The following is a 91,527-nucleotide window of genomic DNA, read 5'->3' on the forward strand; positions in this document are numbered from 1 at the left end:
TAACACTTGGTAGGTTTCCTACTAACAAAAACTTTTAGAGACATAAAAAAAGCTCCGCAGCCTTCATAACTGCGGAGCTTTATATCTTGTGCAACATACTCGCTAGCCAAGTAAAGCTTCGATAGCCTGTATCGCATCTTGGGCCTTTGAAGCGTCAGGGCCGCCAGCTTGTGCCATATCAGGGCGTCCACCCCCGCCTTTACCGCCAAGTGCAGCGGAACCAGCACGAACTAAATCAACCGCAGAAACCTTTTCAGTGAGATCATCCGTCACGGCAACAACGATAGAGGCCTTGCCATCTGTATCAGCGATCAACACAATAACACCGGTCCCAATCTGTTTTTTCAATTCATCGGCCGTTGGTTTCAGATCTTTCGGTAAAACACCTTCCAGAACCCGAGCAGCAACTTTAATACCGTTTACATCCTTAAACTCGGCATCTCCTGATGCACCGCCGCCAGCAGCAAGCTTGCGACGTGCATCAGTCAAGTCACGCTCAAGTCGCTTTCTTTCTTCCAGAAGAGACGTCACACGTGCTTCCAATTCAGCAGGGGATGCTTTCATTGCCGCCGCAGCAGCAGCCAGTTGTGTCTCCTGTGCGGATACATATTCCAGCGCAGCCTGACCTGTGACTGCCTCAATACGGCGAACACCAGACGCAAGCGCTGCTTCGGATACAATTTTGAAGAAACCGATATCTCCGGTTCTTTTGACATGCGTACCGCCACATAACTCTGTGGAGTAATATCCACTTCCTGTAGAGCTATCTGAACCGCCCATTGAAACAACGCGGACTTCTTCACCGTACTTCTCACCAAAGAGCGCCATTGCCCCTTCTTTGATTGCTTCGTCCGGGGTCATCAAACGCGTTGTAACCGGATCATTGCGGCGAATGTAATCATTCACTTCACATTCAACAGCGGCAATATCATCCGCTTCCAACGGCTTTGGTTGGCTGATATCAAAACGAAGACGTTCTTTTGCCACCAAGGAACCTTTCTGGGTTACGTGTGTCCCTAAACGTCGACGTAAAGCTTCGTGCAACAGGTGCGTTGCAGAGTGATGAGCACGCAAAGCAGATCGGCGAGAAACATCTACCTTCATTTCCAGCGCAAGATCCACTGTAATCTCGCCACGGGTAACGTCGCCGATATGAACAAATAGATTGCCCAGCTTTTTCTGAGTGTCTTTGATTGTAACTTCCGCACCCTCAGCCGAGAACAGAAGACCGTGATCACCTTGCTGGCCACCACTTTCTCCATAGAAAGGTGTCTGGTTGGTGATAATCATCACCTGATCACCAGCCTTTGCATCAGAAACTTCACCACCGTCTTTTAAGATTGCCAGAACCTGACCTTCGGCTGTCTCGGTATCGTAGCCAAGGAACTCTGTTCCCCCGACACGCTCTTGTATTTCAAACCAGACTTTTTCTGTTGCAGCATCACCTGAACCGCTCCATGCTTTACGCGCAGCAGCACGCTGCTGCTCCATCGCCGCATTAAAACCTTCGGTATCCACAGACTGTCCCTGCCCCCGCAAAACATCCTGTGTGAGATCAAGTGGGAAGCCATAGGTATCGTAGAGCTTAAAGGCAACTTCACCATTAAGTGTGCCCTTGTCTCCCAACTTGTCCGTTTCAGCTGACAGCAACTTCATGCCGCGATCAAGCGTTTGACCGAACCGATTTTCTTCCAGCTTAAGCGTTTCTGTGATGAGAGATTCTGCACGTGTCAGTTCAGGGAAAGCAGTCCCCATCATCCCAACAAGGGACGGAACCAATTTATAGATCGCTGGATCTTTAACACCAATTTTGTGCACATGGCGCATGGCACGTCGCATAATACGACGCAAAACATATCCACGTCCTTCGTTAGATGGCAAAACACCATCCGCAATCAGGAACGCTGTCGAACGAAGGTGATCAGCAATAACGCGATGAGATACAGCATGATCCCCATCTGCATCAACACCTGTTTCATGCGCTGACGCCTCAATGATGGTGCGAAGCAAATCAACATCGTAGTTATCGTGTTTACCTTGAAGAACTGCAGTAATGCGTTCTAGCCCCATCCCGGTATCAATTGACGGCTTAGGTAGATCAACCCGTGTCTGCGCATCAATCTGCTCATATTGCATAAACACAAGGTTCCAGATTTCAATAAACCTGTCGCCATCTTCATCCGGGCTTCCCGGAGGACCGCCAAAGATGTGATCTCCGTGGTCATAGAATATTTCTGAACATGGTCCACAAGGTCCTGTCGGCCCCATAGACCAAAAGTTATCACTTGTCGAAATACGAATGATACGATCATCGCTAAGGCCAGCAATTTTACGCCAAAGTGCAGCAGCTTCTTCATCTTCGGAATAGACCGTGACCAAAAGTTTTTCTTCGGGCACACCATATTCTTTTGTGATCAGGTTCCAAGCATGTTCAATCGCCACATCCTTGAAGTAATCCCCAAAGGAAAAGTTCCCCATCATTTCAAAGAAGGTGTGGTGTCTTGCGGTATAACCTACGTTTTCAAGGTCGTTGTGTTTACCACCTGCGCGCACACATTTTTGCGAGGTTGCCGCGCGGCTATAGGGACGTGTCTCGTTACCGGTAAAGACATTTTTGAATTGCACCATACCTGCGTTGGTAAACATCAACGTTGGATCATTTCGCGGCACCAACGGCGAAGATTCTACAGTTTGATGACCATGTTTTGCAAAATAGTCGAGAAAGACCCTACGGATCTCATTGCCGGTAATCATTTTAATCACTTACCCTAAAACTTGGACAGGACGCATTCTTTTTACAATAGAATACGGGAAATCTTATCTGCGGTTTTAACGTGCTGCCAAGGCTCTGTCTAGACTTCGCTTACAGCATTACAATTTCCCAGCCTCAACCTTCACACAGTCCTGATAATAACTTGCCTTTAATTTTCCACGATTATTCGATATAGCTAGAACACATATCTTATAAATCTGCGTTTACGAACATTCATTACTTCAATTGATAAGCTTGAAATCATGGCCTTTATAAAATCCATTAATAGTCTTAAATCTGTTGCCTGTTGCTGCCTGTTTCTTATTGCAACATCATCACTTGCCACAGCCCAACAACAGGCTCCACAAAGATCAACTGAGCGATTTGGGAACTGGGCATCTCATTGTACAGTAAACGAGCCCCTCAGTTGCTACATTGTGCATAATGTAACACTCGGTGAGAACCCAACGCCTGTTTTGAATCTCGCTGTCGGGCGACCAGACAATAACACAGCGGGGATCACAACTCTTATCCTGACGCTTCCATTAGGCATTCGTCTACCAGAAGGATTTTCACTGGAGGTTGGACCACAACTCAAGAGGCAATATCCCTTTATCCGTTGTTTAAGAACCGGCTGTCAGTCTGAGATCCAAATAGATAACGAGCTTCTAAGTAATTTAAAAAGCCAGAATGAAGGACGCGTTGTCTTCTTTGATGCTGTTAAAAAGAAAATTGCGATCCCCTTTTCTCTTAAAGGTTTCACAAAAGCTTTTGGACGGGTCACCAATCCGTAAGTTTTTTTTCAGGCCTAGACACAACACGCAAAGAAAAAGGAGCCTTAAGTTGGCTCCTTTTTTTATTGGTAAACGGCAGAACGATTAAGCGTCTTCTGTTTCGCCTTCTTCTTTTCCTTCAAGCATCGCATTCGCAACAATGCCGGCATTTTTACGTACAGCTGTTTCAATCTTTGCCGCAACTTCCGGATTTTCTGTCAGGAACTTCTTAGCGTTTTCACGTCCCTGGCCAATACGTTGTCCATCACAAGAGAACCAGGCTCCCGCTTTTTCAACAACACCAGCCTGAACCCCGAGATCCAGCATTTCACCGGTTTTTGAAATACCTTCACCGTACATGATATCAAACTCTACCACACGAAATGGAGGGGCCATTTTATTTTTAACAACCTTCACCCGGGTTTGGTTACCCGTAATGTTCTCCCGATCTTTAATCGCACCAATACGGCGAATATCAAGACGTACAGAAGAATAGAACTTCAGGGCGTTACCACCCGTTGTTGTTTCCGGGTTACCAAACATCACCCCGATTTTCATACGGATCTGGTTGATAAAGATAACCAATGTGCGGGATTTGGAAATCGAGCTTGTCAACTTACGCATTGCCTGGCTCATCAAACGCGCTTGCAAACCAGGAAGAGAATCACCCATATCGCCTTCGAGTTCTGCTTTAGGAACCAAGGCAGCCACGGAATCCACGACCAGCACATCCAACGCACCGGAACGTACCAATGTGTCCGTAATTTCCAAGGCCTGTTCACCAGCATCAGGCTGAGAAATCAACAACTCGCTTACGTCAACTCCAAGCTTATTTGCATAGGCAGGATCAAGAGCATGTTCCGCATCGATAAAGGCACAGGTACCACCAGCTTTTTGTGCTTCAGCAACAACGTGCAAAGCCAAGGTTGTTTTACCTGATGACTCCGGGCCGTAAACCTCAACAATACGTCCTCGTGGCAAACCACCAATACCCAAGCCGATATCCAGCCCCAAAGACCCCGTGGAAATAACTTCGGTCTCGACCGCTTTACCTTCACCCAATTTCATGATCGAGCCTTTACCAAAAGCGCGTTCAATCTGTCCCAGGGCTGCATCTAATGCCTTTTGTTTGTCCACCGTGCTATTCTCCACTAACTGTAAGACGTTTTGTGCCATCGTTGCCTCCCTTATCCCACAGGCTCACACTTGCTGCAACGAGAACAACGTACCCCCTTTGTTCTCAATAAGCAACAAAAAAGAACATTAAGAGAACAAAGCAACACGAAAGAGTGGCAACTATAAGAGAAAATCACCTTAAAACACTGTTACTAAAAACATTATTTAAGAGGCAAGATTTTAGAATAAACTTACTGAGCAGCAAGAACATCCTTAACTTTGGATGCCAACTGTTTCAAGCTAAAGGGCTTGGGCAAAAACTCAATTGCAGAATCTACATCCAGTGTTTTCCGGAAAGAATCTTCCGTATAGCCCGAAATGAAGATTACCTTCAAATCCGGATGCGTTTGATAGAGTTTCTTGATTAAGGTCGGACCATCCATCTTAGGCATCACAACATCAGTAATGACCAAATCAATCGTTTCCCCGTCCTGCTGAAGAATCTCAAGCGCTGCTTCGCCTGAATTGGCTTCAAGCACCTTATATCCTTTATTCTCCAGTGCCCGCGCACTAAAGGATCGCACAGCATCTTCATCCTCGACCAAAAGAATATTGCCATGCCCCGTTAGATCCTGTGCTTTTGGTATTTCTGCGGCAAGCTCTTCCTGATCTTGTGCATCTTCCTGGAAATGCGGCAACAACAAAGAAAAAACAGTTCCCTGATCTGCTGTTGAATCAACAAAAACAAAACCACCGGACTGCTTCACAATACCATAGACCGTTGATAGGCCTAGACCAGTCCCAGCCCCAACCTCTTTTGTCGAGAAGAAAGGATCAAAAATGCGATCTATAATTTCGGTTGGAATACCATGCCCCGTGTCTTGGACCTTGACCAAGACATAATCGCCCGGGGGTATTTCTTCCCCTTTGACTTTGTATGGTGCATCCACCATCACATTTGAGGTGATAATTTCTAGAACACCACCTTGGTCCATTGCATCACGGGCATTCACAGCAAGGTTAATAATAACCTGTTCCAACTGTCCCTGATCTGCTTTTACATCCCCCAGATCACGCCCATGGGTAATACGTAATTCAATCGTCTCGCCAATAAGGCGGCGAAGAAGATGGGCGAGTTCTGCAATAATATCCGTTACATTCAAACGCCTGGGTTGAAGCGTTTGCTGGCGAGAAAAGGCTAGCAACTGACGAACAAGGTTTGCGGCCCGATTGGCATTTTGTTTAATTTGCATGATATCTGCAAAAGATTGATCGCCCGGACGATGACGCAGAAGCAATAGATCAGAAAAACCAATCATAGCCGTCAACAGATTGTTGAAATCATGAGCGATACCGCCGGCTAACTGTCCAACCGCCTGCATTTTTTGAGATTGTGCAAACTGGGCTTCCAGACTGCGCTGTTCAGTGGTATCCGTAAAATTCAGGATATACCCACTTGGGAGACCGGAATTCTCATCAACATGCGTGACATTCATATTGCAGACGGTGTCTGTATTGCCCGTCAAATGCACTTCCATGGCTTTGCGTTCGTAGGTCGTTGCAGAAACCAAAGCCTCTCGTACACTCTCTCTTTCCTGATCACCAATCAAAGACAGAAGCGGTTTACCCTTCACTTCCTCTGTTGTCGCCAGAAGTTCCTGAAAGGCTCGGTTACTTTCCGTAATAACACCTCGTTCATTCAGCAGAACAATACCGACAGGGGCTTCGTTAAAGAATTTGCGGAACCGCTTTTCAGACTGTTCCAACGCAGTTGCCATCTCACGCTCAAGTGTCAGGTTCCGGACAACAGACCTTGTTCTAAATCCTTTATCCCCACTACCTTCTGCAATGTGCTGGCTAATAACGGCAAGAATACGTTTTTCCCCATCCGCAGTTTTAAGAAAAACTTCTCCTGAACGGCTCTCGACGTCTTCAAACGGATGGTAAGCAGGAACCTCATCCAAAGATGCGTCAGCAACAATATCATGAAGCTTAATCTGTCCACTTTCCAGCTCAGACGATGAATACCCAAGCCAGTCTGTTAATGTTTGATTGGCAAAAAGGAACGCGCCCTCGGCATCTACTGAAAAGAAACCTATCGGCGCGTTTTCCAAAAGATCAACAAAACGTTGTTGCTGGTCATTAATAACCTTCTCCATCTGACGACGCATTGTAATGTCATCAACAAACCAGAACACATAACCCGGACGGTTTGGTAAAGGATAGGCAGCGACGTGACGCCATTGGACATCGTTATATCCCGGCCCGGCCCCTGGTATTTCGATCTCTACATGTCCAGAAACGCCGTTTTTCGCATTTAACTGAAGCGTTGCCAGTTTACGACCGATCTCTTCATTTCCATTACTTTCATCAAGGATCAAGTCAGGAACAGCTCTGAGGTCTCCACCAAAAAAATCTTCAAATGCAGGATTTGCAAACAAGCATTTTCCGTTGGGATCCACTATTTGCCGGGGGCGTGGAACAGCAGCAAAAGCATACTGCCGCAAAGCCAGTGTTTTTCTGTACCGCCAGATAACGAAACCAAGAACAAATATAATCAGCGCTAAAAAACTACAAATAGCGATCCAGATGGTAGGTGACACTTCCCTGCTTCCCCCACAAGATGTCTTCTTTTCCGACCAAACACCTTGGTAAGAGAAAAGAAATAAAAGGCAGTAAATGAAAGATTAACCTGAAAATCGTTTAAAAACAAACTGGATAGCGAAAGAAAGCTTCCCTGTTTCCAATAATTCTAATTATTTTTTGAGTTTCATGATGTACCCAATGATCTCAGCCACTGCTTTGTAGTGTTCTGGCGGGATCTCCTGATCAATTTCAACCCCCGCATAAAGTGCTCTGGCAAGCGGTGGATTTTCGATCACAGGAATTTTGTTTTCTTCAGCAACGTTTCGGATACGAAAAGCAACAGCATCCACCCCTTTTGCTGTCAACTTTGGTGCTTCCATAAGGATACCGTTGTACTCAAGAGCGACAGCAAAGTGTGTTGGGTTTGTTATAACAACATCAGCATTCGGAACGGCAGCCATCATTCGTTGACGCGCTTTTTCCATTCGCAACTGGCGCAAGCGTCCCTTGACCATTGGGTCGCCTTCACTCTGTTTGGACTCATCTTTGACTTCCTGCTTCGTCATTCGAAGCTTTTTCATGTATTCGAAATACTGATACAGATAATCAAGGCCAGCAATAACAGCCATAACAGCAACCACGGCAATGACAATAAGGGTTGCCCAATCCAGCAACATCATTGTCATCTGCGCGACGTTAAGTTCTGAGAGTTGCGGCACAACTGATCGTTTAGGCCAGAGAACAAATCCGATAATGCCACCAACAATAATAAGCTTTGCCAGCCCCTTTACGAGGTTCATTACAGATTGAAGAGAGAAAAGTCGTTTGAACCCAGCCAGAGGAGAAATCTTACTTAATTTTGGCGTTAAAGATTCAGACGATAATAAAAACCCATGCTGCATTAAACCCGATGCAATCGCAAATGCGATCATAATAATGGCCGGGGCAATAAAAAGAATTCCAACATCTTTGATGAGGGAAATCGTTGCTTCATAAATGTGCCCTGTTTCAAACAGTATTGCGTCAGGGCGTTCAAAAAATGCCGCAAGCGTTGCCCCCAGTTCTTGACTAATCCAGACAGCGAAAAAACTCAGAAACAACAAAAAGCCAAAAAATGAAAACCATGAGTTCATTTCCTGAGATTTAGGAACATCACCTTTTTCACGTGCGTCAGCTAATTTCTTGGCTGTTGGTTCTTCTGTTTTCTGGGACTCATCACTCTCATTTGACATGACGTGCGCCCTCTATATTTGTGAAACTATTCAGTATGTCTATCATTTCACAAAAACCATCCAATGCTCTTCGAGGCTAATCATATAGACCTTGATCATAACGGGAACGCAAAGAAACAGCACCGTAATTCCCATAGCAACCTGAAGAGGCATCGCAACAAAAAACACTTGCATCTGGGGCATCAATTTCGCGAGTAGCCCCAGCCCCAGAAAGAAGATCATCCCAACAACAATGAAAGGCGCAGCCATGCGTGTTGCCAAAATAAACGTGTCCCCCACAATACGGGCGATCATGTTTGAGAAATCACCCGTAGGTAATATTTGTCCCGGAACAAAAAGCTCATAACTATCCACCAATCCTAGAATGAAAAGATGATGAATATCCAAAACCATAATCAACACAATCGCGATAGCGGTTAAAAAAGTCCCCATAATAGAAGCTTGCTGTGCGGATACAGGATCCTGAACCAACGCATTTGCCAACGAAGACATTGTCGCCGCGATCATACCCGCCGATGCTGCAGCACTTAGAAACATGCGCGCAACTGTACCCATAAAAAAGCCAATCATGGCTTCACTGAAAACCAAGAACCCAAGCCCAGAAATTTCATCGGGCATAATGGGAATACTGGATGTCAAAATTGGGGCAACCAGAATACTGATTAACATAGATAAGGCTAATCTGGTTCTCGGGGATACATACGACTCACCAAAGCCCGGCAACAATATCATGGCGCTGCCGATACGTGTGAATACGATTAAAACTATGTATACACTGGAAGGAAGTAAATCATAGAGCATGACCTATCCTAAGGCCACAATCCTGTCCATGAGCTCTTCAGTGAACGTGCCTAGAGTTTGTGCCATAAAAGGAGCTGTAGCGACAAGCGTTAAGCTAATAATAATCAGCTTGGGCACAAAGGTGAGGGTCATTTCTTGAAGTTGTGTCAAAGCTTGAAAAAGGGAAATGATCAGACCAACAAGCAAAGCAACGGAAAGAACCGGTGCGCTCATTTTCAACATCACCCACACTGCTTCTTTACCATATTCGATGACGTCGGTTTCGCTCATGCCCCACCTGTAAATTTTAATTCTTGATATATAGCCAGATTAGAACATCACAGAGGTCAGATCAAATAGGCATCCGTAAAATTTCCTGATAGGCCTGAACAACCTTATCCCTAACGGCAACAACAGTTTGCAACGTTACTTCCGCTTCGGACATAGCTGTTACCACATCCGTTACATCTGCTTTGCCTGCAGCGGCCATCAACGTTTTATTTTCAGCAGTTTGCATTGTCGCCAAGGTGTCTGACGCGACATCACGCAGGGTTGATGCGAAATCATCACCAACAGGGTCAGACTTATCTTTATTGCCAGCCAGCCCTTTTTCAGCAGCCTGATTATAAGCGTTTACTGCATCAACAAAATTTACAGCCATAATTTAAATCCTCTCACGCTTATTCTACTGGAGTATTTCCAAGGTACGCTGCAACATACTTTTTGATGCCTGTATCGCTTGTAGATTAGCTTCAAAACTTCTTTGAGCTTCGCGCATATCAGTCATCTCTACCAAAGAATTCACGTTCGGCTGAAGCACATATCCATCTTCATCAGCAGCAGGGTGTCCTGGCAGGTATTCTCTTTTGAATTCTGATTTATCTGTCAGCACATCTTTAACGACGACCTTCTCAACGCCAAGTTCTCGATTCAGTTCAGAACCAAAAGATACCATCTTGCGTCGGTAAGGTGCGCCGCCCGGTTCCTGAGCAACAGAATCAGCATTGGCAATATTCTCGGAAATTATGCGCAATCGGGTTCCCTGGGCTCGCATCCCAGAAGCAGAAACCTGCATCGATTTATATAGATCGGACATCGCGTATTTTCCTAATTTATCGCCAAATATTTACGTATAAACTTCGTTTACGGTCCCTTAAGGGCCATCTTAAACATATCTTGGTGCTTTTTATAAAGACGCACCATACCTTGATAATCCAATTGTGTCTGAGACATCTTGATCATCTGCTCTTCCAGAATAACAGCGTTTCCCGCCGGAGCAGTTTCATAAACATCTTTAGCCTTATTAGCCCTTGCCTGATCCCCTTTAAGAGGATTATTTGATAAGTGCCCCTCGTGACTGGAGCGTTGCGCCATGACAGGTGCAGAACGGCTTACAAGAGATTTGAAATGATTATCTTTCAAATCAAGCGGGACATAGTTCAGAGTATCTGAATTAGCTATATTCTTAGAGATCACAGCCTGACGCTGTGTCAGCCAATCCATTTTTCTGGCTAAAACATCTGTAATTTTCAGCTTATCAGCCAATGCCAGCTCTCCTCACATTACAATAAGGGACACAACCCTCGAAATAATACGCTTACTCACTTAATAACCTGTTAACGAATTCCAAATCTAGTAAAAAATAATCTAAAATTACAAGTTTGGCTCGACCTACGCAAAAAATGCACGTATAAATACGAGGATAGAACAGGTAGTTAGTTTAAAAATCCTTCCAGTCAGCACTTGGCATATAGGGACAGGGAGTCCAAAGTCCACGATGTTATACCTTACCCGAAAAATTGGTGAATCAGTCATCATTAACAATGACATAGAGGTCAAGGTTGTTGATATCCGTGGAAAATCAGTAAAAATTGGCTTCACGTTCCCAGAAGACGCAACCGTTCTACGACAGGAACTTCACGAAAGAATTCAAGAAGAAAATAAAGCCGCTGTCGCCGGATCATTGGACATGCTTGGTATCGACTTGGATCAATCCGCAGAAGAAGACTAGATCCGGCAAGCCGCATCACCGAACAATTTGAATTGCCTTTATACCTTTCGTTAAGCATACTGAGGGCAAACTGTTCGTGAAATTTTCTGATTTCATTAAGAAGAAGACAGAATGAGTGTACCTGACGAAGATACTATAAAAAAATTAGCGCCTTCGTTTTCAGACACGCAAAACGAACCAGTATCTGATGGCGACAAGGAAAAAGACGAGAATGCGCCTCAGCTTTCCATTGCTGTAAAAAGAAATACTGCGGGGCAGACCAAGGTAATCGCTAAAGGAACAGGGGAAATTGCAGAACAAATACTGCAAATTGCCTTTGACCAAGGTGTTAAAGTCAGAACAGATTCAGATTTGGCCCAAATACTTGCAAATGTTGAATTGGAGAGCGAAATCCCTCTGGAAGCATTAACAGCTGTAGCCACAATCCTAAACTATGTTTATGATGAACAAAAACAACCTCTTGATGAAACACTTGAGCAATCATGACGACGTTTGAAGAACTTAAGGCACAAATAACTCATCTTTCCCAACAAATTGCTTTAGCCAATTCGACAATCAAGTCAGACGAGGATTTTGACGTAACTGATTTGCCTAAGGTTACCGATTTTTTATGCCAGGAGCTACAACAGCTACCACCTGCAGAACGGTCTAAATTATCCCCTAAATTATTAGCTTTAATTGAAGAGCTCGATAATCTGACAATTACCATCAACAGCAATTTGGACAAAGTTCGCGTCGAAATAAAAGAAACAACCAGTCACAATAAAGCTGCACGCGCCTATACCAGCGCCAACATACCCGGTAAAAAATAGCCCGATGGATTATGGTAACTATTTTCAGTTTTTCCTGAGTCTGATCTTTATTATCGGTCTTATCTTTGCTTTTTCACTTATCGCCAAAAAACTAGGCTTAGGTAATGGTCCCGCGATAACCGGTAACAGACAAAAACGCCTTCAAATCAAGGAAGTTCGACCGCTCGATGCCAAGAGAAAAGTGGTCATTGTGCAATGTGATAATAAAGAGCACATTATTTTGGTTGGAGGTACAAACGACCTCCTTATTGATACTATTCCTAGCGAGACTTCTTCAAATCAAGCAGATAGCCAAGAAGATGTTATTGACTTCAGGAAAACGGATGAAAGTACAAGGGTATGAAGAAGCATTTTAACCCTAAGTTTGTTACTCTTGCTCTACTCTCTACAGGTTTTTCATTCATTCCAGACCATAGTTGGGCACAGGCCCTTACGCTTGATTTAAATAATGAGGTCCTTGGTTCAGGCAGTGGTCGCATACTACAGATGTTGGCTCTGCTCACCATCCTCAGCTTGGCCCCGGCTATTCTGATGATGGTCACATCCTTTACCAGAATTATCGTTGTCCTGTCCTTCATTCGTACGGCGATGGGTATTCAACAGGCTCCTCCAAATACTGTTTTAATCAGCTTAGCCCTTTTTCTAACTGCTTTTATTATGACCCCGACAATGGAGAAGGTTTATCAAGACGCAATTAAACCCCTTGTCGATGAAGAAATTTCCGAAATAGAAGCATGGGATCGAGGCACCGGACCGATAAGAGACTTTATGTTGCAGCACGTACGGGAAAAAGATCTGCGCCTTTTCCTTGATTTAGCAGAGACCGGCGAAGTAGCTGAACCATCGGCAACCCCTCTCCGAGCCCTTATACCAGCCTTTATGATCAGTGAACTAAGAAGAGCTTTTGAAATAGGGTTTCTTATCTTTTTACCCTTTTTGATTATAGACATGGTGGTTGCTTCCGTTCTCATGTCTATGGGTATGATGATGTTACCACCAATTATGCTTTCGTTGCCCTTTAAGCTAATTTTCTTTGTGATGGTCGACGGTTGGTATTTGATTGCCGGAAGTCTGGTTCGAAGTTTCGGATGACTTAAAAAAACAAAATAACTCATGCAAACAGTTAAATGGAACTTACTCCGGCTGAAGTTGTGGAGAGTTCAAACAAATAGATAAAAGTATGAGTTCGTCAGTTTTTGTCGCCTCACACTATCTTAGTTTGTTTCACTTAGGCGGGCTTAGTTTATTTCACTCAGGGGAGATGACTTAAGCTTGCTACGGTACTGATCCATGAAGGCTTGGACCTGTGAAATTTGCTTTAACTCATCAGCAATCGACGTCACCGAACCTGAATTTAGGCTATTGGTCAAAAGCGTGAATGTATCGCTATGTGTCCCTTTACTCATAATAGAGCTATAGCTGTCTCTCAATAACTTAAGCCCCTCATTATCCCCGGACAGAGTTTGCGCGATAGCTAGGTTAATAACAGCCTGACTTTCTTCATCACTCAAAACACGATCAGCAGGCGGAGAAGCCGGGATCAACTTTCCAAGAATTTTCCCCGCCTCATCCCATTTTCGTTGTTTCCAGAGAATATCAGCCTTCAACCGCAAAGCATCCAGACTTTGATCTTCAGCCAGCAAATCCAGTGCTTCTTTTTCCTGTGAGAGTTCCGCCAGGGCGCGCGCGCGCAAGTGTAAGCGCTGTTGTATCAAATCCGCTGGCAAGTTCTCATCATTTGTTTTATCCAGCGCAACGAGGCTTTCTTCCGCATCTCTTTCAAGCAATCGAATAAGGGCCAGACGACTGCCTACACGGGCTTTTTCTTCACCTTCAAGACGAAAATCAACCTGCTCTTCCAGCAAATTACCTGCCTGCTCAAGCAAATCAACATCAACAAGACGATCAGCGAGTTTGGTAATCATCGTATCCCCCTTGTCACCCAAAGGAGTTAATTCTTTAAACTCTTCATACAGAGCAATAGAAGATAGCGGAGGTATTCTTTCCCCTCCATCTTCAATATACATACCTTCAAAAATTTCCTGCATCCGCTTGGCAATTTTGTCGGCACGCTCAGAATGCGGAAAATAGGATGCTGCCTGTCGCAACGAGTGTAAACTTTTCCTGAAGTCCAAAATATCAGCGTAACGGTTCCCCAACTCACTAAGAATAGCAAACTCGAATTTATCCCCTCGCCAGGCAAATCTTAGCTGTTCGAGTTGTTCTATCCCCTCTTCTTGCGTAATGGTTCCCTCGTCCATTCCCAACTTTGCAAGAGCATGTCTCGCTCTGGCACTTGTCGGACGATGTCTGTTATATTTAAGACCTTTCCATATAGCTCGTGCTTCTTCAGGAAAACCATCTTGGAGCAACCTTTGCCCTTCAAGAAAATCAGCCTGAGCTTTTTCAAATTCAGTTGGGTTCCCCGACAAAACTTTGCCTATAAACAAGCTCGCGCTTCCTGTATCACCCACATTTAGTTTCGAATCAGCTGCCAGCAAATATAATTTGTTTCGGATATTTTGAGGAAAGTCATCTATCAATGTTTCGGTTTCTATAAACCCAATCGCCGCAGGTCCCCAATCCTGCCCCGATGCTGCGAGGGCAGCCTGCCACAGATTAGCTTCCCATTCCCCAGCCAACACAGGACTTGAGAGCGTCTTTTGCGCTTCATCAAATTTATCACTTAAAAACTGAGAAGCGCCCAACAGAAGCTGATAAGAAGGGTCATCACTTAGTCGGCGATTTTCTTGACCAATGAGCTTTAACATACCCGCAGCTTCAGCAACACGGCCGTGTGCAAAAAAGAACCGGGCCAGATCCAACCGCGCCAGGCCCTGCTGCATGCCTGTGGTTTCAACCGTTGCTCGCTGCAAGTCTTGTAAATTACGTAAATAATCGTCATCACTGCCCAACCGATCAACATTCAAGTTAAGCATCCGCGAAGGTACTGAGGGGGTAACCTCACCACTACGAGGGAGTGATCTGGCAGTTTCGTCAGAAACAATCAATTGGTCACGACTACGGACCACAACCGCACGAGGTGTCAGAGCAACGACTAAGCCCTCTGCTGTTGGCTGTAGAACAACCCCTTGATAGGAAGGCAAGGATCTAAACTGTGGAAACTCGTCAATATTAGATGACCCAAGATTGGGTTCTCCAATAGGAGCGACAATCAATCTATCACCAAGTTCAGGATGAGAGAGCGATAATAAACGACTAACTGACTTAACGAGGAACCGAACTTCCGGCCCATCTTCGCCTTTGCCCAAAATATTGGAAATGGACTGTACAGGTAAAGGGGAACGACGACGGATATCGACAATCCAGGTATTATCTTCCTTACTGAGCCTTGGCACTTGTGTAACAGGAGCCGTAAGACGAACCACAGTAGCCCCGGAAACCTTCTGAGTATCAACAGGTGCAAAATGCGGTACCATCGCTCCGATGGCTTCTGCCAAGTTGTCCGGTCCTTCACGGTCAAAAACGAGCCAGAGATGCTCGCCTCGACGAAAAACAACAGCCCCAGTTGGCCCATCCCAATTAAAATTCAAAATTGTTGGCGGCAACAAGTCCGCGGAACGCCCCGGCGGCGGAACAAGATTGGGAATTTCCAACGGCTCAGTCAGAGTAACTAGATCCTGCTCAATTCCAACGGCTCTCCCCTCATCAACAGTATCGTCATCTACCAATTTGAACTCTGATAATCGAACAGGGCCAGTGTTATTTCCCTGTGGCGTGGAAAGTCTTTTTTTATTGCTTGGTTTTATGAGATCGTTTTCCTCATTTGAGGATACAACCTGATCATCACGGCCTTTATCTTTAGCAGCAGAACTATCGGCGACCTTATTATCACGACCCTCAGTCTCTAAAGCCTGGGGAGCCTCTCCTACATCCGTCGCCTCAGAACCGGCTGGCTTTGGCAGTAGAGACAAAGGTCCTGGCCCCGCGAGTTCTTGCAATTCAGGCAAGGTAATTGAAGCTCCGTCGTCTGCACCTTCAATCTTCTTATCGAGAGCCTGAGCTGTTTCTACCTTCCGAGTATTTTCTTCCTTGTTTTGTGCGGTTTCCTTTGAGTTAATTTTATCCGCAGCTGTCGTTTTTTTATCCGGAAGCTTATTTGTATTCGCCACCTCACTTACGCTGGTCTGTTGCTTTGCACGAACAGGCTGAATATCAATAACTGATTTAGGTCCAACATTAAAAAGACGTGCCTCTGCCTGTGGTACAAGTCCAAACTCAACAGTAAGCTTCGGTTGCGTCGCAACAACTCGTCCCCTTTGGACAAAAGGCATTTTCTGTTTATTCAATTTTTGAAGATCAACAGTGGCACCTTCATCAAAACGAACAGTCAGGGTATTCCCTGATTGAGAAAGAGTGCCTTTGACCCTTTCGGACCAATCAAAAACAAGCCTGTTATAGTCGGGGTGCTCAGCAAAACGAAAACCGACACCTTGCACGGAGGGGCTTTTCGTTTGTTGATCTGCTTGATTTTGGGCTTGATTTTGGGGCTGGCTTTGGGGTTGGTTTAAGTCAACCTGCAGATCGACAATAACTTTTGTCCCCGCTTTGAAAGTCTTGAGTGAAAAGTCATCCAGCAAAGGAAAAATCAGGATCTTTTTATTAGGACCAATGGATGGCTTTCCCGTGAAGCCCCTAACTCCCTGAAGAACTCTATTCAGTTGATAGTCCGCAGCCGTATTAAATTCTACTGTTAGCTGACCATTATCAATTTTTGCGCTGTAAGTTACTTGTTGAGGCCAATCAAAAACAATCCGGGCGTAGCCAGGATGAATTCCTGTTCTTACAGGAATTTCCTGAGCATCAGGAGCTGTAGAAAAAAACAACAAAAACGCTCCTGCCAGGATTATTTGGCATAGCGCTTTAATCAACCATTTTCTCCTGCATAGGAATGCACAATAATATCAACACGGCGCGCGAGTTTTTTCCTCTGATCTTCGGGTAAGTTATCGGTTATCTCATCATAACGCGAATCACCGTACCCGCGCGATAGAATTGTACTCTTATATCCAGTTTTTTCCAGTAAACCAGCAACATAGTCAGCTCTGGCAACAGATAGTGGCCAATTTGTTTGAAATTCCTGCTGCCCTGACGGTACAGCAGGATCAGCATGACCTGCAATTTCAATCCGGTTATTAATGTTCTGGAATATCCGGCCCAATCTTCTCAAAACAGGTTTAGCCTCTTCCAACGGTTCGATAGCCCCTGTCGGGAACAGAATATCACCTGGAAGAGAAATCACGACACTGTCCTCTAATCTTGTAAGAATAGCTTGTGACAGGTCTTTATCTTCTTTGAATTTTTCGGATAGCAAGGCCTGTAGATAATCCAGATCTTCTCCTGGAATAAAATCAACCGGCTCCATCGTTAAACTCTTTGCAGGTTTAGGTTCCGCTGTCACTCTTTCAATTTTCAGGTTGCTTGAGAGTGAATCAACCAAATTCCTCCATTGTTTCTCCTCCATAACAGACATTGAGTACAACAGAACAAAAAATGTCAGCATCAGTGCGACAAGATCAGTGAAGGTTACCATCCAATTCGAACCGTAATTTACAGCAACAGACTGTTCATTTTGCCTTCTGTTTATCAACGGTTTGATCTTAGGCACATCCGGCACGCCAGTTTTTCGATCCTTGATCTCCCTCCCCTTGTCCTCCGAAACACCTTGGCTGTTTTCATAAACCTTATCCGCCCGCGCAGAAGCAGGTTTCTCTGTCTCCCGCTTAACGTTCCCACGGTTATTTGTGTTTTTTGGGTCTGACATTACCTTTCCTCTCGATAAGAGCTGAAAGTAATATTTGGCGGGGCCTGATCGTATATCCGAATAACAACAAAAACAGAGCCAGCTCTAGCTGGTTGCAATCCGACAGCAAGCCTGTCACTGGGAATACCTGCTGCAATCACTTCATTTGCGACAACTTCCAAACGCTTTAAGATCAGATCAAATGATGCAATTTTATTTTCAGCCGTAACCTCTGCATCACGCGCAGCGCTCCCATAGAGAAATTCAAATTCATAGTAGCTATCTTCTGCATCAAATTTTTGAAGGAACTGAGCCAATCTTTTCAAAAGAAGTTCTCGCCCAGAGGCAAGCTCGACATCATTCCCAAGAAACATGGCCTCAACAGGCAGCTTTAAACGCAGAAAGTTTTGCGTACTTCCCTGCTCTCTTTCGACAGCCGGAATTGTCGTTTCAAACAATCGTTCGATTTCGGTGACGAGATCAGCTTTATCATCAAGGTTATCGAGAGCCTGATCAAAAGAAGCATAGCGCTCCATATGGCTGGCATCGCCACGAAAAGTATTATTTACCGATTCAAGAACTGCTCTGGCCTTCTCTTCTTCATAAGAAGAAATTGCATTAAGCATAATGAAAAAAGCCAAAAGCAGAAGCTTAAGGCTTAATAAAGCGACATAATTTCGATCGCCATCATCTCGGCGTCTGCGAAATAAAGGGCCAAGCATATCAACTAATCAAATCCCATTAATGCATCGATATCATCTTGGCTAACACCTTCCCCGGGCAACTGAGGACCATTGAGTAGATCTTCATCAGGTCGCTCCACTCCATCAGCTCGCTTTGGTGTTGCCTTGCTGTCTGTATTGTCCGGTAAAAATTCCTCACCGCCAAATGCACCAAGTAATTTATCTACTTTAATTTCAACGTGTTGAAGAGCATTCACAACTCTTGAAATACGTTGCCCTGTTATATCTTGGAAACTACAGGCCTCATACACTTGGGTCACTGCGTCATTCACTTTATCAGTAAGGGCAGCATCCCCAAGCTTTTCAGAAACTTCTTCTAAAGTTTCCATCGCGGACAAGATGTTGTGGGTGGCTTGTTCGGTAGCCCCCACAATAGCATCCAGTTCATCAGCCGCGGTCGGAAGAAAATCACTCTTAATTTCATCAGGCCTCAAAGAAGCCAGTTGCGTTTTCATATCGTGAATATAACTTGCGACAGACCCAATCTCAGCCAAAAGCTTATGATTGGTTTCAACCGCATCATCACCGAAGTTTTGCAACAAGCTATCTACCAATGCTTCAAGATCTGCATCTTGTGCATTACTGTCAAAAGCCTTTAGTTTTTCGAGTAATTCTTCTCTGACCGGATTGGCCATAACATCAATCCCTTAGAAGTTTCCAAGTACCGCGATTAACTTCTTCTTGAGGGTCGCAGCATTAAATGGCTTCACAATATAATTGTTCACGCCTGCCTGTTTTGCAGCGATAACGTTTTCTGTTTTACTCTCAGCAGTGACCATGATGAAAGACAAGTCTTTCAAATGTGCATCAGCACGGCACTCTTTAAGTAACTGAAGACCACTCATTGGCTCCATATTCCAGTCAGAAATAACTAGACTATATTGTTTACCACGCAATTTTTGTAACGCACTGCTGCCGTCTGTCGCTTCATCAACATTGTTGAAGCCTAGCTGCTTGAGCAAATTGCGCACAATACGCAACATGGTTTTATAATCATCCACGATGAGGATTGGCATATTCATGTCGACATCCGACATCAGCAACTCCTTAACTATCTCTCTTGCACACACATTCGCTTAAATTGTGATTTTAAGCTATCAGCATAGAATTAACGCAGTGTAAACAAACCACAGCTTTTCAAGATCTTAGACTTTTATTTTTATAAAAAACTTAACTTAAATAAACAAAAAGCCCCGTATCTCAACGGATACAGGGCTTATTTGAGGATTCGATACGTTCCTAAAGAAAATTAACCATAATTCCCGTTAGGGATTCGATTACTCTTTCGATAGGGGTAATTCTCTTCTTTGCGCCAACTCAAGCGTGATGGCTTTTGCTCTTTTTGGATTCATACTTGCCAGAATAGGAGCAGTCTTTCTTTCTTTCATCCGCTCAACAACATCCAGCAGCACAATCATATCTAGCTCTTCGAAAATCCGGGCAGCATCTTTCGGCTTCATGCTTTCGTATATCTTAACGAGGCTGATCATTTGCTTTTCACCCTGCTCGTCGTGTTTAACAATCAAACCCTCAATTGTATTTTGGAGTTTGCCGAGCTCTGCAATTTTTTCATCTATCCGACGCTCTGCAGCCAGCAAAAGAGTTTCTCTTTGCTCTACATCACGCTCGCGGGTTTCAAGCTGCTCTCTTCTGGCCGATAAAGATTGAAGGAGTTCGATTTCTTCATCCGTCATTGAAAAGGGATCCGCTTCAATTCCCTGAACTTTAGGAATCTCTTTTACATCTTCACCCACAGAAGCTGTCTCAGGCGTGTCTTCCTGAGCAACTCCTTCAGCGGTCTGGTCCTCTTCATTTTGTTTCAGCGCTTCAGTTTCGGCTTTTTCTTCAGTCTTTTCTTCGACTTCCGGTGTAGCTTGCGCAAAAGCCTCACCCGATTGATTAAGCCCTTCCCAGACCCCCCCGGCCTTAACAAGCAAAGTCAATGAAGACACAGCAATTAATACAGGCAGCAAACGCATCGTATATTCTCCTTAACGCATGCCTTTGAGGGTTTTCAAAAGGTCTTCTGCAGCGGGTGACAAATCTTTTTTTGTCGCCCCTTCTTTACTAGATGACGTGGCCTTATTAGATGACTTGGCTTTGTCTTTTTTGACATCCCCAGACTTCACACCTTTGGGAAGCACTGTCTCTGGTGAGTTTTGTCGGGCCAAACCGAGGTCTTCTTCCAAACGATCAGCAACGACTTCGGCCCGATCCACCAAATAACTTAAATCAGATAATATCCCGTCGGCTTTAAGTGTATTTTCCTTCAGGCCAGACCCGGTATTAGAAGCGTGAGTTTTAAATTCGGCAAGGCTTCTTTCTGCCTTTGCCGTGGTCTCAGCAAATGAAACAATTAATCCTTCCATCTCGGCCTTTGCTTCTCGCAAGGCATCCAGCTTCTTGTTTAAAATTACGGCATAAACAATCGTCGCGACCAGTAAAATGGCAACGAGGATATTAAATCCAAGCTCAATATTCGAGATATCTAACATCGTTTATTCGCCATCATCACGAACAATTTTATTGGCAATTTTTACCGCAATATTACCACTTTTACGGCCCATGTTACCTTTAAACATAGAAACATCACCACATCTTAATTCAACCAGCGATTCCGGAGAGACCGTCAAGTCCATAGTATCCCCGACTTTCCAGTTCATTACATCACCAAGAGAAATATTCACCTGCTCTAACACAGCCAAAATAGAAACATCTGTCTGCCATAACTCAGCAGTAAGATGCCCTTCCCAGATAGAATCACGACCAAACTTTTCGCCCATAAACATCTGAAGCAATAGTTCACGCACAGGCTCGAGCGTTGCGTAAGGGATTAGAAGTTCAACACGGCCACCTCGATCTTCCATATCCACACGCAAAGTAATCACGATCGCCGCATTCTCGTGCCGCGCAATCGTGGCAAAGCGCGGGTTCGTTTCCAGTCGATCAAATCTAAACGTAACAGGTGAAAGAGGATCAAACGCACTGGATAGATCAGCCAGAACAACATGCGCAAGTCGTTGGATCAGGTTACGCTCAATTGTTGTATAAGGCCGCCCCTCAATTCTCATGGCCGCCGTACCACGACGCCCGCCAAGCAACACATCAACAATTGAATATATCAATGCTGAATCAACTGTCATCAGGCCGTAGTTATCCCACTCTTCTGCCTTAAAGACCGTCAGCATTGCTGGCAGCGGAATTGAATTGAGATAATCGCCAAATCGTGCGGACGTGATATTATCCAAACTGACTTCTACGTTGTCAGAAGTAAAGTTACGTAGAGACGTGGACATCATTCTGACCAAGCGGTCAAAAACAATATCCAACATAGGAAGACGTTCGTAAGATACCAGAGCAGAGTTGAGAATGGCCTGGATGCCTGAGTTGTCTCCGCCGTCATCATCTCCGGCATCAACACCTAGCAAGCTATCAATTTCACTTTGGTCTAGAACACGCGTGCCGCCCGGACCCTCATCGACTTCGTCGAAAACATCATCCGCTTCATCTGCGTCTTCATCCGCCATGGCCTCCCATTCGGCCATCATGGCTTCCTGATCGACTTCTTCTTCCGTTTCGTCAGCCATTTTTTACCTTACAGGTTACTGTACCAGCATTTCCTGAAACAACACATCTTTCACCTTAATCGGAGCAGCCGCAGCATTGACCCGAAGCAATAACTCTTCTCTCAAACGCTGAATACCCGCCGATCCGCTTAAATCTTCAATTCTGAGTTCGCGTAAATATACCTGAAAGTTATCAACAATCCGTGGCATTACAGCCTCAATCCCCGGAATATCTATTTGCGATTCTAACTCCAGGCTAATCGTAATTTTCAAAAAATGTTTTTTATTGCCAGAAGAGTTTAGATTTACCAACAACTCTGGCACATCATAGAACGCTGCCGGACCATGCGCGGGAATAACTTCTTCTACGACTTCTTCCTCAGCGGCTTCTTCTTTCCCCAGCAATGAATCAAGCATGCCTGTAAAATAAGCCCCTGCACCTGCGATAAGTATCAACAATAAAGGCAGTATGAAAAAAAGAACGAGTTTCTTCCCCGACATCCCACCTTTCGGGCGCGCTTCTACCTCGAGTTCTTCTTCACCAACAGTTTCATCAGTCATACGCTGATATCAGCCTCCAATTAAAATACCCCACTTAATAAGGGGTCAAGATGGTTAAAAAGTCGTTAAGTAGTATAGATGTTAAATCAGATACTTATCAGTAAAAAGATAGGCTTAATAATTTAAACTCTTCATTTAAATAATTTGTATCCGAAAGCAGCTTACTCGAAAAGTGTTAATATCTGCTCTATATCAGATAACATCCCATAAAATTCTATATGACATGAATGTTAAATCTGCCTGCTCTTCTACCGGTAGCGGGTTAAACTGCTCAAATTCGGGACCAACAACTCAAATATAGAATATCATAGTTCTCTCCTCTGGCGGTAAATGTTTCCCTACACCGGAAATTGTTAGCCAGCGAAAGTTACCATTTCACGAAAGATATTTTCCTATATCCCTTGATATTCAAGCCATAACAAAACTGGCATACATCGTGCATTGATGAAGGCGAACACAAGATGGCAAGGAAGTATCCAGGATGGAAAACCCCAGTTATATAGCACTTTCAAGGCAAATGGCCCTCGGCAGAGAGATGGCAATTATTGCGAACAATGTTGCGAATATGAACACCAATGCCTACAAGAACGAAGGCATGATGTTTGTCGAGTATCTAAAAGATACCAAGACTGGTGAAAATCTTAGCTTCACACAAGATCTACGACTGGTCAGAAACCTTGCCGAAGGTCAACTTCACACAACAAACAATCCTTTGGATGTAGCCATCTCTGGAAAAGGCTACTTTACCGTCGAAGTTGATGGTGAAAGCCGTTACACAAGAAATGGATCGTTCAAGCTAAGCCCTGATGGGGAGCTTGTTACATCAGAAGGGCACCTAGTACTTGGTGATGGAGACGCCCCAATTGCAATTCCGGCAACTGCAACAGATATAACTATTACCCGGGATGGAACCATCACATCCAGTGCAGGAACTGCAGGACGCCTTAAGACGGTCGATTTCGAAGATGAGCAACTGCTCGTAAAAGAAGCTGGCAGCGTTTTCAGCCCAGCAGACAATCAAGAACCAATTGATCAGGTAACAGGTGAAATCATCCAAGGAGCCATAGAAGGCTCTAACGTTCAAGGCGTCATTGAAATGACCCGAATGATCGATACCACACGCAGCTATACATCAATGGCTAAATTCATCAAACAAGAACATGACCGCCAGCTTCAAGCTATTCGGACACTGGCCAGTACAAAAGTTTAACGGGAGCCGTAACATGAGATCCTTAAATATCGGTGCAACTGGAATGCTGGCTCAACAGCTTAATGTTGAAGTCATTTCAAACAACATTGCCAACCTCAATACAACTGGTTTTAAACGTCAGCGTGCTGAATTCAGCGACCTGCTTTATCAAAACCTACGACGTGTCGGAACGAACTCATCAGATACAGGCACGGTTGTTCCAACAGGTATTCAACTCGGCCTGGGTGTGAAACCATCCGCGACCTACCGTATTACCAGTCAGGGCGAAATGAACATCACTGATAACTCGCTGGACGTTGCTATTAATGGAGAAGGTTATTTCAACGTTGAACTTCCAAGCGGGGAAACCGGTTATACACGTGCAGGCGCACTTCAATTGTCGCCAACCGGAGACATCGTGACCCCGGATGGTTACACCGTACAACCAGGCATCAATGTACCCACAAATGCAGTATCCATCTCTATCAATTCCGCAGGTGAAGTTTATGTAAAACTTGATGGACAGGTTAATGCTGCCTTAGCCGGACAGTTCGATCTTGCAATTTTCCCAAATGAGGCTGGGCTGGAAGCCATTGGTGACAACTACTTCCTGGAAACACCCGCATCAGGTGCCCCTACAAACGGCGCCCCGAATTCAACGGGCTTCGGTAGTATTCTTCAAGGCGCACTGGAAACATCAAATGTTAACGCCGTTTCCGAGATTACAAACCTAATCACAGCACAACGTGCATACGAGATGAACTCAAAAATCCTCACAGCATCTGACGAAATGATGCGTTCTGTTGCGAACTTGAGATAATTGAGATCAGGCGGAGAAGAACAATGCATCTATTTAAAACATTATTATTTGCTACCGGTCTATCCCTCACCGCTCAAGCTGGTTTTTCTGGGGCAAGTTTTGCCGAGGTGAATGTAAATTCAGTTCCATCAATCATTAACCTGAACAAGGATATCGTGATTGAAGGTGACATTGTTTATCTGGATGATATTTTCTCTGGTATTAATACGGAAGATAGAACAGCAATTGCCAGATCCCCAGCTTTGGGAAAAGATGTTGAACTGTCCGCGAGATGGCTTTGGGCACTCGCGCAGAAGAATGAACTCGACTGGCAACCTAGCTCACATCTAGATACAGCCATGGTAACCCGGGCCAGCCAAACAATCGATGCCATTGACATCCGCAACAGCATCGAAACGGCATTGCTGGAAAGAGGTTTGGTAGATGACAAGAAGATCGAATTTGATCGGAAAGATCGCGACCTCAAAATTCCAGCTGAAATAGAGCCAACTCTGCGTGTGGAGAACATCAGTTACAGACCTGGTCGCAATCGCTTCACAGCACAAATTGTGATCCCCGCAGAAGGTCGACCGCATATCAACAAAACAGTATCTGGCTATTTGATTGAAATGGTTAACGTGCCCGTTCTTAAACGTCGCATTTCAAAAGGCGACATCATTCAGGCACAGGACATCCAATGGATCACCGTCAAAGAGTCCAAACTCAGTAAGAATGCCATAACCGATATCGATAACTTAATCGGGATGACACCAAAGCAAACACTAAAAGATCAAGCGATTATCCGAACCAGTGATGTTGACACGCCAAAAGCCGTTAGCAAAAACGGCCTTGTCACAATGCTTTTACAAAGCGGTTCCTTAAACCTTCGCACTCAAGGTAGAGCCTTGGAAAACGGCGCAATCGGTGAAGTTATTCGCTTGGTCAACACCCAATCCAACACAATCGTCAATGGTACAGTCACTGGTGCAGGACTGGTCACAGTCTCACTCGTCAACAAAACCATCATCGGTACTAACTAAGGAGCTCAGCTATGAACACTTTACTGAAATCCACCATAAGCAGATACTTAATAGCTGGCGTGCTAGGCTTTTCTTTAACAGCCTGTAATGCGATATCCCGTATTTCCGAGATCGGGGAAGTTCCTAAGCTAAGTAAAATTGAGAACCCGGCCCCACCTCAACCAATTGCGTTACCAATGCCTGCGCCGCAAGTAGCGACAAGGCAACCAAATTCTCTGTGGCGTCCTGGCTCAAGAGCATTTCTGAAAGATCAGCGCGCAGATGAGATTGGTGATCTTTTGACAGTCGTTATTCAGATTGATGATAAAGCGGCAGTCTCTAATACAACTGAACGTACAAGAGCCAATGCAGAAGGTGCTGGCCTGACCAACTTCCTAGGCTATGAAACAGAGTTGGGCGGTATCTTTAATGATAACCTTAATCCAGCGACACTTATTGACGGAGAAAGTACCAGCGCCTCAAAGGGCGTAGGCTCTGTCGATCGTGAAGAAGAAATCAATTTGCGTGTCGCGGCACTGGTTACACAGGTTATGCCAAACGGAAACCTTATTATTTCCGGACGCCAGGAAGTTCGTGTTAACTTTGAAGTTCGCGAGTTGCTTGTCTCTGGGATGATCAGACCAGAAGATATTACCTCAACAAACACAATCAGCTATGATCAGATCGCAGAAGCACGGATTGCCTATGGCGGGCGCGGTCAACTTAGTGACGTTCAACAACCACGTTACGGTCAACAGCTTTACGACATAATCTTCCCGTTCTAAGAAACAGTACGTAATCATATAAAAAGGCCCGTGAAATATATTCACGGGCCTTTTTTAGTTAAGCCAGAGAAAAATCAATCGTCTCTGTGAACTTTTTCCATTCGCTCATGCTGTTCTTGAGCTTCCAAGGTCATTGTTGCAATTGGTCGAGCCTCAAGGCGCTTAATGCTTATTGGATCGCCAGTAATTTCACAAAACCCGTATTCATTTTCGTCGATACGACGCAGAGCTTCGTCAATTTTGCCGATGAGCTTGCGCTCACGATCCCTTGTGCGTAACTCCAAAGCACGCTCAGTTTCTGATGAAGCACGATCAGCAAGATCAGGCTCTTGTAAAGTTTCATTCTGGAGCGTCTGCAGTGTCGCAGATGATTCAGCGAGTAGTTCTTCTCTCCAAGCCAAAAGTTTATGCTTAAAGAATTCCAGCATGACTGGATTCATAAACTCTTCGTCTTCTTGCGGACGATAATCAATTGGAAGAGGAATAGTCATGGCAACCCCCATAAATTGGCAATTTGGGCGTGCAGTATAGGCAATTTCACTGCCACGACAAGTTAGTCATGAAGAATTAATGCTATTTTCTATTTATACGATTAAAAACAGAGGATTATCGCCCTAATTTAGCGAGCTCGACAGCCGCACGGACTTCAACTTCGTTCAAAAGATCGAGGAGTCGAGGATCATTGATTTGCTCTTTTCGCTGTGCAACAAGCGATTCGATTCTTTCTAAGCGCCAAACAGGAATAGACCCAAACAACATACCAAGACGTAGTTCTTCAAGCTCATCCAGGATATCTTCAGCTTGTTTTTTGGCCTTCTGCTTACCAGTCAATGCGTCTGGAACTTCTTGAATTGAAAGCAGTCCACCGACACCACCCGCAGCTGACACTCCGCCAGCATCAGAAACAGAATCTCCTGCGCCGGCTTCCAAAGCATCGCTAAAACTACCGCTTACGCCAGAAGCTTTGCGCTTTGACTTTGCCCCGGCAGCAGGTGTGACAGATGATCCCGTTCTAATCTTCATTTCCAGCCTATTACCTAATCTAACTACAGGTGAATGTTAGGGTATCGATAAATTTTGTCATCTTGTGGGCAAGTTTTACCAAATCAGTAGCACCATTGTTACCCAGCTCTCAATTAGAAGCAAAATTATTCCTAATAAATTGGCAGTTTAACGCCAATCGTCAAGACCTGATCATATTGGCACGAAATTCGCATAAGGTACAGGGAACATCGTGTTGGTTTTGAAATAACAAGGCCAACCAAACAATGGATAGAAGAATGAGCCTAGTACAACATATAAACATCTTATACAGAGCAACCATCTTGCTTGGTGCGTTGTTTTTGTCATTTGCTGTTCAAGTATCAGACGCTTCTGCCCAGTCACGAATTAAAGATATCACAAACTTTGAAGGTATTCGTGACAACCTTTTGGTCGGATACGGATTGGTCGTCGGCCTTAACGGAACCGGTGATGACATTGACGATGCCGTGTTTACCCGCGAAAGTCTCATCGGTGTGTTACAGCGTTTAGGTGTCAATGCAAGAGACAACAATCTTGATACTGATAATGTCGCCGCGGTTATGATTACAGCCAACCTTCCCCCCTTCGCGCGCCAAGGAACACGTATCGATTTGACTGTCTCTGCCATTGGGACTGCAGAAAGCCTTCAGGGTGGTACCTTACTTGTCACCCCACTCATGGGGGCTGACGGCGAGGTTTATGCCGTTGGTCAAGGTCCGATCGCCATTAACGGCTTCAGCGCAGCGGGCAATGCAGAAACAATTACCCGTGGCGTACCAACTGTAGGCAGGATTTCAAATGGAGCAATTGTTGAACGCGAAATCGATTTCGATCTGAAAGAACTTCAGAGTGTAAAAATTGCCCTTAAAAACCCAGACCTGACGACAGCAAGACGTATTGCACAAGCAATTAATACTCAACTCGGCGGTAACTCCGCTGTTAGCACCGACCCCTCTACAGTTCAACTTGATGTACCTGAGCGTTACAGAGGCAACACCGTTGCAATGCTGACAGACATCGAGCAATTAGCAGTGCGCGTTGATACACCAGCAAAAGTCGTTATCGATGAGAAGTCAGGAGTCATTGTTATTGGAAATGATGTCCGGATCAGCACCGTCGCAATTGCCCAGGGCAACCTCACAGTCCGGATCACGGAAACACCGCAAGTAAGTCAGCCGAATGCTTTCTCGAACACAGGCACAACAGAGGTTGTTGACCGTACAGAAATCGAGATTGATGACGATAGTGACAAACGTCTTGCCCTTCTTCCCTCAGGCGTAACCCTTCAGGAAGTTGTCAATGGTCTGAACGCATTGGGTGTTGGCCCCAGAGATATGATCGCAATTCTGCAAAGCATCAAAGCGGCTGGTGCACTTCAAGCTGATATTGAGTTGTTATAATGCTGATTGATACACAAACATACGCAGATAGCGTAATCAACGATACAATTGTTAGCAAAGCACAGTCTCTTGCCAGCATGAAACCTAAAAACGAAGCCGAAGCAATGGCAACAGCCAAAGACTTTGAGGCCGTTTTCCTAACACAAATGTTAACCCCGATTTTTGAGAACCTGCCAACCGACGGTCCAATGGGTGGCGGTTCTGGAGAGAAAATTTTTCGCTCTCTCATGGTTCAAGAGTACGGAAAATCTCTTGCCGAATCAGGTGGCATTGGAATCTCCGATGCTGTCTATCGCGAAATCATGAAGCTGCAGGAGGTATAAATGACTACAGCAACACAAAACATACCGGAAACAACTGTTCACAGCGTCATCGCCACTGTTAAAGGCCTGGTTTCAGTCATGAGCCGAGAAATTGAGCTTCTACGTGCAATGAAGATCAAGGAAATGAGTCAATTACAGGAACAAAAACTTGTCCTTGTAAACGCTTACGAGCAAGGCTCTTCTCAGCTCAAGAAAGATCCTTCTTTCATGCAGCATCTGGACCCACTCCTGAAAGAAGAACTCCGCGACGTTATTCAACTACTCAACACCACTGTGACTGAAAACGAAACAGCGCTTCTTGCGGCAAAAACAAGCAATGAACGTTTGATGCAAGCGGTTGTGGAAGCAGTTCAGGAGCAACAGGCAAAAAGTAGTACCAGCTATTCACAAGCAGGTGTACTCGCGGCGCAAAAAGCTCAATCAACACAGACAACAACACCTATGCACTTAAATCAGTGCCTTTAATTTCTGAAATGTTGATTAAATAAGATTTGAGGACATTATGTCGCTAACGATCGCCCTGAATAACGCGCTAACAGGATTGAGAGTGAACCAGAGTGCTCTGGCCGTCACGTCATCTAACCTAGCAAATATCAATAACGCGAACTATTCCCGTAAAGTTCTTTTACAGGAAACGCAGGTTATTGCTGGCGTTGGCGCAGGCGTCACAGCAGATACGATCAGGCGTAATGTTAATACTCTGATTCAAAGAGATTTTAGAGAAGAGACAACAACACTTGCTTCTATCCAAACAGAAAGTAATTACCTGAACCGCATACAACAGATGTTCGGCTCCGTCGCGAATAAAAACTCTGTTGGCGATCTTATCGACAAATTCAATGCATCTCTAGAGAACCTGGGAAGCAGTCCTGAAATTTCTTCAAACTACTTCACATCTGTAAATAATGGCTCCATCTTAGCTCAACGTATCCGAGACATGGCTAACACAGTTCAATCTGAACGTATTCGTGCAGATCAAGAAATAAAACTAGCTGTCGATGATATTGAGCAACAGCTTGCTATTATCGCTGAAATTAACGGAACTATTCCAGGTCAAACGGCTCTTGGCCTCCCAACAGGCGATTTAGAAGATAAACGAGATCAGGCAATTGACAAACTGGCCGAGTATATGGACATCCAATACTTCCAGACAGACAAGAACCAAGTCAATGTCTTAACAAAAACCGGTCATACACTGATCAGTGGCAGCTTTAAGGCAGATCTTTCTTTTCGACAAACAACACTAATTACCGCTAACGAAACCTATCCAGCTGTATTAGACGGAATTCACCTTAATGCAGGTGGAAATGCCTCTGCGGCTAATGATATTACATCAAGTATTACAAGCGGTAAATTAGGCGCCCTTTTTAAAGCACGCGATACAATTCTGCCATCCATGACAAACCAACTCGATCAAATGTCCGAAAAACTGAGAGATCAAGTTAACCGGATTCATAACCGAGGTGCCAATACACCGATCGGGTTAGGAACCGGCGCGCTGGACCCAGCCACTATGCTCGGATCCAGATCATTTCCCAACACCGCCCAAGCAATGACAATAGGCAGTGACGTCAATATGGTTCTACTGGATTCAAGCGGCGCAATGGTCGGCGGAATGGGTACAATAGCAGCTGGAGCAACCACACCAGCTGCAGTCCAAGCGTCAATCAACGGCTTTCTTGGGGCAAATGGTAGCGCCAGTTTTGATGCCAATGGCAGATTACAAATAAAGCTAAACAGCAATGTTAAATTAGCATTTAAAGATACAGGCGCCACAACAAATGGTGGGGACTCTGTTATTCAATATGATGCCGACGGCGATACTGTTCTTGAAGATTACAACGGATTTTCAAACTTCTTTGGCTTAAATGATTTTTTTGTTACTCCGCAATTATCAACAACTGTCCCAGCAGTTGAAGGACAAGGTATTCAGACGGGCATCTCTTCAGGCATTGTTGTAAGACAAGATATGATTGACAGCCCTTCAAATATTTCACGGGGTAGTTTAAGTGGTACTCCTCCAAACTATACACTTGGCCCAGGGAACAATGATGTTGCCTTGCAACTCGCTGCCGTTTTTGAACAAAATCATACTTTTAACAGTGTCGCAAACGGCCCAGATACAACATCAACGACAATAAGTGGTTATGCAGGTGTCATGCTATCTTACAGTGCAACAACTGCACAGGCTGCTGAAAATTCATTGTCATTCCAAACATCTCTCACCGGAGATCTGCAAGTAAAAATGCAGAATGAATCAGGCGTTAATATGGATGAAGAACTCGCCAACATGGTCATTTTTCAGAACGCTTACAACGCCGCAGCACGTGTAATACAAATTACGGGTGAAATGCTTGATACAGTTATCGAGCTCGCCTAAGGAGAAAATAGATGATTCGCGTTTCCAGCTATGCCCAAAATCAACTATTACAAACCAATATGGCTACAACGCAGGCCAAGGTTTCAGACAGAACCGTTCAAATTGCGAGCGGAAAAATAACGCAGGAATATACAAATATTTCAGCTCAAGCTTTGGAATTGGTAAGCTTACAACGCGATAATGTACGAACCACACAGTTTGAACGTAACATCCAGACAACAAAAACAAGACTGGAAATTATGGATAGCAACATGACAACCATGTCAGAACGCATTACAAACTTGTTAAGTGACGTCCTAAACGGCCTGAATAGCTCAAACATTCAGGAAATTCCATTGGAACAGTTTGCTGTGAGTTTCCGTCAGGAAATCACAGCCTTAATGAACGCTCAACACGAAGGGCGCTATCTTTTCTCTGGCAGCCTGACCGATACACCGCCCGTAGATATTAATGATCCTGCCTACACACCACAAGCAGGGCTTCCTGGCGTTTTTACAGCTGACTTCGACTATTACGACGGCGATAATGTCAAACTAAGCAATCGAATTGACCAAGATGCCACCCTCACCTATGGCATTACAGCAGATGATCCGACATTCGAAAAACTTCTCAGAAGTCTTGCCTATGTCGAGTATGCGGGAACGAACAATGATACCACCGTTCTACAGGAAGCATATAACCTACTCCAGACTTCGCTAGATGGCGTTGCTTCATTCCGAAGCCAAATCGGCGCACAGTTAACTGTTTTAGAGGGTGCAAACAAAAATCACGCCGACTTTAAAACATATGTGCAAAATACAATTTCTGGCATTGAAGACGTTGATGTCGCAGAAGCGACGAGTAAACTAGCCTTTGATCAGGTACAGCTTCAGGCCTCATATATCAGCTTGACACGAATAAACGAGACAACCCTTTTAAATTACCTTAGATAAGTCTTTGTGATTTCACGCTTACTATTCGTTAATCATGGTTGCCTATTGTGACTAGAGAGACCATTATGTTGGACTTGGAAACAAATTATAAAGTTCAGAATTTTGCCGGGATCACAATGCCGAAGGCCGAGGAAGTGTCAAATAACGTTATAACGCTGAAAACCCGCTTTGGGGTGATGGAAATAGACCGCGATAAAACCATCAAAGTTCCGAAAGGTATTGTCGGTTTTTCTGAGTACAAAGAGTATGGTTTGTCAGTTCCATCACATACAGTGCTGGACGGCTATATGCTTTTGCAGTCCATTGATGAAGCAGATTTGACTTTTATTCTAAAACCGTACGACTTAGCCAGTGGAGAGATAGAAGACAAAGATCTCGCTGGGGCAATGAACCAATATGCTATTGCACCGGAAAACCTTGCCGTGATGTTAGTTACAACTTTACGCCAAACGCCGAATGCCATTCAAAAAACCGTTAACTTACGGGCCCCTGTTTTTATAGATACTGAAAATAAACAGGCTTGGCAGCATATTTTAAACTCTGAAAAATATAATGTTCGCCACGCGGTAAACTAGTGTCTGTAAAGGCACGCGCGAAACTAGAAACCGGGGGTATATAGGGTGAAAGGGATTATATTAGCTGGTGGAACAGGTAGTCGCCTTTACCCTATAACACGCGTAGTTAGTAAACAGTTGTTACCTGTTTACGATAAACCAATGATATACTTTCCCCTCACAACTCTGATGTTATCTGGAATCAGAGACATCCAAATCATTACAACAAAAGAACACCAGCAAGCATTCCAAACCTTATTGGGAAATGGGCATCAGTGGGGGATTAACATTTCTTGGTGCGTTCAGGATGAACCCAATGGGATAGCAGAAGCATTTATCTTATCTGAAGACTTCATCGGCGATGATCACTGCACCCTCGCCCTAGGAGATAACATTCTGTTTGGAAATGGCTTAGTTGGTCTATTACAATCCATTATGAAACCCACGTTAGGGGCCACAGTTTTTGCTTATCGTGTTAAAGACCCAGAAAACTATGGTGTCGTTTCCTTCAACAATGAGGGGCTTGGAATCGATATTGAAGAAAAACCCAAACACCCAAAATCCAATTACGCCCTTATCGGCTTATATTGTTATGATAATAATGTCGTAAAAATAGCAAGAGACGTAAAACCCACGCTCAATAATGAAAAGCACATAACTGATATTAACAATCACTATTTAAAACAGGGCAATCTTCATGTCCAAAGTCTTGGTCGGGGGTATGCATGGCTTGATGCAGGAACTGTTGAATCGCTACACAATGCTTCAGCTTTTGTACGGTCAGTCGAAAGTCGCCAAGGAATTAAAATAGCCTGCCCAGAAGAAATTGCCTGGCGTATGGGATACATTACCGATAGTGACTTGAATATTTTAGCAGAAAACTTAATTTCTAGTGGATATGGACATTATCTAAAAGAAATTTTACTCGAAGACAGGAAAAAGTATGACATTATCAACTGATCAAATCCTCAAAGCAAATTGAACCACTTACTGACTAATGTCGGTAAGTTTCCGTGAAGAGTGCAACTTCAGGCATGGTAAGATGGCCCCATCTGTTACATTCCCGCTTGTTTTTCAGAAGTACCCCCAAGCCTAGAGAGCGCGCCCTCTTCAGATATCGTTTCATCATCATGCGCGATGAGCTTGACTTAAGCCACTGCATTACATTTGGCAGCGATAGATAATTGATTCTCAATCACCTTTTCCACAAACCAGCATTATGCTCGAACAAAGATCAGGGTACACTTGCCCCAATTGATAACAACCTTCAAGATACTCTTTTGATACAATGTCAGTTTGAAGAAGTTGATCCCATTGAAAGTTAGCGAGCGCTTTAAAGAAAATACCTGTTCGCTGATATATTTTGAGTCCGGCTTTAGCTGCATCCCGTTCCAGAGTATCCAAACCATAAGTAATCCTGTGACCATGCTCGGATTCACCGGGAGTAACAGCTGAATTATGATCAACAATTCCCATCTTTACTGCAATTTGTCTTGATGGCGCATTAGCATTTGGGCAAATCAGGAAAAATCGTCCTTCATCAGACAAAAAATCTTTATTAATCTTGCCTAGAACCTCAACTGGATCATCTAGATGCTCGAGGACATGTGTTAAAATGATATTATCAAATCTCTTTACCGGATTGAAGTTCTCAATCAGTACGTTTTCGAGCTCAACTTGCGACTTTACACTATCATTGACATTACGCATTGCATCAGACGAGGCCTCAACACAAGTTACGGCTGAAAACAAATTCAAATCCAGCAGTAACTTAGTAAGATGCCCTTCATAACTCCCCAACTCAAGCAAACTCCCCGCTTTCATAAAAGGTAACATTGAGCGCACCATAAAGGGATGCATTACATCATAGTCAAAGCCATAAAAATATTGTCTCTCGGCGTTATTTTCTTGTTCTCTATTATAATCCCTCATGATCCCCCCTTGTTAAAATTTAATTTTTGCAACACCAAAACCATTTTCACCAAAATTGTTTCCATTATAGGCACAATATAACTCATTATTAAGTACAAAGAGATTAGGATAACACTGCATCTCGAGATCCCATTCTCGGCGTAAAACACTCCCCTCAAAGAATGTATCATCCCGAACCCAGGAAGTCAGATCACTCGACGATGCATAACCTAGTTTATAAGCTCTTTCTCCACCAAGTCTAAAATCAAAAACATCTCTATGGCAAAAAATCATATGATACTTACCGCGATAATATGCCACTGATGGTAAAGCCTGACACTCTTCTTTTCTGACAGGATCAATAATAAAATGTCCAGATCGTGACCAGGAGACCCGATCATCAGACGTTGCTTTTGCAATTTTGTAGTGTCTTTGAGGAATCTTCTGGCTCGTTTTGGTTAACCAGCGGTCTCCAAAAATATACCACATATGCCATTGCCCATTAAAGGCTCGGACGAAAGCATCCCCAACCATAAAAGGTTCACTGTAATTCGATGACATTATAGGACCAGGGTAACATTTCTTAAAATGATAACCGTCCTTGCTTGTAGCCATGCCAATGGACATGTCGATATCAACACTCGACCGTCGGCTCCATCCAGTGGTATAAGCGGTATACCCGTCTTCAGTCGCAGTGACACTGAAGGGAAAAATACCATGCTCATCAAACGTTCCAAGATCACCAACATCAAGAATGTGCTCTGACGAATATCTAATTATTGACGTTAAGTTTTGATCAAACTCCACCCAATAAGGCCTGGAAAGCCATTTATTATTTTTATCTTTTACCTGCGATGTGAAATAAAAAATAACACTCTTTTCTTTGACAATTGCTTGTGGAGATTTCGCAAATGAAAGATTTTCATCAATTTTTTTAAGATCTTCTGTATTAAAAAGTAAGCCCAAATTCTCCCATTTGGTCATCAAAAACCCTCTATTTCCGCCAAGCCTATACCCGTTTTTCCATTTCCATTACCACCATACAGTAGATAAATTCTTCCATTCACCTCAAAGCAATGCGGATACGCAACCATCTCGCTATCCCAACCAACATCACTTCGGTCCAAGTCAGAAATTTTCTCATCATCGCGACGCCATTCCATAAGGTCCGGCGATGTCGCATAACCGATCCGATAACTATTATCTGGATTGTTTCGAAAATCAAAAGCATCTCGATAACAGTAAAACATGTGATAGAGCCCTTTTTTATAAAAAATGTCCGGGCAAGCTTGTGCTTCCTCCCTCCCCAAACGATCTTCTATAATATTCCTCTCAAGTCTATCCCAGGAAACCAAATCATCAGAAAAAGCTATTCTGAGCTTATAAATAATCTCAGGCCGCCCCTGCTCATCGACGACCCATTTTACACCCGATGTATAAGAAAGAACGTATCGACCATTAAAACGTCTCAACTTAGGAGATGTTATAACGAACGGTTCAGAACAATATGGCGATAAAACAGGCCCACACCCCAACTTTTGGAACGTTCTTCCTCTATCACGACTTTTAGCTATGCCAATGGAAATATTAAACGGCACTGAACTGCACCTGGTCCACCCACCGTATGCAGCAACAATATCTTCACCGTCCTTCAAAACACTGACAGGGTAAGTTCCAAATTCGTCAAATTCACCTAGACCTCCCAGCTCGAGGCAAGGGGCACTCGAAATACCAATAATTTCTGATAAATTGTCTTTATTTAAATCAATAAACGCCATTCGACTTACATACATATTATCTGTATCTGGCTTCCCACGAGTACAAAAATAAACTCGAACTTTATCATTAAAAACCAATGCATTAGGAGCTTGAGCAAAATCGATCATCCAATCAGGCGTTTCAAGATAATCTGCTGGGTTAAAAATAACGCCCATTTTATGTACTTGGAAATTCATTGAACCCTCGTATAAGAAGTATAGATAAGTTTTAATGCAGTTATTAAATTTGGCCCTTCTAAATCAAAAATCCTCCCGCCAAGCTCCCAAGCTGTTTCATTTGGCAAAACATTAAGTTTTTTTTGACTAATAATTTCACCCGCATCAACATCTTCCGTAACGTAATGAACGGTACAGCCCGCGATCTGCTCTTTGTTCTTCAAAACGGCTTCTTGTACTTTTACACCATACATCCCAATCCCCCCATAATCTGGTAAAAGAGAAGGGTGTGTATTAATGATTATTTTTCTTTTTGCTTCTTCAATAAAACACGCAGGTAAAATAGGCATAAATCCAGCCAAGATAAAAACATCAATGGCATCAATAAGATCATTATCAAAAACCAAATCATAACTGATTTTTTGATTTACCTTAGATAAAAGTAAGTGAGGAATATTGGCTCGTTTGGCATGGTTCAGAGCATCACAAACTTTATCAACAATAACTAGTTTAATTGTAAAGTAATCGCCCCCCAAATTATCTATTAGATATTTTAGATTACCACCACCGCCTGAACAAAAAACAGCTACTCCAAGAGGTAACATAGGTTTACTAGATATAGCCTGTGACACAACATTCTAACCAATTATATAAGAGATAAAAAACTTCATATGATAAAGCTGAACAAATCTTCATTCAGATATGCTTTCTACTTATCACATTGTGGTAATGAATATACCAAGCTATGAAGCTCACATATCATATTAATTCGTATTTCAACAAAATATCATCCTTGATATGGCAACATGCATTAAACATCAGGACATCAATGATTGATAACCATGGAATAAAAGTATTTGAGAACTGAGCATATGAAATAGGTTTACTAAGTACAAAACTTAAATCTATTCCCATACGAGAAAAATCTTCTTTAGAATAAAGCTCTTGGCCACCAATTGCATTCACATACTCAGTCGCCTGAACAGCCTTACAAATAGAAAAAATCTTGTCCTGCCCTTTAAGATTATGATCAATATCAATCTCTGAGCTAATCAATATTTTGGTATCGAGATTTAATTCATCGCTGACCTTGCATATCGAAGAATGAAGAAACTTAAAAAGATTTTGTTCATCATTTTCAATAATATCCGACACCATAGAGTAAGCAGGTTTAAAATAGGGGGCTTTTCTATATGCCTCTTTAATCTGGTTAAGAAACTTAATACGATTAAACGAAGGAGCAATCGATCTATCTCGAATTTCACAAAAATCTGATTGCTTGGTTAGCGGTAATGAAATTTGAAAATCCGAATGATCTCGAAGCAACCTATTCCGATTTATCCATCCCTTTTTGGTATATTTAATATTATCATACAAGATAAACAGATCGACAGAATGTATTAATTGGAAATAGCCAATATAAGGAAAAAAGTATGGCTGCATTATAGCTACTTTCATAAGAAAAAAAATCTCCCCGATGAAATTAACACTATTCTACGCTCCTCTTTCCACTAACTCCTACTATAAATTTTATTCCTCCAAAGGAATATGAGAAGGTGCTTCACCATTACAGTACTTTGACCACATCTTCTCAAAGGCATTTTCTAAAGAAGCGCACACCTTTGCCCCATTTGCAGAGACTTCGCTTAAGAAAAACGCCCTTAAAGATAAACGTCTACTCTCCAAAATCTCAACATTTTTTGCAGCCCATACTGCCCGTTCAACATACTGTTCTAAAGAAGAGGCAATCATCTCCTCCTGACCGAAGAAACGCAGTAAAGAAGCACCTATATTTTCATGAAAAGCACGCTCTTTTGCTAGAGCAATAAAGTTTCGCCCCATATAAAGAAGGTCAAGTGACGTAGAAGCACCATTATACGGGAAAGGATCCAGACCGATATCAAACTCATTCATTTCTTCTAAATACTCTAGGAAATGTGAACGCGCCTTCAATATCAGTCTATCTCTTTCAATACCTAGGCGATCAATGCATTCATAGAGGTCATTAGTAAATTTATCTCCCTCCAGATTATCAACTTTAATCATTAGCCTGGATTCAGGTACTTGCTGTAAAATTTCCCCCCACGTCTCTATACACACCGAGGTAGCTTTTCCAGCCCGATTAAAATTGGCAAATGTAATATACCCATTTTTCTTATACGGAAGTTCCCTAGAGAGTATCGCCTCAGACCCCTCACGAAGGTTATAACTCGTATAGCCAGCAACATGAGCAAGCTTCTCAACAAAGAGATCTTCATACTCTAATGGCACGGATAAGGGTTGAGTAATATAATAATCAATACTATCTAGCCCAGTTGTCGCAGGGTAGCCAATATAACTCGCTTGTATTGGGGCAGGTTTATAACTTAGCGCCTTCAGACGATTACTTGCAGTATGGCCAGATAAATCGACAAGAATATGGATTTGATCATCAACAATTTGCTCACATAACTTATCATCTGACAATCCTGAGACATCTCTCCTTTTATCGTAAACTTGCTCTATTTCAGCATTAATATTTTTTGAAATATTATCTTCTCGAGATTCCTGAGAATACAAGAAAATTTCAAATTTATTCCGATCATGATGTTCTACAACAGGAAGCCAATAATATGAGACGACATGATTACCAAAATCTCCCGAAATATAACCAATACGAAGCTTTTCAACTTTGCCAGGGTTAAACTTATAGTTCTGAACTCGCTCATCAATTGACGCAGCATGCTTATTTTGCCACTTCCGAGCCTCTTTTAAATGATCTTCGGAGGTAACGTTTTTTTCATGCAAAATGGTAAACAGAAGATTGCTATGATAATCAGATCTATCCGGGGCAAGCTCCATGGCTATCCCATAACATTCCCTGGCTTTCAGACTATCGCCCATGAGAGTGTAAGTATGACCCAAGTTATTGAAAGCATAACTATATTCAGGATTTAAATGAAGACATTCAAAGTAACACTCTAGAGCGTCACTAAGCTTACCCATACTACGAAGTGCATTACCATAATTAAATATGACATCAATATCATCAGGATCTTTTGCTCGTGCCTTTTTTAAAATCTCAACTGACTTATCGTGTATATTCAAGCGCCCGAGCACCAGTCCATACATTTTAAGAGCAGGAAGATAGTCAGGATTTATCTCATGGGCCTTACCAGAAAATGTAAACGCAGAATGTAGTTTAAAGTTTTTGAATGCAATAAGTGATAGTAAGTAATAATCCATTTCTGGTTGAGAGGCTTTATCAATACCTTTTCCAAGTAAAGATACAGCTTCGTTCTCTCGACCAAGGCCATTTAGACAACTAGCAAATCCGGTTCGGATATTACTGTCATAAGGATTATCAACCAACAATCTTTTATAATACGCCAAGCCATCAGCGTGATGCCCTAGATTGACACAACACTTTGCCAATCTAGCCATTATAATGTGATTATCAGGATCTAATTCCAGTGCCTTTGTATAAGCACCAAGGGCACCGTCATAATCTTCGAGTTTGAATACTGAGTTTCCAAGTTGTTCATATCCTTCAAAAAAATCTTCTTTAAAATGCACACAATGAGAAAAACACTCAACAGCAAGATTATCTAAATCATGCTGTTGAAAGAAAACTCCGAAGTTATAATAATCCGAATATCTGACAGAAGATAATTTTGACAACTCATCAAATTTTAACCGAAATAGCTCTTCGTTACTTTGAATGAGTGCATCAATTGATTCTGTAAATAAAAAAACAGGGTGTTTATTCTTTTTTTTTAAATTTTTTTTTGCAATTTCGGATGCGCTATTAAATTCTTTATTCATTAAATATTGCAAAGCTTCTTCTGCAGCTTTTTCAACTTTAAAGTTGAATTTCTTTCCCTGCTTCACCTGATCCCCACACATTGATTTTATTTAGATACAACAGTAAAAATAATAAAGAAAAAGCTTACATACTGTTTTATAACGTGGAATTACAATATATCTCTTAAGTGGAAATGTCTCATAAAAAAACATCCCTTGAACGGAAATGTTTCATAGACAAATAAAACAGATAAGAAACAACCTATAGGTAACAGATTTAAAACGCAACAGCGCAAAAACTACACACTAAATGAAGCATTTGATGGAGAAATATTCTCGCCATTTGAGGCGGAAAAATCATTCGGCTCCCCTTTTACACCGCCCCCAGATTGACTGCTATCACCAATCTGTTCAGCAACTGTAATCCACGTTTCTTTCATTGTTCTTAAACTAGTCAAAACATCTTCAAAAACAGCTTCGGGATTTCGGGAATTAGCCTGCATCATTCTCATGAACAAGCTATCATAAAATTCGTGAAGCATCGGGGAAACATCTCCCCCGTTTTCAAAGTCCAGCTGCCCTTGCAGACCAATAATAATTTTTGACGCCTTATCAATTGCAATAAATCTTGCCTCAAAATCTTGCGCATCATGTGCTTTCTTGGCATCATTAATCAAACGGATTGCACCTTCATACAACATGATAATGGCTTTGAGCGGGCTTACATTTTTAGAAGCCTGAGAATAAGCATTTGCGCCATAAGTATTAGGATACATTGGTTACCGCCTTAATTTTTGCTCGCATTCGCTTGCGCTTCTAGCTGCTTTCTCATGGCATCCGCCTGCGCCAGCACTTGCTCTAACCTTGAGTATTTTTCAATCAAGAAATTGCGCGTCAATACCAGTCTGGAATCAATGGCTATGATCTTTTCATTTAATTCTTTATTGGAATCAGCGAGTTCAAGTATGCGAGTAGGGATTTGCCCTGATCCAGGCTTGATAAAATCATCAATAGAATGGAAAAAATTCTCTGCAATACCATAAGATGTTTTAACTTCAATTGTTTGGGGACCACTTCCTGGTGTTCCAACAAAAACCATTGTCATTCCCTCAAAAACAGTGCCTGCTTTTCCTTTTAATGTATTACCGTTTACATCAAAAACATTGCCATACCCCGTTACGGATGCCCCTGTAATCTTCCCGTCACCATCAATACCGTCCAGAACTAGGGAAAAATCATCAACATTTACCCCTTTGGTACGAGATATAACCGCAAGTCGAGTATCATCAGGCTCAAAAGTAAATTCGAAGACATTTCGGACCCCCTCAAGGTTCGTCACCAAAGCATCATCAAGCTTTGTACTGTCAACAGCCAACTTGTTCTGATCATCAAGCTCAACACCTATTAGAGCGAGAGTATTAACGGTACCATTGTCAACACCTTCAGCACCAGTGCTCACAATACCACTCAGCGCCCGATCTACCCGCCTCAAGATATCATCCCCATACAACGGAGGCTTTGTTCCAGAAGAGGCCGACGGGTCGTAATCTCTTTGCTGCTTAACTAGATCTCTTAAAGTATTATAGGTTTCAACAAATTCATTAATTGCGGTTTTAATACCGCCTAAATTATTATTTATCTCTACCTTGATTTTGTTACCTACCTCAGCTTTGTATAACTGGACAGTAACTCCACTTATCACGTCTGTAATATTATTGGTATCACGCTCAATAACTGTGGCAATACCATCAACTTTAATTTGCGCTTTATTTCCGGCCTGCAACTCGGTTAAGACCGCCCCATCACCAAAAGTGCTTAAAAAATTACCCGCACCAGTAAGGCTAATAGCTTTGCCCGTTTCTTCAGCCGTCATGACCAAACGAAAATCGTTATCACCAACCTTAATAACTGATGCTCTTACACCTGTATCACTCGTAGTACCATTAATCGCACTGGCAATATCATTCAAAGACATGTCAGCAGTAATTGCGATATCTTTTGTCGTACCCCCCGTCAAACCAAGTGTAATTGTATCTGTTACCCCCTGAGCCGCTGTTGCATCGGCCACAACACCAGAAGAGATTTTATTTGCTGTTGCCACTTGCAACACTTCAATTTCATACACGCCGGCTTCAGCAGCATTCGTAGATGAAACCCCAAGAATATCTGTTGCCGGTGTTGTCGTAGAAGAGGTTAGAAAACCTGCTTTGGCTTCAAAAATGTTCACATCGCGTCCGGTTAAACCAGGCGGATTACGCAAAGCATTTAATGAATTTCGCAAAGATGTCAGAAGCGTATTAAGTTCACCATAAGCTTTTGATTGAATCTCATTGTCGCTAATGGTGCTTTCCATTCTTACCGCAGGAAGGCGCTTAGCCAATAAAGATGCTTCGACAATTGCGTTGGTATCAAACCCGGAGTACTGACCAGTAATTCGAGGGGATCCGTTAACGTATGTTAATGTTCCAGCTTCCATGTCTCGCTCCAAATAAAAAACATAGTTTTAACAATGCAAGATGCATTCCAGTTATGCTTCTGTATCCAGATTAACATTTACCAAGGATGGTAAACTTGACTGCTTTGGATAATTACCCAACATCGTTTTACTCGGGAATTCTGAAATTACAGCGTTATTATTCTCATCAATCAAACGAACAACTAAACGACCGGAATCACTATCGCGATAGGTCACAATGTTTGATGACAACTGAGACGCAGCGGCCGCATCGATAGAAACACCAGAGACAGATTGAGGTCCAGCTTTAGCGCTAAGTGATTGCGCTGTTTTTGCCTCTTCATTATGCGGAACATTAACAGCAGCTTGAGTTTTAGGTGCATTTCCCGAATTTAATCCTAAAGCACGTGAACCAGAAGCTGAAGTCTTCGGAATAGGTTGAGCAGGTTGCCCAGAGATAGTTATTTCTGACATCAGACCTCCTCCTTCCTAAAAAATTAAAACAAAAAAAGTATAACAGATAACTAACCTTTAAAGAAGTCGTGGATACCGAAATACCCACGACCAATAACTATTATAAGAGTTTATTGAAGAACTCTCAATAGTGTTTGCGGTATCTGATTAGCCTGTGACAAGGCAGAAACTGCCGCCTGCGTTAGCACATTTGCCGTTACAAGCTTGCTTTGTTCAGCAGCCAAATCCACATCTTTAAGCTGAGAGTTCGCAGCTTCAATATTCTCAATGGACGTAGCAACCTGTTGCCCGCGCGTTTCAAATCTTGAAATCAACGCACCAACATTTGCACGACCTTCCGCAATTGCATCAATCTGAGTATTGACATTTGTAAATGCAGTTGCAGCGGTACCGGTAGCTTGCACATCCCCACCAACGACAGCAACATTCACGCCAGACAAGTTAGCAGCAATATTATTCACGGCACCTGAAGCACTTAAACCAACGAAAAAGTTCTGATTATACGAACCATCAATCAGCGCACTACCGTTAAAGGTCGTCGTTTGCTCAATTCCAAGAACTTCATCATCAAGGGCTTGAAACTCGGCATCAATATAATCACGCTCATCATCTGTAACTGTACCAGACAATGCCTGTGCCGCCAATGCCTTCATACGCTGAAGAACATCACTGACACGCGCCAAGCCACCATCGGCAACTTGTAGGATAGAAGCCGCTTGGGAAGCGTTTGTAGCCGCCTGCCTAAGCGCAGTAACGTCAGATGTCAACTTAGTACTGATCGCAAGACCGGCAGCATCATCAGATGCACGCACGATTCTAGATCCAGAAGCAAGTTTTGCAACTGAATTTGAAGCATTAGATGAATTGTTGTTAAGAAAACGAATTGCAGAGTTTGCTGCAGTATTTGTACCAACTACGGGCATAATATAATTCCTTCTACTTGAAGTATGTTTAGCTAAACCCATCCTGGGTAAAGCCATTTTAAAGGTCGCCTTCTTGGTAACCCACTATTCCGTTCCTTCCTGAACCGAAATAGTTTAGCTGAAAATATACAAAACATATCTTCAATTACGTCTTAAATTTTGCATGTAGAGTATTGAAATTTAGTTAACAAGAGCAAAGTATCATTAACATCATACCATACATACAACTTACAATATTGACTTTAAAGAAGCCGTGGATACCGAAATATCCACGACCAATAACTACTATTAAGAGCTTATTGAAGAACTCTCAATAGTGTTTGCGGTATCTGATTAGCCTGTGACAAGGCAGAAACTGCCGCCTGCGTCAGCACATTTGCCGTTACAAGCTTACTTTGTTCAGCAGCCAAATCCACATCTTTAAGCTGAGAGTTCGCAGCTTCAATATTTTCAATGGATGTCGCAACCTGCTGTCCACGCGTTTCAAATCTTGAAATCAACGCACCAACATTTGCACGACCTTCCGCAATCGCATCAATTTGAGTATTGACGGCCGTAAACGCAGTTCCTGCATTAGCGGTACTTTGCACATCGCCACCAGGCTGTGAAACATTCACAGTTGACAAGTTAGCAGCAATATTGTTCACGGCACCAGACGCACTCAGTCCAACAAAGAAGTTCTGATTGTAAGTACCATCAATCAACGCACTACCGTTAAAGGTCGTCGTTTGCTCAATTCCAAGAATTTCATCATCAAGGGCTTGGAACTCAGCGTCAATATAATCACGCTCATCATCTGTAACTGTACCAGACAATGCCTGTGCTGCCAGCGCCTTCATACGTTGAAGCACATCACTGACACGCGCCAGGCCACCATCAGCAACCTGAAGAATAGAAGCCGCTTGGGAAGCATTTGTAGCCGCCTGCTTAAGCGCAGTAACGTCAGATGTCAGTTTTGTACTGATCGCAAGACCGGCAGCATCATCAGATGCACGCACGATTCTAGACCCAGAAGCAAGTTTTGCCACTGACGTTGAAGCATTAGATGAATTGTTGTTAAGAAAACGAATTGCAGAGTTTGCTGCAGTATTTGTACCAACTACGGGCATAATATAATTCCTTCTACTTGAAGTATGTTTAGCTAAACCCATCCTGGGTAAAGCCACTTTAAAGGTCGCCTTCTTGGCAACCCACTATTCCGTTCCTTCCTGAATCGAAATAGTTTCGCTGAAAATATACAAAACATATCTTCAACTACGCCTCAAGTATTGCATGTTGAGTATTGAAATTTAGTTAACAAGAACAAAGTATCATTAACATCATACCATACATACAACTTACAATATTGACCTTAAAGAAGCCGTGGATACCGAAATATCCACGACCAATAACTATTATTAAGAGCTTATTGAAGAACTCTCAATAGTGTTTGCGGTATCTGATTAGCCTGTGACAAGGCAGAAACTGCCGCCTGCGTTAGCACATTTGCCGTTACAAGCTTGCTTTGTTCAGCAGCCAAATCCACATCTTTAAGCTGAGAGTTCGCAGCTTCAATATTCTCAATGGACGTAGCAACCTGTTGCCCGCGCGTTTCAAATCTTGAAATCAACGCACCAACATTTGCACGACCTTCCGCAATTGCATCAATCTGAGTATTGACATTTGTAAATGCAGTTGCAGCGGTACCGGTAGCTTGCACATCCCCACCAACGACAGCAACATTCACGCCAGACAAGTTAGCAGCAATATTATTCACGGCACCTGAAGCACTTAAACCAACGAAAAAGTTCTGATTATACGAACCATCAATCAGCGCACTACCGTTAAAGGTCGTCGTTTGCTCAATTCCAAGAACTTCATCATCAAGGGCTTGAAACTCGGCGTCAATATAATCACGCTCATCATCTGTAACTGTACCAGACAATGCCTGTGCTGCCAGCGCCTTCATACGTTGAAGCACATCACTGACACGCGCCAGGCCACCATCAGCAACCTGAAGAATAGAAGCCGCTTGGGAAGCATTTGTAGCCGCCTGCTTAAGCGCAGTAACGTCAGATGTCAGTTTTGTACTGATCGCAAGACCGGCAGCATCATCAGATGCACGCACGATTCTAGACCCAGAAGCAAGTTTCGCCACTGACGTAGAAGCATTCATAGAGTTATTGTTAAGAAAACGGATTGCAGAGTTTGCTGCAGTATTTGTACCAACTACGGGCATAATATAGTTCCTTCTACTTGAAGTATGCTTAGCTAAACCCATCCTGAGTAAAGCCACTTTAAAGGTCGCCTTCTTGGCAACCTACTATTCCATTCCTTCTTGGATCAAAATAGTTTCGCTAAAAATAAATCCAATTTATCTTCAACTACGTTACGAATCTTGTATATAGAATATTAAAATTTAGTTAACAAACGCAAGTGCCATTGATGAATAACATTACAAATACCACCTATCACCTTGATAAATGATACAGTATTATGAAGATTAAATAGAACGAATCCCATTAACAACGAACAAAATATCCTTTTCCGACAAGCTGGTGCTGAATGGCAAAGCAACAACAGTCTTATAAAACATATCAGCAACAGGGAAAGAATTATATGCGCTCAAGACATTAAACAATTGATTTCGATATAAGTGATCTTCCCACCAAATAGAAGCCCCAATACCTTTTTTTCTTAACGCCTTAACGACTACATTAGCTTTTTTACCATCAAGGGCTATATTAAGTGTGGAGCTTACTTTCATGTCCTCGTCAGGCAGGGAAGAAATATTTTCGCAGGTAGCAAAGTGGGCAAAATATTCTTTTCTTACCTTTGAATACCTCCGCTTCATTCCCTCAATACGATCAAATTGCGCCAGGCCAACAGCTGCGTGATATTCACTCAACTTATAATTTCCACCATAAGACAAGGCAACTCGACCATCAACAAAGCCAAACTGGCTAAATTGACGTGCTTTTTGAATAATATTCTTATCTCTAGAAATAATCGCCCCGCCCTCACCAATCCCAAAAGCTTTTGTCGCATGAAGACTAACGACAGCAGGACAGTCACCAGGCTCTAGAGAATAAAAAGAAGCAGCAGCATCTATAACCACAGGAATTCCTGCTTTTACCGATAAAGCATCCCAATCAACAACCTTAACGGTTCCACCAAAAGGGACAACCGGCATGATGACATCAGGCCTGGGATTTGAGGGGATTGCTAAATACTCTGAAACAATTTGCGGCGTTAAAGCCCCTGTCACAGGATCGACATCACAAAACAAGACATCCATACCTACTTCAACAATCGCTTGAGCGGATGCTACAAATGTCCAAGCTGGTAACAAGCAGGTACGACGCTTATTTTTAGAGGATGCTTTAAAATCAGAAGAAACGGCTTTTAGGGCAATCGACAGACCCGATGTGGCACTTGAAACTGTCGTAATATTTTTATTCTGCACATTGAAATGGTCAGCTAAACGATCTTCAAAGGCACATAATCTTGGACCAAAATTCGTATACCACTTATCCCTATCTATCATCTCCAAATAAGACACCAAATCTTTTACAGTCGGCATATCGGGAATCAATAACGGTATCAAAGCAGCCTCAATGAGTTAAATTAATTTTTGATTTTATATACTTAACACATCAGACCAAACTAAATCTTAAATATTTATTACTTTAGCCCAGCCCCTTTTAAAAACCTAAAATACAAATACGCCCTGACACATATTTGGGCGCCCATCCTGGGCGCCCAAAGAGCTATGTGAAAGTTAATAAGTACCAGGCTATTGCAGTAGTGATAACAGCGTCTGAGGCAACTGGTTCGCCTGAGACAATGCTGACACCGAGGCTTGAACAAGTACCTGCGAAGATACAAGACGAGATTGCTCGGCAGCCAGATCGACATCCATCACAGATGAAAGTGCTGCATCAATGTTTTCCTTTGAAGTCGCAACCTGTTGTTGCCTGAATTCAAATCGAGAAACGATTGAGCCAAGATTTGCACGCGCTTCAGAAACTTCATTAATAGCCAGATCAACAGAGGCCATCGCTGTTGTAGCAGCAGCAGGTGTCGTCACAGTCGTAGAACTAAGAACCGTTCCACCTGAGGCCAAACCTCCCGATGTGAAATTACTTGCAGAAATACTTAAAGACGAAATATCAACGGGAATGACATCTGCTGGCGTCACACCAACAAAAAAGTTAACCGTCCCAGTACCAAACTGTGCACCTGTACCATCCAAAAGAGACTCACCATTAAATCGCGTACTGCTTGCGATACCATTAATCTCTTCAAGTAATTGAGAGTACTCCGCATTGATAAAACCGCGTTCGATAACAGTCGGCACACCAGAAAGAGAGGCCGCAGCCAAGGATTTTAACCTCTGTAAAACATCTGCTATTCGTGCAAGACCACCATCACCGACCTGCATAACAGATGCACCTTGCGCAGAGTTGATCGACGCTTGCTGCAACACATTACTATCAGCACGAAGTCGAGTACCAATTGCAAGTCCAGCGGCATCATCAGATGCATTCACGATCCGAGAACCGGAAGCAAGTTTGGAAATTGAACTTCCAGATTTTGTGGAGTTCAAATTCAAAAAACGCAGCGCAGAGTTCGCTGCTGTATTCGTTGTTACTGTAGGCATGTTCTTTCCTTTCACATTTAGCTCAACGGAAGGCTGCTTGCCATTCCACCGCCCAAGACGGCATACGTTGAATTCGAAACAGAAAATGCAAAGGTCGTGCCAATTAAATTTTTATATACAAATCAAATACTTAAACAACATTTTCATATTTTATATAGAAAAAAATACCCCTATACATCTAGCAATATGTCGTTTTCTACCCCCTTTATGGAAAACGATTCCTAGTAATAAATAACAAATGAGGAAAAAAATACTCATCAACATTTCATCACCAGCAGTGCTATGCTAGCCCCCCCCCTACACATCACAAAGCTTTACTCAAATGACAAGATAACAAAAGAAACAAGAGACTTACTTCACACACAATTAAACACACGGCATTGTAATAAAAAATATAATGAAAGACTTCGAATTGATTGTAGAAAAAATAGTAAAATTGAGTTTAAATCACCCAACTCAGTTAAGATTAAATATACCTTCCGCATAGGACGTATATATAAAGTCAGCAAAATCTCACGGATCACTTACGAAAAGCATATGAATCATCCTCGTCATTAAACCGTGTATAACTCTCCCTTAATTAAGGGTCACTTGATGTTAATTAAACCCAAAACCTGAAACAACATCACTCTCTCACCAAATCACAACAGGTATCATTATATAAAAACACTCATTATCAGGCCACCTCGCCTACTTCTATTTTCACCCGGCATCTTTAACCTTTTCCTACCATCTATACTCGGCATTCTTTTCCGACCACCTGCCTCTCGCAAATTTTATCCTTAAAAATCAACAACCAAACAAGACTAGCAAAACTGGCCCGCACTTTGCATTAATTATCCTGAGTTTTTGTAATTCAAGATGGATTGGACACAAAATGCATTGGCAAGCAGACAACACAGCAACACCATTAGACACTTTAGATACGTCTCCCGGTGAAGTTTTGATGCTCATTAACCAGGTTATCAATGCCTTGGGAGAAGCCAAAGATGCCGTGACCGCGCTGGAAATAGAAAAACGGTTTAATGCGACAATGAAAGCATCTGCTTTGCTGGACTCTATAGAAGAAGAAATGAAAGCAGATATTTCCGAAAATGTCCGCAGCTCTTTTATGCAAACGCATCTCAGTCTGATTGCCAATATTACCCGCACCAATGTGAAAAATGATCTTGAATCAGCGAAAGAATCAATTGCCCTTATGATGAGCTTTCGACAGATCTGGGTAACGCTTCATCCCACCCTCGAAGAAGAATGCTTTACATGGCCCTTATCATCCACCCAGAACCATCGTCGTTCAGGTCTCCACCTGGCCTAAAGATTAAAGATTCAGGGATAGAATGATGAACAACTACAATATCGACATAACCAGAACGACCTCGCAGCAATCGACTGCAAAAGCCAAACAGACGACCGCAAGCGCTAGTCAGGTTTTCGCAGAATATCTGAACTCTGTTGGCTCCGGCGGGAAATCGGCCGCAGCTAATCCGTCACTCACACGGGACAACTCATTACTGGGAAAGATTTTCAACAAAACGCCTTGGCCAGCCGAGCGGGAAATAAGCTTTAGCGCTCCGGAAAAGAGCGTAGAAGCCCCCCGCGTTGTCGACGAAGACACGAACAGTAGCCGCTCGACATCCTCAGCTGATGAAGATGTTAAAACATCGGAAGATTCCACGAATCATAACGACGCCTCTAATGCGTCATCTGAGAGCAAGGACACCCGCACAGAGACTTCAGATGCTAAGAACAAAGATGACGCCATAGAACGCAAAGAGGCTGATTCTGGCGAAACGTCTGAAGAAAGTATTGCTGATGTAGCTGCTGTCGTTGTTGAGCCAACAGCTCCACAAAGCACCACACAAGTCGCTGCTCAACCAAAGCAACTAGCAGCAAGCTCTGCAGTTAATCAAAATGCAACAGCTTTAGCGGCGCAACAAAATACAAAACCCGAGCATGTAAATCCTGGGCCAAATAAATCAGGAGTAGCCATTGTTAAGATTACTGAAGCTGATATCACATCAAGGCCGATAAGCAATTTGACAGCAACAACATCTGTTAATGCGCTAAATAGTCAAGATATCAGTACGGCTTCTGCAAATGCTAGTGCGCAAGACAAATCAAAGGGATTGGTGACAGCCAATGCAACCCAAACAGTTAACGGAAAAACTGCTACGCCGGGTCAAGTTGCTCAGGCTGCCCTTGCCAACAACGCCGGACAAAATGGAAGCAATGCGAATGCCCAATCCCAAAATGGTAACGGGATGGCAAAAATGGACATTGGCCAGGTAACTAATACAAAGGCTCAGTCTCAAATAACAAACCTGAATTTTGCAGAAACCTTAGCCGCGACTAGCCGCACATCCAAGCCAGCACCAACGGCACCAATGCAAAGTACACTTAAATCAATGAATGTAACGCCAGCAGACCAATTATCGATACACATCAGAAAAGCAGTTGGCGATAACAAAGACAGTATTTCCATCAAATTGCACCCGTCTGAACTGGGCCGCGTCGACGTAAAACTCGAAATTGTTGATGGCACTACTATGAAGGCAATGATCTCGGCCGAACGCCCTGACACATTGGATATGCTTCAACGAGATTCGCGCATGCTTGAAAAGGCCCTACAAGATGCTGGCCTTAAAACGGACGGACAAAGCCTGAGTTTCAACCTAAAGCAAGACGGTAGCGAACAAGGCGCAACGTCAGATCGTGGTTCGGAATTAGCAGGTTCAGATACCTCTTCTGCTACAGAAGAAGACATGGCTGAAGCAACTGAAACAATAAAGCAATCGTCACATGATGGCGATTTGGATATTAACGTTTAACCGGACGGCAGGATAGTAAGATGGATACACAAGCAGCACAAACGCCAGCCGCCGTTAACGGAGTACAGTATCAGGATTCCAGCGGGTCAGGCTCATTAACCGGCGGACAGTCTATCAATGATACCTTTGATATGTTCTTGAAACTGTTAACAACTCAATTAAAAAATCAAGACCCATTGGAGCCAACAGATAACACTGAATTTGTTAATCAGCTGACACAGTTTACGCAAACTGAGGCGGGTTTAAACACAAACAAAAAGCTCGACAGCTTAATTGCCCTTCAGAGTAATACACAGTTGACGTCAGCTCTTGATTACGTTGGCAAGGAAGTCAAAGCAGACAGTATTGTTCTTAGTTTGGGTGATTCTGGCGCTGACGCTATTTATGGCCTGACTGCTAATGCAGCTACAACAGAGATTAAAATACTTAACTCTGAAGGCAAGACAGTTAGGACGCTTCAAGGTCAAACATCCGCAGGTCAACATGAAATTCACTGGGACGGTAAAGATGACAACGGCAACGATATGGAAAAAGGTATCTATGCTTTCAGCGTTGTCGCAAAAGATTCTCAAGAGAAAGTAATACAGACAGCCCAAGGTATTCAGGGCACGGTTACTGGCGTCCAAATGAGCAATGGCAGCGTGATTTTAAACATCGGCGAAATTGAAGCACCGCTTAATAGTGTTCAAGCCGTCATTCAAAAACAGTCCACCACAGGAGGAAGTTCTTAAGATGAAAATAAGCACTTACATAGATTTATTTTATCGCACCAAGAGCTTGCTCTGCCTGACAGCAACTTTAATCACTAGGGAGATTGGATCATGAGTATTTATGGCGCCCTTTATTCTGGCGTATCCGGGCTCTCGGCTCAAAGTAATGCTATGGGCATGATTTCGGATAATATCGCAAACGTCAACACGACTGGTTACAAAGGTGTAAGCGCACGCTTTTCCACCCTTGTCGCGCAATCTTCCAGTGAAACACTCTATGCACCAGGCGGTGTTCGTTCAGCTCCATTGAGAAATATTGATAAACAAGGGCAATTACAAGGAACAGCATCCGCTACCGATCTTGCCGTTGCAGGCAAAGGCTTTTTTGTAGTCGCAGACCGCGCGGGCAACACAACCGGTACTCAATACCTCTTTACGCGTGCGGGTTCTTTCAGACCCAATGCGTCTGGCGACCTCGTCAATGCTGGAGGATATTATCTGCAAGGCTGGCCTATAACTCCGGGTAGCTCAACTCCGACAAGTGGCAGTACGTTTACTGGCCTAGAAACAATTAACGTGGCAAATCTGAACGGTACTGCACGCGCCACAACGAACCTGGAATTGGCTTTGAACCTGCCATCCACTGTTCTACCAACAGAACAGACCAGCGATGTCGCTATGGAAGTTAACTTAAACAGTGCAGCAGCAGCAGGTACAACACATGATGTAGTCACGACAGTAAATGACCCAACAGGTGTAGCTCAGTCAGTCACTTATCGCTGGACAAAACTTGCCGCGCCAAACCAGTGGACTCTTGAAGCATTAGCACCGGCTGGTGGTACTGTTAACAATGGCGGTCCAACAAACGTTACCTTTGACCCTGTAACAGGGCGACCGACCTCTGGTTTCCCACCTCCAGATCCTCTTTATACCTGGAACAATGGCTCAACAAGTACCATTGATATTGGAAGTTACGGTAATGCGATCACAGAAACAGCCGCAGCTTCTGCATCCACAGCGACACAGTATAATGATCAATACTTAGCAACTGTTCAGGTTTATGATGACTTAGGAAATACCCATGACATGCAGCTTGCATTTACCAAAACCGCTGCTAATGACTGGTCAATGACAGTCCTAAACCCAACCCTGAACGGAGCAACCAGTGGTATCGTTGCCAATCTACCCAGAACCATACAGTTCTCAGGTGGTGTTCCTAGCTTAATCAACATGCCACCAATTACCATTGATTGGTCTGTCGGTTCAACAGGCGCTACTAACAGCACCATTGCTCTTGATGCAGGCACTGTGGGTTCTCCTGACGGGATTATCCAGTTCTCGGGCAACTTCATTCTTAACTCTGCAGAGCAAGACGGTGTGACTTTTGGTAATTTCCGTGGCGTCTCTGTCAGTGAAGAAGGCGTGGTTACCGCTCTCTTTGATAACGGAGAACAATTGGATATTGCCCAAATACCTCTTGGTATGTTCCCGAATCCCAATGGCCTCGAGGGGCGAACAGGCAACGCATACAGCGCGACAGCAAATTCAGGTAACTTCTTGCTGAACCGTCCTAAGATTGGCGGTGCGGGCCTAATTGCCTCTTCCTCACTCGAAGCATCAAACGTTGATCTCGCCGAAGAGTTCACAAAAATGATCGTGACTCAGCAAGCTTATTCAGCAAGCTCAAAAATCATCACAACTGCTGATGAAATGCTTGATGAGCTCATCAGAATTGCGAGATAGACAAAATAAAAAGAAAACAAAAAATTATTTTTTCAGCCACCCAAAACTGGGTGGCTGTTTTTTTGCCCTTAAAAGGCTGTTTAAAAAGACAATTTATATAATACATAAAATTTAAGATAAATTGTCTAAATTATTGATATTAATAGTTTTTCAATATCCACAAGCTATAAAAGCAATTCTTATTTGAATAGCTGGAGTAGAAAACAATGCCGTCTCGCAATTTAAGCCGGCGGACGAGTGATGCAGATATCAATACACATCCTCTTTCTCTTGATGATCTACCACCACCAGAAACAAAAAGGTGGGTTATACGAAGGAAAGCCCAAGTTGTCGCTGGGGTCAGAAACGGTGTCATCAGCCTGGATGATGCGTGCAAGCGCTATAAGCTCTCTTTGGAAGAGTTTCTTTCTTGGCAACGTTTAATCGATAATCATGGATTACGCGGTCTGAGAACCACTCATCTACAAAAATATCGCATTGATACAGAACACAAAGAAACGTCAAAACATTAAAGGAAATCTACATTTATTTCGTATATTTTCGATATTTTTTACTATCTAAAAGTGTTTTTTGCTGAGCTTATTGTTTAAAAGACAATAAGCTCTTGACTTATATAGACAAAATTTGATTCAATCCGCTGGGCAATTTTTTCCCACTACTAGGCAATTTTTTCCTTTGTTAACGTCCTATTTACCGAATAGCGGTAGGTTAGTGTTAACAGATTTAACTGTCAGTAAGTAAACAGCAATAATTCGGATCATGCGGTAGTGAATACATTCGTTGATACATTAAAGAACCTGGGGCCTGTTCGTCTTGGCATAATGGCCGGTGTTGCAGCAGCTATTATCGCGTTTTTCATATACTTGACTGGGCGCGTAGCCACACCGGAAATGGCCCTGTTATACGCTGACCTTGATACACAGGATGGCGGCCAGATTGTAAGCGAGTTGGAACAACTTCAGGTTCCTTACAAACTCTCCCCTGCTGGCGATGCTGTTTACGTACCCAGTAACAAAGTTGGCGCGATGCGCGTTGCGATGGCTGAAAAAGGTCTGCCATCAGGTGGCTCCATCGGGTATGAAATATTTGATCAATCCGAAGCTTTGGGCACAACAAGCTTTGTGCAAAATATTAATCACGTAAGAGCACTCGAAGGCGAACTCTCTCGCACGGTTAAGTCTATAAACCGTGTTAAACAGGCACGCGTTCATCTTGTCATGCCACAACGAGAACTCTTTAGCAGAGATAAGCAGTCTCCTTCCGCCTCTGTCGTTGTAACAACACAAGGGAACAACACCCTTGATCGCCAACAGATCCTCTCTATTCAACACTTGATCTCAGCCGCCGTCCCCGGCATGAAACCTCTGAACGTTTCCATTATCGATGATAAAGGAAACCTCTTGGCTCGTGGCGGAGAAGAAGGTGATTTGGACCAGCTGACCAGCACTGCAGATGAGCGCCGCGTAGCTTATGAAACCCGCCTCATGCGCACCGTCGAAGAATTACTGGAACGCTATGTTGGTCGAGGAAATGCCCAGGTTCAAATTTCTGCAGAAATGGATTTTGACAGAGTAACTGAAAACTCAGAGATCTATGACCCAGATGGTCAGGTTGTCCTGTCGACACAAACTGTTGAAGAAAATGCCAATGAAGCTGACAATGCCGGAAATGAAGGAATTACAGTAGGGAATAACCTGCCTGATGCCAATTTGGGGCAGCTTGGTGGCGCTTCTGGCAGCCAGAGCAATAGCTCACGCCTTGAAGAAACAGTAAACTTCGAAAATTCAAAAGTTATCAAGACCCGTGTCCGTGAAACAGGTGCTGTAAGACGGCTATCTGTTGCAGTCATCATTAATGACATCACAGAGATTAACGAAGAAGGTGTCAGAACCTTTACCAACAGAAGCGAAGAAGACCTCGCACAACTCGGCGCAATTGTCCGGTCAGCTGTAGGTTTTGATGAAGCCCGGGGTGACACGGTTGAGATCGCTAATTTCCGCTTTGCTGAACTTGATCCATTACTCCTTCCTGAAGAAGGCGTTCTTGGGATGGATAAAGAAGACATGATGCGCTTTGCAGAGCTCTTTATCCTCGGCATTGTTGCGATCCTTATTCTTCTTCTTGTAGTACGTCCTCTTGTTACCCGCGTTATTGATGGTGATTTTGCTCCGGCTGGTGGGGGCAGTGGCGGTGGTACTATAACCATTCCAGGTCCAGATGGCCGTCCTATGGTAATAGCCGCGCCTGCAGGGGCAGCAGGTGCCCCGGGTTCGCCAATGATCCCTGGCATGCCGGCACAGATTGGTGCAGATGGAACCCCTCTTCTCACTTCAACCGCAGGCGGAACCGATGAAGCAGGACTTCCGACAGAAGCAGCCGGCGTAAATAATGAAATTGAACAGATGATTGATATGAACAAGGTTGAGGGACGTGTTCGCGCCTCTTCTTTGAACAAGATCGGTGAAATCGTCGAGAAACATCCTGAAGAAGCCGTTCAGATTTTACGCGGATGGCTTTATCAGGAAGGCAAGTAACATCTTAACAGCAGCCCAAGTATGATCATAGATAAGAGCAACGAGTATGCGTGACGACTATAGAACAATGACCGGCCCCGAGAAGGCAGCTCTTCTGGTGATGGCACTGGGTGAATCGCAAACAGCTCAACTATTTTCCATTATGGAAGATGATGAAATTCGTGAGTTGTCACAAATAATGGCCACACTTGGTACTGTAAGTGCTCAACTTATCGAACGCTTGTTGGTTGAATTTGCGGATCAGATATCAACAACAGGCACAATTGTTGGTAGTTACGATAGTACAGAACGCTTGTTGATGAAGGTCCTGGACAAAGACCGTGTCGACACCATCATGGAAGAAATCCGTGGTCCAGCGGGTCGCACCATGTGGGAAAAACTTGCGAATGTTAATGAAAACGTTCTCGCTAATTATCTTAAAAATGAGTACCCGCAGACGGTTGCCGTCATCTTGTCCAAAGTCAAACCAGAACATGCTTCACGTGTTCTGGGACTTCTTCCAGAGCCTTTTGCGATGGAAGTTGTTATGCGTATGCTCCGCATGGAAGCCGTGCAAAAAGATGTTCTGGACGATGTTGAAAGAACACTTCGTAACGAGTTTATGTCAAATCTTGCACGAACCAACAGACGTGATTCTCACGAAATGATGGCCGATATTTTCAACTTCCTTGATCGGAATGTCGAAAGTCGTTTTATGAATGCACTGGAAGAGCGCAACAAAGATTCAGCCGAGAGAATTAAAGCTCTGATGTTCACCTTTGAAGATCTTGGTAATTTGGATCCGGGCGGGGTTCAGACACTCTTGAGTGCTGCCGAAAAAGACAAGTTGGCCATTGCGCTGAAAGGATCATCAGAAACGCTAAGAGAACTGTTCTTTACAAACATGTCCGAGCGCGCAGCAAAAATCATGAAAGAAGATATGCAGGCAATGGGACCAATTCGTCTTAAAGATGTCGACGAAGCTCAAATGTATATGGTTACCATCGCCAAAGACCTTGCTGAAAAAGGTGAAATCGTCATGGCCGATTCAAAAGGCGAAGACGAGTTGGTGTATTAGGAGTAATAGGTGGTGGCGAGTTCTACACAAAAATTCCTTTTTGACACCTCTTTTGAAGGTCGGGGCGAGACTGGAAAAAACAAAGGAAACAAGGTTGCCTCTGACAGTTTTGCTGACTTTATGGGCAACTCTACACCTCCCCAATCAGTCCCAGAAGAAGTAATTGAACCCAAAGAAGTTCCTTTACCCGAAGGCGCCATTTCTCTTGAAGAATTGGAAGCTGAAAAACAAGCCGCTTATGCCGAAGGTTTTGCGGCAGGGCAAATAGATGCGCAAAATCATGCAGCAGAAACAGCTGAAGCACTAATTGCTCAATCCATTAACCAGATGTCACAACAGCTACAGGCACTACAGGCGACCCAACAGTCTCAGGTCCAGGAACTGCAAAGCGTTTCAATAGAAGTGGCATTAACCGCTGTAAAAAAACTGTTTCCGAGCTTGGTAAATCACACCTCTTTGGACGAAGTTATTCTTGTTTTCCGTGAGTGCCTCGATCGCCTGCCCCAAGAACCGCGATTGGTCATCCGTGTTTCGGATGTAACACTGGATGTCGTTCAGGAAAAACTGGAACAGGTTGCCAAACAAAGTGGATTTAACGGCAATTTGGTATTCTTATCTGAACCGGGAATGCCTGCCGGAGATGTTCGGGTCGAATGGGCCGAGGGTGGCGCAGAGAGAACCGCAACAGAACTCCTGCAGGAAATTGAGACAATTATCAATCGCGCCGTAACAAATTTCTCACTGCCCGGAGCTGCCGGGAAAACCAGTACAACACCAGATGCAGATAGTTTGGTAGATGTACCAACCAACGAGATCACACAATGAACGATGACGACGATACACCAAACGCAGCCGACGATGCTTTTCCTTCTGTGCCAGAGATGCCAGAGATGGAAGATGAGTCAGCGATGCCAGAACCTGGTGGACGCCCACCAACCAACGCAAAAGAGCTGGAAGCAGTCTATGACATTCCGGTACAGGTTTCTGCCATTCTGGGTAAAGCCAACATGCAGGTCAGCCAACTTCTTAAGTTAGGTCGTGGCGCTGTTATCGAGCTTGACCGTAAAGTTGGGGAAGCCATTGATATCTACGTTAACAATAGACTAGTTGCGCGTGGTGAAGTCGTTGTTGTTGAAAACCGTCTCGGCGTGACAATGACTGAGATCATCAAAATGGACCGCAACTAGATCCATTTGGGATAAGAGCTAGACCATGGCAAACACATCACAAACGCGCGCTACAGAGGGGACACAAGTCCCCAGTCGCCCGCAATCCAATGCAACAGTTGATTATGCAACGCTTGGCGGCGTTGTAGGTGCGTTTTTGATCATCATTACAGCAATGATTCTGGGTGGCTCTCCTGGATCATTCTTTAATTTGCCAGCAATCCTGATTGTCATAGGTGGTACTTTTTTGGTGACAACGATCTCATTCACCTTTGATGAGGTAAGCAGGTCACAAAAAACAATGCTTCGGGCAGCATTGTACCAAGCTGAAACGCCGGGGAATGCAGCACTTCAAGTTCTCTTCCTTGCAGATCAAGCGCGCCGAAACAGTATTCTGTCACTACAAAAACATCTGAAAGATATCCAGAATAGTGGCTTCTTACACCGTGCGACAGAAATGCTTGTCGATGGTATTGCCCCAGAACAGCTAGAAGCAGTCTTGGAGCAGCAACTCATTGCGACACAAAACCGACACCAACGTTCTGCCAATATCCTTAGACGAGCAGGTGAAGTTGCACCGGCGATGGGCTTGATAGGAACACTTGTCGGGCTGGTACAGATGCTCAGTAATCTGGAAGATCCCAGCACAATCGGCCCCAGTATGGCTGTGGCTCTTTTAACGACCTTCTACGGAGCCATTCTATCAAACATGGTTTTCCACCCTCTAGCCGCCAAGCTGGAAAGAATTTCGCAGACTGAAGCTATCGTAAACCAAATCTATACCATTGGGATTTGTTCTGTATGTAAACAAGAAAACCCAAGACGTTTAGAAATAATGTTGAACACTATTCTCTCTCCGGACCAGAGAGTGAATTATTTTGATTAAGACGGTCACATACATAACCGTCGACCAGGAGAGTAAGTTATGCGCCTACTAATTGTTGGTTCGCTAGAAGGACATATGATCACTGCCGGCAAAATCGCCTTTGAAAAGGGTGCAAAAGTCGCAACCGTTGATGACGTTGATCAGGCTATGGCCTCTTTACGTACAGGAAATGGCGCTGATTTGTTAATGGTCGATATCGGGTTGGATATTGATAAGCTGTGTAAACATCTGGATGCTGAACGCTTTTCTGTGCCTGTCATTGCCTGTGGTATTGGTACACAGCCGTCAAAAGCTGGTGATGCCATAAGATCCGGAGCAAAAGAATATATCCCTCTTCCTCCTGATGCTGAGTTGATCGCAGCAGTCTTGGCAGCCGTTACAGAAGAAACAACTTCGCTGATCTATAAAGATCCAGCAACTGCTGCAGTCTTGAAACTGGCAGAACAGATTGCCCCATCAGATGCTTCAGTATTGGTCACAGGGGAAAGCGGTACCGGTAAAGAAGTAATGTCACGGTTCCTGCATTCAAAATCAAAACGCGCAAAAAAGAACTTCATTTCGGTCAACTGTGCAGCTATTCCAGAAAATCTTTTGGAATCAGAACTATTCGGACACGAAAAGGGAGCTTTTACAGGCGCGATATCTCGACGGATAGGAAAGTTTGAAGAAGCAAATGGTGGTACCCTTCTGCTTGACGAAATTTCTGAAATGCATCCCCGCTTACAAGCAAAACTTTTACGCGCAGTACAGGAACGCGAGATTGATCGTGTCGGCGGCAATCAGCCCATTAAGGTTGATATCAGATTACTGGCAACCTCGAACAGAGACCTGGAAGAAGAAGTTAAAAAAGGGAACTTCAGGGAAGATCTCTATTTCCGTCTCAACGTGGTCACAATAGAAATGCCGTCCCTAAGAGACCGCCCGTTGGATATCCAGATTCTAGCAGATCATTTTCTCGGGAAATACGCAGAATCAAACGGTGTTGCAAAACCTGCCATCACACCAGAAGCAATGGCTCAACTCATGCAACATCACTGGCGAGGAAATGTTCGGGAACTGGAAAACACAATGCACAGAGCTGTGCTTTTATCCCGCGACAATCTTGTTGGCCCTGAAGCTATCATGTTAACCGGGTCCAGCTTTGCTCCAGCCGCTGCAGCGCAAACAGTTGTTACACAAGCTCCCCCAAGCACGGCGGCAGCTCAAGCCTATGGCGGACCTCAAACACCTTCTCAATCAACCTCTCCAAGTGTTGGTGCTTTGGAAGCACCAACAGATGAAAAACTTGTCGGCAGAACCGTTGCGGATGTTGAGAAAGACCTGATTTTGAACACCCTGGAACATTGTTTGGGAAACAGAACGCACGCAGCCAACATTCTGGGTATTTCCATTCGAACCCTTCGTAACAAACTCAAGCTTTATAGCGAAGACGGAACTGAAATTACTAGTCCTGGCAATATCAGCGAACACTTGAGCCCTTCGGTTTGAGCCACATAGACAGTATCAGAGTACAGTATGTCTGACAGTAGCCCACAACAAGACGGCAATAAATTAGGCCTGCCTCCCTTCGTAACTTCGGCCATCGAAGCTATGAAACGTGGTGATATTGCCTTGGCTCTTGGCGTTATCGCAATCCTGATTGTTTTAATTTTGCCGATGCCGAGTTGGTTGCTGGATATTTCACTGGCCCTCTCTATCACTCTGTCAGTTCTGATCCTCATGACCGCTCTTTTTATTCAAGGGCCGTTAGAGTTTGGGTCATTCCCGACTGTGCTTTTGATCGCCACGATGTTACGGCTATCGCTGAATTTGGCGTCAACAAGGCTTATTCTTGCTGATGGGCACCAGGGTACCGCTGCGGCTGGACAGGTTATTCAATCATTTGGCAATTTTGTCATGGGCGGCAATTTTGTCATTGGTATTATTGTTTTTGGTATCCTTGTTATCGTGAACTTTATTGTCATTACAAAAGGTGCCGGGCGTATCGCAGAGGTTTCGGCTCGCTTTAGTTTGGATGCCATGCCAGGGAAACAGATGGCAATCGACGCCGATCTGTCGAGCGGTCTCATTGATGAGAACGAAGCAAGGGAACGCCGTAAAACCCTCGAAGATGAAAGTAACTTCTTTGGGGCCATGGATGGTGCATCAAAGTTTGTTCGTGGCGATGCCATTGCCGGACTTCTTATTACCTTTATCAACGTCGTAGGCGGTATCATCATTGGCGTCGCCCAACGCGACATGGCCGTTGGCGACGCAGCAACATCATACACCTTGTTAACTGTTGGTGATGGTCTTGTTTCACAGATCCCTGCTATTGTCGTGTCGACGGCTGCCGGTATTCTTGTTTCCAAAACCACAACAACAGGTTCAGCCGACAAAGCGATCTTTGCCCAGCTTGGTGGATACCCTCGTGCTCTTGGTTTGTCATCCGCACTTATGGTCGCCCTAGCGGTTGTTCCCGGCACACCTTCATTTCCTTTTCTTCTTCTCGCGGCAGCAACTGGTGGACTTGCTTTTTTTAGCGACAGAAAAGACACAGCAAAAACAGAATTGGCGGATCAAAAAGAACTGGAAGCAGCGGAACCTGCACCCGTCGCAGAAGAACCAATTTCAGCATCCTTACAAATCGACAACCTTCGACTTGAACTGGGCTATGCACTTCTTCCCATGATTAATGGTCAGGGCGGCGAAAGACTAACCGATCAAATCAAAGGTCTGCGTCGACAACTTGCCCAGGAACTTGGCTTTGTTTTACCGTCTGTACGTATTCAGGATAATCTCCAGCTCGGGGCGAACAGCTATGTTATTCGCGTTAAAGAAATAGCCGCTGGCGAAGGTGAATTACGCCCAAACATGTTCCTGATTATGGACCCGCGTGGGGACAAAATCCAACTTGTTGGCGAAGAAACTGTGGAACCGACCTTTGGCTTGCCTGCGATGTGGGTTGATGAAAGTCAGAAAGAAGAAGCTCTATTCCGTGGCTATACAGTTGTTGATGCCTCAACAGTGATCACGACCCACATTACCGAAGTCGTGAAAGACAATATTTCTGAATTATTGTCCTATGCGGAAACACAGAAATTGCTCGACGAGCTCGGCGAAGAACACCAGAAACTCATTGGCGACCTTATCCCGAACCAGATCTCTGTTGGTGCATTACAACGCGTGCTACAGAACCTTCTTGGAGAACGCATTTCCATCCGCGATTTGCCAACTATTCTAGAGGGCATTTCGGAAGCCTGCGCCTATACACGAAACGCAACCTTTATTACCGAACATGTTCGATCCCGCCTTGCCAGACAGATTTCCAATGATAATCAGAACGAACAAGGCTTTATTCCAATGATCACGCTCTCACCACAATGGGAGCAAGCTTTCTCTCAGGCCCTGGTGGGCGAAGGTGAAGAAAAACAGCTTTCCATGCCCCCTACCCAGCTTCAGGAATTTATCACCGCTGTTCGCCAAACGTTTGAACGCCACGCCATGATGGGCGAAGCACCCGTAATGTTGAGCAGTCCGGTTATTCGCCCCTATGTTCGCTCTATTGTTGAACGCTTCCGGCCGACAACAGTTGTCATGTCGCAAAACGAAGTACATCCAAAAGCAAAAATTAAGACTTTGGGGGTTATCTAGCTCCTATGATCATGCAACAAACACAGACTAAATTTTATCAGGCAGGAGTGATAGTGACATGCGTCTAAAGCATTATATCGCTGAAAATCTGCCTGACGCCATGAATCAGGTACGGCTTGATTTGGGCGAAGATGCGATAATTCTCTCCACGGATGAATTGGGTCCAGATGAAGGGGTCAGAGTTACAGCCGGTTTGGATGACGAACCTGTAAATGATTTTTCTATAAGCGATCCTCAGGACGATGTAGATATCGTCGATGAAATAACCGAGGTGCTTGATTTCCATCGTCTCCCCATTGAAATGATCGACATGCTTGTCGGACATGCTATTGGAATTCCAGCGTCAGAATGGCATATTTCCCTAGCTGGCGCTCTGGATAACAATTTCTACTTTGGTCAGATCCCCAGTCAGGCATTGTCAAAACCACTAATGCTCGTTGGGTCCCCCGGAGATGGAAAAACATCAACCATTGCAAAGCTTTGCGCCAAGGCCAGGTTATCAGATATCCCCACGACAGTGATAACAATCGATGCAGAGAAAACAGGCGGCGTAGAACAGATAGCCACATTCTGTCACCGACTGCAGATTAATCTGGATATTGCCGAAACACCGGAAAAACTGGCCGAATGTGTAAATAACGTCGCGTCTGACCATCTATTATTAATTGATACAATGGGCGTGAACCCTTTTGATGATGACGCATTGAATTATCTGGCAGATTTTGCCCAGACCTCAAACGCCGTCTCGACGTTGATCATTCCAGCTGGTGGCGATGTTTATGAAACCGCAGATAAAGCTGCCGCGTTCAAATCACTAAACACCAAGTACATAATCCCGACAAAACTGGATATGACTCGGCGCTTTGGCGGATTGTTAACAGCGGCCCATAGTGCAGAACTTACATTTATGGCTGCGGGTATTTCTCCACATATCGCAGACGGATTATCCCCCATAAACCCAGTATCTCTGGCACGGCTATTGCTTCCTACCAGACTAGAATCCCAACAGCACTCTCTTGCAACAGGCACACGCTGATGAACCAAGCTAAAAACCATAATGTTCAATCTTTGCACAATAAATTACTCTGCAAGAACATGATTGCCATAGCATCAGGCAAAGGTGGTGTCGGGAAGACATGGCTGTCGATTACCCTGTCGCACGCCCTGTCGAGCTTGGGATGCCGTACTCTGTTATTTGATGGCGATCTTGGTCTAGCGAACGTTGATATTCAGCTTGGTCTGGCACCCAATAAAGATATGGGGGGCGTCTTAACGGGTCGTTACTCACTCGAAGAAGCAGCCGTGCGCTACCCGGATGGTGGTTTTGATGTTGTTGCCGGACGCTCAGGTTCAGGAAATTTGGCGAACCTGCCAGCACCTCGTTTAAATAGCCTGACTTCGGACCTTGCAACGCTATCTGAATCCTATGACCGGATTATCCTGGATCTCGGTGCAGGAATTGATCGAACCGTTCGCCAATTAGCATCGCAAGCCCAAGTATGCCTGGTTATTACCACAGATGAACCAACCTCCCTCACAGATGCCTATGCCTTTATCAAACTGACCAAAATGCAACGCCCCGATGCTGATTTACGTGTTATCGTCAACATGGCAGAAACAGAGCATGACGGACATAAAACCTACAACACCATTCGCAAGGCTTGTGAATCCTTCTTGAAGATAACACCGCCGCTTGCCGGTATTATTGTTCGGGACACCAAGGTAAAGGAAGCAATTCGCAATCAAACCCCTCTGCTTGTCAGATATCCCTCATCTGCTGCTGCAGAGCGCGTAGAACAGATTGCCCGGAATTTGCTAAAAGGGCATGAATAAGGTCAGGCTCCCACTTGCGACAACGCCAACCGCACCATCAAGTGCGGCACAAACGACACAGGCCAGTACTCTCGCGAACTATCCGCCAGCACTGACCACCCAAAAAATACAGGAACAGCTAAGCGGGACAATCAAGGGACAGACACCCCAAGGACAGTTACTTGTTCAAACTCTATTGGGGGAGCTATCTGTAAATACAAATGTTAAACTTCCCGCCGGAACAGAAGTTATTGTCCAGTTCAGAACTCATCGCCCGCCCTTTGAAGTTCTCATCCTGCCGCAAGGGGATAAAACAAAAAGTCAATCAGGACCAATCCAGCAAAACCCAACAGATAAGCTCAGCCTAAGCCATCAGGTTCAGGCAACTCTTATCAATAAACCAACAAGTAGCGCTGCTGTCCCTCTCCCCAAGACACTTCAAAGTTTACAAACTACTACACAGTTTTCTGTAAAAATGGAAGTATTAGGCCCTCCCCCCAAAAGCGCGGCCCCGCAGGTTACACCCGGCTTCTCTCAAGCGTCAGTACAACAAGCATCTCCATCATCAGGTGCGCCGACAACATCACAGCCAGCAACCATGTTGAAAGCCACAGTGACAGGAAATACTCAAGGCAATCCTGTGGTTCAAACTGCCATTGGCACAATTCAACTTGCGATCAAGGCTTCCTTGCCTGTGGGAACACAGATATCCCTCACACTTCTTTCTCTGGATGATTCAGAGGGAATAAAGGCAGGCGATGGATCTCGTATAGCATCGACAACGCCCCACCCGGGGCAAGATTTGCGACAAGTTCTTCAAAGCGCATTGACCACCTTGGGACAACAGGGACAATTTAATGCTTTAGCAAGCCATCTCCCACAAAAGGGTCCTGCATTAACATCAGGGATTTTGCTATTTCTGAATGCCTTAAAATCCGGTGCTCCAAAAGGTTGGGCTGGGGAAGATACTCTTTCACTACTCCGTGCTGCGGGACGTCCTGAACTGGCACAACAATTAACCAGTGAAAGCTCCCTCATCACAAGGCCAGTAGAAACAGGACAGGGAGAATGGCGCATGACTCAACTGCCTATTCTTCACGATAGCCAACTACATCAAGCCCACTTGTTTGTTCGCGATAGAGAGCATGACAAACAAGGACGCGATAATTTAGAGCGAGAAGAAGTAACCCGCTTTAAGTTAGAAGTAGAAATGAGCCGTGATGGCGAGATGCAATTCGATGGCCTCGTCAAAAAGGGGCGATTTGACCTCGTCATTAGAAGTAGAAACAGCCTTCCCAGGACAATGGAAGTTAAAATATCTGATCTGTTTTATGGGGCAAACGAAGCCACAGGTTTTGCCGGAAAACTCACGTTTGAAGTTTCTGAAGACTGGGAAAAACTAAGTCAAAGCTCGCAAAAATTAATCGCAGGCTCTCACAACAGTACCATGGCTTAAGCCTACGCCCTCCAGCACTATATTGTAAACAATTCAGGCATGAAGCGATGGGTTGCTCACTTCATGCCTATGTCTTCAGATTTACTCTACGTCACGAAGTTTTTTATTCTTCGGATCATATAGTGGCTCACTTGAAACAATCGCGGGATAACGTGTTCCAAGAATACTGACTTCAAGTTCAGTTCCTTCTATGGCCAGATCAGTTCTCACAAAGCTCAGGGCAATGTTTTTCTCAATTGTATGGCCATATCCGCCGGACGAAGATATCCCGACGATCTCATCGCCTTTGTAAATTGGGGAACAATAGGGTGCTTCAGCAATAGTTGTATCAATAATCAAAGGAACAAACCTTTCTTTGATACCATTCTCAAGATGTTGTTTTAGAGCCTCGCGCCCCAGGAATGGACCTTTATCCAGATCAACAAAACGATCCAATGACAATTCGAAAGGCGTATATTCATGAATAATATCAACCTTCCAGGACCGATAGCACTTCTCTAGACGCAATGAATCCATGGCATAAAGACCAAAATCAGCAACACCAAACTCTTCACCAGCGTCCATTACGTCATCATAGACCTGCCCCAAAAACTCCATAGGAACGTGTAGTTCCCACCCAAGTTCACCAACATAGTTCACCCGCATCGCCAAAACATCAGGACAGTATCCAATTTCCATGCCTTGGGTCGTAAGCCAAGGGAAAGCCTTGTTCGCTAGATCTGTTTTGGTAATTTTACCCAGCAAATCTCTGGAACGAGGACCTGCGACCACCAGTGTTCCGTAGCGATCTGTCAGGTTTTCAAATTCGACCGACCCATCGCCGGGCATATTTGAGAGAAGCCAATCTTCATCATGCCATTCACCTGCACCAGCAGAAATAAGCCAGTATTGATCTTCTGCCAGTCTTGTGATGGTCATTTCTGTCATCACATGCCCATTACGGGAAAGGAAATATGACAAGGACATGCCACCAATCTTAGGCATTTTTCCCGCAATCATATAATCAAGCCATGCGGTTGCCCCCGGACCGGTAATTTCATATTTCGTGAACCCGCCAAGATCCAATACCCCGACGCGTTCTCGCACAGCCTTACATTCAAACTTGACCGCGTCATTCCAATTTCTGCGCTCATCCAAAAACGAAACCGTTTGCGCGTCGGGTCGGTCTGTTTGCGGGAACCATACAGCACGTTCCCAGCCACCTCTTGCACCAAAGAAAGCCCCCTTTTGCTTTAGCTTTTCATAAACGGGGGTCATCTTTGCGGGGCGGCCTGCAGGGCGTTCTTCATGCGGGAAAGGAATAGCATATTCGTTCTGGTAAACTTCAATCGCCTTTTCAACCACATACTTTTGTGTGGCATAGTCCGTATATCGACGCGGATCCAGCATCCACATATCCCATTCGGACTCACCTTCCAGAACTTGCTCGGCAATAACTTTACCTGCTCCACCAGATTGGGTAATACCAAAACTAAAGCCACAACAATGGTAAAAATTATCCAGTCCATAGGCTGGTCCAATATAAGGCAATCCATCCGGAGTATAGGGAATTGGCCCGTTTATAACGCGGGAAACACCACCCTTTTCAAGGATAGGAACACGTGCCATAGCCTGCCCAATGTACCATTCAATTCGATCGAGATCGTCACTCCACAATTGTGAGGCAAAATTTTCAGGCAAACCATCCAGCCAATAAGGCGTCGCTTTCCATTCATACGGGCCAAGAATAAGTCCGGCGCGCTCCTGACGAAGATAGTAACTATCATCAGGATCCCTGAAGAGTGGTAATTTCTTATCCAGCGCTTCCAGTTCTGGTATTGCATCGGTTACAAGGAACTGATGCGAGAGCGTGACAATTGGAATATATTGCCCAACCATTGCCGCGATCTCGCCGCCGCGATAACCACCTGCGTTAATGACCTTCTCGCAAGTCACAGATCCTTTTTCACAATCAACACGCCACTCTCCATTCGGGGTTTGAGTAATCGCGGTCACTCGATTAAAGCGCTGGATTTTCACCCCAAGATCACGGGCACCTTTGGCATAGGCCTGTGTCAACTGGCTAGGATCAATATCCCCGTCCAGCGGATCCCATAATCCCCCGACACAATCGTGTGTTTCAAGATAAGGATAGTAATCTTTCATTTCACTCGGGGTCAGAATTTCATAATCCAGCCCTTGTGCTTTTGCCATAGCTTGAACATGTTTGAACTCAAACATGCGTTCATCACTCTGTGCCAAACGAATGGACCCTGTACGGGTATAGTTCATGGGATAATCGACTTCTTCCGCAAGTCGACCGTACAACTCTACCCCGTAATTTTGCATCTTCATAATATTCACGCTGCTTGAATAGGTCGGACAGTTCCCCGCGGCATGCCAAGTCGAACCGGATGTCAGCTCATCCATTTCCAAAAGCACAACATCTTTACATCCCATTTTTGCCAGGTGATACGCCGCACTACAGCCGACAGCTCCGCCACCTATAATGACAACTCTTGCATGGCTTTTCATAATTCACTTCCTGTTCTTCTTATCATTTGTTTTTAATCATACTTTGTTGTTAGCTTAATCCAGATTTCCAAAGATCAGATCATGGTTTTTTGTTTTGCTGTCATCAGATCTCGGGGCAACTTGATGTCAAATTCTGCCCTGATTTTTTGATCCATTTCATCAGTGATATGACGAGGGAAATGACTGTTCATCGTTTCCCGTACAATATCTGTCGCCTTGGATAGAGATGTTGGTCGCTCTTTTTCAATCCACTCATTGGGACTACTGCGATCCGACGTTTCGGGATAAAAATACTCTGTTTCCATAACGGAAAGAGTTTGATCCGATCCAAGATAATGTCCGGGACCTTCTTCACAAACCTGGCGAATAGCTTCAATTGACAGCGTGTCTTCATTGACATCAATGCCCCGAACCGTACGTAAAACAGATCCTATGGTATCATTATCAAGTACAAGACTTTCCATACACATCCCCAAAAGACTGGCATGCATACCCGCGGATTCATATACGAGGTTGGTTCCGGAATTACCCGTTATCGCGTGATTATATCCCTTTTCGGCTCCGGCCTGATAATCAGGAATTTTGGAATCGCACATGCCGCTGGGGACACCCGTCGGTAAATCATAAAACCGCCCCATCTGAGCACAGGCCGCAACCAACAGAGCTTGCTCTCCGCTACCACCACTCATGGCACCTGTTCTCAAATCAGATACAAATGGCCAGGTACCAAAAATAGCCGGGGCACCTGGCTGAATAGCATTTACATAAACAAGACCGGCAAGTACCTCGGCAACCTCTTGGACAACGGAGCCTGCCAACGATGCAGGTGACGTTGCACCAGCTTGACCAGCAGAAAGCAAAAGTACAGGCATGCCTCCCCGTACAGAAACTTCCAAACATTTACATGCGTCCTCAGCGAACTTAAGAGGTGGCACCACAAAACAATTAGACATACTGACAAAGGGTCGTTCACGCCATTTTTCCTCCCCACCCGCAATCATATGCAACATTTCCAATGATTTTTCGACATGACTTGGTTCAACCCAACTTGATCCAACATGTTTTGTTGTTCCTGAAACCGACGCATAACATGTGTTAAAATCCATATCAAAAGGATCAGCAAGGTCTCGACACACTACCGAACGCTGAAAGAAATGGATATTATCCAGCTTATCGACCATCCGTGCGATATCATAAAGGTCCTGCGTCGTTGATTCACGGTAATCACCCGTATGGGCATCTACCATATGAACAGCCGCACCCGCTGTGCCAAAATAGGATTTACTGCCCGTAATTTCCATGTCGTGCTTAGCATTTTGCCCATAAAGAACAACGTTACGGTTAACCTTTACCAACATGTCTTCAACAAGGGCGCGTGGAAAAGTCAGGCGGCCATTGTCTTTCAGAACACCACCTGCCGCTGTAATGACGTCGATACAGCTAGGAATAGCATCGGCCAAACCAATGTTTTCCAATACGTCTAGCACAGCGGTATGAATACGCTTTATCTGCAAATCATTAAGGACTTTATAGTTTCCGCTTTCCAAACCAGGCTGGATTGCACGCTTGTCTTCTGCTAGTGGTGCAGCACGCAAGGCTTGACGGGCTTGGCGCCCTCCCCGACGGCGGGATGAAACAGCAACTTCACTCATGGGTGTCTCCGGTAAAGATATTTGAGTCCATTGTTAGTCTCAGTTTAAAATCGGACAAATGATCCTTTTTCACCAAATGGTCACTTTTACTCACCATTTAAAATTGACTTTGTGCCATAATCGTAAAAAATCTGGATAGTTACCCAGATTCTTCCCATGTAATACTTGAGGGTTTTGATATTGCTGAAAAAAAGGCATTTGCCAAATTTGAACGCTCTTCGCGCATTTGAATCAGCGGCGAGACATTTGAATTTTCGTCTCGCATCAGAAGAGCTCAATATAACGCATTCCGCAATCAGCCATCATATCAAAAACCTCGAAGACCAATTGGGGGTAAACCTGTTTGCCCGTGCTGGTCGAAATGTCGTGCTCACTGAAGCTGGAAAACTCTATCTGCCAATCCTTGTGGATAGCTTTGATAGAATTGCAGACGGTGCACGTCTGGTGCAATCACTTGAACGCCCCAAAACGCTGCTCGTGCAGGTCTATATAACCGTTGCAATGTATTGGCTACTGCCAAGAATTCATGAGTTCTACAAAGTCAGTAAAGGTATCCAGGCACAATTAAATACATCTTATCTTGACTGGACCTTTGACCGAACAGGTACCGATGTCGGTATTATCTGGGCTGCAAAAAAAGACCCGGATCTCGTGTATTACCATTTGGCAGAAGCACATCTGTCCCCCATGTGCCATAAAGATTTAATGACAGGAAAGCACCCTATCCACACCCCCGAAGACCTTCTTCAACACGATATTTTACAGCTTTTCAATCATAACCACGATTGGGCTATGTGGTTTCAAAAAGAAGGCATATCAGACTGGGCTCCAGATCAGGAAATCACCTTTGACAACTACCTCCTGGCCTTGGAAGCAGCAAACAAAGGTCGCGGCGTTGCCATGACGAACAGCCCCTTTGCCACCCCCAGAGACGTTAATACCCCCCTCATCAAACCCTTTGGCGAGAAAACCTGCCATAGCGGTGACTGGTACCTCGTTTGCAAGCCAGAGCTCGCCGAAAGCCACAAGGTAAAGACATTTCATAAGTGGTTATTGAATGAACTTGGGAGTAGAGAATAAAAATAATATTACCCAAATTATCCGATCAATAGGCCAGACAAAAAACGAACACAAATAGATAAGCTTAAGCTTTCAATCGATCACGAGAGCTAGGGTGATCACAAACTTCATAATCAAATTCTCTAAGGTTCACAGCTTTTACAACAGCGCTGGTAAAGCTTGTCACCCCATATTTTTTAGCAATTCGTTCCTGGCGAGCTTTAAGTGTATTCTCACTAATACCTAAGATATTTGCTTGCTCTCTTCGTGATAAGTCAGGCTTTTTAATTTGCAAAATAACAGCTTCTTTTTCTTTCGCAGATAAGCTTGAGAATTCACGACTATAAGATTTCAGCTGATCGTGGTGTTCCAACCAAATATCCATTTTTTGCGTTGCCAAAATAAAAGGTAGAGATATTTGGACTGGATCTTCAATAATTTCATCAAAACCAAATACAGCAAACGAATTTAATTCTGGCGTTCCTGATAGAATTAATAAGCAGTCTTTAATTCCATACGATAACCAGTATTGATGACTAATCCCGTCAGGATCATAATAGCTAAATTCTTCGCTTTTTTTTGCCTGTTCAAAAGAAAAAACAGGCCAGATTCTTTTCCTATAGGCCCAAGCACCCGGACATACAAGATCAATATCTGACCCATAGTACCCATCTAAACTACCGAAAGGCATTTTGTCGTAAGTAAAAACAAAGTCTCTTGTTTGTTTTTGCCAGTAAAAGAATTGATTACTTTCTTTAAAAACACTTGAAAGCTCATCAAGATTACTGCAGCTGCTGACTTGTTCTAAAGTTAACATTCCCATCCTTAATCTCTAGAGCTTTTGCCGTCTTACCAAAAATCTTTTCTATTGGCCAAAATTCACGAGAGCCATAAATAATCGGATTATCGCCAGTCAGTTGGAATCCTCTTTTATTCCAAAACTTCATTAAGCGTTTATCTGCAACTTCGCCGATAGCGCGGTGAAACCCTTTTTTCAAACTGTAGTTATCAACATATTTTGCAATTAAGTTCAATGTAACCATCCTTAACTTCCCCGGTAAGGTCGGTGCCATTGCCAAACGTCCCCAATGGATTGTTCCACCATCTTCAGAGGTCACATGCCGTAACCTCATACAAGCTATGGGATTATCATTTTCAGTCACGAGCACATGCGCTACCATTTCCAAATCTTTTCCATCGAATTCTTCTTCGTACGGCTCAGTACTCAAAAAAGCAACAGATCTAATATGTTGGCATTTTACGAGTTGATCAATAGTACTTACAGTGGATACTCTTATATTAGTCATGATTTCCGTCCTTACATTAAGTGCACTGTTTCAACACACTTAATATAAAAAAGAGAAATTTGACTCACGACTCAAAGCAGCAGAAAACAAGTATGCATTATTTATAAATTATTTCGGAATGAAATTTATTTAAGAACAAGAGATGCAAACATTACCCCGAATAATCTCAATTATTCTCTGAAGCTTTACGTCTTCTGTATTGCTGCATGCCCATTTCATCGAAAGCGGCCTGCTCTTTTTTCTTCAGAACGTCTTGCTGACGTTTGATGTCATTCGCCTGAGCTTCTTCATATTTTTTGAGGTCCTGATAAATTTCATGTAGCTCTTGCTGTGCAATAGCTTTCAGGGTCATGACTTCTTCAATTGAGGTTTCCAGTCGCTTGCGGCGTTCGCGGGCAGCTTCGGCATAAGCAGGATAAGTCTGGGCAACATCAGGGTGTTGCGAGGCAAAGTCCTGCTCTTTCAACACTTCCTTGTCCAGTTTCTCGATATCCTGCTCCAACTTAATCGCCAAGCTCTCAAGGTCGGCGAGTTTTTGCTGGGCTTCGTCCAACTTCCAGCTATGTACCCGAACAATACTGTCAATTGGGGTCTTCATGATTCAATCCCCGCTCCCTCTATATTGTGTTGTCCAAGGCTTTGTGCATCCCCAGTTGGCGTATCAGGATTGAATTCAACCGCCGGGTCTCCACCTTGCCCCCAAGGCAGGCCAACAGCTGCAGCCAATTGCTCATACCCTATTGCCAAATTGCTTTCTTCGTACTTGCCTTGTGTAAGAAAAGCTTCCAATGCACCATTATGTGCAATAGCCTCATCAATAACGGGGTCAGACCCTTCGGTATAGGCGCCAATACGAATAAGCTCTGCCATATTGTCATAGGTCGACAGTAATTGCCGTCCCCGTGTGACTAACTCATTCTCAGCATCAGTGTTACAGCCGGGCATCGTACGGGAAACGCTCCGAAGTAAATTGATTGCCGGAAACCTGTTTCGTTCTGCAATCGCCCGATCAAGAATAATATGCCCATCCAGAATACCGCGAACAGCATCAGCGATGGGTTCGTTGTGATCGTCCCCTTCCACCAAGACCGTAAAGAGCCCGGTAATTGACCCCTGGGCTTTCACACCTGGCCCTGCTCTCTCCAAAAGCTGCGGGAGTTCTGCAAAAACAGAAGGCGTATAGCCTTTACTTGCAGGGGGTTCCCCCGCAGACAAGCCAATTTCACGCATAGACATGGCAAAACGAGTGACAGAGTCCATAAGACACAGCACGTCCCGGCCATTATCCCGGAAATATTCTGACAACGCCATCGTCATATAAGCGGCCTGCCGCCGCATCAACGGAGGTTCATCAGATGTGGCAACAACAACAACAGAACGGGCTAAACCTTCTGGCCCCAGATCGTCTTCAAGCCATTCCTGTACTTCTCTTCCACGCTCGCCAATCAGGCCAATAACGTTAACGTCCAAAGAGGTATAACGCGCCAACATCGACAGCAAAACGGACTTACCGACGCCGGATCCCGCAAAGATCCCCATACGTTGCCCCTGACAACAGGATAGGAAGGTATTGATTGCTCTGACACCCAGATCAATTTTACCGCCGACACGCTGTCGCCCATGAGCCGGAGGCGGAGAACTTCGAACTTTATAAGGATCAGGCCCCATTGGCAGAGGACCTTTGCCATCAATCGGTTCTCCCAAAGCATTAACGACGCGCCCAAGCCATGCTTCGGATGGATGGATAGAAGGCTCGCTTGAAGCAAGGATTGCTTTACAGCCCAAACCGATGCCATCAAGAGATCCAAAAGGTAACAACAGGGCGTGCCCCTGCCTGAACCCGATGACTTCACATGGTACGCGTCTTTCATCTTTTGCAATTAAAATACAACGTGAACCAATCACCAACAGCCGATCAAGCCCGGATAATTCAACCAGCATTCCCAGAACACCAGATACTCTGCCATAGACCTGATAATCCGAGAGATCTGATATCTCTCTGGTTAAACTTTTGAGAGGCATTCTGAATTCTATACCCTGTTAAAAACATTAAAAATGGCACCGCCAGACATTCTACATCTAAATATCCAGTGGTTTATTCGACAAATCGACATTACTTTTACACATTTCTTTTAACACCAGCTTAACCAGAGATTCTTTCTAAAAAATCAATTTTCGTGGGAAAATAGCGATATTGTGTAAAATTTATTCTAAATTTCGGGGTATTTTTTAACTTTTGCAGGACCCTGGTAAGGTTTTGTTAATATTCGTTACCGAAAATGGTTAACAACATTCATATTGGTTTAACGAACATTAACAACCGGAATTTGAACATGCGAGTCTTGCTAGTAGAAGATGATGCCCCAACAGCCCAAGGCATCGAAATGATGCTCAAGTCAGAAGGCTATGTCTGTGACACGACTGACATGGGCGAAGACGGCCTCGAAATCGGAAAAATTTACGATTACGATATTATTATTCTCGATCTGATGTTACCTGACATGGACGGTTACGAAGTTATTCGTCGCCTTCGTGCATCAAGAGTAGAAACACCGATCCTGATCCTATCTGGTCTGAACGGCCTGGATGATAAAATCAAGGGCCTTGGATTTGGAGCAGATGATTACCTGACCAAACCATTTGATAAACGTGAACTCATTGCCCGAATTCAGGCAATTGTCCGTCGTTCCAAAGGACATGCCGCTTCCGTTATTAACACTGGCAAGCTCAAGGTAAATCTGGATACAAGAACTGTAGAAGTCGAAAATAAACTTCTACATTTAACAGGTAAAGAATACGGTATTCTGGAACTGCTTTCCCTCCGTAAAGGCACAACACTTACAAAAGAGATGTTCCTGAACCACCTCTACGGTGGCATGGATGAACCCGAGCTAAAAATCATTGATGTTTTTGTCTGTAAACTGCGCAAAAAACTATCCAATGCAACAGGCGGGGAAAATTACATCGAAACCGTATGGGGACGCGGGTATGTACTGCGCGATCCAGTTGAAACAAGTGCAGATGCTCCCCAACTTGCGTCGGCTTAAACTTTCCTCTTGAGACAAATCTTCATTAAGCCGAAGTAAAAAATCACACCAAGACAAAAGGCCTCTGAATTAATTTTCAGAGGCCTTTTTTATGCTTCAAATCTGTCCAAAGACTTGCTTAACCAGCGGCTTTGTTGACTAGCTCACCATTGCGAACCAGACCATATATCCCTCTTTTCCCGGGGATAAGCTGGAATTCATCAGAAATACCGAGAACTGTTTCCGCACCTCCAAGATACAAGAAGCCATCATCAGGCATCTGCTTCGCAATATTTTTCAGAACAACCGATTTTGTTGGTTGGTCAAAATAGATAAGCACGTTACGACAAAAGACGATGTCAAACTTGCCAAGCATTGCCGGGCTTTCAAGAAGATTAAAGGGCTTGAAAGTCACCATATTACGAATGGAACTATCGATCTGCCAGCGATCCCCGTTTTGTTGGAAATACTTCACGAGGAGATTAATAGGCAATCCTCTTTGTACTTCAAACTGGGTATACACACCTTCCTTTGCCTTATTCAGGATTTCGTTAGAGAGATCGGTCGCAATGATCTCGACCTTCCATCCGGCAAGAGCAGCCCCTGCCTCTTTCAACAGCATCGCCAGTGTGTATGGCTCCTGCCCACTCGAACAGGCTGCAGACCAGATTCTTATGGTTTTGCTGGAAGCTCTTTTTTCCAACATATGCGGAAGCACGAGATCTTTGAACTGATCAAACGGTTTTTGATCACGGAAGAAGAACGATTCATTCGTCGTCATTGCTTCCGTAATGTCATTAAGAATACGTTCGTCGTTCGTCGCGCGAACTTTCTGAACAAGCTCGTCAAAACCACTGAGGTTCCACTTACGAGCGACCGGGTTCAAGCGACTTTCCAACAGATAGGCTTTATCCTGGCTCAGGACCAAACCGGAACGTTTCTTCAAAAATTGCGAAATAAAATCAAAATCACTCACGTTCATGCCGCCGACCTCATAACAAGTTGTCGTACATTAGATGCCATCTCCTTGATAGGAAGAACTGCGGAACAGAGTCCTGCAGTTGCCACCGCTCCAGGCATCCCCCATACCACACTTGTTTGTTCGTCCTGAGCAATAACGGAACCACCGGCTGCCGTTACCACTTCTGAACCTCGTAAACCATCACTTCCCATCCCTGTAAGGATTAATACAAGAAGACGAGAACCATAAATTTTAGATAAACTTCTCAGCATGGGATCAACCGCAGGCCGACAGAAGTTTTCCGGTGGTTCCTGGTTTAAGCGAATAACAGTATTAACACCCTGTTTTTCAAAAACCATGTGATATCCACCAGGAGCAAGATATATATGCCCGCCTTTCAGGATTTCTCCCTCTTCACCTTCTTTACTTGGCATACTGGACACTCTGGCAATGTGTTCCGCAAGTAAAGCTGTGAAAGTCGCAGGCATATGCTGTGTAATGACAACAGGCTGTGTAATTGTTCCCAAATTCCCCAGCACATCAAACAAGGCTTGTGGTCCCCCTGTTGAACTTCCGATTGCAAGAATATCGGGCTTCGTAATTGCATCTTTACGCAGGGTGATTGTCTTGCTTGGGTACAAACTAGACGGAGCAGCTACCGAGGCCTCTTTCGATCTTTGGGCAGATGGTGTTGTTGCTGCCCCCTGTTGTGTTTTTGCCGCAGACGGTAACGGAGCTTTTTGGCTGGCCCGTGCTACCTGTCCCAGTGCCTTAACCTTTGCAACAAGCTCATGTTTAAAATCACTTGCTTTCGTCAGTTCGCCAGAACTGGTTGGTTTTGGGATGTAGTCAGCCGCGCCCAAGCGCATCGCCTTTAAACTTATTTCTGCGTTTTTTCGTGTCAGTGTCGATGCCATGATGACTTGAACATCAGGTTTCACCTGAAGCAGCTTAGGTAAAGCCGTCAGACCGTCCATAACCGGCATCTCGATGTCCAAAACAACAACATCGATCTTTTGACTTTCCAAACGCTTAACTGCGATTTCACCATTAGATACAGATTCAACTACAGAAACTTGTGGATCACCCTCTAGAATTCTGGTGAGGAGCCCCCGTATTACTGCAGAATCATCAACTACCATAATCCGATAGGCATTATCGGACTTACCGCCTTTATCAGTAGTGGATGTATTCATCGACAAGGGCATTAAATAAGGCCCACCTGTATAAATTTAGACTCAATAATATCGCTATCAAAAGGCTTCATGATATATTCATTCGCCCCGGCGGCTATCGCCTGTTGTATATGCTGCATATCATTCTCTGTCGTACAGAAAACAACAATTGGCTGTTCAACATTTGGCAATGCTCTTAGATCCTTGAGGAACTCCAACCCATCTTTAACTGGCATGTTCCAGTCAAGCAAAACAGCATCTGGCATGGATGCGTTACATGCATCCAGAGCTTTCTGACCGTCCTCTGCTTCTTCGATGTTAAAGTTTAATCCTTCAAGAATTTTTCGCGCAACCATTCGCACGACCTTGGAGTCATCGACAACCAAACAGGTCTTCATATTTTCGCTCCAACTTGTTTTTGAATATTCAAAATACTGAACTCTACTGAACTAAGAAAAGCCTATTATGCTGCGTCCGCATTTCGACCATAATCAAGGAATCTGTTCACATCCAGAATGACAAGAAGCTTACCATCGAGACGGTAAATACCTTGGGAATAATCCCGGAAACGCTGGTCCAGTGTTGGTGGATTCCGCTCAAATGAGCTTTCGTCAACACCGAGGACCTCCCCGACACTATCCACCATCAGGCTATAAAGATCATGACCATTCTCAACAACGATGCTCATGGACTCTTTTTCTTCACGCGCAGGTAACCCCAAACGTTTTCTAACGTCAATTGCAGTTACAATACGTCCACGCAAATTCAATGACCCAGCAATCTCTGGCGGTGCCAAAGGAATGGGGGTAATACGCTGCGGATTAATAATATCCTGTACGCTCAAAACCGGAACACCAAAAAGCTGGCCAGCGATATAGAAAGTAACAAAATCTTCGTTTTCCAAATAAGTATCACTCACAGTTTCACTCTTTCTATGAATTTATCTCACGCAGCGCCTTTAAGTTCTGCAATCGTATCTTGAAGGGTCATAAGCAAAGCTTCACGATCTGTTTTTGAAACATAATCTTTAAAGCCCGCAGCCCGACCACGCATAAGATCTGCCGGTGAGGCAAATGCCGATAACGCGACCATTGGTGTTTTCGACCAGCGATGATCTTCGCGAACAGCTTCGGCAAATTCGAACCCATTCATGCCTGGCATCTCAATATCGGAAATAATAACATCGAATTTCTCACCATTTTCACACAGGTTCAGGGCTTCGCTAGCTGATTCAACTGCTTTGACTTCGTAACCAGCGACTGAAAGCATTGGCATCAGAAGGTTACGGAAGAAAGGACTGTCATCCACAAGCAAAATTCTGGATCGATCACTTTCAAAGTTTTCTTTGCCTGCTTCTGACCCAAACCAGTCAGGATAAGCCTGTGTCAGGAAGTAACCAGCATCGACAACATCTGTCGCTTTTTCTGCAATAATCGCACTGCCGATATACCCTTCTTTTTCAGCACTCAATTCAACATTCATGCGATCTTCGACAATGTCGATGATCTCATCAACTACAAGGCCCATGGACCGTTCTCTATCCGAGAACACGAGAACAGGTTGACGGCCTTCTTTTTCGAGTTCCATACCAGGTTGCATTGGAATGAGTGGCATCAGTTGTCCACGATACTGCACAACATGCTGACCACCTGACGTTTCCACTTTTGCCAGATCGATCTCTTCCAAGCGGGCAATAAGTGCTAGTGGCACAGCTTTTGGCGCATCGTCACCGGAACGGAAGACAAGCATAGCAACTTTCTCATCATTACCAGTGAGATGACGATCTTCATGTGCACCCAAATCTGCATCGGCAACCGCAATCTCACCAGTTGCAGCGGCAATACCGTTTGGATCAAGGATCATAACCACCGCACCATCACCAAGAATGGTATTTCCAGAGAAAAGCTGGATGTCACGCAAAATTGGCGCTACAGGTTTAACCACGATTTCCTCGGTATCGAAGACACGATCAACAATGATACCAAAGGTGTAAGTGCCAACCTGAGAAACAACAATAAAGTTGTCTTCTCTAATCTCTTTTTCTTCACCCTCAGGCTCATCATCATCTGTTAGCTTGAGTAGGTCACGCAATGTAACCAATGGTAAGAGACGATTTCTCAATCGCAAGACAGGCGTTTCATTGATGTGTTCGATTGTATGTTCGGAATGTGCAGATGTGCGTACCAACTCGACAACAGATAACTGCGGTATCGCAAAGCGCTCTTTACAACACTCAACAATCAACGCAGAAACGATTGCCAATGTCAGAGGAATTTTAATAGTAAAGATTGTGCCTTTGCCCTCTGTCGAGCTCAACTCAACCGTACCACCAATTTTTTCGATATTGGTACGAACAACATCCATGCCAACACCTCGGCCAGACACCGCCGTAACTTCTGCTGCGGTCGAGAACCCGGGTTTGAAGATGAACTGCTGAATTTGTTGGTCATTCATACCGTCCATTTCAGCTTCGGATGCAAGACCGTTTTCAACACATTTTTCTTTAATGCGGTTTGTATTAAGCCCCTTACCATCATCAGAGATCTGGATGATAATGTGTCCACCTTCGTGGAACGCATTCAAAATGACCTGACCTGTTTCAGGTTTACCGGCTGCCACTCGGTCATTCGGCATTTCAAGACCATGATCCGCAGAGTTACGAACCATGTGCGTAAGAGGATCTTTGATCAACTCTAGAACCTGACGATCAAGTTCTGTTTCCGCGCCTTTCATAACCAGATCAATTTTCTTGTCCAGTTCATGAGAAAGATCACGAATAATACGCGGTAACTTCGCCCATGCATTTCCGATTGGCTGCATACGGGTCTTCATAACACCTTCTTGCAAGTCGGAAACAACGTGGTTCAAACGCTGTAAAGGTGTCGCAAAATCGCTTTCTTTGTGTGCACGCAAAATTTGCAGTGTCTGATTTCGGGTCAGTACAAGTTCTGAAACCATTGTCATCAGGTTTTCAAGAACTTCCACGCTCACACGAATAGATTGGTTTGCAACCGAAGATCCACTATCGCCAGCTGGCGCTGCCGGTGGTGGTGTCGGTTTTTTCGCAGCAGGTTTCGGGGCTGGTGCCGGAGCAGGCGCAGCAGGAGGTGGTGCTTCAGCATTAAGTTCAACAACTTCGGAAACTTGCGCTGCCTCTGGCGCATCTGAAGCCTCGTCGGCGGCCTGTGCGGCCAATTCTTCAGGGCCAAGCGCTTCTCTAAAAGCACGCTCCAGCTCATCTTCTTCGTCATCATCGTCAGCCGCGGCTTCTACTGGTGCAGCCGCAGCAGGTGCTGCTTCGGCTGGAGCAGGAGCCGCTTCACCGACATCGCCACCTTCCGCATGCGCATTCAATCGACTGATAAGATCTGAATCATCACCTTCAGGTTCTTGCTCTGTTGCTTCCAAGGTTGTGAGGATTTCACGAATTTGATCCAAACACTCAAGGATAAGAGACACACCCGTCGCAGTTACCGAAAGTTCTTTGTCTCTGAACTTGTTCATGATGTTTTCACCAGCATGAGCAACAGATTCAAGTCTCGGTAAGCCTAAAAATCCACAGGTACCCTTAATCGTATGCATTAACCTAAAAATGCTACTCAGCAACTCTGCGTCGTTTGGGTTCTGTTCGAGCTTAACAAGTTCCATATCGAGTGTCGTGAGACCTTCGTTTGTCTCAGTCAGAAACTCACTCAAAAGATCATCCATAACCGCGCTTCCATTCCATCTCTGATCAACCAAATCGGACGCACAAAGCGTGCAATCCGCTATTAATTCAGTGACAAGCTTGTCAAAGGAAGATTAATAACCTCTTACCCAAACCCCATCCTTTATTAACTTTAATTGGAATGGCACACATTTTATTGATTTTTACAGGCTAAAGGCCTCATTTATTTATGACAAAACCTTTATAAACCCTAGTCGCCAAGCTTTTGCCATGCTAGCAAATGGGAGTCGTAAAAAAAATTTGCGACAGTGATTAGTTTGACGGATTCGAGATTATGGCTCAAAGCCCGATAGCGGTTGACTCGAAAGCTTCAACCCTTCGTTTCAAAAATAAATTTAGATTCATGACCTGGTTTGCTCTGTTTATTGCAGTGCTCTTTACCTTGCCAATTTTGAACGTCGTCGGATCTGCACTAACCACCGAAAGCGATATATGGGATCATCTGGTTGAGACTGTTCTTACAGATTACCTTATAAACACTTTTCTCTTAGCCACGGGTGTTGCCGTACTTGTATCCATCATTGGAACGGGTACTGCATGGCTTGTTACAATGTGCCGTTTTCCCGGTCACAAAATTTTTGAATGGGCCTTGATACTTCCCCTGGCTGTTCCCGCCTATGTAATGGCTTATACCTACACGGACTTCCTGCAGGTAAGTGGCCCGCTGCAAGGTATGATTCGAGACATTTTTGATGTTCAGTTCCGTGAATACTGGTTCCCTGAAATAAGATCTTTGCCAGGTGCAATTCTTATGCTGTCGCTCGTCTTATACCCTTATGTCTATATGCTATCGCGCGCTGCATTTCTTGAACAATCCATTTGTGCTCTGGAAGTTAGCCGTACACTTGGTTGCGGACCTTGGGGCAGTTTCTTTCGTGTTGCCCTCCCCCTGGCTCGGCCAGCCATCATCGCGGGAACTTCTCTTGCCTTAATGGAAACACTTGCCGATTTTGGAACTGTCTCTTTCTTTGGTGTTCAAACCTTTACAACCGGGATTATGAACGCCTGGACAAATATGGGCGATTTACCCGCTGCACGCCAGCTGTCCACCTATCTACTGGTATTTATCCTGACCGTTTTCATCTTGGAAAAAGTCAGTCGAGGTAACGCCCGCTATCACCATTCAACTAATCGCTATCAAAATCTGCCGGGCTACCAACTAAAAGGCCTTGGAAAGTTTTGGGCTATTGTGGCCTGCACAACACCTTTATTTTTTGGATTTATCCTTCCCGCTATTTTACTATTGGATATGTCTATTACTTTGGGGGACCAACAGTTCGGGACCAAGTTTATCAAATTAGCATTCAACAGCTTCACCATTGCCTTGGTAACTGCTGTTGCTGCGGTTTCTATTGCTATTCTATTGGCCTACACCAATCGGATGCAGCCTAATATTCTGTCAAAAGCAGCATCCCGCATTGCCTCTATGGGTTATGCCGTCCCCGGTACCGTCGTTGCGATTGGAACCCTTTTTCCGCTTGCAGCGCTTGATAATACGATTGATGCCTGGATGCGTGATACCTTTGGTCTTTCCACAGGCCTCTTACTCACGGGATCAATCACGGCCCTAGTCTTCGCGTATTTAGTCCGCTTTCTCGCCGTTTCCCTAAATGCCGTAGAAACTGGATTAGGAAAAATACGCCCCAGCATGGAAGATGCGTCGCGCACGTTGGGACACGGCCCCTTTAAAACACTGAAACACGTTCATGTCCCTATAATGAGAGGAAGTATCTTAACCGCTGGTCTCGTGGTTTTTGTCGATGTAATGAAAGAATTACCAGCAACACTTGTCATGCGCCCGTTCAATTTTGATACGCTGGCAACACAAGCTTATAACCTTGCATCGGATGAGCGTTTATCAGAATCATCCACAGCATCCCTAACAATTGTTCTTGTCGGAATTCTTCCCTTGATACTTTTAACCCGGGCAATATCGAAAAGCCGCGCAGGATCTTCCGCACAAGAGTTGTGAGCCTTAAATAAAATCACTCAATTTTTTTGGCATATTTATTTGGGATATCTACGCATACAAAAAAGCCCTGCAGCTTGTCATTAGCTGCAGGGCTTTCATATTCTCAGAGCTTAGTGCCCCAGATTTTATTTCCAACCAACACGGTCAAAAATCTTCTGAGCTGTAACCTGATTTTTGCCATAAACAGAAACGTTTACAGTATCAACTTTGAAATCACCCAAACCTTTAACGGCTGAATTTGGCGCAACACCTGAAACAACAGGGAACTCATTGTTGCCATCAGCAAAGTAGCTTTGGGCCTGCTCACTTGTCAGATACTCAAGGAATTTCACCGCAGCTTCTTTGTTCGGGGCTGATTTCACAACACCGGCACCTGAAACATTCACATGTGTACCGCGGTCAGCCTGGTTCGGGAAAACATAGCCAAGCTTATCAGCAAGACCTTTGTCCTGATCCTTTGGCTTTGTCATCAAGCGCACAAAGTAATAAGAGTTTGCAACAGCAATCTCACACTCACCAGAACCGACACCACGTAGTTGGTTTGTATCCCCCTTCACAGGCTGGCGTGCAAAGTTGGCAACAACATCAGATGCCCATTTCTCAGCAGCTTCTTCGCCTTTCGCTTCTACGATAGAAGCAAGCAATGATTGGTTATAGATGTTAGAGCTCTTACGGATACAAACTTTACCCTTCCACTTTGGATCGGCAAGATCTTCGTAGCTCGTGATTTCCCCGTCTTTGATTTTGGCTTTATCAAAAAAGATCATCCGGGCACGTGTCGACAAACCATACCATTTCTGGTCAGGATGGCGCAGATTTTCAGGAATATTAGCATTCAGTTTGTCTGAAGAAACGGATTGAAAAATATCCTTTTGTTCTGCACGCCACAAATTTCCGGCATCAACTGTAATCAAAACATCTGCAGGGCTGTTAGCACCTTCGCTCTTGATACGTTCAATAAGCGCAGCACCCTTACCTTCGATCAGGTTGATTTTGATACCTGTTTCTTTTGTGAAATCATCATAGAGTGCATCATCCGTCTGATAGTGACGAGATGTATAAACGTTGACGACATCTTCAGCATAAGTTGCTGTACTACCTATCGCAGCAGCAGTGAGCATTGCAGTTGTTGCTAACCAAGCAGCCTTCATTACGACTGTCTCCTATTTTCATCGACCATCTTCTTTTGGGCGATATGCGAACTAAGTGAGAGAAATCTCTCTGTGAAACCGCTAGGAATATTGCAAATCACTCTCAATTGATCAATCAAAATAATGCGAATAGTTCGCATTCTCCGCGATAACGTACTCATAAAAAAACAGCTTTCTCAAAAGAAAGCTGTTTTTAAAGCACTTCAGGCCACCCGGGTTAAGAGCTGATAAGACACATTTTTTTGTGCCAAACAATGAACTTGTACCGCTTTTTAGAACGATACAATAAGTTGAACGTGCCCATCGACAGAATTGTTAATCAATAAATCCGTGCCACTTTGACGCGCCAGGTAACGGGTAAAATAAGCGTGAACATTACGCGGAGTCAGTTCCTGGGTATCAACATCATCCGTCAAAGCCTCCATCACCTCTTCACGAATCGACACCTGCTCACCAGACACCGTCACAGCAACAAAGGTTCCGGTGTCAGCATTCCCACTCAGAGCAGTAATAACACCACCCCGCGGTAACATCTCAACCCCCAGTGCGATAAGATTAAGAAGAACCTTGCCCCCATTGTCTGGCAGTCCTTCGGGCGCTGTCAGATCCGGCCATTTAAAATCAACCTTGGTATGGGAAAGATAATTAACCGCCAATTGGTTTAGTGTCGCATAATCACTGCCCATACGGCTACCAGCCAATCCATAAGCAAGCCGATAAAACTGTAAGGTCGCGGCCGCTTGGGATGCTGACGCTGACGCCAACTTCAAGGCATCATCAGCCATACCAAAGGAATCGTCCTCCATAAGCTCCAGGCCATTATTCACGGCCCCCACTGGCCCGACGAGATCATGGCAAAGACGCGAAGAAAGAAGCTCAAGAACACGAAAATCAATTGTACTATTCATTGTTTACAAAAATCTCTTTTAACGATTCAGCTCGATATAAAACGATCCCGAAAGATCTTATTTGTTGCATATAAAATAACCGCAGGCAGTTAACCATAGATAAACAGAATTAATAAAGCTGTTAGCCGTGATTGTTACAGCAATAACTTATTTTATAACCCAAGATGGCATGTTCATAAGCAAACCCTATCAAAACATAGGACTTTGCGAATGTCCGCTTACTACCCTTCCTTGGTAAAGAGCTATAAAATGTAACAGAAAGCTTCGGGAATACGACAGAATCGTAGCACGTACATACGCTACAAGACATCGTTACCAAGTGAATGGTTACCTAAAAAACAGAAATTGACCGGGACAAACCGGAACAACATGCCCCCAAATGAGGGCAGATTGTCGTGGAGAAGCATGAATAATGTCAGATAGCAGCGTCTTGGATGCCCCCTCTAAGAAGGACAGTCCCCCAGTTAAGCGTCAAATCCACCCAGGATCCGGTCGCCGAAAGCCACCTGTTTTTTCCAAGGGTCGCCAACTTGAAACGGAAGCTCACGAAGAAATTATTGCTCTTTTGGGTACCAAGTCTCGCCAAAGAGACCTCTTAATTGAGCATCTGCACCTTATTCAGGACAAATATAGCAGTCTCTCAGCGGGTCATTTACAGGCCTTGGCTGATGAAATGAAACTGCCCATGGCAGAAGTATACGAGGTTGCTTCCTTTTATGCGCACTTTGACATTGTTCTTGATGGCGAAGAAGCCCCTGCGGACATAACCGTACGCGTATGTGAGAGCCTGAGCTGCGAAATGGCTGGTGCAAAAGATCTATTAAAAAACCTTCCCGCTTCAGTCGCCAAAAACGTGCGTGTTGTCCCTGCGCCTTGTATGGGACGATGTGATTGTGCACCTGTTGCAGAAGTCGGTCACAACCATGTAGATAATGCAACGGTAGAGAACATCACCGCAGCGACTGAGAACAAAGACATTCATCCCGCAGCTGTCGATTACAGAGATTACGATGCCTATGTTGCAGATGGCGGCTACAAAGTGCTGCGTGAATGCTACGAAGGCAAATATGATCGCGACGAAATTGTCGAGCTTCTAAAAAACACGGGTCTAAGAGGTCTTGGTGGTGCTGGTTTCCCAACTGGTTTGAAATGGAGCATCATTCGCCAACAGCCAAAGCCCAGATTAATGGCAATTAATGGTGATGAAGGCGAACCAGGAACATTCAAAGATCGTCACTATCTGGAAACAGACCCACACCGCTTCCTGGAAGGTATGTTGATTGGTGCATGGGTTGGGGAAGTAGACGCAAGCTACATCTATATTCGCGACGAGTACCCAGCTGTTATCAAACTACTCAAAAAAGAAATTGAGCGTGTTTACGCCGAGGGCCTCAACAACGGTATTAAGATAGACCTTCGCCGTGGTGCAGGTGCTTACATATGTGGTGAAGAATCAGCCATGATTGAGTCCATTGAAGGAAAGAAAGGCTATCCACGTCACAAACCGCCTTTCCCATCACAAGTCGGTTTGTTTGGCCTACCAACACTTACCAACAATGTAGAAACAGTCTACTGGGTGCGTGATCTTATTGAAAAAGGCCCCGAGTGGTTCACAAGCCACGGCAGGAATGGTCGCAAAGGTTTAAGGTCTTTCTCTGTTTCCGGACGTGTCAAAAATCCGGGTGTCAAATTTGCCCCGGCAGGTATCACAATCAAAGAGCTTATCGCTGAATATTGTGATGGCATGGCCGATGGGCACGAATTTAAAGCCTATCTCCCCGGCGGCGCGTCTGGCGGAATTCTCCCCGCAAGCCTTGGCGATGTCCCTCTGGATTTTGATACACTTCATGAACATGGCTGCTTTATCGGTTCCGCTGCTGTCATCGTACTTTCCGATCAGGACAATATGCGTGACGTTGCCATGAATTTGATGCGTTTCTTCGAAGATGAAAGCTGTGGTCAGTGTACCCCATGCCGTACAGGAACAGAAAAAGCCGTTAGTCTTATGGAACAAGACACATGGGATCAGGATCTCCTGAAAGAACTTTCAACAGTTATGATGGATGCTTCGATTTGCGGCTTGGGTCAGGCAGCGCCTAATCCTTTACTCACAGTGATGAAACATTTTCCGGAGGAACTGTAATGTCTGTTACTGCAAACACAACACCAGTCAGTTTTACACTTAACGGAAATGAAGTCACAGCACAGCCAGGTGAATCCATCTGGCAAGTTGCGGATCGTCTGGGAACAGAAATCCCTCACCTTTGCTACCAACCGGAACCCGGCTACAATGCAGACGGGAATTGCCGTGCCTGCATGGTCGAAATCGAAGGCGAGCGTACGCTGGCCGCGTCCTGTATACGTCAACCAGCCGAAGGTATGGTTGTCAACACGGCAACTGCACGAGCAAAAAAAGCACGGGAAATGGTGTTTGAATTGCTCGTCGCGGATCAACCAGCCCGCGAAGAAGCCCATGAGCCAAATTCAAAATTCTGGAACTGGGCATCAGACATTGGCGTTACATCCAGCCGCTTCCCTGCACACGAACGTCCAATAGCAGATTTAAGTCATACGGCAATCGCCGTAAATCTGGATGCTTGTATTAACTGTAATCTCTGTGTCCGTGCCTGTCGTGAAGTTCAGGTAAACGATGTCATCGGCATGGCTTTCCGCGGATCTAAATCCAGCGTTGTATTCGATTTCAATGCCGATATGGGTGACAGTACCTGTGTGGCTTGTGGTGAATGTGTTCAGGCCTGCCCAACGGGTGCCCTGATGGAAAGCTCTCTCCTCAACGATGCAGGTGTCAGAGAAGATTACGCCGATGAAATCGTAAACTCTGTCTGTCCGTTCTGTGGGGTTGGCTGTCAGACCGAAGTTCATGTCAAAGATGACAAAATCATCAAGATTGACGGCGCAGAAGGCCCCGCAAACGAAAAACGCCTTTGCGTGAAAGGTCGCTTTGGGTTTGACTACATTCACAATCCAAACCGCCTGACCAAGCCACTTGTCCGTCGCGATGATGCACCACGTGGCTGGGATATTGGTGTACCCGATAACGATTTCTCTGCTTATTTCCGCGAAGCGACATGGGAAGAAGCGCTTGAACGTGCGGCATCCGGTCTCAACAAGATACGTGATAAGAAAGGCCCCAAAGCACTTGCTGGTTTTGGTTCTGCAAAAGGCTCAAACGAAGAAGCTTACCTGTTCCAAAAACTTGTTCGGACAGGCTTTGGCAGCAACAATGTTGATCACTGTACACGTCTTTGCCACGCCTCATCCGTTGCTGCGCTAATGGAAGGTGTTGGTTCAGGTGCGGTATCAGCCCCCTTTACCTCGGTTGCTGATGCAGAATGTATCATCATCATTGGTTGTCGCCCCGGTTGGAACCATCCAGTTGCCGCGACCTACATCAAACAGGCGGCAAAAGATCCAAACAAACATCTGATTGTCATGGATCCACGTGGGCAAAACCTTGTCCGTTATGCAGATAATCACCTCCAGTTCAAACCCGGTCGTGATGTCGCCATGCTAAACGCGATGATTTACACAATCATCGAAGAAAAACTTTATGATCTTCAGTACGTTCAAGCCAACACTGAAGGTTTTGAAGAGCTGAAAGAAAATATCAAAGATTTTGCGCCTGAAGATATGGCCGAAATCTGTGGTATTGATGCCGAAACTTTGCGTGAGACCGCGCGTCTTTATGCGACTTCCGAAGCGTCCCTGATCCTTTGGGGAATGGGTGTGTCCCAACACACACACGGTACGGATAACGTTCGCAGCCTGATCGCCATGTCATTGATCACAGGTCAAATTGGTCGTCCAGGTACAGGTCTTCACCCACTACGTGGCCAGAACAATGTGCAGGGTGCATCAGACGCCGGTCTTATTCCAATGCTCTATCCAGATTATCAATCCGTGGAGAACGAAGAAATTCGCAGTCGTATGGAAGATTTCTGGGGCATGGAACTCGACAAGAAAAAGGGCCTGACAGTTGTTGAGATTATGGACGCGATCCATGATGGCAGCATCACCGGCATGTTCATACAGGGTGAAAACCCTGCGATGTCTGATCCGGATCAGCAACATGCACGCGAAGCGCTATCCAAACTGGATCACTTGGTGGTTCAGGATATCTTCATGACAGAAACAGCATGGCACGCTGACGTCATTCTACCGTCTTCTGCCCATGCAGAAAAAGACGGTACCTTTACCAATACCAACCGTCAGGTTCAGATGGGACGTGCTGCAGTATCACCGCCAGGTGAAGCACGCCAGGATTGGGAACTCATTCAAGAACTTGCACAGCGCATGGGACTTGATTGGAGCTACACACATCCCCGCGATGTTTTCAATGAAATGGCACAGGTTATGCCATCACTGAACAACATCACATGGGAAAGGTTGTCTCGCGAAAACGTTGTCACCTATCCTTGCGCAAGCGAAGATGGCCCGGGTACAGAAATCCTCTTTGCACAGGGCTTCCCGACAGCATCAGGACGGGGCAAGCTTGTTTCCACAGCTCTCATCGATCCAGCCGAACTGCCAGATAAAGAATTCCCGCTTGTCCTGACAACAGGACGTCTTCTGGAGCATTGGCACACAGGTGCCATGACACGTCGTTCAGAAGTTCTGGACAATCTGGAACCGGAAGCTGTTGTCTTCATCAACCGTCTGGATATGAAAAAACTTGATCTGGATGCTGGTGACTGGGTGTCCGTTTCGACAAGACGAGGAACTGTTAGCTTGAAAGTTCGTCAGGATCGTGAAGTTCCAGAAGGCATGATATTTATGCCATTCTGCTTCTCTGAAGCCGCTGCGAACATGCTAACAAATCCGCAGCTTGATCCTTTCGGAAAGATTCCAGAATTCAAATACAGCGCGGCGAAAATTGAACCTCTTGCTGTTGCAGCGGAATAGTTCAGATACCTATAGCTTTACGTTGACCCGTCCTGAAATACGTTGACGTTTTTTTAGGTTATAGCCAGCTGCATTTTGCAGCTGGCTTTTTTATGCACTTGTTCT

The 91,527-nt window shown here is 44.4% G+C and carries 85 protein-coding genes (1 of these 85 only partly in view); 38 read left to right on the forward strand and 47 right to left on the reverse strand.

Annotated features, from left to right (window positions below):
- A protein-coding gene (locus BKB51_RS09090) for an MFS transporter (protein WP_085900763.1) crosses the window boundary here: on the forward strand, positions 1–3 show its final stretch. Its footprint begins 1,212 nt before the window's first position; the window shows 3 of its 1,215 coding nt (coding positions 1,213–1,215); its start codon lies beyond the left edge, outside the window; it ends in the stop codon at positions 1–3.
- A 99-nt stretch (positions 4–102) separates the two neighbouring features.
- Here BKB51_RS09090 and alaS read toward each other — a convergent pair whose 3' ends face one another.
- Complete coding sequence (gene alaS, locus BKB51_RS09095) at positions 103–2,754, reverse strand: alanine--tRNA ligase (RefSeq protein ID WP_085900764.1); 2,652 nt, start codon at positions 2,752–2,754, stop codon at positions 103–105.
- A gap of 261 nt (positions 2,755–3,015) precedes the next feature.
- Between alaS and BKB51_RS09100 the strand changes: the two genes are divergently transcribed.
- The gene (locus tag BKB51_RS09100; RefSeq protein WP_085900765.1) at positions 3,016–3,546 is read left to right on the forward strand and encodes an invasion associated locus B family protein; all 531 of its coding nucleotides are present in this window, start codon (positions 3,016–3,018) and stop codon (positions 3,544–3,546) included.
- An 84-nt stretch (positions 3,547–3,630) separates the two neighbouring features.
- Here BKB51_RS09100 and recA read toward each other — a convergent pair whose 3' ends face one another.
- From recA to BKB51_RS09140, 8 genes are all read right to left on the reverse strand, one after another.
- On the reverse strand, positions 3,631–4,701 hold the full coding sequence (recA, locus tag BKB51_RS09105) for a recombinase RecA (RefSeq protein ID WP_085900766.1): 1,071 nt from the start codon (positions 4,699–4,701) through the stop codon (positions 3,631–3,633).
- A 191-nt stretch (positions 4,702–4,892) separates the two neighbouring features.
- A complete protein-coding gene (locus BKB51_RS09110) occupies positions 4,893–7,244 on the reverse strand; it encodes a PAS domain S-box protein (RefSeq protein WP_085900767.1) in 2,352 nt (783 codons plus the stop codon).
- 153 nt (positions 7,245–7,397) lie between these two features.
- Positions 7,398–8,459 carry a flagellar biosynthesis protein FlhB gene (gene flhB, locus BKB51_RS09115; RefSeq protein WP_085900768.1) on the reverse strand — a complete coding sequence of 354 codons (1,062 nt, stop codon included), beginning with the start codon at positions 8,457–8,459 and terminating at the stop codon, positions 7,398–7,400.
- A gap of 42 nt (positions 8,460–8,501) precedes the next feature.
- Positions 8,502–9,260, reverse strand: a complete 759-nt coding sequence (locus BKB51_RS09120) for a flagellar biosynthetic protein FliR (RefSeq protein ID WP_085900769.1) — start codon at positions 9,258–9,260, stop codon at positions 8,502–8,504.
- 3 nt (positions 9,261–9,263) lie between these two features.
- Positions 9,264–9,530: a flagellar biosynthesis protein FliQ gene (gene fliQ / locus BKB51_RS09125; RefSeq protein ID WP_046507466.1), complete on the reverse strand. Its 267-nt coding sequence runs from the start codon at positions 9,528–9,530 to the stop codon at positions 9,264–9,266.
- A 61-nt stretch (positions 9,531–9,591) separates the two neighbouring features.
- Positions 9,592–9,900 carry a flagellar hook-basal body complex protein FliE gene (fliE, locus tag BKB51_RS09130; RefSeq protein ID WP_085900770.1) on the reverse strand — a complete coding sequence of 103 codons (309 nt, stop codon included), beginning with the start codon at positions 9,898–9,900 and terminating at the stop codon, positions 9,592–9,594.
- A gap of 24 nt (positions 9,901–9,924) precedes the next feature.
- The gene (flgC, locus tag BKB51_RS09135; protein ID WP_047764817.1) at positions 9,925–10,335 is read right to left on the reverse strand and encodes a flagellar basal body rod protein FlgC; all 411 of its coding nucleotides are present in this window, start codon (positions 10,333–10,335) and stop codon (positions 9,925–9,927) included.
- 47 nt (positions 10,336–10,382) lie between these two features.
- Positions 10,383–10,784 carry a flagellar basal body rod protein FlgB gene (locus BKB51_RS09140; protein WP_198946682.1) on the reverse strand — a complete coding sequence of 134 codons (402 nt, stop codon included), beginning with the start codon at positions 10,782–10,784 and terminating at the stop codon, positions 10,383–10,385.
- 232 nt (positions 10,785–11,016) lie between these two features.
- On the opposite strand from BKB51_RS09140, the gene csrA reads away from it, so the two are divergent.
- The 5 genes from csrA (at position 11,017) to fliP (ending at position 13,154) form a co-directional block, all read left to right on the forward strand.
- Positions 11,017–11,250, forward strand: a complete 234-nt coding sequence (gene csrA, locus BKB51_RS09145) for a carbon storage regulator CsrA (RefSeq protein ID WP_085900771.1) — start codon at positions 11,017–11,019, stop codon at positions 11,248–11,250.
- 111 nt (positions 11,251–11,361) lie between these two features.
- Positions 11,362–11,736 (forward strand): EscU/YscU/HrcU family type III secretion system export apparatus switch protein, encoded by a 375-nt coding sequence (locus BKB51_RS09150; protein ID WP_085900772.1) that lies wholly within the window; start codon positions 11,362–11,364, stop codon positions 11,734–11,736.
- The gene (locus BKB51_RS09155; RefSeq protein ID WP_085900773.1) at positions 11,733–12,062 is read left to right on the forward strand and encodes a hypothetical protein; all 330 of its coding nucleotides are present in this window, start codon (positions 11,733–11,735) and stop codon (positions 12,060–12,062) included. The genes BKB51_RS09150 and BKB51_RS09155 overlap by 4 nt, the downstream gene beginning before the upstream one ends.
- Before the next feature lie 4 nt (positions 12,063–12,066).
- Positions 12,067–12,405 carry a FliO/MopB family protein gene (locus BKB51_RS09160; RefSeq protein ID WP_085900774.1) on the forward strand — a complete coding sequence of 113 codons (339 nt, stop codon included), beginning with the start codon at positions 12,067–12,069 and terminating at the stop codon, positions 12,403–12,405.
- Positions 12,402–13,154, forward strand: coding sequence for a flagellar type III secretion system pore protein FliP (gene fliP, locus BKB51_RS09165; RefSeq protein ID WP_085900775.1), 753 nt, complete (start codon positions 12,402–12,404; stop codon positions 13,152–13,154). The genes BKB51_RS09160 and fliP overlap by 4 nt, the downstream gene beginning before the upstream one ends.
- Positions 13,155–13,300: 146 nt before the next feature.
- On the opposite strand, the gene BKB51_RS09170 is transcribed toward fliP, so the two are convergent.
- From BKB51_RS09170 to BKB51_RS09210, 9 genes are all read right to left on the reverse strand, one after another.
- The gene (locus tag BKB51_RS09170) at positions 13,301–16,909 is read right to left on the reverse strand and encodes a tetratricopeptide repeat protein (protein WP_125911814.1); all 3,609 of its coding nucleotides are present in this window, start codon (positions 16,907–16,909) and stop codon (positions 13,301–13,303) included.
- 41 nt (positions 16,910–16,950) lie between these two features.
- Positions 16,951–17,847: a flagellar motor protein MotB gene (locus BKB51_RS09175; RefSeq protein WP_085900777.1), complete on the reverse strand. Its 897-nt coding sequence runs from the start codon at positions 17,845–17,847 to the stop codon at positions 16,951–16,953.
- Complete coding sequence (locus BKB51_RS09180; protein WP_085900778.1) at positions 17,847–18,548, reverse strand: flagellar motor protein MotB; 702 nt, start codon at positions 18,546–18,548, stop codon at positions 17,847–17,849. The genes BKB51_RS09175 and BKB51_RS09180 overlap by 1 nt, the downstream gene beginning before the upstream one ends.
- A 5-nt stretch (positions 18,549–18,553) precedes the next feature.
- The gene (locus BKB51_RS09185) at positions 18,554–19,204 is read right to left on the reverse strand and encodes a protein phosphatase CheZ (protein WP_085900779.1); all 651 of its coding nucleotides are present in this window, start codon (positions 19,202–19,204) and stop codon (positions 18,554–18,556) included.
- A 12-nt stretch (positions 19,205–19,216) separates the two neighbouring features.
- Positions 19,217–19,606 (reverse strand): response regulator, encoded by a 390-nt coding sequence (locus BKB51_RS09190; protein WP_046507440.1) that lies wholly within the window; start codon positions 19,604–19,606, stop codon positions 19,217–19,219.
- A gap of 240 nt (positions 19,607–19,846) precedes the next feature.
- Positions 19,847–20,548, reverse strand: coding sequence for a MotE family protein (locus BKB51_RS09195; protein ID WP_085900780.1), 702 nt, complete (start codon positions 20,546–20,548; stop codon positions 19,847–19,849).
- A 12-nt stretch (positions 20,549–20,560) separates the two neighbouring features.
- A complete protein-coding gene (locus BKB51_RS09200; protein ID WP_085900781.1) occupies positions 20,561–21,064 on the reverse strand; it encodes a DUF6468 domain-containing protein in 504 nt (167 codons plus the stop codon).
- Positions 21,065–21,067: 3 nt separating this feature from the next.
- The gene (gene fliM / locus BKB51_RS09205; RefSeq protein ID WP_085900782.1) at positions 21,068–22,156 is read right to left on the reverse strand and encodes a flagellar motor switch protein FliM; all 1,089 of its coding nucleotides are present in this window, start codon (positions 22,154–22,156) and stop codon (positions 21,068–21,070) included.
- Between the two features lie 15 nt (positions 22,157–22,171).
- Complete coding sequence (locus BKB51_RS09210) at positions 22,172–22,696, reverse strand: flagellar basal body-associated FliL family protein (protein ID WP_085900783.1); 525 nt, start codon at positions 22,694–22,696, stop codon at positions 22,172–22,174.
- Between the two features lie 481 nt (positions 22,697–23,177).
- Here BKB51_RS09210 and flgF point away from each other — a divergent pair, with 481 nt between their 5' ends.
- From flgF to flgH, 4 genes are read left to right on the forward strand one after another with little or no spacing between them, the layout of a single operon-like run.
- Positions 23,178–23,906, forward strand: a complete 729-nt coding sequence (flgF, locus tag BKB51_RS09215; protein WP_085900784.1) for a flagellar basal-body rod protein FlgF — start codon at positions 23,178–23,180, stop codon at positions 23,904–23,906.
- Between the two features lie 13 nt (positions 23,907–23,919).
- Positions 23,920–24,705, forward strand: coding sequence for a flagellar basal-body rod protein FlgG (flgG, locus tag BKB51_RS09220; protein ID WP_046507427.1), 786 nt, complete (start codon positions 23,920–23,922; stop codon positions 24,703–24,705).
- Between the two features lie 23 nt (positions 24,706–24,728).
- Entirely contained in the window at positions 24,729–25,724 is a 996-nt protein-coding gene (flgA, locus tag BKB51_RS09225; RefSeq protein ID WP_085900785.1) for a flagellar basal body P-ring formation chaperone FlgA, read from the forward strand.
- 11 nt (positions 25,725–25,735) lie between these two features.
- Entirely contained in the window at positions 25,736–26,488 is a 753-nt protein-coding gene (gene flgH, locus BKB51_RS09230) for a flagellar basal body L-ring protein FlgH (RefSeq protein ID WP_085900786.1), read from the forward strand.
- 74 nt (positions 26,489–26,562) lie between these two features.
- On the opposite strand, the gene dksA is transcribed toward flgH, so the two are convergent.
- Together dksA and BKB51_RS09240 are read right to left on the reverse strand one after the other, a co-directional pair.
- Complete coding sequence (gene dksA / locus BKB51_RS09235) at positions 26,563–26,979, reverse strand: RNA polymerase-binding protein DksA (RefSeq protein WP_046507418.1); 417 nt, start codon at positions 26,977–26,979, stop codon at positions 26,563–26,565.
- 115 nt (positions 26,980–27,094) lie between these two features.
- Positions 27,095–27,511 carry a flagellar assembly protein FliX gene (locus BKB51_RS09240; RefSeq protein ID WP_085900787.1) on the reverse strand — a complete coding sequence of 139 codons (417 nt, stop codon included), beginning with the start codon at positions 27,509–27,511 and terminating at the stop codon, positions 27,095–27,097.
- 257 nt (positions 27,512–27,768) lie between these two features.
- Between BKB51_RS09240 and BKB51_RS09245 the strand changes: the two genes are divergently transcribed.
- The 7 genes from BKB51_RS09245 (at position 27,769) to rfbA (ending at position 34,060) form a co-directional block, all read left to right on the forward strand.
- Positions 27,769–28,911, forward strand: coding sequence for a flagellar basal body P-ring protein FlgI (locus tag BKB51_RS09245; RefSeq protein WP_085900788.1), 1,143 nt, complete (start codon positions 27,769–27,771; stop codon positions 28,909–28,911).
- Complete coding sequence (locus tag BKB51_RS09250) at positions 28,911–29,234, forward strand: rod-binding protein (protein ID WP_085900789.1); 324 nt, start codon at positions 28,911–28,913, stop codon at positions 29,232–29,234. Before BKB51_RS09245 ends, BKB51_RS09250 begins: the two co-directional genes overlap by 1 nt.
- Entirely contained in the window at positions 29,235–29,699 is a 465-nt protein-coding gene (locus BKB51_RS09255; protein WP_085900790.1) for a hypothetical protein, read from the forward strand.
- Between the two features lie 37 nt (positions 29,700–29,736).
- Positions 29,737–31,614, forward strand: coding sequence for a flagellar hook-associated protein FlgK (flgK, locus tag BKB51_RS09260; RefSeq protein WP_085900791.1), 1,878 nt, complete (start codon positions 29,737–29,739; stop codon positions 31,612–31,614).
- 11 nt (positions 31,615–31,625) lie between these two features.
- Positions 31,626–32,546, forward strand: coding sequence for a flagellin (locus BKB51_RS09265; protein ID WP_085900792.1), 921 nt, complete (start codon positions 31,626–31,628; stop codon positions 32,544–32,546).
- 65 nt (positions 32,547–32,611) lie between these two features.
- The gene (gene fliW, locus BKB51_RS09270; protein WP_085900793.1) at positions 32,612–33,121 is read left to right on the forward strand and encodes a flagellar assembly protein FliW; all 510 of its coding nucleotides are present in this window, start codon (positions 32,612–32,614) and stop codon (positions 33,119–33,121) included.
- 45 nt (positions 33,122–33,166) lie between these two features.
- Complete coding sequence (rfbA, locus tag BKB51_RS09275) at positions 33,167–34,060, forward strand: glucose-1-phosphate thymidylyltransferase RfbA (RefSeq protein WP_085900794.1); 894 nt, start codon at positions 33,167–33,169, stop codon at positions 34,058–34,060.
- A 231-nt stretch (positions 34,061–34,291) separates the two neighbouring features.
- On the opposite strand, the gene BKB51_RS09280 is transcribed toward rfbA, so the two are convergent.
- The 14 genes from BKB51_RS09280 to BKB51_RS09345 form a co-directional block, all read right to left on the reverse strand.
- Positions 34,292–35,032: a methyltransferase domain-containing protein gene (locus BKB51_RS09280; protein WP_085900795.1), complete on the reverse strand. Its 741-nt coding sequence runs from the start codon at positions 35,030–35,032 to the stop codon at positions 34,292–34,294.
- Between the two features lie 12 nt (positions 35,033–35,044).
- A complete protein-coding gene (locus BKB51_RS09285; protein ID WP_085900796.1) occupies positions 35,045–35,995 on the reverse strand; it encodes a glycoside hydrolase family protein in 951 nt (316 codons plus the stop codon).
- Complete coding sequence (locus BKB51_RS09290; RefSeq protein WP_085900797.1) at positions 35,995–36,966, reverse strand: glycoside hydrolase family protein; 972 nt, start codon at positions 36,964–36,966, stop codon at positions 35,995–35,997. Before BKB51_RS09290 ends, BKB51_RS09285 begins: the two co-directional genes overlap by 1 nt.
- A complete protein-coding gene (locus BKB51_RS09295; protein WP_198946684.1) occupies positions 36,963–37,577 on the reverse strand; it encodes a formyltransferase family protein in 615 nt (204 codons plus the stop codon). The genes BKB51_RS09290 and BKB51_RS09295 overlap by 4 nt, the downstream gene beginning before the upstream one ends.
- Positions 37,578–37,704: 127 nt before the next feature.
- Positions 37,705–38,403 carry a WbqC family protein gene (locus tag BKB51_RS09300; RefSeq protein WP_085900799.1) on the reverse strand — a complete coding sequence of 233 codons (699 nt, stop codon included), beginning with the start codon at positions 38,401–38,403 and terminating at the stop codon, positions 37,705–37,707.
- A gap of 72 nt (positions 38,404–38,475) precedes the next feature.
- Entirely contained in the window at positions 38,476–40,815 is a 2,340-nt protein-coding gene (locus tag BKB51_RS09305; protein ID WP_158090187.1) for a tetratricopeptide repeat protein, read from the reverse strand.
- A gap of 212 nt (positions 40,816–41,027) precedes the next feature.
- Entirely contained in the window at positions 41,028–41,504 is a 477-nt protein-coding gene (gene fliS, locus BKB51_RS09310; protein WP_085900801.1) for a flagellar export chaperone FliS, read from the reverse strand.
- Positions 41,505–41,515: 11 nt separating this feature from the next.
- Positions 41,516–43,204 (reverse strand): flagellar filament capping protein FliD, encoded by a 1,689-nt coding sequence (fliD, locus tag BKB51_RS09315; protein ID WP_085900802.1) that lies wholly within the window; start codon positions 43,202–43,204, stop codon positions 41,516–41,518.
- A gap of 51 nt (positions 43,205–43,255) precedes the next feature.
- Complete coding sequence (locus BKB51_RS09320; protein ID WP_085900803.1) at positions 43,256–43,657, reverse strand: hypothetical protein; 402 nt, start codon at positions 43,655–43,657, stop codon at positions 43,256–43,258.
- Positions 43,658–43,767: 110 nt separating this feature from the next.
- Positions 43,768–44,580, reverse strand: coding sequence for a flagellin (locus BKB51_RS09325; RefSeq protein ID WP_085900804.1), 813 nt, complete (start codon positions 44,578–44,580; stop codon positions 43,768–43,770).
- A gap of 296 nt (positions 44,581–44,876) precedes the next feature.
- On the reverse strand, positions 44,877–45,689 hold the full coding sequence (locus tag BKB51_RS09330) for a flagellin (RefSeq protein WP_085900805.1): 813 nt from the start codon (positions 45,687–45,689) through the stop codon (positions 44,877–44,879).
- A gap of 296 nt (positions 45,690–45,985) precedes the next feature.
- The gene (locus BKB51_RS09335; protein WP_085900806.1) at positions 45,986–46,798 is read right to left on the reverse strand and encodes a flagellin; all 813 of its coding nucleotides are present in this window, start codon (positions 46,796–46,798) and stop codon (positions 45,986–45,988) included.
- 264 nt (positions 46,799–47,062) lie between these two features.
- Positions 47,063–48,142, reverse strand: a complete 1,080-nt coding sequence (locus BKB51_RS09340; protein WP_085900807.1) for a DegT/DnrJ/EryC1/StrS family aminotransferase — start codon at positions 48,140–48,142, stop codon at positions 47,063–47,065.
- 213 nt (positions 48,143–48,355) lie between these two features.
- Positions 48,356–49,222, reverse strand: a complete 867-nt coding sequence (locus BKB51_RS09345) for a flagellin (RefSeq protein WP_085900808.1) — start codon at positions 49,220–49,222, stop codon at positions 48,356–48,358.
- An 877-nt stretch (positions 49,223–50,099) separates the two neighbouring features.
- On the opposite strand from BKB51_RS09345, the gene BKB51_RS09350 reads away from it, so the two are divergent.
- From BKB51_RS09350 to BKB51_RS09420, 15 genes are all read left to right on the forward strand, one after another.
- Positions 50,100–50,537 carry a flagellar protein FliS gene (locus BKB51_RS09350; protein ID WP_085900809.1) on the forward strand — a complete coding sequence of 146 codons (438 nt, stop codon included), beginning with the start codon at positions 50,100–50,102 and terminating at the stop codon, positions 50,535–50,537.
- A gap of 22 nt (positions 50,538–50,559) precedes the next feature.
- Positions 50,560–52,050: a flagellar hook-length control protein FliK gene (locus tag BKB51_RS09355; protein ID WP_085900810.1), complete on the forward strand. Its 1,491-nt coding sequence runs from the start codon at positions 50,560–50,562 to the stop codon at positions 52,048–52,050.
- A gap of 20 nt (positions 52,051–52,070) precedes the next feature.
- On the forward strand, positions 52,071–52,781 hold the full coding sequence (locus BKB51_RS09360; RefSeq protein WP_085900811.1) for a flagellar hook assembly protein FlgD: 711 nt from the start codon (positions 52,071–52,073) through the stop codon (positions 52,779–52,781).
- Positions 52,782–52,871: 90 nt separating this feature from the next.
- Positions 52,872–54,503: a flagellar hook protein FlgE gene (locus tag BKB51_RS09365; protein ID WP_085900812.1), complete on the forward strand. Its 1,632-nt coding sequence runs from the start codon at positions 52,872–52,874 to the stop codon at positions 54,501–54,503.
- A 206-nt stretch (positions 54,504–54,709) separates the two neighbouring features.
- Positions 54,710–55,015: a CtrA inhibitor SciP gene (sciP, locus tag BKB51_RS09370; protein ID WP_085900813.1), complete on the forward strand. Its 306-nt coding sequence runs from the start codon at positions 54,710–54,712 to the stop codon at positions 55,013–55,015.
- A 255-nt stretch (positions 55,016–55,270) separates the two neighbouring features.
- Positions 55,271–57,037, forward strand: coding sequence for a flagellar basal-body MS-ring/collar protein FliF (fliF, locus tag BKB51_RS09375; RefSeq protein WP_085900814.1), 1,767 nt, complete (start codon positions 55,271–55,273; stop codon positions 57,035–57,037).
- Positions 57,038–57,083: 46 nt separating this feature from the next.
- Complete coding sequence (gene fliG, locus BKB51_RS09380) at positions 57,084–58,094, forward strand: flagellar motor switch protein FliG (protein ID WP_085900815.1); 1,011 nt, start codon at positions 57,084–57,086, stop codon at positions 58,092–58,094.
- Positions 58,095–58,106: 12 nt separating this feature from the next.
- Positions 58,107–58,919, forward strand: a complete 813-nt coding sequence (locus tag BKB51_RS09385; RefSeq protein WP_125911815.1) for a FliH/SctL family protein — start codon at positions 58,107–58,109, stop codon at positions 58,917–58,919.
- A 65-nt stretch (positions 58,920–58,984) separates the two neighbouring features.
- Complete coding sequence (gene fliN / locus BKB51_RS09390) at positions 58,985–59,281, forward strand: flagellar motor switch protein FliN (RefSeq protein WP_371682943.1); 297 nt, start codon at positions 58,985–58,987, stop codon at positions 59,279–59,281.
- A 25-nt stretch (positions 59,282–59,306) separates the two neighbouring features.
- Positions 59,307–60,146, forward strand: coding sequence for a motility protein A (locus tag BKB51_RS09395; RefSeq protein ID WP_085900817.1), 840 nt, complete (start codon positions 59,307–59,309; stop codon positions 60,144–60,146).
- Positions 60,147–60,185: 39 nt separating this feature from the next.
- Entirely contained in the window at positions 60,186–61,634 is a 1,449-nt protein-coding gene (locus tag BKB51_RS09400) for a sigma-54-dependent transcriptional regulator (RefSeq protein ID WP_085900818.1), read from the forward strand.
- A gap of 27 nt (positions 61,635–61,661) precedes the next feature.
- Positions 61,662–63,779 (forward strand): flagellar biosynthesis protein FlhA, encoded by a 2,118-nt coding sequence (gene flhA, locus BKB51_RS09405; protein ID WP_085900819.1) that lies wholly within the window; start codon positions 61,662–61,664, stop codon positions 63,777–63,779.
- Positions 63,780–63,837: 58 nt separating this feature from the next.
- Entirely contained in the window at positions 63,838–64,815 is a 978-nt protein-coding gene (locus BKB51_RS09410) for a flagellar biosynthesis protein FlhF (protein ID WP_085900820.1), read from the forward strand.
- Positions 64,815–65,612 carry a MinD/ParA family protein gene (locus tag BKB51_RS09415; protein WP_085900821.1) on the forward strand — a complete coding sequence of 266 codons (798 nt, stop codon included), beginning with the start codon at positions 64,815–64,817 and terminating at the stop codon, positions 65,610–65,612. The genes BKB51_RS09410 and BKB51_RS09415 overlap by 1 nt, the downstream gene beginning before the upstream one ends.
- Positions 65,605–67,047, forward strand: a complete 1,443-nt coding sequence (locus BKB51_RS09420) for a hypothetical protein (protein ID WP_085900822.1) — start codon at positions 65,605–65,607, stop codon at positions 67,045–67,047. Before BKB51_RS09415 ends, BKB51_RS09420 begins: the two co-directional genes overlap by 8 nt.
- Before the next feature lie 81 nt (positions 67,048–67,128).
- Here BKB51_RS09420 and BKB51_RS09425 read toward each other — a convergent pair whose 3' ends face one another.
- Positions 67,129–69,561, reverse strand: coding sequence for a GcvT family protein (locus BKB51_RS09425; protein WP_085900823.1), 2,433 nt, complete (start codon positions 69,559–69,561; stop codon positions 67,129–67,131).
- 74 nt (positions 69,562–69,635) lie between these two features.
- Positions 69,636–71,213 carry a trimethylamine methyltransferase family protein gene (locus BKB51_RS09430; protein ID WP_085900824.1) on the reverse strand — a complete coding sequence of 526 codons (1,578 nt, stop codon included), beginning with the start codon at positions 71,211–71,213 and terminating at the stop codon, positions 69,636–69,638.
- Between the two features lie 207 nt (positions 71,214–71,420).
- Here BKB51_RS09430 and BKB51_RS09435 point away from each other — a divergent pair, with 207 nt between their 5' ends.
- On the forward strand, positions 71,421–72,293 hold the full coding sequence (locus BKB51_RS09435; RefSeq protein WP_276327916.1) for a LysR family transcriptional regulator: 873 nt from the start codon (positions 71,421–71,423) through the stop codon (positions 72,291–72,293).
- A gap of 64 nt (positions 72,294–72,357) precedes the next feature.
- Here the strand turns inward: BKB51_RS09435 and BKB51_RS09440 are convergent, their stop codons facing one another.
- The 4 genes from BKB51_RS09440 to fliI all read right to left on the reverse strand — a co-directional run bounded on the left by BKB51_RS09440 (position 72,358) and on the right by fliI (position 75,601).
- Positions 72,358–73,089, reverse strand: coding sequence for a helix-turn-helix transcriptional regulator (locus BKB51_RS09440; RefSeq protein WP_085900826.1), 732 nt, complete (start codon positions 73,087–73,089; stop codon positions 72,358–72,360).
- Positions 73,055–73,579: a GNAT family N-acetyltransferase gene (locus tag BKB51_RS09445; protein ID WP_085900827.1), complete on the reverse strand. Its 525-nt coding sequence runs from the start codon at positions 73,577–73,579 to the stop codon at positions 73,055–73,057. Before BKB51_RS09445 ends, BKB51_RS09440 begins: the two co-directional genes overlap by 35 nt.
- Positions 73,580–73,745: 166 nt before the next feature.
- Complete coding sequence (locus BKB51_RS09450) at positions 73,746–74,177, reverse strand: hypothetical protein (protein WP_085900828.1); 432 nt, start codon at positions 74,175–74,177, stop codon at positions 73,746–73,748.
- A complete protein-coding gene (gene fliI, locus BKB51_RS09455; RefSeq protein ID WP_085900829.1) occupies positions 74,174–75,601 on the reverse strand; it encodes a flagellar protein export ATPase FliI in 1,428 nt (475 codons plus the stop codon). The genes BKB51_RS09450 and fliI overlap by 4 nt, the downstream gene beginning before the upstream one ends.
- A gap of 311 nt (positions 75,602–75,912) precedes the next feature.
- Between fliI and ctrA the strand changes: the two genes are divergently transcribed.
- Positions 75,913–76,626 carry a response regulator transcription factor CtrA gene (gene ctrA / locus BKB51_RS09460; RefSeq protein WP_085900876.1) on the forward strand — a complete coding sequence of 238 codons (714 nt, stop codon included), beginning with the start codon at positions 75,913–75,915 and terminating at the stop codon, positions 76,624–76,626.
- A 118-nt stretch (positions 76,627–76,744) separates the two neighbouring features.
- Here ctrA and BKB51_RS09465 read toward each other — a convergent pair whose 3' ends face one another.
- From BKB51_RS09465 to BKB51_RS09485, 5 genes are all read right to left on the reverse strand, one after another.
- Entirely contained in the window at positions 76,745–77,587 is an 843-nt protein-coding gene (locus tag BKB51_RS09465; RefSeq protein ID WP_085900830.1) for a CheR family methyltransferase, read from the reverse strand.
- The gene (locus BKB51_RS09470; protein ID WP_085900877.1) at positions 77,584–78,762 is read right to left on the reverse strand and encodes a protein-glutamate methylesterase/protein-glutamine glutaminase; all 1,179 of its coding nucleotides are present in this window, start codon (positions 78,760–78,762) and stop codon (positions 77,584–77,586) included. Before BKB51_RS09470 ends, BKB51_RS09465 begins: the two co-directional genes overlap by 4 nt.
- Positions 78,763–78,773: 11 nt before the next feature.
- Positions 78,774–79,139, reverse strand: coding sequence for a response regulator (locus BKB51_RS09475; protein ID WP_046508130.1), 366 nt, complete (start codon positions 79,137–79,139; stop codon positions 78,774–78,776).
- Between the two features lie 65 nt (positions 79,140–79,204).
- A complete protein-coding gene (locus BKB51_RS09480) occupies positions 79,205–79,660 on the reverse strand; it encodes a chemotaxis protein CheW (RefSeq protein WP_085900831.1) in 456 nt (151 codons plus the stop codon).
- A gap of 26 nt (positions 79,661–79,686) precedes the next feature.
- The gene (locus BKB51_RS09485; protein ID WP_085900832.1) at positions 79,687–82,449 is read right to left on the reverse strand and encodes a hybrid sensor histidine kinase/response regulator; all 2,763 of its coding nucleotides are present in this window, start codon (positions 82,447–82,449) and stop codon (positions 79,687–79,689) included.
- A gap of 362 nt (positions 82,450–82,811) precedes the next feature.
- Between BKB51_RS09485 and BKB51_RS09490 the strand changes: the two genes are divergently transcribed.
- Positions 82,812–84,440, forward strand: a complete 1,629-nt coding sequence (locus BKB51_RS09490; protein ID WP_085900878.1) for an ABC transporter permease — start codon at positions 82,812–82,814, stop codon at positions 84,438–84,440.
- 125 nt (positions 84,441–84,565) lie between these two features.
- On the opposite strand, the gene BKB51_RS09495 is transcribed toward BKB51_RS09490, so the two are convergent.
- Positions 84,566–85,591: a Fe(3+) ABC transporter substrate-binding protein gene (locus tag BKB51_RS09495; protein WP_085900833.1), complete on the reverse strand. Its 1,026-nt coding sequence runs from the start codon at positions 85,589–85,591 to the stop codon at positions 84,566–84,568.
- Positions 85,592–85,863: 272 nt separating this feature from the next.
- Positions 85,864–86,499 (reverse strand): histidine phosphotransferase family protein, encoded by a 636-nt coding sequence (locus tag BKB51_RS09500; protein WP_085900834.1) that lies wholly within the window; start codon positions 86,497–86,499, stop codon positions 85,864–85,866.
- Between the two features lie 412 nt (positions 86,500–86,911).
- Here BKB51_RS09500 and BKB51_RS09505 point away from each other — a divergent pair, with 412 nt between their 5' ends.
- Together BKB51_RS09505 and fdhF are read left to right on the forward strand one after the other, a co-directional pair.
- Complete coding sequence (locus BKB51_RS09505; protein ID WP_085900835.1) at positions 86,912–88,642, forward strand: NADH-ubiquinone oxidoreductase-F iron-sulfur binding region domain-containing protein; 1,731 nt, start codon at positions 86,912–86,914, stop codon at positions 88,640–88,642.
- Positions 88,642–91,422 (forward strand): formate dehydrogenase subunit alpha, encoded by a 2,781-nt coding sequence (fdhF, locus tag BKB51_RS09510; protein WP_085900836.1) that lies wholly within the window; start codon positions 88,642–88,644, stop codon positions 91,420–91,422. The genes BKB51_RS09505 and fdhF overlap by 1 nt, the downstream gene beginning before the upstream one ends.
- Positions 91,423–91,527 lie beyond the last annotated feature (105 nt).

Source organism: Kiloniella majae (genome assembly GCF_002118315.1).
Lineage (GTDB): Bacteria > Pseudomonadota > Alphaproteobacteria > Kiloniellales > Kiloniellaceae > Kiloniella > Kiloniella majae.

What these genes read in the sequence shown, in the direction of transcription:
- BKB51_RS09285 (WP_085900796.1), bottom strand. Translation starts at nt 35,995, where the DNA reads ATGACCAAATGGGAGAATTTGGGCTTACTTTTTAATACAGAAGATCTT.
- flgF (WP_085900784.1), top strand. Translation starts at nt 23,178, where the DNA reads ATGGAAAACCCCAGTTATATAGCACTTTCAAGGCAAATGGCCCTCGGC.
- fliI (WP_085900829.1), bottom strand. Translation starts at nt 75,601, where the DNA reads ATGCCTCTCAAAAGTTTAACCAGAGAGATATCAGATCTCTCGGATTAT.
- BKB51_RS09325 (WP_085900804.1), bottom strand. Translation starts at nt 44,580, where the DNA reads ATGCCCGTAGTTGGTACAAATACTGCAGCAAACTCTGCAATTCGTTTT.
- fliS (WP_085900801.1), bottom strand. Translation starts at nt 41,504, where the DNA reads ATGTATCCTAATACTTATGGCGCAAATGCTTATTCTCAGGCTTCTAAA.
- BKB51_RS09250 (WP_085900789.1), top strand. Translation starts at nt 28,911, where the DNA reads ATGCTGATTGATACACAAACATACGCAGATAGCGTAATCAACGATACA.
- BKB51_RS09470 (WP_085900877.1), bottom strand. Translation starts at nt 78,762, where the DNA reads ATGAATACATCCACTACTGATAAAGGCGGTAAGTCCGATAATGCCTAT.
- BKB51_RS09120 (WP_085900769.1), bottom strand. Translation starts at nt 9,260, where the DNA reads ATGCTCTATGATTTACTTCCTTCCAGTGTATACATAGTTTTAATCGTA.
- dksA (WP_046507418.1), bottom strand. Translation starts at nt 26,979, where the DNA reads ATGACTATTCCTCTTCCAATTGATTATCGTCCGCAAGAAGACGAAGAG.
- BKB51_RS09210 (WP_085900783.1), bottom strand. Translation starts at nt 22,696, where the DNA reads ATGACTGATGAAACTGTTGGTGAAGAAGAACTCGAGGTAGAAGCGCGC.
- BKB51_RS09175 (WP_085900777.1), bottom strand. Translation starts at nt 17,847, where the DNA reads ATGTCAGACCCAAAAAACACAAATAACCGTGGGAACGTTAAGCGGGAG.
- fliG (WP_085900815.1), top strand. Translation starts at nt 57,084, where the DNA reads ATGCGTGACGACTATAGAACAATGACCGGCCCCGAGAAGGCAGCTCTT.
- BKB51_RS09100 (WP_085900765.1), top strand. Translation starts at nt 3,016, where the DNA reads ATGGCCTTTATAAAATCCATTAATAGTCTTAAATCTGTTGCCTGTTGC.
- BKB51_RS09465 (WP_085900830.1), bottom strand. Translation starts at nt 77,587, where the DNA reads ATGAACGTGAGTGATTTTGATTTTATTTCGCAATTTTTGAAGAAACGT.
- fliD (WP_085900802.1), bottom strand. Translation starts at nt 43,204, where the DNA reads ATGGAAGCTGGAACATTAACATACGTTAACGGATCCCCTCGAATTACT.
- BKB51_RS09430 (WP_085900824.1), bottom strand. Translation starts at nt 71,213, where the DNA reads ATGAGTGAAGTTGCTGTTTCATCCCGCCGTCGGGGAGGGCGCCAAGCC.
- BKB51_RS09400 (WP_085900818.1), top strand. Translation starts at nt 60,186, where the DNA reads ATGCGCCTACTAATTGTTGGTTCGCTAGAAGGACATATGATCACTGCC.
- BKB51_RS09475 (WP_046508130.1), bottom strand. Translation starts at nt 79,139, where the DNA reads ATGAAGACCTGTTTGGTTGTCGATGACTCCAAGGTCGTGCGAATGGTT.
- flgG (WP_046507427.1), top strand. Translation starts at nt 23,920, where the DNA reads ATGAGATCCTTAAATATCGGTGCAACTGGAATGCTGGCTCAACAGCTT.
- csrA (WP_085900771.1), top strand. Translation starts at nt 11,017, where the DNA reads ATGTTATACCTTACCCGAAAAATTGGTGAATCAGTCATCATTAACAAT.
- fliE (WP_085900770.1), bottom strand. Translation starts at nt 9,900, where the DNA reads ATGGCTGTAAATTTTGTTGATGCAGTAAACGCTTATAATCAGGCTGCT.
- alaS (WP_085900764.1), bottom strand. Translation starts at nt 2,754, where the DNA reads ATGATTACCGGCAATGAGATCCGTAGGGTCTTTCTCGACTATTTTGCA.
- BKB51_RS09420 (WP_085900822.1), top strand. Translation starts at nt 65,605, where the DNA reads ATGAATAAGGTCAGGCTCCCACTTGCGACAACGCCAACCGCACCATCA.
- BKB51_RS09425 (WP_085900823.1), bottom strand. Translation starts at nt 69,561, where the DNA reads ATGAAAAGCCATGCAAGAGTTGTCATTATAGGTGGCGGAGCTGTCGGC.
- fliM (WP_085900782.1), bottom strand. Translation starts at nt 22,156, where the DNA reads ATGGCTGACGAAACGGAAGAAGAAGTCGATCAGGAAGCCATGATGGCC.
- BKB51_RS09505 (WP_085900835.1), top strand. Translation starts at nt 86,912, where the DNA reads ATGTCAGATAGCAGCGTCTTGGATGCCCCCTCTAAGAAGGACAGTCCC.
- flgC (WP_047764817.1), bottom strand. Translation starts at nt 10,335, where the DNA reads ATGTCCGATCTATATAAATCGATGCAGGTTTCTGCTTCTGGGATGCGA.
- flgK (WP_085900791.1), top strand. Translation starts at nt 29,737, where the DNA reads ATGTCGCTAACGATCGCCCTGAATAACGCGCTAACAGGATTGAGAGTG.
- BKB51_RS09495 (WP_085900833.1), bottom strand. Translation starts at nt 85,591, where the DNA reads ATGAAGGCTGCTTGGTTAGCAACAACTGCAATGCTCACTGCTGCTGCG.
- BKB51_RS09355 (WP_085900810.1), top strand. Translation starts at nt 50,560, where the DNA reads ATGATGAACAACTACAATATCGACATAACCAGAACGACCTCGCAGCAA.
- ctrA (WP_085900876.1), top strand. Translation starts at nt 75,913, where the DNA reads ATGCGAGTCTTGCTAGTAGAAGATGATGCCCCAACAGCCCAAGGCATC.
- fliN (WP_371682943.1), top strand. Translation starts at nt 58,985, where the DNA reads ATGGAAGATGAGTCAGCGATGCCAGAACCTGGTGGACGCCCACCAACC.
- BKB51_RS09335 (WP_085900806.1), bottom strand. Translation starts at nt 46,798, where the DNA reads ATGCCCGTAGTTGGTACAAATACTGCAGCAAACTCTGCAATCCGTTTT.
- fliP (WP_085900775.1), top strand. Translation starts at nt 12,402, where the DNA reads ATGAAGAAGCATTTTAACCCTAAGTTTGTTACTCTTGCTCTACTCTCT.
- BKB51_RS09255 (WP_085900790.1), top strand. Translation starts at nt 29,235, where the DNA reads ATGACTACAGCAACACAAAACATACCGGAAACAACTGTTCACAGCGTC.
- flgH (WP_085900786.1), top strand. Translation starts at nt 25,736, where the DNA reads ATGAACACTTTACTGAAATCCACCATAAGCAGATACTTAATAGCTGGC.
- BKB51_RS09280 (WP_085900795.1), bottom strand. Translation starts at nt 35,032, where the DNA reads ATGAGGGATTATAATAGAGAACAAGAAAATAACGCCGAGAGACAATAT.
- BKB51_RS09490 (WP_085900878.1), top strand. Translation starts at nt 82,812, where the DNA reads ATGACCTGGTTTGCTCTGTTTATTGCAGTGCTCTTTACCTTGCCAATT.
- flhB (WP_085900768.1), bottom strand. Translation starts at nt 8,459, where the DNA reads ATGTCAAATGAGAGTGATGAGTCCCAGAAAACAGAAGAACCAACAGCC.
- BKB51_RS09240 (WP_085900787.1), bottom strand. Translation starts at nt 27,511, where the DNA reads ATGAAGATTAGAACGGGATCATCTGTCACACCTGCTGCCGGGGCAAAG.
- BKB51_RS09160 (WP_085900774.1), top strand. Translation starts at nt 12,067, where the DNA reads ATGGATTATGGTAACTATTTTCAGTTTTTCCTGAGTCTGATCTTTATT.
- BKB51_RS09345 (WP_085900808.1), bottom strand. Translation starts at nt 49,222, where the DNA reads ATGCCTACAGTAACAACGAATACAGCAGCGAACTCTGCGCTGCGTTTT.
- fliQ (WP_046507466.1), bottom strand. Translation starts at nt 9,530, where the DNA reads ATGAGCGAAACCGACGTCATCGAATATGGTAAAGAAGCAGTGTGGGTG.
- BKB51_RS09190 (WP_046507440.1), bottom strand. Translation starts at nt 19,606, where the DNA reads ATGTCGGATGTCGACATGAATATGCCAATCCTCATCGTGGATGATTAT.
- BKB51_RS09440 (WP_085900826.1), bottom strand. Translation starts at nt 73,089, where the DNA reads ATGTTAACTTTAGAACAAGTCAGCAGCTGCAGTAATCTTGATGAGCTT.
- BKB51_RS09330 (WP_085900805.1), bottom strand. Translation starts at nt 45,689, where the DNA reads ATGCCCGTAGTTGGTACAAATACTGCAGCAAACTCTGCAATTCGTTTT.
- BKB51_RS09185 (WP_085900779.1), bottom strand. Translation starts at nt 19,204, where the DNA reads ATGGCCAATCCGGTCAGAGAAGAATTACTCGAAAAACTAAAGGCTTTT.
- BKB51_RS09410 (WP_085900820.1), top strand. Translation starts at nt 63,838, where the DNA reads ATGCGTCTAAAGCATTATATCGCTGAAAATCTGCCTGACGCCATGAAT.
- fdhF (WP_085900836.1), top strand. Translation starts at nt 88,642, where the DNA reads ATGTCTGTTACTGCAAACACAACACCAGTCAGTTTTACACTTAACGGA.
- BKB51_RS09365 (WP_085900812.1), top strand. Translation starts at nt 52,872, where the DNA reads ATGAGTATTTATGGCGCCCTTTATTCTGGCGTATCCGGGCTCTCGGCT.
- BKB51_RS09300 (WP_085900799.1), bottom strand. Translation starts at nt 38,403, where the DNA reads ATGAAAGTAGCTATAATGCAGCCATACTTTTTTCCTTATATTGGCTAT.
- BKB51_RS09350 (WP_085900809.1), top strand. Translation starts at nt 50,100, where the DNA reads ATGCATTGGCAAGCAGACAACACAGCAACACCATTAGACACTTTAGAT.
- BKB51_RS09155 (WP_085900773.1), top strand. Translation starts at nt 11,733, where the DNA reads ATGACGACGTTTGAAGAACTTAAGGCACAAATAACTCATCTTTCCCAA.
- BKB51_RS09150 (WP_085900772.1), top strand. Translation starts at nt 11,362, where the DNA reads ATGAGTGTACCTGACGAAGATACTATAAAAAAATTAGCGCCTTCGTTT.
- BKB51_RS09200 (WP_085900781.1), bottom strand. Translation starts at nt 21,064, where the DNA reads ATGTTAGATATCTCGAATATTGAGCTTGGATTTAATATCCTCGTTGCC.
- recA (WP_085900766.1), bottom strand. Translation starts at nt 4,701, where the DNA reads ATGGCACAAAACGTCTTACAGTTAGTGGAGAATAGCACGGTGGACAAA.
- BKB51_RS09485 (WP_085900832.1), bottom strand. Translation starts at nt 82,449, where the DNA reads ATGGATGATCTTTTGAGTGAGTTTCTGACTGAGACAAACGAAGGTCTC.
- BKB51_RS09500 (WP_085900834.1), bottom strand. Translation starts at nt 86,499, where the DNA reads ATGAATAGTACAATTGATTTTCGTGTTCTTGAGCTTCTTTCTTCGCGT.
- BKB51_RS09180 (WP_085900778.1), bottom strand. Translation starts at nt 18,548, where the DNA reads ATGCTTGGCCCTTTATTTCGCAGACGCCGAGATGATGGCGATCGAAAT.
- BKB51_RS09395 (WP_085900817.1), top strand. Translation starts at nt 59,307, where the DNA reads ATGGCAAACACATCACAAACGCGCGCTACAGAGGGGACACAAGTCCCC.
- BKB51_RS09290 (WP_085900797.1), bottom strand. Translation starts at nt 36,966, where the DNA reads ATGAATTTCCAAGTACATAAAATGGGCGTTATTTTTAACCCAGCAGAT.
- BKB51_RS09360 (WP_085900811.1), top strand. Translation starts at nt 52,071, where the DNA reads ATGGATACACAAGCAGCACAAACGCCAGCCGCCGTTAACGGAGTACAG.
- BKB51_RS09415 (WP_085900821.1), top strand. Translation starts at nt 64,815, where the DNA reads ATGAACCAAGCTAAAAACCATAATGTTCAATCTTTGCACAATAAATTA.
- BKB51_RS09265 (WP_085900792.1), top strand. Translation starts at nt 31,626, where the DNA reads ATGATTCGCGTTTCCAGCTATGCCCAAAATCAACTATTACAAACCAAT.
- flgA (WP_085900785.1), top strand. Translation starts at nt 24,729, where the DNA reads ATGCATCTATTTAAAACATTATTATTTGCTACCGGTCTATCCCTCACC.
- BKB51_RS09195 (WP_085900780.1), bottom strand. Translation starts at nt 20,548, where the DNA reads ATGCGTTTGCTGCCTGTATTAATTGCTGTGTCTTCATTGACTTTGCTT.
- BKB51_RS09445 (WP_085900827.1), bottom strand. Translation starts at nt 73,579, where the DNA reads ATGACTAATATAAGAGTATCCACTGTAAGTACTATTGATCAACTCGTA.
- flhA (WP_085900819.1), top strand. Translation starts at nt 61,662, where the DNA reads ATGTCTGACAGTAGCCCACAACAAGACGGCAATAAATTAGGCCTGCCT.
- BKB51_RS09245 (WP_085900788.1), top strand. Translation starts at nt 27,769, where the DNA reads ATGAGCCTAGTACAACATATAAACATCTTATACAGAGCAACCATCTTG.
- BKB51_RS09340 (WP_085900807.1), bottom strand. Translation starts at nt 48,142, where the DNA reads ATGCCGACTGTAAAAGATTTGGTGTCTTATTTGGAGATGATAGATAGG.
- fliW (WP_085900793.1), top strand. Translation starts at nt 32,612, where the DNA reads ATGTTGGACTTGGAAACAAATTATAAAGTTCAGAATTTTGCCGGGATC.
- BKB51_RS09450 (WP_085900828.1), bottom strand. Translation starts at nt 74,177, where the DNA reads ATGAAGACCCCAATTGACAGTATTGTTCGGGTACATAGCTGGAAGTTG.
- BKB51_RS09320 (WP_085900803.1), bottom strand. Translation starts at nt 43,657, where the DNA reads ATGTCAGAAATAACTATCTCTGGGCAACCTGCTCAACCTATTCCGAAG.
- sciP (WP_085900813.1), top strand. Translation starts at nt 54,710, where the DNA reads ATGCCGTCTCGCAATTTAAGCCGGCGGACGAGTGATGCAGATATCAAT.